This is a genomic window from Enterococcus sp. CSURQ0835 (assembly GCF_902706605.1).
Classification (GTDB): domain Bacteria; phylum Bacillota; class Bacilli; order Lactobacillales; family Enterococcaceae; genus Enterococcus_A.
Window position 1 is genome coordinate 57,672 of the sequence record NZ_CACSLH010000001.1, and the last position, 115,343, is coordinate 173,014.

126 protein-coding genes, 2 tRNA genes and 1 other annotated feature (2 of these 129 cut by a window edge) are annotated in these 115,343 nt (G+C 39.4%); of the genes, 26 read left to right on the forward strand and 102 right to left on the reverse strand.

What is annotated here, in order from left to right:
* The 9 genes from GVJ38_RS00270 to GVJ38_RS00310 all read right to left on the reverse strand — a co-directional run.
* Positions 1-720: the 5' portion of a hypothetical protein gene (locus GVJ38_RS00270; protein WP_159721164.1), read on the reverse strand. 4,830 nt of this gene lie to the left of the window's left edge; only the first 720 of its 5,550 coding nucleotides appear in the window; its start codon is at positions 718-720; its stop codon lies beyond the left edge, outside the window.
* An 11-nt stretch (positions 721-731) separates the two neighbouring features.
* A complete protein-coding gene (locus GVJ38_RS00275; RefSeq protein WP_159721165.1) occupies positions 732-1,553 on the reverse strand; it encodes a hypothetical protein in 822 nt (273 codons plus the stop codon).
* 9 nt (positions 1,554-1,562) lie between these two features.
* A complete protein-coding gene (locus GVJ38_RS00280) occupies positions 1,563-2,075 on the reverse strand; it encodes a hypothetical protein (protein WP_159721166.1) in 513 nt (170 codons plus the stop codon).
* Complete coding sequence (locus GVJ38_RS00285) at positions 2,072-2,830, reverse strand: LPXTG cell wall anchor domain-containing protein (RefSeq protein WP_159721167.1); 759 nt, start codon at positions 2,828-2,830, stop codon at positions 2,072-2,074. The genes GVJ38_RS00280 and GVJ38_RS00285 overlap by 4 nt, the downstream gene beginning before the upstream one ends.
* A gap of 23 nt (positions 2,831-2,853) precedes the next feature.
* Positions 2,854-3,543: a hypothetical protein gene (locus GVJ38_RS00290; protein ID WP_159721168.1), complete on the reverse strand. Its 690-nt coding sequence runs from the start codon at positions 3,541-3,543 to the stop codon at positions 2,854-2,856.
* Positions 3,530-4,105, reverse strand: a complete 576-nt coding sequence (locus GVJ38_RS00295) for a signal peptidase I (protein ID WP_159721169.1) — start codon at positions 4,103-4,105, stop codon at positions 3,530-3,532. Before GVJ38_RS00295 ends, GVJ38_RS00290 begins: the two co-directional genes overlap by 14 nt.
* A gap of 303 nt (positions 4,106-4,408) precedes the next feature.
* Complete coding sequence (gene manA / locus GVJ38_RS00300) at positions 4,409-5,365, reverse strand: mannose-6-phosphate isomerase, class I (RefSeq protein WP_159721170.1); 957 nt, start codon at positions 5,363-5,365, stop codon at positions 4,409-4,411.
* Between the two features lie 16 nt (positions 5,366-5,381).
* Positions 5,382-6,413, reverse strand: coding sequence for a serine hydrolase domain-containing protein (locus tag GVJ38_RS00305; RefSeq protein ID WP_159721171.1), 1,032 nt, complete (start codon positions 6,411-6,413; stop codon positions 5,382-5,384).
* A 90-nt stretch (positions 6,414-6,503) separates the two neighbouring features.
* A complete protein-coding gene (locus tag GVJ38_RS00310; protein ID WP_159721172.1) occupies positions 6,504-7,325 on the reverse strand; it encodes a VOC family protein in 822 nt (273 codons plus the stop codon).
* A gap of 358 nt (positions 7,326-7,683) precedes the next feature.
* Here GVJ38_RS00310 and GVJ38_RS00315 point away from each other — a divergent pair, with 358 nt between their 5' ends.
* Positions 7,684-7,983 (forward strand): rhodanese-like domain-containing protein, encoded by a 300-nt coding sequence (locus tag GVJ38_RS00315; protein WP_159721173.1) that lies wholly within the window; start codon positions 7,684-7,686, stop codon positions 7,981-7,983.
* 134 nt (positions 7,984-8,117) lie between these two features.
* Positions 8,118-8,738 carry an FMN-dependent NADH-azoreductase gene (locus GVJ38_RS00320; RefSeq protein ID WP_159721174.1) on the forward strand — a complete coding sequence of 207 codons (621 nt, stop codon included), beginning with the start codon at positions 8,118-8,120 and terminating at the stop codon, positions 8,736-8,738.
* Positions 8,739-8,799: 61 nt separating this feature from the next.
* On the opposite strand, the gene GVJ38_RS00325 is transcribed toward GVJ38_RS00320, so the two are convergent.
* Positions 8,800-9,939 (reverse strand): AI-2E family transporter, encoded by a 1,140-nt coding sequence (locus tag GVJ38_RS00325; RefSeq protein ID WP_200849426.1) that lies wholly within the window; start codon positions 9,937-9,939, stop codon positions 8,800-8,802.
* A gap of 11 nt (positions 9,940-9,950) precedes the next feature.
* Positions 9,951-10,292 (reverse strand): PTS glucitol/sorbitol transporter subunit IIA, encoded by a 342-nt coding sequence (locus GVJ38_RS00330; RefSeq protein ID WP_159721176.1) that lies wholly within the window; start codon positions 10,290-10,292, stop codon positions 9,951-9,953.
* Positions 10,293-10,397: 105 nt separating this feature from the next.
* Here GVJ38_RS00330 and GVJ38_RS00335 point away from each other — a divergent pair, with 105 nt between their 5' ends.
* On the forward strand, positions 10,398-11,411 hold the full coding sequence (locus GVJ38_RS00335) for a lactonase family protein (protein ID WP_159721177.1): 1,014 nt from the start codon (positions 10,398-10,400) through the stop codon (positions 11,409-11,411).
* A 6-nt stretch (positions 11,412-11,417) separates the two neighbouring features.
* The gene (locus tag GVJ38_RS14135) at positions 11,418-11,579 is read left to right on the forward strand and encodes a hypothetical protein (RefSeq protein ID WP_200849427.1); all 162 of its coding nucleotides are present in this window, start codon (positions 11,418-11,420) and stop codon (positions 11,577-11,579) included.
* A gap of 263 nt (positions 11,580-11,842) precedes the next feature.
* On the opposite strand, the gene GVJ38_RS00340 is transcribed toward GVJ38_RS14135, so the two are convergent.
* The 9 genes from GVJ38_RS00340 to groES all read right to left on the reverse strand — a co-directional run bounded on the left by GVJ38_RS00340 (position 11,843) and on the right by groES (position 23,005).
* A complete protein-coding gene (locus GVJ38_RS00340) occupies positions 11,843-12,268 on the reverse strand; it encodes a hypothetical protein (protein ID WP_159721178.1) in 426 nt (141 codons plus the stop codon).
* Between the two features lie 53 nt (positions 12,269-12,321).
* Positions 12,322-15,006, reverse strand: a complete 2,685-nt coding sequence (locus GVJ38_RS00345) for a cation-translocating P-type ATPase (protein ID WP_159721179.1) — start codon at positions 15,004-15,006, stop codon at positions 12,322-12,324.
* Between the two features lie 250 nt (positions 15,007-15,256).
* Entirely contained in the window at positions 15,257-16,030 is a 774-nt protein-coding gene (locus GVJ38_RS00350) for a tRNA 2-thiocytidine biosynthesis TtcA family protein (protein WP_159721180.1), read from the reverse strand.
* 10 nt (positions 16,031-16,040) lie between these two features.
* Positions 16,041-17,939, reverse strand: coding sequence for an LTA synthase family protein (locus tag GVJ38_RS00355; RefSeq protein ID WP_159721181.1), 1,899 nt, complete (start codon positions 17,937-17,939; stop codon positions 16,041-16,043).
* A 149-nt stretch (positions 17,940-18,088) separates the two neighbouring features.
* On the reverse strand, positions 18,089-18,916 hold the full coding sequence (gene nadE / locus GVJ38_RS00360; RefSeq protein ID WP_159721182.1) for an ammonia-dependent NAD(+) synthetase: 828 nt from the start codon (positions 18,914-18,916) through the stop codon (positions 18,089-18,091).
* A complete protein-coding gene (locus GVJ38_RS00365; protein ID WP_159721370.1) occupies positions 18,913-20,400 on the reverse strand; it encodes a nicotinate phosphoribosyltransferase in 1,488 nt (495 codons plus the stop codon). The genes nadE and GVJ38_RS00365 overlap by 4 nt, the downstream gene beginning before the upstream one ends.
* Positions 20,401-20,493: 93 nt before the next feature.
* The gene (locus GVJ38_RS00370) at positions 20,494-20,850 is read right to left on the reverse strand and encodes a DUF1827 family protein (RefSeq protein WP_159721183.1); all 357 of its coding nucleotides are present in this window, start codon (positions 20,848-20,850) and stop codon (positions 20,494-20,496) included.
* Positions 20,851-21,063: 213 nt separating this feature from the next.
* Positions 21,064-22,695 carry a chaperonin GroEL gene (gene groL / locus GVJ38_RS00375; RefSeq protein ID WP_159721184.1) on the reverse strand — a complete coding sequence of 544 codons (1,632 nt, stop codon included), beginning with the start codon at positions 22,693-22,695 and terminating at the stop codon, positions 21,064-21,066.
* A gap of 25 nt (positions 22,696-22,720) precedes the next feature.
* Positions 22,721-23,005 (reverse strand): co-chaperone GroES, encoded by a 285-nt coding sequence (gene groES, locus GVJ38_RS00380; RefSeq protein WP_159721185.1) that lies wholly within the window; start codon positions 23,003-23,005, stop codon positions 22,721-22,723.
* 196 nt (positions 23,006-23,201) lie between these two features.
* Between groES and GVJ38_RS00385 the strand changes: the two genes are divergently transcribed.
* Together GVJ38_RS00385 and GVJ38_RS00390 are read left to right on the forward strand one after the other, a co-directional pair.
* On the forward strand, positions 23,202-23,855 hold the full coding sequence (locus GVJ38_RS00385; protein WP_159721186.1) for a CPBP family intramembrane glutamic endopeptidase: 654 nt from the start codon (positions 23,202-23,204) through the stop codon (positions 23,853-23,855).
* A 69-nt stretch (positions 23,856-23,924) separates the two neighbouring features.
* Complete coding sequence (locus GVJ38_RS00390; RefSeq protein WP_159721187.1) at positions 23,925-24,554, forward strand: NAD(P)-dependent oxidoreductase; 630 nt, start codon at positions 23,925-23,927, stop codon at positions 24,552-24,554.
* 123 nt (positions 24,555-24,677) lie between these two features.
* Here GVJ38_RS00390 and GVJ38_RS00395 read toward each other — a convergent pair whose 3' ends face one another.
* From GVJ38_RS00395 to GVJ38_RS00425, 7 genes are all read right to left on the reverse strand, one after another.
* The gene (locus tag GVJ38_RS00395) at positions 24,678-25,487 is read right to left on the reverse strand and encodes an MBL fold metallo-hydrolase (protein WP_159721188.1); all 810 of its coding nucleotides are present in this window, start codon (positions 25,485-25,487) and stop codon (positions 24,678-24,680) included.
* Positions 25,488-25,532: 45 nt separating this feature from the next.
* Entirely contained in the window at positions 25,533-26,378 is an 846-nt protein-coding gene (locus GVJ38_RS00400) for a two-component system regulatory protein YycI (RefSeq protein ID WP_159721189.1), read from the reverse strand.
* Positions 26,378-27,703, reverse strand: a complete 1,326-nt coding sequence (locus GVJ38_RS00405; RefSeq protein ID WP_159721190.1) for a YycH family regulatory protein — start codon at positions 27,701-27,703, stop codon at positions 26,378-26,380. The genes GVJ38_RS00400 and GVJ38_RS00405 overlap by 1 nt, the downstream gene beginning before the upstream one ends.
* Positions 27,703-29,532: a cell wall metabolism sensor histidine kinase WalK gene (walK, locus tag GVJ38_RS00410; RefSeq protein WP_159721191.1), complete on the reverse strand. Its 1,830-nt coding sequence runs from the start codon at positions 29,530-29,532 to the stop codon at positions 27,703-27,705. The genes GVJ38_RS00405 and walK overlap by 1 nt, the downstream gene beginning before the upstream one ends.
* A gap of 3 nt (positions 29,533-29,535) precedes the next feature.
* Positions 29,536-30,240 (reverse strand): response regulator YycF, encoded by a 705-nt coding sequence (gene yycF, locus GVJ38_RS00415; protein ID WP_159721192.1) that lies wholly within the window; start codon positions 30,238-30,240, stop codon positions 29,536-29,538.
* Between the two features lie 262 nt (positions 30,241-30,502).
* A complete protein-coding gene (locus GVJ38_RS00420) occupies positions 30,503-31,357 on the reverse strand; it encodes a DegV family protein (protein ID WP_442895989.1) in 855 nt (284 codons plus the stop codon).
* Positions 31,347-31,898: a DUF1836 domain-containing protein gene (locus tag GVJ38_RS00425; RefSeq protein ID WP_235032773.1), complete on the reverse strand. Its 552-nt coding sequence runs from the start codon at positions 31,896-31,898 to the stop codon at positions 31,347-31,349. The genes GVJ38_RS00420 and GVJ38_RS00425 overlap by 11 nt, the downstream gene beginning before the upstream one ends.
* Positions 31,899-32,046: 148 nt before the next feature.
* On the opposite strand from GVJ38_RS00425, the gene GVJ38_RS00430 reads away from it, so the two are divergent.
* Positions 32,047-32,119, forward strand: a tRNA-Lys gene (locus GVJ38_RS00430).
* A 608-nt stretch (positions 32,120-32,727) separates the two neighbouring features.
* Here GVJ38_RS00430 and GVJ38_RS00435 read toward each other — a convergent pair.
* From GVJ38_RS00435 to GVJ38_RS00460, 6 genes are all read right to left on the reverse strand, one after another.
* The gene (locus GVJ38_RS00435) at positions 32,728-32,868 is read right to left on the reverse strand and encodes a hypothetical protein (protein ID WP_159721195.1); all 141 of its coding nucleotides are present in this window, start codon (positions 32,866-32,868) and stop codon (positions 32,728-32,730) included.
* 134 nt (positions 32,869-33,002) lie between these two features.
* Positions 33,003-33,164, reverse strand: a complete 162-nt coding sequence (locus GVJ38_RS14440; protein ID WP_442895990.1) for a hypothetical protein — start codon at positions 33,162-33,164, stop codon at positions 33,003-33,005.
* Between the two features lie 324 nt (positions 33,165-33,488).
* Positions 33,489-34,226 carry a LytR/AlgR family response regulator transcription factor gene (locus GVJ38_RS00445; protein WP_159721196.1) on the reverse strand — a complete coding sequence of 246 codons (738 nt, stop codon included), beginning with the start codon at positions 34,224-34,226 and terminating at the stop codon, positions 33,489-33,491.
* Between the two features lie 5 nt (positions 34,227-34,231).
* The gene (locus GVJ38_RS00450; protein WP_159721197.1) at positions 34,232-35,536 is read right to left on the reverse strand and encodes a GHKL domain-containing protein; all 1,305 of its coding nucleotides are present in this window, start codon (positions 35,534-35,536) and stop codon (positions 34,232-34,234) included.
* Positions 35,537-35,617: 81 nt separating this feature from the next.
* On the reverse strand, positions 35,618-37,783 hold the full coding sequence (locus tag GVJ38_RS00455) for a peptide cleavage/export ABC transporter (protein ID WP_159721198.1): 2,166 nt from the start codon (positions 37,781-37,783) through the stop codon (positions 35,618-35,620).
* 135 nt (positions 37,784-37,918) lie between these two features.
* On the reverse strand, positions 37,919-38,617 hold the full coding sequence (locus GVJ38_RS00460) for a Crp/Fnr family transcriptional regulator (RefSeq protein ID WP_159721199.1): 699 nt from the start codon (positions 38,615-38,617) through the stop codon (positions 37,919-37,921).
* 98 nt (positions 38,618-38,715) lie between these two features.
* Here GVJ38_RS00460 and hcp point away from each other — a divergent pair, with 98 nt between their 5' ends.
* A complete protein-coding gene (hcp, locus tag GVJ38_RS00465; RefSeq protein WP_159721200.1) occupies positions 38,716-40,275 on the forward strand; it encodes a hydroxylamine reductase in 1,560 nt (519 codons plus the stop codon).
* A gap of 32 nt (positions 40,276-40,307) precedes the next feature.
* On the opposite strand, the gene GVJ38_RS00470 is transcribed toward hcp, so the two are convergent.
* Positions 40,308-41,492 (reverse strand): AraC family transcriptional regulator, encoded by a 1,185-nt coding sequence (locus GVJ38_RS00470; protein WP_159721201.1) that lies wholly within the window; start codon positions 41,490-41,492, stop codon positions 40,308-40,310.
* A gap of 144 nt (positions 41,493-41,636) precedes the next feature.
* Here GVJ38_RS00470 and GVJ38_RS00475 point away from each other — a divergent pair, with 144 nt between their 5' ends.
* Entirely contained in the window at positions 41,637-43,148 is a 1,512-nt protein-coding gene (locus GVJ38_RS00475; protein ID WP_200849428.1) for an NAD-dependent epimerase/dehydratase family protein, read from the forward strand.
* 115 nt (positions 43,149-43,263) lie between these two features.
* Here GVJ38_RS00475 and GVJ38_RS00480 read toward each other — a convergent pair whose 3' ends face one another.
* Entirely contained in the window at positions 43,264-44,094 is an 831-nt protein-coding gene (locus GVJ38_RS00480) for a MerR family transcriptional regulator (RefSeq protein WP_159721202.1), read from the reverse strand.
* 77 nt (positions 44,095-44,171) lie between these two features.
* On the opposite strand from GVJ38_RS00480, the gene GVJ38_RS00485 reads away from it, so the two are divergent.
* Positions 44,172-44,822, forward strand: coding sequence for a YitT family protein (locus GVJ38_RS00485; protein ID WP_159721203.1), 651 nt, complete (start codon positions 44,172-44,174; stop codon positions 44,820-44,822).
* Between the two features lie 80 nt (positions 44,823-44,902).
* Here GVJ38_RS00485 and celB read toward each other — a convergent pair whose 3' ends face one another.
* The 13 genes from celB to GVJ38_RS00550 all read right to left on the reverse strand — a co-directional run bounded on the left by celB (position 44,903) and on the right by GVJ38_RS00550 (position 58,413).
* Positions 44,903-46,249, reverse strand: coding sequence for a PTS cellobiose transporter subunit IIC (celB, locus tag GVJ38_RS00490; protein WP_159721204.1), 1,347 nt, complete (start codon positions 46,247-46,249; stop codon positions 44,903-44,905).
* Positions 46,249-46,767 carry a hypothetical protein gene (locus GVJ38_RS00495; RefSeq protein WP_159721205.1) on the reverse strand — a complete coding sequence of 173 codons (519 nt, stop codon included), beginning with the start codon at positions 46,765-46,767 and terminating at the stop codon, positions 46,249-46,251. Before GVJ38_RS00495 ends, celB begins: the two co-directional genes overlap by 1 nt.
* Positions 46,768-46,786: 19 nt before the next feature.
* Complete coding sequence (locus GVJ38_RS00500) at positions 46,787-47,107, reverse strand: PTS cellobiose transporter subunit IIA (RefSeq protein ID WP_159721372.1); 321 nt, start codon at positions 47,105-47,107, stop codon at positions 46,787-46,789.
* A gap of 33 nt (positions 47,108-47,140) precedes the next feature.
* The gene (locus GVJ38_RS00505) at positions 47,141-49,120 is read right to left on the reverse strand and encodes a BglG family transcription antiterminator (RefSeq protein WP_159721206.1); all 1,980 of its coding nucleotides are present in this window, start codon (positions 49,118-49,120) and stop codon (positions 47,141-47,143) included.
* An 18-nt stretch (positions 49,121-49,138) separates the two neighbouring features.
* A complete protein-coding gene (locus tag GVJ38_RS00510; protein WP_159721207.1) occupies positions 49,139-49,453 on the reverse strand; it encodes a PTS cellobiose transporter subunit IIB in 315 nt (104 codons plus the stop codon).
* A 33-nt stretch (positions 49,454-49,486) separates the two neighbouring features.
* Positions 49,487-50,920, reverse strand: coding sequence for a 6-phospho-beta-glucosidase (locus tag GVJ38_RS00515; protein ID WP_159721208.1), 1,434 nt, complete (start codon positions 50,918-50,920; stop codon positions 49,487-49,489).
* Between the two features lie 186 nt (positions 50,921-51,106).
* A complete protein-coding gene (locus GVJ38_RS00520; RefSeq protein ID WP_159721209.1) occupies positions 51,107-51,508 on the reverse strand; it encodes a hypothetical protein in 402 nt (133 codons plus the stop codon).
* 139 nt (positions 51,509-51,647) lie between these two features.
* The gene (locus GVJ38_RS00525) at positions 51,648-52,271 is read right to left on the reverse strand and encodes an ABC transporter ATP-binding protein (protein ID WP_159721210.1); all 624 of its coding nucleotides are present in this window, start codon (positions 52,269-52,271) and stop codon (positions 51,648-51,650) included.
* Entirely contained in the window at positions 52,261-54,396 is a 2,136-nt protein-coding gene (locus GVJ38_RS00530) for a hypothetical protein (protein WP_159721211.1), read from the reverse strand. Before GVJ38_RS00530 ends, GVJ38_RS00525 begins: the two co-directional genes overlap by 11 nt.
* 82 nt (positions 54,397-54,478) lie before the next feature.
* The gene (locus GVJ38_RS00535; protein WP_159721212.1) at positions 54,479-54,844 is read right to left on the reverse strand and encodes a lactococcin 972 family bacteriocin; all 366 of its coding nucleotides are present in this window, start codon (positions 54,842-54,844) and stop codon (positions 54,479-54,481) included.
* An 810-nt stretch (positions 54,845-55,654) separates the two neighbouring features.
* Positions 55,655-55,792 (reverse strand): FeoB-associated Cys-rich membrane protein, encoded by a 138-nt coding sequence (locus GVJ38_RS00540; protein WP_159721213.1) that lies wholly within the window; start codon positions 55,790-55,792, stop codon positions 55,655-55,657.
* Positions 55,780-57,942, reverse strand: coding sequence for a ferrous iron transport protein B (feoB, locus tag GVJ38_RS00545; protein WP_159721214.1), 2,163 nt, complete (start codon positions 57,940-57,942; stop codon positions 55,780-55,782). The genes GVJ38_RS00540 and feoB overlap by 13 nt, the downstream gene beginning before the upstream one ends.
* Entirely contained in the window at positions 57,943-58,413 is a 471-nt protein-coding gene (locus tag GVJ38_RS00550; RefSeq protein ID WP_159721215.1) for a ferrous iron transport protein A, read from the reverse strand.
* 373 nt (positions 58,414-58,786) lie between these two features.
* On the opposite strand from GVJ38_RS00550, the gene nrdH reads away from it, so the two are divergent.
* The 3 genes from nrdH (at position 58,787) to nrdF (ending at position 62,234) form a co-directional block, all read left to right on the forward strand.
* Positions 58,787-59,008, forward strand: a complete 222-nt coding sequence (gene nrdH, locus GVJ38_RS00555; protein ID WP_159721216.1) for a glutaredoxin-like protein NrdH — start codon at positions 58,787-58,789, stop codon at positions 59,006-59,008.
* Positions 59,009-59,075: 67 nt separating this feature from the next.
* Positions 59,076-61,235, forward strand: coding sequence for a class 1b ribonucleoside-diphosphate reductase subunit alpha (gene nrdE / locus GVJ38_RS00560; protein ID WP_159721217.1), 2,160 nt, complete (start codon positions 59,076-59,078; stop codon positions 61,233-61,235).
* Positions 61,236-61,265: 30 nt separating this feature from the next.
* Complete coding sequence (gene nrdF, locus GVJ38_RS00565) at positions 61,266-62,234, forward strand: class 1b ribonucleoside-diphosphate reductase subunit beta (protein WP_159721218.1); 969 nt, start codon at positions 61,266-61,268, stop codon at positions 62,232-62,234.
* A gap of 73 nt (positions 62,235-62,307) precedes the next feature.
* Here nrdF and GVJ38_RS00570 read toward each other — a convergent pair whose 3' ends face one another.
* The 18 genes from GVJ38_RS00570 to GVJ38_RS00655 all read right to left on the reverse strand — a co-directional run bounded on the left by GVJ38_RS00570 (position 62,308) and on the right by GVJ38_RS00655 (position 81,823).
* Positions 62,308-63,012, reverse strand: a complete 705-nt coding sequence (locus GVJ38_RS00570; RefSeq protein ID WP_159721219.1) for an MgtC/SapB family protein — start codon at positions 63,010-63,012, stop codon at positions 62,308-62,310.
* Positions 63,013-63,063: 51 nt separating this feature from the next.
* Positions 63,064-63,777, reverse strand: a complete 714-nt coding sequence (locus GVJ38_RS00575; RefSeq protein ID WP_159721220.1) for a pseudouridine synthase — start codon at positions 63,775-63,777, stop codon at positions 63,064-63,066.
* Positions 63,778-63,902: 125 nt separating this feature from the next.
* Positions 63,903-64,604: a glucosamine-6-phosphate deaminase gene (gene nagB, locus GVJ38_RS00580; protein ID WP_159721221.1), complete on the reverse strand. Its 702-nt coding sequence runs from the start codon at positions 64,602-64,604 to the stop codon at positions 63,903-63,905.
* 127 nt (positions 64,605-64,731) lie between these two features.
* Positions 64,732-65,877, reverse strand: coding sequence for a mannitol-1-phosphate 5-dehydrogenase (locus GVJ38_RS00585; protein ID WP_159721222.1), 1,146 nt, complete (start codon positions 65,875-65,877; stop codon positions 64,732-64,734).
* A 2-nt stretch (positions 65,878-65,879) separates the two neighbouring features.
* Positions 65,880-66,317, reverse strand: a complete 438-nt coding sequence (locus GVJ38_RS00590) for a PTS sugar transporter subunit IIA (protein ID WP_159721223.1) — start codon at positions 66,315-66,317, stop codon at positions 65,880-65,882.
* A 57-nt stretch (positions 66,318-66,374) separates the two neighbouring features.
* Positions 66,375-68,414, reverse strand: coding sequence for a BglG family transcription antiterminator (locus GVJ38_RS00595; RefSeq protein WP_159721224.1), 2,040 nt, complete (start codon positions 68,412-68,414; stop codon positions 66,375-66,377).
* An 89-nt stretch (positions 68,415-68,503) separates the two neighbouring features.
* Entirely contained in the window at positions 68,504-70,297 is a 1,794-nt protein-coding gene (locus GVJ38_RS00600; protein ID WP_159721225.1) for a PTS mannitol-specific transporter subunit IIBC, read from the reverse strand.
* Positions 70,298-70,587: 290 nt separating this feature from the next.
* Complete coding sequence (locus tag GVJ38_RS00605; RefSeq protein WP_159721226.1) at positions 70,588-71,961, reverse strand: amino acid permease; 1,374 nt, start codon at positions 71,959-71,961, stop codon at positions 70,588-70,590.
* Between the two features lie 164 nt (positions 71,962-72,125).
* Positions 72,126-72,500, reverse strand: coding sequence for a DUF956 family protein (locus GVJ38_RS00610; protein WP_159721227.1), 375 nt, complete (start codon positions 72,498-72,500; stop codon positions 72,126-72,128).
* 112 nt (positions 72,501-72,612) lie between these two features.
* The gene (locus GVJ38_RS00615; protein ID WP_159721228.1) at positions 72,613-73,524 is read right to left on the reverse strand and encodes a PTS system mannose/fructose/sorbose family transporter subunit IID; all 912 of its coding nucleotides are present in this window, start codon (positions 73,522-73,524) and stop codon (positions 72,613-72,615) included.
* Positions 73,525-73,541: 17 nt separating this feature from the next.
* Positions 73,542-74,354, reverse strand: a complete 813-nt coding sequence (locus tag GVJ38_RS00620) for a PTS mannose/fructose/sorbose transporter subunit IIC (protein WP_159721229.1) — start codon at positions 74,352-74,354, stop codon at positions 73,542-73,544.
* 29 nt (positions 74,355-74,383) lie between these two features.
* On the reverse strand, positions 74,384-75,355 hold the full coding sequence (locus tag GVJ38_RS00625) for a mannose/fructose/sorbose PTS transporter subunit IIA (protein ID WP_159721230.1): 972 nt from the start codon (positions 75,353-75,355) through the stop codon (positions 74,384-74,386).
* A gap of 72 nt (positions 75,356-75,427) precedes the next feature.
* Positions 75,428-75,928: a PTS system mannose/fructose/N-acetylgalactosamine-transporter subunit IIB gene (locus tag GVJ38_RS00630; RefSeq protein ID WP_159721231.1), complete on the reverse strand. Its 501-nt coding sequence runs from the start codon at positions 75,926-75,928 to the stop codon at positions 75,428-75,430.
* A gap of 194 nt (positions 75,929-76,122) precedes the next feature.
* On the reverse strand, positions 76,123-78,906 hold the full coding sequence (locus GVJ38_RS00635; protein ID WP_159721232.1) for a sigma 54-interacting transcriptional regulator: 2,784 nt from the start codon (positions 78,904-78,906) through the stop codon (positions 76,123-76,125).
* Positions 78,907-79,089: 183 nt separating this feature from the next.
* Positions 79,090-79,362 (reverse strand): SemiSWEET family transporter, encoded by a 273-nt coding sequence (locus GVJ38_RS00640; RefSeq protein WP_159721233.1) that lies wholly within the window; start codon positions 79,360-79,362, stop codon positions 79,090-79,092.
* Positions 79,363-79,420: 58 nt separating this feature from the next.
* Positions 79,421-80,452: an oxidoreductase gene (locus GVJ38_RS00645; protein ID WP_159721234.1), complete on the reverse strand. Its 1,032-nt coding sequence runs from the start codon at positions 80,450-80,452 to the stop codon at positions 79,421-79,423.
* A 66-nt stretch (positions 80,453-80,518) separates the two neighbouring features.
* A complete protein-coding gene (locus tag GVJ38_RS00650; RefSeq protein WP_159721235.1) occupies positions 80,519-80,890 on the reverse strand; it encodes a DUF1648 domain-containing protein in 372 nt (123 codons plus the stop codon).
* Between the two features lie 75 nt (positions 80,891-80,965).
* On the reverse strand, positions 80,966-81,823 hold the full coding sequence (locus GVJ38_RS00655; RefSeq protein WP_159721236.1) for a helix-turn-helix transcriptional regulator: 858 nt from the start codon (positions 81,821-81,823) through the stop codon (positions 80,966-80,968).
* A gap of 255 nt (positions 81,824-82,078) precedes the next feature.
* Between GVJ38_RS00655 and GVJ38_RS00660 the strand changes: the two genes are divergently transcribed.
* Positions 82,079-82,285, forward strand: coding sequence for a hypothetical protein (locus tag GVJ38_RS00660; RefSeq protein ID WP_159721237.1), 207 nt, complete (start codon positions 82,079-82,081; stop codon positions 82,283-82,285).
* A gap of 67 nt (positions 82,286-82,352) precedes the next feature.
* Positions 82,353-82,703 carry a hypothetical protein gene (locus tag GVJ38_RS00665; protein ID WP_159721238.1) on the forward strand — a complete coding sequence of 117 codons (351 nt, stop codon included), beginning with the start codon at positions 82,353-82,355 and terminating at the stop codon, positions 82,701-82,703.
* 649 nt (positions 82,704-83,352) lie between these two features.
* Here GVJ38_RS00665 and GVJ38_RS00670 read toward each other — a convergent pair.
* The 16 genes from GVJ38_RS00670 to GVJ38_RS00745 form a co-directional block, all read right to left on the reverse strand.
* Positions 83,353-83,694, reverse strand: coding sequence for a hypothetical protein (locus GVJ38_RS00670; protein ID WP_159721239.1), 342 nt, complete (start codon positions 83,692-83,694; stop codon positions 83,353-83,355).
* Between the two features lie 5 nt (positions 83,695-83,699).
* The gene (locus GVJ38_RS00675) at positions 83,700-84,554 is read right to left on the reverse strand and encodes a DUF4747 family protein (RefSeq protein ID WP_070557878.1); all 855 of its coding nucleotides are present in this window, start codon (positions 84,552-84,554) and stop codon (positions 83,700-83,702) included.
* Positions 84,555-84,910: 356 nt separating this feature from the next.
* Positions 84,911-85,456: a hypothetical protein gene (locus tag GVJ38_RS00680; RefSeq protein ID WP_159721240.1), complete on the reverse strand. Its 546-nt coding sequence runs from the start codon at positions 85,454-85,456 to the stop codon at positions 84,911-84,913.
* Positions 85,456-85,641, reverse strand: coding sequence for a hypothetical protein (locus tag GVJ38_RS00685; RefSeq protein WP_090404593.1), 186 nt, complete (start codon positions 85,639-85,641; stop codon positions 85,456-85,458). Before GVJ38_RS00685 ends, GVJ38_RS00680 begins: the two co-directional genes overlap by 1 nt.
* Positions 85,642-85,721: 80 nt before the next feature.
* Entirely contained in the window at positions 85,722-85,946 is a 225-nt protein-coding gene (locus GVJ38_RS00690; RefSeq protein WP_159721241.1) for a hypothetical protein, read from the reverse strand.
* A 4-nt stretch (positions 85,947-85,950) separates the two neighbouring features.
* Complete coding sequence (locus tag GVJ38_RS00695; protein ID WP_090404588.1) at positions 85,951-86,307, reverse strand: hypothetical protein; 357 nt, start codon at positions 86,305-86,307, stop codon at positions 85,951-85,953.
* A gap of 75 nt (positions 86,308-86,382) precedes the next feature.
* Positions 86,383-86,796, reverse strand: a complete 414-nt coding sequence (locus tag GVJ38_RS00700) for an ArpU family phage packaging/lysis transcriptional regulator (protein WP_159721242.1) — start codon at positions 86,794-86,796, stop codon at positions 86,383-86,385.
* Positions 86,784-87,200: an ArpU family phage packaging/lysis transcriptional regulator gene (locus GVJ38_RS00705; protein WP_235032774.1), complete on the reverse strand. Its 417-nt coding sequence runs from the start codon at positions 87,198-87,200 to the stop codon at positions 86,784-86,786. The genes GVJ38_RS00700 and GVJ38_RS00705 overlap by 13 nt, the downstream gene beginning before the upstream one ends.
* 107 nt (positions 87,201-87,307) lie before the next feature.
* On the reverse strand, positions 87,308-87,454 hold the full coding sequence (locus GVJ38_RS00710; protein ID WP_159721244.1) for a hypothetical protein: 147 nt from the start codon (positions 87,452-87,454) through the stop codon (positions 87,308-87,310).
* Positions 87,451-87,792 (reverse strand): HTH domain-containing protein, encoded by a 342-nt coding sequence (locus GVJ38_RS00715; RefSeq protein ID WP_159721245.1) that lies wholly within the window; start codon positions 87,790-87,792, stop codon positions 87,451-87,453. Before GVJ38_RS00715 ends, GVJ38_RS00710 begins: the two co-directional genes overlap by 4 nt.
* Before the next feature lie 133 nt (positions 87,793-87,925).
* Positions 87,926-88,756 (reverse strand): ATP-binding protein, encoded by an 831-nt coding sequence (locus tag GVJ38_RS00720; RefSeq protein WP_159721246.1) that lies wholly within the window; start codon positions 88,754-88,756, stop codon positions 87,926-87,928.
* A 10-nt stretch (positions 88,757-88,766) separates the two neighbouring features.
* Positions 88,767-89,690 carry a DnaD domain-containing protein gene (locus tag GVJ38_RS00725; RefSeq protein ID WP_159721247.1) on the reverse strand — a complete coding sequence of 308 codons (924 nt, stop codon included), beginning with the start codon at positions 89,688-89,690 and terminating at the stop codon, positions 88,767-88,769.
* A 2-nt stretch (positions 89,691-89,692) separates the two neighbouring features.
* The gene (locus GVJ38_RS00730) at positions 89,693-89,989 is read right to left on the reverse strand and encodes a hypothetical protein (RefSeq protein WP_159721248.1); all 297 of its coding nucleotides are present in this window, start codon (positions 89,987-89,989) and stop codon (positions 89,693-89,695) included.
* A gap of 143 nt (positions 89,990-90,132) precedes the next feature.
* Positions 90,133-90,294, reverse strand: a complete 162-nt coding sequence (locus tag GVJ38_RS00735) for a hypothetical protein (RefSeq protein ID WP_159721249.1) — start codon at positions 90,292-90,294, stop codon at positions 90,133-90,135.
* A 127-nt stretch (positions 90,295-90,421) separates the two neighbouring features.
* On the reverse strand, positions 90,422-90,703 hold the full coding sequence (locus GVJ38_RS00740; RefSeq protein WP_090404565.1) for a hypothetical protein: 282 nt from the start codon (positions 90,701-90,703) through the stop codon (positions 90,422-90,424).
* Between the two features lie 42 nt (positions 90,704-90,745).
* Positions 90,746-90,952 carry a helix-turn-helix transcriptional regulator gene (locus GVJ38_RS00745; protein ID WP_070557866.1) on the reverse strand — a complete coding sequence of 69 codons (207 nt, stop codon included), beginning with the start codon at positions 90,950-90,952 and terminating at the stop codon, positions 90,746-90,748.
* 124 nt (positions 90,953-91,076) lie between these two features.
* On the opposite strand from GVJ38_RS00745, the gene GVJ38_RS00750 reads away from it, so the two are divergent.
* The 3 genes from GVJ38_RS00750 to GVJ38_RS00760 all read left to right on the forward strand — a co-directional run bounded on the left by GVJ38_RS00750 (position 91,077) and on the right by GVJ38_RS00760 (position 93,886).
* Positions 91,077-91,901 carry a helix-turn-helix domain-containing protein gene (locus tag GVJ38_RS00750; RefSeq protein WP_159721250.1) on the forward strand — a complete coding sequence of 275 codons (825 nt, stop codon included), beginning with the start codon at positions 91,077-91,079 and terminating at the stop codon, positions 91,899-91,901.
* Positions 91,902-91,988: 87 nt separating this feature from the next.
* Positions 91,989-92,660 (forward strand): Fic family protein, encoded by a 672-nt coding sequence (locus GVJ38_RS00755; protein WP_159721251.1) that lies wholly within the window; start codon positions 91,989-91,991, stop codon positions 92,658-92,660.
* A gap of 47 nt (positions 92,661-92,707) precedes the next feature.
* Entirely contained in the window at positions 92,708-93,886 is a 1,179-nt protein-coding gene (locus GVJ38_RS00760) for a tyrosine-type recombinase/integrase (RefSeq protein WP_159721252.1), read from the forward strand.
* A 91-nt stretch (positions 93,887-93,977) separates the two neighbouring features.
* Here the strand turns inward: GVJ38_RS00760 and rpmA are convergent, their stop codons facing one another.
* The 9 genes from rpmA to GVJ38_RS00805 all read right to left on the reverse strand — a co-directional run bounded on the left by rpmA (position 93,978) and on the right by GVJ38_RS00805 (position 99,968).
* Positions 93,978-94,271 (reverse strand): 50S ribosomal protein L27, encoded by a 294-nt coding sequence (gene rpmA / locus GVJ38_RS00765; protein ID WP_159721253.1) that lies wholly within the window; start codon positions 94,269-94,271, stop codon positions 93,978-93,980.
* Between the two features lie 13 nt (positions 94,272-94,284).
* A complete protein-coding gene (locus GVJ38_RS00770) occupies positions 94,285-94,635 on the reverse strand; it encodes a ribosomal-processing cysteine protease Prp (protein ID WP_159721254.1) in 351 nt (116 codons plus the stop codon).
* Between the two features lie 18 nt (positions 94,636-94,653).
* Positions 94,654-94,962 (reverse strand): 50S ribosomal protein L21, encoded by a 309-nt coding sequence (gene rplU / locus GVJ38_RS00775; RefSeq protein ID WP_159721255.1) that lies wholly within the window; start codon positions 94,960-94,962, stop codon positions 94,654-94,656.
* 18 nt (positions 94,963-94,980) lie between these two features.
* Positions 94,981-95,054 (reverse strand) — a sequence feature (ribosomal protein L21 leader region).
* A gap of 76 nt (positions 95,055-95,130) precedes the next feature.
* Entirely contained in the window at positions 95,131-96,069 is a 939-nt protein-coding gene (locus GVJ38_RS00780) for a nucleoside hydrolase (RefSeq protein WP_159721256.1), read from the reverse strand.
* Positions 96,066-96,863: an energy-coupling factor ABC transporter ATP-binding protein gene (locus GVJ38_RS00785; RefSeq protein ID WP_159721257.1), complete on the reverse strand. Its 798-nt coding sequence runs from the start codon at positions 96,861-96,863 to the stop codon at positions 96,066-96,068. Before GVJ38_RS00785 ends, GVJ38_RS00780 begins: the two co-directional genes overlap by 4 nt.
* The gene (locus GVJ38_RS00790; RefSeq protein WP_159721258.1) at positions 96,860-97,699 is read right to left on the reverse strand and encodes an energy-coupling factor ABC transporter ATP-binding protein; all 840 of its coding nucleotides are present in this window, start codon (positions 97,697-97,699) and stop codon (positions 96,860-96,862) included. Before GVJ38_RS00790 ends, GVJ38_RS00785 begins: the two co-directional genes overlap by 4 nt.
* On the reverse strand, positions 97,696-98,433 hold the full coding sequence (locus tag GVJ38_RS00795; RefSeq protein ID WP_159721259.1) for an energy-coupling factor transporter transmembrane component T: 738 nt from the start codon (positions 98,431-98,433) through the stop codon (positions 97,696-97,698). Before GVJ38_RS00795 ends, GVJ38_RS00790 begins: the two co-directional genes overlap by 4 nt.
* A complete protein-coding gene (locus tag GVJ38_RS00800; protein ID WP_159721260.1) occupies positions 98,426-99,034 on the reverse strand; it encodes an ECF transporter S component in 609 nt (202 codons plus the stop codon). Before GVJ38_RS00800 ends, GVJ38_RS00795 begins: the two co-directional genes overlap by 8 nt.
* A 238-nt stretch (positions 99,035-99,272) precedes the next feature.
* Positions 99,273-99,968 (reverse strand): Crp/Fnr family transcriptional regulator, encoded by a 696-nt coding sequence (locus tag GVJ38_RS00805; RefSeq protein ID WP_159721261.1) that lies wholly within the window; start codon positions 99,966-99,968, stop codon positions 99,273-99,275.
* A gap of 148 nt (positions 99,969-100,116) precedes the next feature.
* On the opposite strand from GVJ38_RS00805, the gene GVJ38_RS00810 reads away from it, so the two are divergent.
* From GVJ38_RS00810 to GVJ38_RS00835, 6 genes are all read left to right on the forward strand, one after another.
* Positions 100,117-100,749, forward strand: coding sequence for a uracil-DNA glycosylase (locus GVJ38_RS00810; protein WP_159721262.1), 633 nt, complete (start codon positions 100,117-100,119; stop codon positions 100,747-100,749).
* Positions 100,750-100,764: 15 nt separating this feature from the next.
* Entirely contained in the window at positions 100,765-101,451 is a 687-nt protein-coding gene (locus GVJ38_RS00815; RefSeq protein WP_159721263.1) for an O-methyltransferase, read from the forward strand.
* Between the two features lie 82 nt (positions 101,452-101,533).
* On the forward strand, positions 101,534-102,367 hold the full coding sequence (locus tag GVJ38_RS00820; protein ID WP_159721264.1) for an alpha/beta fold hydrolase: 834 nt from the start codon (positions 101,534-101,536) through the stop codon (positions 102,365-102,367).
* A gap of 72 nt (positions 102,368-102,439) precedes the next feature.
* Positions 102,440-102,513, forward strand: a tRNA-Arg gene (locus GVJ38_RS00825).
* A gap of 119 nt (positions 102,514-102,632) precedes the next feature.
* On the forward strand, positions 102,633-102,920 hold the full coding sequence (locus GVJ38_RS00830) for an ArsR/SmtB family transcription factor (protein WP_159721265.1): 288 nt from the start codon (positions 102,633-102,635) through the stop codon (positions 102,918-102,920).
* A gap of 119 nt (positions 102,921-103,039) precedes the next feature.
* Positions 103,040-103,675 carry a glutathione S-transferase N-terminal domain-containing protein gene (locus GVJ38_RS00835; RefSeq protein WP_159721266.1) on the forward strand — a complete coding sequence of 212 codons (636 nt, stop codon included), beginning with the start codon at positions 103,040-103,042 and terminating at the stop codon, positions 103,673-103,675.
* A 237-nt stretch (positions 103,676-103,912) separates the two neighbouring features.
* Here the strand turns inward: GVJ38_RS00835 and GVJ38_RS00840 are convergent, their stop codons facing one another.
* From GVJ38_RS00840 to GVJ38_RS00870, 7 genes are all read right to left on the reverse strand, one after another.
* Complete coding sequence (locus tag GVJ38_RS00840; protein ID WP_159721267.1) at positions 103,913-104,191, reverse strand: hypothetical protein; 279 nt, start codon at positions 104,189-104,191, stop codon at positions 103,913-103,915.
* A 93-nt stretch (positions 104,192-104,284) separates the two neighbouring features.
* Positions 104,285-104,947, reverse strand: a complete 663-nt coding sequence (locus tag GVJ38_RS14445) for an ABC-2 transporter permease (RefSeq protein ID WP_159721268.1) — start codon at positions 104,945-104,947, stop codon at positions 104,285-104,287.
* Between the two features lie 2 nt (positions 104,948-104,949).
* A complete protein-coding gene (locus GVJ38_RS00850) occupies positions 104,950-105,702 on the reverse strand; it encodes an ABC transporter ATP-binding protein (RefSeq protein WP_159721269.1) in 753 nt (250 codons plus the stop codon).
* A 234-nt stretch (positions 105,703-105,936) separates the two neighbouring features.
* Positions 105,937-106,374 (reverse strand): accessory gene regulator B family protein, encoded by a 438-nt coding sequence (locus tag GVJ38_RS14450; RefSeq protein WP_442895987.1) that lies wholly within the window; start codon positions 106,372-106,374, stop codon positions 105,937-105,939.
* A gap of 237 nt (positions 106,375-106,611) precedes the next feature.
* Positions 106,612-107,346 (reverse strand): LytR/AlgR family response regulator transcription factor, encoded by a 735-nt coding sequence (locus tag GVJ38_RS00860; protein ID WP_159721271.1) that lies wholly within the window; start codon positions 107,344-107,346, stop codon positions 106,612-106,614.
* Positions 107,346-108,641 carry a sensor histidine kinase gene (locus GVJ38_RS00865; RefSeq protein ID WP_159721272.1) on the reverse strand — a complete coding sequence of 432 codons (1,296 nt, stop codon included), beginning with the start codon at positions 108,639-108,641 and terminating at the stop codon, positions 107,346-107,348. The genes GVJ38_RS00860 and GVJ38_RS00865 overlap by 1 nt, the downstream gene beginning before the upstream one ends.
* Positions 108,642-109,017: 376 nt before the next feature.
* A complete protein-coding gene (locus GVJ38_RS00870) occupies positions 109,018-109,446 on the reverse strand; it encodes a universal stress protein (RefSeq protein WP_159721273.1) in 429 nt (142 codons plus the stop codon).
* Between the two features lie 155 nt (positions 109,447-109,601).
* On the opposite strand from GVJ38_RS00870, the gene hemH reads away from it, so the two are divergent.
* The gene (gene hemH, locus GVJ38_RS00875) at positions 109,602-110,543 is read left to right on the forward strand and encodes a ferrochelatase (RefSeq protein ID WP_159721274.1); all 942 of its coding nucleotides are present in this window, start codon (positions 109,602-109,604) and stop codon (positions 110,541-110,543) included.
* Between the two features lie 83 nt (positions 110,544-110,626).
* On the opposite strand, the gene GVJ38_RS00880 is transcribed toward hemH, so the two are convergent.
* Positions 110,627-111,124 carry a S26 family signal peptidase gene (locus tag GVJ38_RS00880; protein ID WP_159721275.1) on the reverse strand — a complete coding sequence of 166 codons (498 nt, stop codon included), beginning with the start codon at positions 111,122-111,124 and terminating at the stop codon, positions 110,627-110,629.
* Positions 111,125-111,313: 189 nt separating this feature from the next.
* Between GVJ38_RS00880 and GVJ38_RS00885 the strand changes: the two genes are divergently transcribed.
* Positions 111,314-112,939, forward strand: a complete 1,626-nt coding sequence (locus tag GVJ38_RS00885; protein WP_159721276.1) for an MFS transporter — start codon at positions 111,314-111,316, stop codon at positions 112,937-112,939.
* 104 nt (positions 112,940-113,043) lie between these two features.
* Here GVJ38_RS00885 and GVJ38_RS00890 read toward each other — a convergent pair whose 3' ends face one another.
* The 3 genes in view from GVJ38_RS00890 to GVJ38_RS00900 are tightly spaced (at most 19 nt apart) and all read right to left on the reverse strand, a layout consistent with a single transcriptional unit that may run on beyond the window.
* Positions 113,044-114,051 (reverse strand): lipoate--protein ligase, encoded by a 1,008-nt coding sequence (locus GVJ38_RS00890; protein ID WP_159721277.1) that lies wholly within the window; start codon positions 114,049-114,051, stop codon positions 113,044-113,046.
* Positions 114,052-114,068: 17 nt separating this feature from the next.
* Positions 114,069-114,806, reverse strand: coding sequence for an MBL fold metallo-hydrolase (locus GVJ38_RS00895; protein ID WP_159721278.1), 738 nt, complete (start codon positions 114,804-114,806; stop codon positions 114,069-114,071).
* A 19-nt stretch (positions 114,807-114,825) separates the two neighbouring features.
* A protein-coding gene (locus GVJ38_RS00900; protein ID WP_159721279.1) for a DUF975 family protein crosses the window boundary here: on the reverse strand, positions 114,826-115,343 show its 3' portion. 262 nt of this gene lie beyond the right edge of the window; only the last 518 of its 780 coding nucleotides appear in the window; the start codon falls outside the window, past its right edge; it ends in the stop codon at positions 114,826-114,828.

A 115,343-nucleotide genomic window follows, 5' to 3' on the forward strand; every position in this document is an offset into this window, starting at 1 on the left:
ATAAAAACCGTCGATTGCCGCATTGGCCTCAAAGTGCACTACAATTTTCCCACCGTGAAAATAATCTTGATACCGCTGATTGGTCTCTTTTGGAAGATAATATTCACTTCTTTGAATCGCTGAATTCAACGCATAAATTGGTTCAGTCCGTTCTTCTAACCGCTCAACTTTTACAACACTCTCTTTTGCCTCAATCACAGCTAATGCTGTTTTAGGAATCAAAATTCCTGGTGCAACAATCAGTTCGATTTTGCGGAGAGCATTCGTTTGTTTGTTAAACTGAACTATGACCCGTGACTGATCAGAGAGTTTCCAATCAATGTTAACAGGTGTAGCTTCTTCGGCTTCGCGCAATGCAATGTCGCCACCGTTTCGTTCGACTACGACTGAAAAATCAGCTTGCGCCTGTGGACTAGACGGTATTTTTTCAGTTGTAGTTTCAGCTGGTTCACTTTCACTCGTCCCTTCAGCCATCGCTTCAGTCGACGCTTCACTCCCCTCTTCCGTCGTTACGGTCCGTTCAGCTGCTTCATTTTCCTCACTTGTTTCTGCCAACAAACTCTCCAACGAAAATTTTGTCGCTAACTCACTTTCAATAGAAGTTTCAGGTATCAAGCTCGTACTAGTTTCAGATCCTGCTCCCAAGACAACTTGCCCACTAGTCACACAAGGCAAAAGTATTAATAAAAAAGCTAGTGCCGCTGTTAACTTTTTTTTCATCACTGCCTCCTTTATTTCACTGCCGTGATTTTAAATGGCCGGTCAGTTTCTGGCGCATAATTTTGTTCTTCATCGTATTTCAGCAAATAAATCGTGGCCGCACTGATCGCGTCAATCACGCCCAGCTCGATTTTTTTCTGATCATTGTCTCCTGTGATTGTTTTCCCCAGTAAAAATTTATTCGTTTGATCCGGTACGACTTTATCGGCATCCCAATTTAGGGTCACCGTTCGTTTTTCATTTGCCCAAACGATCAACTTCGTATACGGACTTTGCTTTTCATCTTCCACGACGATTTCCACATCTTCCGCTGCTTTTTGCAACAGAAAAGTCGCGGTCAATTCAGTTTGATACGGCTTGGTGCTCGTCGCGGTAACTGTCAACGCTCGTTCAGTCTTTCCCACTAAAAAATCATCACCCGGATAAATATCGATGACTTGTTTTTGTTGATCAGCTTTACTGGTGGAAGCCGGTAACGTGATCGCTTTACTGTCCATTTGCTTTATTCTGCCATCCACTTCGATCACAGCATTCGGATCTTGTTCAACTGTCACTTGATACTCAATCGGCACACGGGTAAAGCGCTGGCTATCTGGATAATTTCGCATTTCGATCCGGATCTTTTTCCCATTTTTCCAGTTCGTGATGGGATACGTTTTCTCTGCTTGACGCACCACTTCTTCTCGCTCTTTTAACACATTGCTGACAAAATACATATTTTTAGCTTTGCCTGGTTCATCAGCAGCTTGGTTTGAAACAAATTTCGCTAACCCTAAGACTGCCAAAAAAACAACACTCACTGTTCCGGTTACTATGATTTTTTTTCTTTTCACGTTGATCACCTAATCTATCTGTTCAGTTTGAATTTTTAATCGCTGGATTTGCATATCATCTTGGTAATAATTTTGATTTTTTTCTTCCGGCCACCGGACTTTGATTTTATACGTGTGGATTTCTGGCTGGGTCGTAGCAGCCGCCATTTCAACTAACTCACCAAATGCGATCTCTTTTTCAGCCCCCCCTATCACGCGCAATAATTGATAGTCGAGCGGCACCATCCCAAAAGTTTCCAACTGAATCTGATATTGCGTGGTAACTTCTGTCTTGCGGTCAGCTTTTATATTGGTCAACTCAAATGTCAGCGTTTCAGTCTCTCCCGGAGAAAAAGTATTCGCTTTAAGCTCGATCGTAGCAAGCGAATTTCCCACAAAAACTGCCGTTCGTGCTTGGTCTTCTAACTTGTGCGCCTCTTGAAATTTTGCTAAGGTCGGCCAAATCAAATAGCTGCCTGCTAAAAGAATCGTTAAAGACAATAACAGCAAAGGATAACGATTTTTCTGGCAAAATGTTCTCATGAGCCTTTACGTCCTTTCTGCTGTTTCAATAAAAAACTCAATAAAACAAAGAGCACGCCGGTATAGATGATCCAATAGTGACGCGCTTCTCCTGTCTTGGGTAAGAAACCTAAAAATTTATCTGTAGCTTGAGGTAGTGCTACTGTTTTCGAAATTCCCGTTTGCGCTAAAAAATTAGAACTCGCGCCAATTTGTTCAGCACTTGTTTCACTAGGCGTTTCTGTAGCTGGCGGGATTGGTTTGCCGGCTGCTTCACTGATTACTTTTAATTTCAATGTGTAAACGAGATCCGCATCCAACGCTTTTTCCCCCAACTGAGTATCTCGTTCATGATCGACCTGTCCATCCCACTGCCAATCGATCCGATATGTTCTTGTTTGGCGTGCTGGTAAGTGCTCGGCTTTTTTAAAACTCCCTGTCGGTAAAAATTCAAAACCTGTTGGACCAAAAATATACGCATTCTCTTCTTTGATCCGCAACTCGATCGGGATCGCTTCATTATTTTCTTCTTCAATATGTACCCAGTAGTCTTGTGGTGCAGCAGTCACATTTTTTATTTGAAACGTGTAGCTACCACTTTTATTCGGATGCAAAAGTGCTGGTGATCCTTCACCAAAAATAGTTACTTCATCTCCAGCTGACCAAACTTGACCACTGTCATCTGTTATTTCAAATAATTTAGCCGCACGGACTTCTTGCGGCCAAAAAAAGACAACGAGGCACAAGACGCCAAAAATAAAATTCTTTTTCGACATGTTGCACCTCCTTGTACTTAAAATTAATCGACTTGTGTAACGTTAGTAGTTGCTTTGATATTGACAGTAGCGGTTCCGGCTTCACCTAAAGTTGTATCAGCTGCATCATTTAATGCAATCTCAGCGTCATCATTTCCTTTTTCGAATGCCCAACGCCAGAAAATATAGACTTCATGATTTTCCGTAGTTCCTTTAGCAATCGTTCCATTGATTGTACCTGCAGTTGGAGGAGTACTCGACCAAGCACTGGCAGTTAACTGAGTGCCTTTTTCCCCTGCAGCATAAGAATATTCTAGTGGGATATTCCCAGCATTTGTAATAGTTAAACTAGTCTTATAGTCTACATCAACTTCTGACGCAGTATTCCCGACTTCGATGACCGCATAACCTGAAGTTCCAGGTGCTAAAACTTTATCTTTTGGATTTTTCTTTGATTCCACACTATCTTCAAGGTTCGGTTTATTATCTATTCCTCCACTGGCATCAAATGTTGGGACCGCCGTCCAATTATCATACATTCCCGTCGCACTAAACAAATGATCCGTATCCCCCTCAGCAGTTACACTGAATTTCGCCACTCGCGCACTATCTTCAACATTACCTTCTTTCGTATACTTCGCCAACGTTCCACCCAACAAACTCAACGTTACGATTACTAGTGCGGCTACCCCGAATGCACGGCGCATCTCTTTATTTTTCTTAACACTCTTCAATTTCTGTTCCTCCTTTATATTGGCGTTTGGCTCGAATTTCTTTCACACGATCATATCCCATTAAAAGCAGTATTGGGATTCCAATACTTCCCACTAATCCCAGTGGTGTTTGTAAAAAGAGTAAAAAATCTCCCAACTTTGGGATCGTCTTTAAGTTCTTTCCTAAGATCTGATTTTCTTTGACAAATTCTTGATCTGGTGCGTTATTCGCGCGACCTTTCGTCTGATAAGTTGTGATACCATCATCAACTTTGATGGTGATGACTTCATGACTGACATACGAATTACCAGATTTGAATGTGATCACATCCTGATTGTGGTATTTCTCTTGCTGCGTTTTATTTTTAACTAACATCAAATCCCCAACTTTGATCGCGCGTTTGCTGCCATCATCCATCGATCCGGACTGCACGATCAAAGGCGTGATCCCAAATGCATTCGGTGCTCGATCGGGCTGTGCGTAACTTTGATAGATCAAAAAAAGATTCGTCAATAAAAGCGGCACCAACAGAATAATAAAAAAACGTGCAGTCCACTTTAAGATTTGATCGAATTTATTCAAAATAACATACCCTCCTAATTAAATTTATTTTTTTATATTTTATTTTTCTTATTTAATTATAGAGTGATTAAAATTTTAAATCAATTATTTTCTAATGTTTTTAAAGAATAAAAAGCCAAAAGTAATCTAAATATAAAATAAAACTTATATAATATTTGTTATCAAAATTATCAATCTTTGTTTTCTTATTATAATTATCATAATTTTATTATCTTATAGCAAAGCATAAAAAAACGCATTTGTCCATTCTTGCGGACAAATGCGTCATGTTTTGCAAGCTGCATTTTTAAAAGTTGCAGCAAACTATTTTTTACTTTCTCCTGGTGTCGAAGCGATCAAACTCAAATCGCCTTCAAGCTCCCAGCTAGTAATTGCAGCTGGCAAAATGAAACTTGTACCCGGCTTTAATTCATACGTCTTTCCTGCCACGATCAAATTACCATAGCCACGGATCACGGTTGCTAAAGTATATAAACCCGTTTTTTCCACATTCAACTCACCAGATACATCCCATTGATACACATTGAAAAATTCCGTTTCTAAATAAGTCGTGATTGCTGAATCGCCTTTACGAATTTCTGAAATCTCTAACTCTGGCGTCCGAGCTGGAACAGTCGTTACTTCGATCGATTGCTCGATGTGTAACTCGCGGGTATTCCCAGCGTCATCTTTACGATCATAATCATAAACCCGATAAGTCGTATCTGAGCTTTGTTGTGTCTCTAAGATCATAATCCCTTTGCCGATCGCGTGGATCGTCCCACTTGGAACAAAGAAGAAGTCACCTTTTTTAACCGGCACACGACGTAATAAGTCATCCCACTGACCGTCCTTAATCATCGCTGCTAGTTCGTCACGAGTTTTCGCGTTATGACCGTAAATGATCTCAGCACCTGGCTTAGCATCGATAATATACCAACATTCTGTTTTGCCAAGCTCACCTTCGTGTTTTAAGCCGTACGCATCATCTGGATGGACTTGCACTGAAAGATCATCTTCGGCATCTAAAATTTTGATCAAAAGTGGAAAAACTTTCCCTGGCTGGTCACCAAATAATTCCCGATTGTGCTCCCAAAGTTCTGCCACTGATTTTCCTTTAAATGGACCGTTTTCAACGATACTAACTCCATGGGGATGCCCACTGATAGCCCAGTCCTCACCAATTTTATCATTCGGGAGTTCAAAACCAAAAACAGTATGTAGTTGATCGCCACCCCAGATTTTTTCGTGGAAAACAGGTTTTAAAAATAAAGGTTCCATTTTTTTCGCTCCTTTTTTATAATTGAAATTGATTTTTTCTTTCGATTAAATAGTGTGCCAGAATCTCATCTCGATTTTTTAAATAGCTAGGGTTCCGATCAATCGGATGGACACGATTTGATAAAAAAACAAACGCGCCGTGTCGTTTAACATCCAACAATAAAAAAGTTCCGGTATAGCCGGTATGGAACAATAAATTTTGCTGGTCGACTAAGCTATGTTTCAAATTCCAACCTAAGCTCCGATCACCTTTTTGATTGGGCGTTTGATCATGCAATAAAGAGTCGATCGTTGCCGGTTGTAAAAATTGTTTGCCATTGACGAAGCCTTCATTTAAATACAGTGCGCAAAATTTTTGTAAATCTGCATTCGTCGTAAACAGTCCCGCATTTCCTGCATGTTCAGCTAAGACACGGGCTTTAGGATCATGCGTCTCACCTTTTAAAATGCGGCCATCCGCTAATTTTTCGGTGGGAATGATTCGATCTGTGATATGCGTCGGTAAAAACAAACTATCCGTCATCCCGAGCGGTGCTAAGACTTCCTGTTTAAAAACCGTCACGACATCTTGTTGATACAATTCTTCAATCAAAAAACCCAATAAAATCGTTCCGGCATCCGTGTATTTTACGACTTGACCTAAATGTTTTCCCGGTTGCAAAGTGAGGTATGCGGCGCGCAACTCTTTTGCATCCAACTGATCCCGATTGGGAATATACGTCTGAATATCAGAAGTGTGGGTGAGTAAATGGCGTAAGGTGATCGTTTGATTTTGAAATTGTGGTAACAAATCACACAACGGCTGATCCCAAGTAAGCTTTCCTTGTTCAAAGAGTTTCAACATCACCGTCGTCGTACAAACGACTTTTGTTAGTGAGGCCACATCAAATAATTTATCTAACTCCATCGGGACACGCGTCGGTTCGACTTGTGCCAGTCCTAATGCATGAGTCTCACTTTTTCCGTCTTCGATCAATGTGTAAATGACTCCTGGATAAATGCCGGCCTGCATTTTCTGTTGGATCAACAGCTGAGTCTCTGGATACAAAAAAGCACCTCCTACTTAACTTCACACGTGAATTTTTTTAAGCACACGTAATGAAAAAAGCCGCGTAACATACGCGGCTACTTTTTTATTTTAAGCTAAAACAAACCACCATTCAATCCCGATCGCATCATAAACTGTGATAATCGTCCGTTTTTTATCGATGAAGTGTTCGTGGTCGATCGTACTTAGATGCTCTGCTAACTTTTCCAATTCTGTTTGACTGACTTTAAACATCAGAAAATCCAAGCCGAGCACTTTTTCAGTCGGTAGATCGATTGTGCCGCCTGTCGCTTGACTCAAACCAACGACAAAATTACCGCGGTTCAAAACTAATAATTCATTTTTTTCTTCATGTGTCGGCAGTCCTAAAGTATTCGTGATAAAGTCGATTTGCTTAGTTAGATCGCTGACATTCAAATGGATCTTATCGAAATAAGCGCCGTGGATTTTTTCTTTTTTCGTCGCCTTTTTTAATAATTCGTCTAGATCAAATGAACTTGGCTCGACTTCTGAGCGCACTTTACTCGCGCCGAAAAAAACTTCGATCTCATTGCCTTCTGGATCAGCAAACAATAAGCCTTTGTCCTCTTCAGCAATCAACGCATCTTCCAATGGAAATTTAAATTTTTGTGCGCGGTACCAGACATTGGCTAGTTCCTCTTCATTCGGTACGACTAATGAGAAACGTTGCATTTTTTTGATCTCGCCAGTGTGATCTTCTGCTCGTGGACTTTCTTCTAGCCACAAAAATTCCGTCTCAGGTTCTTTATATCCTAAAATAGCCAGCTCGTTTTCTTCACGAATCAAATGAAACCCAATGATATCGCGGTAGAAATGGATCATCGCTTCTCGATCTTTGACGCGAATCGCGATGGTTTTTAAACTAGGCTGGTCTAAGCTAAATGTGCCCATTTTATTCCCTCCGTCTCCTCATTCATTTTACCGATGGTGCTAAAATACCGCAAGTGATACCCCTTGCTAGCGGTTACACAAAATCAAACAAAAGAATTACGATCATTCGACTGATGCACGTGTGTAAAATAATTGTCAGGGAATTTTTTTCATGTCTTGCTAGTAGAAAATTATTTTATTTTCGATTTATCCCCTCTAATAGCGAAATTGTTTTTCAAATATGAACTTTCTTTAGTCATTTATTAAAGGTTCTTTAACAAGCAAAACAAAACAGAATAAAACACTTGTAATCCAACGGAATTTATATTAATATTCTGAAATATAATATTAAATAAATAAAGAAAAGGTTGTTGTACACATGACTTACTCTGTATCAGCTTTAGAATTTATGTCTCTTTTAGATCAAGATTCTGCCACTGTTTTAGATTTGCGCGACGAAGATATGTTTGACGAAGCAGACTTACCAAACGCAATCAAAGTTTCAATGACGACGTTACCTAGCAAATTACACCAGTTAGATAAAACTAAAACATATTATTTAGTTAGTCAATTTGGCCAACGTTCACAAGCAATGGCGAATTATTTAGATGAACAAGGTTTTTGTGCAATCAATGTGATCGGCGGCGCTACGGCATATCACCACTATTTAGCTAGTTAAGTTGCGCTTTTGTTTTCAAATTTTGACGAACGCTGTGTCCAGTTGGGCACAGCTTTTTTTGTAACGCATATTAGTTGTCAGTTACCCTAACTTTTCGTACACTGAGGGTATCTCATTAAAGGAGCTTAACAATCATGGCGAATGTATTAGTCGTAAAAGCACACCCATTAACTGCGGAAAATTCTCATACTATCACGATCTTAGATACTTTTTTACAAGCACATCAAACAGAACACCCCGAAGACACGATCGAAATGCTAGATTTATATCACACTCCAGTGCCTGAGATCGACGGCGACTTGTTACTTGCTTGGAAGGAACTTTCAGCCGGCAAAGCATTCACCGAATTATCCGATGCACAACAAGAAAAAATCCGCTTGTTCAACGAGTTCACGGAACAGTTTTTAGCGAGCGAAAAAATCGTGATTGCTAATGCATTATGGAATTTAAATATTCCAACAAAATTGAAAGCCTGGTTTGATACGGTCAACGTCGCCGGCAAAACATTCAAATACACAGCAGAAGGTCCAGTTGGATTGATCCATGATAAAAAGGCGCTTCATATCCAATCAAGTGGCGGTGTCTATCATGGAAAAGATTTTTCAGCTGAATATGTCAAAGGAATCCTGAATTTCATCGGGATCACTGACTTTTCTGCTATTTATAGTGAAGGGGCTGATTACACGCCTGAAAAAACGACTGAGATCGTCGGACATTCACAAGCAGAAGCGCGCGAGTTAGCTAAGAGCTTTTAAGAATCAAAAAAAGTGCCGCCCAAATTCTGGGCGGCGCTTTTTGTTCTTACCTTTACAGCATTCAATCTTCATATAAAGTCGAGATCCCTTTATACCATTCAAACACGTGAGTCACTACAACTTTGATGATCGCATAAAACGGAATCCCCAAGATCACTCCCACCACGCCGAAGATTTTTCCCGCAGTCAATAAAACAAACATGATCGTGACTGGATGGATCTCCAACTGGCTACCTAAAACTAATGGTGAGACGACGCGGCCTTCGATCGTCTGCTCAATGGCAAAAACGATGATGACTTTGATCAGCATCGCAGGACCGGTAACGATCCCTAAAAAGATGGTGGGTACCATGGCTAAAAAAGAACCTAAATAAGGGATTAGATTCAAGAAGCCGGCTAAGATCCCCAATGTAATCGCATAATTAAGTCCAGAAATAGAAAGTCCGATGATGAACATCACCGCCACGGCAAACGCGACGGTCAACTGTCCACGGATATACGAAGCTAATTGACTATTCATTTCTTTTAACACTTTAAAGGTCGGCTTGCGCATCTTATTCGGTAAAAAATCAATCAAGTAAGGTCCCAATTTTTTCCCGTCTTTTAATAAGAAGAATAAAATGATCGGCGCGGTCACGATCGCGATCAAAATATTAGCCACTGTTGAAACAAGGCTGCCTAAACCTTGTAAAGTGAGTTTGGAAACATTCTTAGTCAATTCACTGACTGATTCTAGTAATTTTTGCGTCATCTGCTCAATATTATTATGGAAAGGTTTAAAGACTGGATCTTTGAACACTTGATCGGCCTTTTTCGTTAGTGTATCTACATACCCCGGCATCGCTTTAAAAAAGGAATGCAGCTGTTCACGAATCTCAGGAATGATGACGACGATCCCCCACGTGAGCAGTGCAATCACAAAAATAAAAAGCAACGTGATCCCTAAAACGCGTTTCATCCCTTTACGTTCTAAATAATCCACCACTGGATTCATCAAGTAAAACAAAATACCGGCAATCATGATCGGTAACCCGACGATCGCAAAAAATTGTCCGACTGGTTCAAACAAATAGGAAACTTTCGTAAAGAGCAATGTGATCAATAGTAGTAACAATACGATCAACAAAGCTGTGACGACTTGACTATTTAAGATCCACTTCCAAAACCACGAAGATTTACGTGAGATTTTCTTTTTTTCCAATTGCATCACTCCTAGTGAAACGTGATTTTCATTTCCGCTTTAAGCGTCGGTAATTTTTCTGGGCTAAGATAGATCCCATTTGCGATCGTTTCGTCACTGTGCTGAAATAAAAGCGTTGCGTGGCTCAACTGATTCAAATTTTGATTCACTAGCGGACCGACTTTCGTTACATGATAAGTTTGATCACCAAAAGTCAGTGTACTGCCAACTTTTAATTCGATCGAATCACTTGGCATCGTTTGCAAGATCGAATACTCGGCTAAATCTTTCGTTGCACTAGGTCCAAATAAAATCAAAATCTTTTCATCATTGATCGCTTGAGCGCCAATTTTTTTAATGGTTGTCGTTGCCATGAGTCACACTCTTTTCTTCAAATTCTTCTTTAAATTATAACACAAACTTGTCGCTATCCAAGTTGTCATTTCCTTGTTACAATAATTTTATAAGGAGGTCGTGTCATGAAAATTCTTTTAGGCACTTACACGCGGAGAAAAAGTGAAGGTATCTACCAGATCGAACTTGATCCGCATAAAAAACAATTAACTGAGCTGACTCTTTTGCATAAGGAGACTAGCCCGACTTATTTAACAAAAAGCAACGCCGGCAATCTGTATACGGTAACGACGGTGAAAGAACAAGGTGGAGCAGCCGCTTACGATTCAAATGGGAATTTTTTGAATGCTGTAACAGAAAAAGGCGCACCATTGTGTTACGTCGCAGTTGATGAAAAACGGCAACTGCTTTATGGCGCCAATTACCATAAAGGTGAGATCAATGTTTACCACCTTCAATCAGATGGCTCGCTTGCTTCGGCGGCAGCCTTGTATCATGTTGAAAAAACCGGTCCGAATAAAAATCAAGATGCCCCCCATGTCCACTATACAGATCTCACCCCAGACGAACGACTCGTCGTTTGTGATCTTGGAACGGATCTAGTCAGCACATATGATATTTTTGAAAATGGTGAGTTGGGTCTGAAAAATTTTTATCGGGCTGAACCTGGGACTGGTCCACGACACTTGGTCTTTCATCCAAACGGTACATTAGCGTATTTGTTAGGCGAACTGGACAGCAGTGTCACCGTCTTAGCCTACAATCACGATTTAGCAGAGTTTACACAAGTTCAAAAACTTTCCGCACTCCCTTCAGATTACACGGGTGAAAATGGCGGCGCTGCGATTCGGATCACTCAAGACGGAAAATTTTTATATACGTCTAACCGCGGCCATGACTCGATTGCCGTCTTTGAAATCGCTGCAGACGGTACATTGAAAAAAATCCAAACGATCGCAACCGAAGGCAATTTTCCACGAGACTTCGCTCTTGATCCTAGTGAACAGTTTATCGTGTGTGCGAATCAAAATAGCGACAATTTGACTTTGTTCAGCCGCGATGCGCAAACGGGTAAATTAACAGTGAGTCAAAAAGATGTTTATGCACCAGAATGTGTTTGCGTTTATTTTGAGGAGTGAGTTAGATTGAACCGTGAAGAAGTAATCGAACGTTTGAAAAAAGAATTAGCGTTGCCGCTGTTTAACGGCAAGCTGGAAGATAAAACGTACAGTGAAGCCGAGTATCAAAAAATCAAGCAAGATTTGCAACGCTATTTTGAAGACTACGTGCGCAACGTCGAAAATTAGAATTCCTCCTTAAGAGAGCGACAGTTTGGCGTCGCTCTCTTTTTATTGGAGCAAAAGCGGCTTTATCAGTTCAATTTTTTATTCCCACTAAAACAAAAAGACCACCGATCTCTCGGTGGCAAAAGGAGTAATTACTATTTTGTAGTGAAAAGAAAAGGTTATTGGTTATGAATCTATCTTACTCGATCTTTTCTTTTTTGTATTTAAAATAACGTGACAATGTAATTAGAAAACCTTTGTTGTATTTGTCTTGCTGATAACTGTTATTGCAATAACAAATTAGTGATTTTTTGGATCGTTTTGTAGATCGTATCCGTTGCTTCATCTTGCTTTTGTTCCGCTAGATCAAATGCTTTTTGATCTAAGCTTGGTTGTAAGCTGTCAGTCATCTCTTGGCAACCAGCCACATATTGAAGATACGCTTTTTCCAATCTTTTATGGTTGCCGATCACTTTAGCAGGCGGCTTCAACAAACCGATCTGCTTGCCGAGCTGACGATAAACAGCGGTTCCTTTTTCAAACAATTCATGGATCTCTGCCAATGTTTTATCATCTAAGTCAGCCATCTGATCATGATCGATGGCATTTCTGATTTTTTCATAACTTGGGTGAAGCTTATCTCCCATCTGTTCTGTATTTTGAATCAGATCATTGATTTCTCGGGCATAAAAGCCGGTATTCGGACGCATATGATTCTCTCCCTTGGTAAAAAGCTGTCGCAAGATGCGGCAGCTTTTTATTTTTACTTATCATTATTATACAACATTTTACGTTGGAAAAGTTTAACAATTTCAACAACTGGAATAATCGCAAAGGATACTCCGATCACGATCCCCCATTGGTAACCGTCTAAGTGAGCTACTCGGAATACGTCGTTTAGTCCTGGTACGATGATGATCACCATCATTAAGACAAAGGACAATAAGATCGCCCAGTTGAAGCTCTTGTTTCTAAATGGTCCCACTTTGAAAAGAGATTGATGAACTGATTTTACGTTAAAGGCATGGAACAACTGCATCAAACCTAATGTGGCAAAGGCCATCGTCAAGGCATCGGAATGGATTTCTTGATATGTTGTGTGAACTGGCCACTGGATCGCAGACCAGTAAACGAACAAGACGCTGGCGGCTTCTAAGATCCCTTGGTAAATGATGCTGGACAACACGCCGCCTGAAAACAGATTGGAATTTCGGCCCCGCGGTTTGTGTTGCATCAAATCTTTTTCCGCTGGTTCCATTCCTAATGCGATCGCTGGGAACGTATCGGTTACTAAGTTGATCCATAATAAATGAATCGGTAGCAAGGTATCCCAACCAAACAATGTTGCCAAAAACAAGGTTAACACTTCACCTAAGTTGGCAGCCAGTAAATATTGAACGGCTTTTTGAATATTTGAGAAGACTTTTCGACCTTCTTCGACGGCTACGACGATCGTCGCAAAGTTATCATCGGCTAAGACCATGTCAGACGCGCCTTTAGAAACTTCCGTCCCAGTGATCCCCATACCGATTCCGATATCCGCTTGTTTCAGTGCCGGTGCATCATTGACCCCGTCACCCGTCATGGCAACGACTTTACCTTCTTTTTGCCACGCTTTAACGATCCGAACTTTATGCTCAGGTGAGACACGCGCGTAAACGGAATACTCGTCAACTTTTTGCGCGAACTCTTCATCGCTCATTTCGTTTAATTGTGCACCAGTCAAGACGGCATCGTCATCCCCGGCTTTAATGATCCCAAGGCGAGCGGCGATCGCTTCGGCGGTGTCTTTGTGGTCACCGGTGATCATGATCGGACGGACACCAGCTTCTTTTGCCACACGAACGGCTTCGGCTGCTTCAGCCCGCTCAGGATCGATCATCCCGACTAGACCCGCAAAGATCAAATCATTTTCTACGATTTCAGATTCCATTTCCACTGGGATCGCATCGGCATATTTGTACGCCATCCCTAAAACTCGTAACGCTTGTTTGGCCATGTCTTTATTATGGAATAAAATATTTTCTTTTTCGGCTTTGGTCATGTCGATAACTTTGCCATCTAACAAGACTTTCGTTGCTCGTTCTAATAAAACATCCGGCGCACCTTTGACCGCGATCAAAAATTTCCCATCCGGCTGCTCATGGATCGTACTCATTAATTTCCGCTCTGAATCAAAGGGTAATTCTGCGACCCGTGGTTCTGTTTTAACTTGTTCACGGACATCAAAATCGTGGTTCAAGCCAAATTGAACTAATGCTGTTTCCGTTGGGTCCCCGATCAAGTTCCCCTCCGCTCCGATCTTCGTATCATTGGCGAAGTTCATGATCTTAAGGGCCATGTTATCAGTTGGGATCGTTCCTTTGGCATCCAGCTGTTCATTGTCCGTGTATAATTTTTCCACGGTCATTTGATTCAAGGTCAATGTCCCTGTTTTATCCGACGCGATAATATCAGTTGAGCCTAATGTTTCAACGGCTGGCAACTTCCGGATCACGGAATTTCGTTTGGCCATGACTTGCGTTCCTAAAGCCAAAATGATCGTTACGATCGCCGGCAAACCTTCTGGGATCGCAGCAACGGCTAATGAGATCGAAGTCAATAACATATCGACCCAAGAAGTCCCATTGATCACGATTCCGACAACAAACATGATGACTGCGATTACGATGATGGCGATCGTTAAGAATTTACCTAATTGGTTCAAATTATTTTTCAGCGGTGTTTCAGTTTCATCCGCTTGGGCTAACATACCAGCGATCTTACCGACTTCAGTGTCCATTCCTGTATTGACCACCACACCAGTTCCCCGGCCGTAAGTGACATTACTGTTAGAGTACGCCATGTTGATCCGATCGCCGATTCCAATCTCAGCGTCATCTAATACGATCGTTTCTTTTTCAACTGGAACGGATTCACCCGTCAAAGCGGCTTCTTCGATTTTTAATGACCGCGCTTCGATCAAACGGACATCAGCTGGTACTACATCCCCAGCTTCTAGTAACACGATATCTCCAGGAACGAGATCAGTTGATTTGACTGATGTCGTGTGGCCATCGCGCAAGACATTGGCACTTGGCGTTGACATTTCACGCAACGCTTCAATAGCTTGCTCAGCTTTTGATTCTTGTAAAACACCCATTACGGCATTGATGATCACAACGGCTAAAATAATGATCGAATCGACCACTTCATGAGAAACGACGGCAGAGATGATCGCCGCAACGATCAAAACAATGATCATCATATCTTTGAACTGTTCAAAGAAGCGCACCACCATACTTTTCTTTTCGCCTTCTTCTAGTTCGTTTGGTCCATATGAAGCGATTCGTTTGTCCGCTTCAGCTTGCGTCAGACCATCTTTAGTCGTCTGCATCTCAGCTAAGACCGTTTTTTCGTCTTCCGTGTAAAACGGCTTCACTAATTGTTGTTTTTTCTCTTCTGACATGTTCTTCCTCCTTCACAAATTTGCATCACAAGGCCATCTTGATCAAAAAAGCATTGATCACAGCTCTTTCATCGTAAAAAAAATAGACTTGTGTATGCGCAAAGAACATACATAAGTCTCACTATTTAAGGCAACACCAGAAAATTTTTTTCTTGTTGGTGATGTTGCCACAGCATGTGCTGCTAGTTACTCCCTCATGAATACTAACTGAATTATACAAGAGGGACTCATTAAAATCAATCACTTATTGTTATCTTTCAGAAATTAAAAGGCTTTCTTTCAAGCTTTTTTGCCAAAAATCAGCAGCGGTTCCTTGCTCCATTCCCATTACGAATTTTGTTCGGATATCTGGATAATTTTCGGCTAATCGACTCACCAGCTGTTTGATCTCTTCGCGTTTAGTTTTTTTATCGACTGGACACGGATTGAACACGACCGGTAATTCCTCCCGCGCCACAAAACGAATGATTTGTTTTTCTGGTAAATAGATCATGGGACGGATCAATGAAATTTGATTTTTACTCAAGTAACTGATCGGCTCAAAACTATTCAAGCGGCCATGAAATAAAAAATTCATAAAATACGTCTCAATGGCATCATCTACATGATGACCCAGCGCGACTTTTTGACAGCCTAACTCCCGAGCGCGATGATACAAGTACCCACGGCGCAATTTAGCACATAATGAACACGGACTTTTTTCTTGCCGAATATCAAAAACGACTTTTGCGATGTTAGTCGGGACGATCTCAAGTTCATATCCAAGTTCATGGACAAATGTTGCTAACGGCGAAAGATCGCAGTCAGCAAAGCCCATATCTAACGTGATCGGGACTAACTCAAAATCAAAACCTAAGCGGCGCTGGCGTTTGATTTGATCTAAAAAACACAACAAGCTCGTACTGTCTTTGCCACCGCTCATCCCAACGGCGACTTTTTCACCTGGTTTGATCAGCTGATGATTTAAAATCGCCCGGCGGATCGGATTATAAAAGTTTTGATTATCTTTCTTCTTAAAACTCATCCTGTGCTCCTTAGTCAAAAAATTTCGCTTGCAGGCTGTACTGCTGGCCAGCTACGATATCATATTGGATCAATTGGTACTCATGGTACACTTTTTGTTGTGCCGCAGTCAATCGCAGTTCTTTGCGCCACTTACCTTTTTGATAAACGAGTTGCTTTTCAAAGGCTGGTACACTTGTTTGTAACGTACTTTGCAATTGATTGAAGCCAGTCACTTGTAAACCACTTTGATCAAACAGTTCATTTTGATAATAAAATGGACTGATAATCGCATGATGCTGCTGACTATTTTGTAGACGATGGCGATTATCATAAAATAAAAATTCCGTCTGGTGCAAGTTAGCGGTAGAATTTTTTGCTTGGATCGCCTCGCTGTAAATTCCCGGCAAGTGATCGCCCCAAAAGACGACCAGCGTTCGTTTAGGCAACTGATCTAGCTTTGCCAAAAAATTTTTTAACGCGGTGCTGCTGTACGCAATATCTTGTAAATAATTGTTAACCGTCGCGTTGTTGTCGCCAAATGCACGATACGGGATCTGTTGGTACTTATCCGCATATGGCATGTGAGTCTGCATCGTAACTAAATGAACGAATTGCGGTGCTTTTTTATTCAAGAGCTTCAAGATTTGCTGGTACGCTGCTTCATCTGAGATATACGGATTATGTTCAAGTTTCTTTTTGAATTGGATCGTATCTTGATCTAAAAACTGATCAAACCCTAACCGATCATAAACAGTTTGCCGTTTATACATCGACGTGTTATACGGATGGATCGCAGTCGTTTGATAATGTTGAGTCTTCAAACGCGAGACGAGCGAAGGAAATTTTTCCAGCTTCGGCAACAGCTGCGTGTAAGGCGTCGTCAATTGCGGATTAAACAGCGCCATTGAAAAACCAGTCAACGCTTCAAATTCAATATTAGCCGTGCCGCCACCGTAATTTTGCGAGAGCATCTGTCCGCTGTAAGTTTGTTGCGCGACGTACCGGTAATCTACCAGCGGATCGCCCCCAGCTATCGTCAACCCTTTCAGCCGTGCCGGATCAGAAAAACTTTCACTCATCACATAAATGATATTGGGCTTTTCTTCACTGCGGTCTTGATTGACTTGAGCTGCTTTTTTGTCGTAATTCGTAGTGATCTGTTGAATTTTTTGTTTGGAATAATCTTTCGGTTTAGCCATCGGATCGATTTTTAAATTATATAAAAAGCCGCCCATAAACCCGGTATTATAATAATTCATCTTTTGACTGTAAGGAATCCACAGCGCTGTTTGGTTGTACGCTTTACGCAAAATATTTTGCGGATTATTGAACGTATTGATGTAGCCCAGTAAAACCGTTGCCAGCAAAAAGATTCCGGCGCGGATAAATTGGTTTTTTTTTGGTAAACGAAAACTTCGGTACAGGCCCCAAATTATCACCACTACTCCCGCCAGCAATAATCCTAGATAGGCTAAAAAAGGTCCCGTCCCTAAAATATCTTTCAGCATTTTAAACGCAGTGATCATCTTCAAATCATCTGGATAGATCGGCTCCATCCGATATTTCATTTTTAAAAAATTAGCCACTCCGACACCAATAACTGTTAGCAAGTAGGTTGCTGCCCCCCACAACCATGAGCCTAAAAAACTAGCCAAAAAACTATAGAACACTAGCAACACAAAACAACCTAAGAAAAATTTTTCCGTGTGCCATGAAAAAGCAAATTTAAAGGCCAAGCTAAACGAAAATTGATTTTGACACAATTGTAAAAATAAATTCGATCCGATGATCAAAAACAAAGCCGCGAGTAATTGATACAATCGTTTTGAACGTAAGATAATTTTGATTTTTTTGATAAAAGCCAACTCCTGTCTGGAGATTATTTTAGCGATTTGCAAGAAAGAAGTAAAGCAGCTTTCTAAACTCATTTTATTTTCGTAAAAAAACAGGTAATCTGAAAAATTTTTCTCACCAAAAAAAGCGCGATCGATTTGCCCTATGTTTCCCATGGCTCATCGTTCACACTTTACTTCGTTTCATGATCAGCTGTTGGCTTTATCACGGATTGAAGAACAATTTATTTTTTCCAAAAATCATCCAACAGTGAGATCGGCAAATGACGTTTATGCTGCGTCTTGTGCCACCAACTTTCGATCACTTGTTGCGCTTTTGGATCGATCTGCTTGCCTTCTAAATAATCATCGATATTGTCATAGGTTACGCCTAATGCGACTTCATCGGAAACGAGAGGCTTTCCATCTTCCAAATCAGCTGTCGGAATTTTTTGATAGATCGCTGCTTCAGCTCCAAGTTCTTTTAACAACATTTTGCCTTGACGTTTATTCAAACGAAACAGCGGTAAAATATCCGCACCGCCATCGCCAAATTTCGTGAAAAAGCCGGTGATGTTTTCAGCGGCGTGGTCTGTTCCGATCACAGCGCCGCTTTTAGCACCTGCGATCGCGTATTGTGTGATCATCCGTTGACGGGCTTTGATATTTCCTTTATTAAAATCGCTGATCGCTACGCCAGCTGTTTCCAAGGCGGTAACTTGGGCATCAACAGCAGCTTTGATATTAACGACTAAGCTAACATCCGGCTCAATAAATTTCAAAGCACGGACTGCATCGGCTTCGTCTGCTTGTTCGCCATACGGCAAGCGGACTGCGATGAATTGATAGGCTGGATCTTTTGTTTCTGCTCGCAATTCAGTTAGGGCAAGTTGCGCTAACTTTCCAGCTAGTGATGAGTCTTGTCCGCCGCTGATCCCTAAGACCAATGTTTTTAAAAACGGGTAAGTCGTCAAATATTCTTTTAGAAAATCGATACTCTTACGAATCTCTGCTTTTGGTTCAATGACTGGCTTCACACCGAGTTCGGCAATGATTTCTTGTTGTAATGTCATGAAAAATCTCCTTCCAGCTTCGGTTGCATCTCGCTCACTTGCTTGCGGACTTTTTCGATCGTTTTGATCTTATGGTTCCAGCAATCAGTCGACAGATCAACTGGATATTTTTGGGGATTCAAGTCGCGCTTGTACTCTTCCCACAGTGAATCTAGATTATCATACGCATTTTGTTTAACATCTTCTAAGTCTGGCAAATCATAGACTCGTTCGCCTTTAACGTAGATCTCTTGCAAGATCGGACGCGCATTAAAATTACGAACCGTTTTATTGATGAACGTATGGATCGGATGGAACATATAGATCTCATCTTCTTCTCGCGGATCTTCATCCCACAAAGTCACATAATCGCCTTCTGATTTTCCATCAGATTCGCGAGTGATCCGCCAAACTTGTTTTTTACCTGGCGTCGTAACTTTTTCAGCATTGTTAGATAATTTGATCGTATCGATCATCTGGCCCGCTTCATTTTCAATTGAGACCAATTTGAAGACAGCTCCGAGTGCTGGTTGATCGTAAGCGGTGATCAGTTTCGTTCCCACACCCCAGACATCGATCTTAGCGTGTTGCATCTTCAAGTTTAAAATCGTACTCTCATCAAGGTCATTAGAAGCGTAGATCTTGGCTTCTGTGAATCCAGCTTCATCTAATTGTTGGCGGACACGTTTGGAGATATACGCCATGTCGCCGCTATCGATTCGCACGCCTAAGAAATTAATCTTCTCGCCCATTTCTTTTGCGACTCGAATCGCATTTGGCACACCCGAATTCAACGTGTCATACGTGTCCACTAAAAAGACACAATCTCGATGGGTCTCAGCATACGCTTTAAAGGCTTCGTAATCATTTCCGTAAGATTGGACTAATGAATGAGCGTGGGTCCCACTGTCAGGAATTCCAAAAATCTTACCGGCGCGCACGTTACTCGTGGCGTCTGCACCACCGATGTAAGCAGCCCGCGTGCCCCATAAAGCCGCATCTAATTCTTGTGCCCGGCGCGTCCCAAATTCTAACAACGGATCGTCTCCAATCACAGATTTGATCCGTGCCGCTTTAGTAGCGATCAGCGTTTGGAAATTCACGATATTCAACAGTGCGGTCTCCACTAGCTGGCATTGCAACAGCGGACCTTCTACTTGAATGATCGGTTCATTGCTAAAGACCAATTCCCCTTCAACTGCTGAACGGACCGTACAAGCAAATTTAAAATTCCGCAAATATTCGATGAATTCCGCTGGGTAGTGTTCCACTTCGGTTAAATAATCTAAGTCGCTTTGACTGAAAGACAACGTTTCAAAGTAGTTGACTAAGCGCTCCAACCCAGCAAAGATGACATAGCCGTTATCAAATGGCATCTTGCGAAAATAGCATTCAAAGACTGCGTGGAGATCTGCCCGACCCGTCTCCCAATACGTCTTCATCATATTGATTTGATACAGATCCGTGTGTAACGTTAAACTGTCATCTTCGTATAACTTTCTCATGGTCATGTTAGGCTCCTCATTTTTTAATTACATTTATTATAACAAAAAAAGACGACGCGACAAAAAGTTTTGACGCACCGCCTGCTGGTTAACTCATGCTTTGACTTGGTAGTCCACCATGATGATATCTTTATAATGATACTTTGGTCGGATGCCAGCTTCTAAAACGTGTTGCTTATAGCCGACATCTACCGTCACATCTTTACGATCGACTTTCAGTACACGATGGATGATCGTATCTACTTCGTTGTGGCTGATTTTTCGGTAACGGTTCAGCAGTAACAAACTGATTTTATCGTAACGATCTAAATAAACGATATTGGTTCGATCGTAAGAATATAATTTATACAATTTGATCGCTTCTTCATTTTCGATCGCATATTTAGAAATATTGGGATAAAGCGTTTCAAGATTCATATTTTTACTGATTGGGGTCTCAATAAGTTTCATCTGATTTCCTCCTACTTTTTCTTTTTATTTTACCACGTTCTGCCAACTTGCGACAGGTTTTGGTCTAGACTTCAAAAAAATTGTGAAAAAAAAGTGTGTTGCACAAACGACTCAGCTTATAAAAATCAGCTCCACTTCCGATCGAGCTACTTTGCTTTCACAAAATAAAAAAAGACGAGACCGAAAATTTTCAGTCTCGCCACTTGTGTTAAATTACATCATGCCGCCCATCATTGAAGGATCCATGCCACCTGCTGGAGCTGCTGGTGCTTCTGGAGCTGGTTTGTCTGCTACAACGGCTTCAGTTGTCAACAATAAGGCTGAAACAGAAGCTGCGTTTTGTAAAGCAGAACGCGTAACCTTCGTTGGGTCAACGATCCCAGCGTCAACCATGTTTACCCATTCGCCAGTTGCAGCATTAAAACCGATTCCTTTGTCAGCATTTTTCAATTTATCGATTACGACTGAACCTTCGTAACCAGCATTTTCTGCGATTTGACGAACTGGTTCTTCTAATGCTCGAACAACGATGCTAACACCTGTTGCGACATCGCCATCTGCTTTCAAATCAGCGACACTCTTGATCACGTTGACTAGGGCTGTTCCCCCACCAGAAACGATTCCTTCTTCAACAGCTGCACGCGTTGAATTTAAAGCGTCTTCGATTCGTAGTTTCAATTCTTTCAATTCGGTTTCAGTTGCAGCACCAACTTTAACGACCGCAACTCCGCCAGCTAATTTTGCTAAACGTTCTTGTAACTTTTCCCGATCGAAATCAGAAGTTGTTTCTCCGATTTGACGTTTCAATAATTCGATCCGTTCGGTTAATTTTTCTTTATCGCCAGCGCCTTCAACGATCGTCGTGTTGTCTTTGTCGATCACGACTTTACCGGCAGAACCTAAACTATCGATTGTAGCATCTTTTAATTCTAAACCAAGATCTTCAGTGATGACTGTAGCACCCGTTAAGATCGCAATATCTTCTAACATTGCTTTCCGACGATCGCCAAAGCCTGGTGCTTTGACCGCTACGACATTGAACGTACCACGGATTTTATTTAAAACTAATGTTGGCAATGCTTCGCCATCTACATCGTCTGCGATAATCAATAATGAACGAGATTGTTGAACGACTTGTTCTAATAAAGGCAAGATGTCTTGAATGTTTGAGATTTTTTTATCTGTGATCAAGATGTATGGATTTTCTAACGCAGCTTCCATCTTGTCATTGTCGGTGACCATGTATTGTGATAAGTAGCCACGGTCAAATTGCATCCCTTCAACCACGTCTAATTCCGTATCGATCCCTTTTGATTCTTCAATAGTGATTACGCCGTCATTGCCGACTTTTTCCATTGCTTCGGCAACTAATTCACCGATTTTTTCGCTTCCAGAAGAAACAGCAGCAACTTGTGCGATCGCGTCTTTTGAATCAACTTCACTTGAGATGCTGTGTAATTTTTCGACAGCTGTTTTCGTTGCAAGTTCGATCCCGCGGCGAATTCCTAGTGGGTTGGCACCAGCTGTGACGTTTTTCAAACCTTCACGCACGATGGCTTGTGTCAAAACAGTTGCCGTTGTCGTTCCGTCACCTGCGATATCATTTGTTTTAGAAGCAACTTCTGAAACGAGTTTTGCGCCCATATTTTCAAAATGATCTTCTAGTTCAATGTCTTTTGCGATGGTGACCCCATCATTTGTGATCAAAGGAGAACCATAAGATTTTTCTAACACGACATTCCGTCCTTTTGGCCCTAAGGTTACTTTGACGGTATCCGCTAATTTATCTACACCGCGAAGCATTGCTGCGCGAGCGTCTTCTGCAAATTTGATTTCTTTTGTCATCTTTTCTTCACCTCAAAAATTTATTTTACGCTACGATTGCCATGATATCTTTGGCAGAAATAATCAAATATTCGGTTCCTTCGAACTTCACTTCTGTTCCAGAATATTTTTCAAACATTACTGTATCACCGACGGCTACTGGCATTGGTGCTTTTTGTCCGTTGTCTAATGTCTTGCCTTCACCAACTGCGACCACTTTAGCCGTTTGTGGTTTTTCTTTAGCGGCAGACGCTAATACGATCCCGCCGACTGTTTTTTCTTCTTCTTCAGTGACTTCAAGAATCACGCGATCACCTAATGGTTTTAACACGATAAATCCCTCCAAATAGTAATGAATTGAATTTCATTAGCACTCTTAATCTCAGAGTGCTAACTTACATTCCCTATCATACTCATTTTCGAATTTTTTTGCAAGTCATTCACTGCTATTTTTTTCAAATTTCTTTTAAAGTCGTCTCAACCAAGGTATGCTATAATCAGATCAACTTGCTGGAAAGGATTTTAATATGAAAAGTAAAACGTATAGCTTTTGGACGCTCATCACGTACGGATTAGTCTTAGTCGCTCCGGTTTTTTTCGTCCAATTCATTCACATCAATGCCAATCAAAATATTCAGCTCGCCACGATCGCCTTCATTATCGGCGCGATGCTGCTACTTACTTATTTGAAAAAAAGTCAGCCACTAGCGTTAGAACAAAAACAACTATCGACTGGAAAAGCAATCGCATGGGGCTTAGCGGGCATTCCGTTGTCACTTACCTTACAACTGTTGATCTTACAAATCGAGCAGCAGTTTTTCGGACAACAAGGTGCTTCTGCTAACACGCAAAATATCGTCTCGTTGATCCAAGAAAATATGATTTTTATTTTAGCAACGACGATCGCCGGTCCCATCATGGAAGAACTCGTTTTTCGGCGCGCGATCTTTGGCACCTTGCAGCAGCGATTTGGTTTTATCGTGCCAGCTCTTTTAAGTTCAGCGCTCTTTTCATTAGCTCACAACGATGGTCATTATTTATTGTACGGCGGACTAGGTATTTTTTTCTGTTGGCTCTATCAACATACGGGAAAAATTTGGACCTCGATGCTCACCCACGTGGGGATGAACTTATTAGTGGTCATGACGCAACTTGCGGTGCACGCGAATCTCCCACGCTAGATCAATCTTTTGCCTTTTTGATCAATTCCCTCTACACTTGAGTTATCAAATCGTAGGGGGTTTTTGTTTATGAAAATAGCAATTATCGGCGCAACCGGACGGGCAGGTTCGTTGATTTTAAATGAAGCATTAGAACGACAAGTTGACGTGACTGCCATCGTTCGCCGCCCAGAAAAATTAACGGTCGATGTACCCTATTTAAAAAAAGATCTATTCGAATTGACCACGGCTGACTTAAAAGATTTCGATGTCGTGATCGATGCTTTCAATGCACCAAAGGGAAAAGAAGAATTGCACCAAACATCATTACAGCATTTGATCGACATTTTGTCAGGTACAAAAACGCGTCTCTTAGTCGTGGGCGGAGCCTCTTCTCTTTATATCGATGACGACAAAACCAAGCGCATGATTGATGTTTCAGATCCAAAAGCACCTTATTACCCAACTGCTTATAATATGTATCGCGCCTTTTTAGAATTACCTCGCGCCAAAAATCTTTATTGGGGATATTTAAGTCCAGCGGCTTTTTTCAATCCCGATGGTAAACGAACGGGCGAGTATCAATTAAGTGATGATCGCTTGAAGAAAAATAGCGACGGTAAAAGTGAGATCAGCATGGCCGACTACGCGATCGCCATGGTGGACGAAGCGTTGCATCATCAATATGATAATCAACACATCAGTGTCGTAAGTTTATAAAAAAGCTTCGCGGACTCATTCGCGAAACTAGACAGCTTTAGACTTGGAATTAAAACTCACTTGAGTCTCAAAAAAGCAGCCTCTTGCTGGAACAAATTGTTCCAGCAAGAGGCTGCTTTTAGCTTAAACTGCAAATAAGTCAGTCGCTCGTTCGGGATCGGTATCGTAAATTTGAAATTGATAATTGACACCTAGATCGTAGCGCGTCAATGTTTCTTCCATCGTCAAATGCGCAAGTTCTTTCAAATTATTTTCTTTACTCAAATGACCGAGGTAGATCCGTTTGGTGCGATCTCCTAAAATATCGGTCATGACTAAAGCACCATCGTCATTTGACAAATGCCCCCGATCACCTAAGATCCGCTGCTTCAAGTTCCAAGGATAAGGTCCCATCCGCAACATTTCTAAATCGTGATTGCTTTCCACTAAATACGCATCTGCATCTTTGATCACACCACGAACGTGTTCACTGACATAACCCGTATCCGTCAACATGACAAACGAATGACCATCTTTATAAAAACGATAAAATTGTGGCGCAGAAGCATCATGGGAAACGCCAAAACTTTCGACATCAAGATCGCCAAAAGTTAAGACTTTGCCCATCTCAAAAATTTGTTTTTGTTCTGAATCGACTTTACCGATCAAAGGAGCCATCGCGTCCCACGTTTTTTCATTGGCATACACTGGCAATTTATATTTACGTGCCAGCACCCCAACTCCGTGGATATGATCGCGGTGTTCGTGGGTCACTAAGATCGCATCCAAATCTTCTGGTTTACGATCGACTTGCGCGAGCAGTGACGTGATTTTCTTCCCACTGAGTCCCGCGTCGACTAATAAACGTTTCTTCGGCGTTTCGACATACAGCGAATTTCCCGTGCTGCCGCTGGCTAAAATACTGATATTAAATGCCTGAGTTTGTTCTAACATGAGTCCTGGTCCTTCCCTTTTGCTGCATCTAGTATACAACCCTCGCTATTGATTTTCCACCTTAGGCACTAAATTATTCGTGATCACTTGGTTGCTGATGGCATTGACCTTTTCGATCTGCATCACCTTGTCCGCCCCTTCGACTTTGACGAACCACACTGGAACATACACATTTTTTTCGCGAACTTCAAGTGTGCGGAAATAGCCGAGGTAGATGTCTAAGATTTTTGATTTTTCCGGGATGTGATTGTTGATGTATAACGTGTTCAAAATTTCTTTTTCTGAGTACAGCGACATTTTTTCCCGCAATGGTTCGATATCTTTCAAAAGTGATTGGGTATATTTGGTAACGATCATCTTGCCATCCGTCTCTTCTACATCCAAAGTCACTCGCGATGTCTCATCAATGAACGGAATCTCTTCATACCTTTGCGCCCCAATGATCTTAGACGCCTTTTTGTCTGTCTTAGAGATGCTAGGCAAATAATGATACTGCTCGCCTTGCAAAATAAAATCATTTTTTTCCATCAACCGATTGAAGCTCGTTTCAGCTCGTTGCAAGTTAAAGGTCTGATCATTGGTCGGATAGCTGGTCAATACTTTATCTTGGACTACGGCTGCTTCATGGATCTTCGGTTGATTTGAGTGAGTCAACGTGTCGTTTAGATCAACTTGTTCTGCACTTAAATAGTAGCCTTCATAATGTTTATTCGATAATTTTTTCTCATAGGTGATGCCGTCATTTTCTAAGCGCTGGACGATATCATCTCGCTGATTGGAATTGACGACTAAACTAAATTCATGCCGGCTGTTCCAATAAATACTAAACAAGAAAATATTGATACCTAAAAAGGCGATGAAAAAAATCCATTCGATTTTTCTAAAGTCCATTAGTTCGCCTCCGATCCTGAATGCAGATCACCTGACAACATTTGATCCATCGTATACCACGAATCGTTGTATTTTACATACCACTCAGGCGTCAACGAAACGACTTTGTTGACACCTTCTACATCTTGCCACGTGTAGCCGATGATGTAACTTTGGATCGTGGACAGATCGATTCCTGAAGCTTGCAACTTGTTCAACATCGTAAGGGAGCTAGGCAACTCGATGATCTCATCAGATGGTACTGGTACTTGGATCGTATCCATGCTCGTCTCGATCGCGACTTGATTAGCTAACTCATTTTTCGTCTCGCCGATCGTAATCTTCAACTGACCTTTCCCGGCTTGGCTGAAGATCGGATAGCCTTCAACAAAGATCCGGTACATCAAACGATCATCTTTGCGGTCAAAATATTTAAGATTTCCCACCACAGTTCCTAAACGACTGACATAATTGAAACTTTGGGTATAGATGCTACCATTTTTCAATCGTTCTGGCAGCTCGCCCGAAAATTTTACGATCCGTTTTTGTTCATCCATCTCCATATCTTCATGGCCACTGACAAATGAACGCACACCGTTGGCTCCTTCTTCTCCTTTGACTTTATCTGGTTCTTGGAAAAAGGCATTTCGAAATAATGAATAAGGTTGCGTGGATAAAATGTAACTGTATTTTTTCAATTTGACGCTGTCTTTGGTTTGCATCAACCGCGGGATCAATTGATTGTTGACCGTCATCGGAATGAACCGATGGGGATTTTTTGTATACAATTGATCTAAGCTCGTCTCTTTCGTCAAGATCGAAGCTTCATACACTTGATGTTTTCGATAGCTCAAAAACCGAATCTTTTGTTTTCCAAAATCAACTTGGATCTTAGAAAACATGATGGAATCACTGTCTTTGATATTTTTCAAATTCAACGGCAAGTCGAACACTTTCACATATTCCGTCAGTGAAAAGGCGCCTTCATAATTCAATTCCAGGCCATCATTTAAGTGGAGATAATCTTGAAAATGTGACTCACCATCTGCAACTAGTTGCAGTTGTCCGTACGTGCTTTCTGTCAAACGTGCTTGAGCCGTTGCCAATAGATTTTCACTATTGGTTTGGTAACTTTCCCCGTTGCGATCCCAAATCCCGCGGATCGGCAAGAAAGCTTCGGTAGCTTTCGTAAAATTTTGTTCGTTGTTGGCCACTTTTTTAGTCGTTGACGAATTGACGTTTGGCGTTTTACTAGCGGGACTCAACCAAATGGAATACGTCAAAAACAAACTGAGTCCGATTAAAAAAATCAAGAGGACGCGGATGATTTTTTCTGATAACTTCATTATTCCCACCAATCCTCCTCATACGGTTCATAAGGCAGTGAAATGTAAAAGGTCGAGCCTTTGCCCTCAGTGCTTTCGACCCAAATGGAGCCGCCATGCGCTTTCATGACTTCTTTTGAAATCGCGAGCCCTAAACCAGTCCCACCTTGTTTGCGAGCCCGAGCTTTATCAACGCGATAAAACCGTTCAAAAACTTTGTCGAGATCTTTTTTTGGAATCCCCAAACCTTCATCAGTGATCCCTAACACGATATTGTTATGTGTCTCCATCAAATGGACTGTGATCGTTCCGCCATCTGGTGAATATTTGATCGCGTTATTCATGATGTTATCGATCACTTGCATGATTTTATCTGTATCGATCTCTACCCACAACTCACGTTCCGTAAAGTCGCGGACGATTTTATATTTCTTCTCTTGATTGGTGACCATCATGTCAAACCGATCCAAAATGTAATCGACTAGCTCGTTGAAATTAACAAATTCGAGATTCATCGGTTGATTTCCTGAATCCATGCGCGATAAATTCAATAAATCGTTGATCATGCGGATCATGCGATCGGTCTCGACTAACGTCACGTGGATAAATTCCGGCGCGACTTCTTTATCTTCCCACGCACCTTCATCTAACGCTTCTAAATAACTACGGACACTCGTTAGCGGCGTACGCAATTCATGCGAGACATTGGAAACGAATTGTCGGCGTTCTTCTTCGGTCTTTTCTTGTTCGGTGACATCATGTAAGACGACCACGAGCCCGCTGATAAAACCCGATTCACGCCGGATCATCGCAAATTCAGCTCGCAAGATCATGCGGTCTTCTTCTTGTTCAGATTTAGAACGATCTAGTAAGATCTCTTCTTGTGATTCTAATAATTTTCGCAACGTATATTCTTCATCCAGATCCAGCAAAGTCAAAATCGATTGGCCGATCGCCTGCTCGCTGTCGACATCTAATAACGTCAGGGCCATCTCGTTGATCGTGATGACTTTTCCTCGGCGGTCCGTCGCGATGACACCATCCGTCATATGCGTCAAAACAGAATCTAACCGATTTCGCTCAGCTTCCATCGTATCTTGTGCGTCTTCGATCCGATCCGATAATTTATTAAAAGTTTGCGCCAATTGACTCAGCTCGTCATGACCATAGACTTCGACTTTATCCGAATAATCTCCTTGCGCGATCCTGACGGCCTGGCGCCGCATATCCTCGATCGGTTTCGTGATAGAACGTGACACTAATAGCGCGACGATCATGGAGATCACACCGGCGATCACCGAAGCGGAGAAAAAGATGATGGCCGTGTTACTGATTTCGGTATATTTTTGTTCAATGTCACTTTTAACATAAAGAGCCCCGATCACGGCGGAATCGCCTGTCGGGGACTGGATAGGTTGGACATTGACATATACCCGTTTATTATTGTCATCAAGTGCGACGTATTGCTTCAATGAAAAATCATCGATATCACTAAACTCATTTTTCTTGCCGACGATCGTATCTTTTTGACCGACATCATTGGTCGCAATCACGATTCCTTTATCATCCACCACCCACATCTCTAAAATATCTGAGGCAGTGTTGTCTTCTAAGATCCGTTGAACCGCTTCGGCATCGTCTTCGTTACTTTCAGACATCGTCGTTCCTAAGCTTGTCGCCAAGTTTGCTACTCGCTGATTCATTTCTTTGGTGTAATTATTGATCGTGGATTTTTCTAAGCCGCGAATAAAATACGCACCGATGATTTCAATGGAGATCAGCAAGATCAAGATAAACGAAAACGCGATCTTGAAATTGACTGACCGATAAAAACGGACATTGTTCTTCATGGACTACTCCTGTTCAGGATTTCTTAAATAATAACCAACGCCACGACGCGTCACTAAATATGCGGGGTGACTTGGATTGTCTTCGATTTTTTCCCGCAAGCGACGGACAGTAACATCAACAGTCCGCACATCACCAAAATAATCATAGCCCCAAACAGTCTGCAATAAATGTTCCCGCGTCATCACTTGGCCTAAATGTTTAGCTAAATAATGCAACAACTCAAATTCACGGTGCGTCAATTCGATCGTCTCGCCTCGTTTTGAGACCATATACGCATCTGGATGAATGGTCAAGTCCCCAATCACCAATTCGCTTTGACCGGTGTCTTCCTCTTCTTTAGGTGCTTGGCCGCCACGTCGTAGATTCGCCTTGACGCGAGCCACTAATTCTCGATTTGAAAAAGGTTTCGTGACATAATCATCGGCTCCTAGTTCTAGTCCTAAAACTTTGTCGATCTCCGAATCTTTAGCGGTCACCATAATGATCGGTGTGTCGTGGGTTTTGCGGACTTCACGCGCTACTTCCAAGCCATCTTTTTTCGGTAACATCAGATCTAATAAAATCAGATCAGGATTGACTTTTTCAACTTGCTCGATTGCTTCTTCCCCATCGAATGCAGTATGGACTTCATACCCTTCTTTGGTCAAATTAAATTTCACGATGTCAGAGATCGGCTTTTCATCATCAACTACTAAGATTTTTTTCACTAAGAGTCACCTCATATATTTTTTTCATATCAGAATATGTACACATACTTGTTTATTATACAATATTTTCAAAGATGTTTCATCCTATCGTCAAAAGCTTTAGTCTTTTCCAAATTCTAAGCGGTAAGTAGAAACGAAAAAACTGCTTTTGAAGCAAACACTTTTGAACGCAGTTATTTGCCAGTCAACGACCTTAGGCAAAATAAAAAGACTAAAACAAGCGACTTGTCTTAGTCTGATACAACAAAACTTATTTCATTATTTAATCAAGCAATTGGATGCCAACGCCTAATGAGCCTGGCCCCGTATGAACCGAAAGCGCCGGTGAGATCGTCCCAAAATAAATTTTTTGAGCGTTTGGAAAATGTTCCCGTAACTTTTGTTTCATTTTTTCAGCACTGTCTTGTGCGTCCGCGTGCGCAACAGCAAGATCGAATCGTTGATGCTCGCCAATAAATTCTTTGACTAATTGGATCGTCTTCTCAAAACTTTTATTCAGTCCGCGAACTTTGGCGACCGTATAATAAATGCCTTCTTCATTACAAGAGATGATCGGTTTTAATTTCAATGCACTGCCTAATAAGGATGACACCAGTCCGATCCGACCCCCTCGCTGCAAATATTCCAATGTATCGACATTGAAAAAGACTTTGGTTTTAGCTAAGTGATTTTCGACTACTTCGATCACCGTGTGAAAATCTGCTCCAGCTGTGACTTGGTTAGCGGCTAAGATGACCGACATCCCCGCAGCGATTCCAATATTTTTGGTATCGACTAAATAAAAATCCAAGCCTTCATAGTGTTCTGTCAACATCCGCATCGCATTGAACGTTCCGCTAAGGCCACTGGAGATCGTGATCACTAAAACTTGCGTGAACCCTTGGGCTTTAATCTCATCTAATACTTTTTGAATCGCTTCACCATCTGGCAGCGACGTCTTAGGCAATTCTTCTTTTAAAAGTGGAAATAAATTATCTGACGTCAATTCCACTCGATCTAAATATTCTTTCTCTTTGAAAATGATTCGTAACGGCACCATAAAAATCGGCGCTCGCTCCACGATTTCTTGCGGTACATCAGTTCCTGAATCCACTAAGATCGCAATTTTATTCATTATCTGCTCCCGCCCTTTCAATTTCTAATAATTTCTCAACTAAGGTCTGATTGGCAAATGACCAGGTCGCACTGTCTAAAGCTAAATGACGAAAATCATTTTCCGTCTGCAAAACAACGTCAACTTTCCGGCCCAATACAAGATCAGCGATATGTGCTAGTGCTTCTTCTTGCCGCAAACAAAAATAATTGTAGACAGCTTGTGGAGCTTCTTTTTCCAACTGCAATTCGATTAGCTCTTTAATATCAGGGATCACCAAAACTTGTTTCAATAAAGTGATCGCGATCAAGTAAGCTAAATGATTGCGGTTGTAGCGTTTTTTGACTGGTGCCGGGATCAATTTATGTTTAACATAGTTATTCACCATTGCACTAGATAAGAGATATTCTTTTTTAGCGACTAATAGCGGTGCTAAATAGCGATCGACTAAAGTGATCACTTGATCCATATAAAGCTCGAGCTCTGGTAATTCTTCCCACCGTGGTAACTTCGTTTGTTTGATTTGTTCAGCCCAAGCTGTGAGTTCATTTTCCACTTTCCCCACTCCTCTCGCGTTTATACTAGCAAAATAAGCATAACTAAACAAGATAGTTTTTGGAACTAGTAAGGCAGTTCCCACCGACCGATTTTTATTTGCAATTTTTGCTTGCATTTTTAAAATCACAATGCTAACATATGAAAGTAATCGATTTGGACCGTTAGCTCAGTTGGTAGAGCAGCTGACTCTTAATCAGCGGGTCGCGGGTTCGAACCCCTCACGGTCCATTGGGTGCCAAACCCACGAGAATGGTAGCTTGTCGGCGTCTTCGGACGTTTAGAAGACGAGCTGCGCATTCTCATTTTTTTGCACTTGGGTAAGGTTCTTGGGTAAGAAATCTAAATACTATCATGTTACCTAAAAAATACATAACGAAAAAATTCCCAGCCAATTAAGACTGAGCTTTCGTACATCCCTTATCAGTCAGACCAAAACCCAACCGATAATTTTTTAACGATCCATCCTTATTAGATTTAAAATAGTTTCGACAATCAACAACCGCGTATCAAATGTAGTTCATGTTCAGCTCCACTTTCCAGCTTAACTGTATAACTGCTCTTGTATCCTCAAAAAAATAGAGCTGTCACTCGTCTTATCAAAAGACTTGGGACAGCTCTTATTTGCTTTTCAAGTGTGCTCGGACTTTAGAAAATAAGTATTAGTATCGTCATAAAACCGATTACAAGTATGTCTATAACACTATTTTTGCCGTTATCGATATTTGAATAGACTACACAGATAGCCGTCAGAGCACCTGACACAAGCCATTCTTGTTTTTTTGATCTCTTGGACGAATTACGCATTGGCCTCCTCAGCAAAACTTAATTGCGCTTATTTAATAGTAGAAGATATTTTTGATTCCAGCAAAAATATCTTTTACTGGATTGAACCTTGCGGTATACAAAGAGGCGCCACTCGGTCTGCCACCTGTAATTTGTTTCAGCTTCTTTTGAGGTACCTGCTTTTTTTTCAACATCTGCTCCTCCTCTAAATTCGTTTCTCATCTTTGTGCGAGATTTCAGTTTGTTCACATAAAAGCTTGTTTTCTCTACATCGCTTATTTGAAAGATCACGTGTGAGCCAAGATCGAGTTTCTCATGAGCTAGCGGTTTAATAGCTGTATATTATAGTCAATAGCGAAATCAATTCTTTCATTTTCTCAGATTGAGCAGTTGTTAATAAAATTTCCTCTCTTTTGAGCGTATTAGAGATCTCTAGATTCATCCAGCTCAAAATAAACGGTACAGAAAATTGCTTTTCTTCTAATTCAATTACATAACTATTTAATACTTGTTTTAATGGATCATTTTTAGCTCACGATTGAGTTCAGTCAGTAATTTTGAAATGAGAGCTACTGCTTGTTCACTACGATCGTTCCCACCAGAAAACCATTTCACTTTATCCATCTGCTTACACTCCTTAATTTGTCAAGCTGAAGAAAACTTAAATTTATATTGTAAGTATAGGAGCTGTAAATTATCAAATGGTGGTTTTGTCATGAAATACAGAAAAATGATCTCAAAAAATGATTCATGAGTAAGACAGCCGCTAGCCAAAAGAGCTAGTACGACGAATAGGAAAGTACGTTACAAATTTTTAACTCAATTTTTTTAATAGTTTTGATTTTACCAATGGAAAGCTGCACGAATACTCTTCAGGAAACAAAATGATTCGATTTTTAAAGTCGATTGATTTTATTTTCTCGGGATTAATCAAAAATGATTTGTGAACACGCAACAGTTCAGGATACTCTTTTTCTAAATCGTTCATTTTCCCGTAGAACTCATACATTATGTTGTCACCATACAAAATGACTTTGTGGGGGCTTGCTGAGGTTTCGATGAAATAGATGGATGAAATAGCAACCCGAAAACATCGAGAGCCAATCCTAAATGATAGATGACGCTGGTTAGAACTACGATCGATAAAAGTGGACTCATGTCGACCGTTCAAAATATTTTCAATCTGTCGTTTTTCATTTTGAATTTCTGGATCTTTGACAATATAATCAAGTGGTGCAATTTGGCGTTTTAATGTCTCCAAGGCTAACTCATGATGGGACGTAATAAACACGATTTGAGCAAATTCATTTTCAGTTCTGATTCGTTGCGCTGCATCGATTCCGGTCATCGTCGTAGCTAAATCGATATCCAAAAAGAACAAGCTATTGGTCAGCTTATTATTACTAAGATAAAGAAAAATATCATTTGGATCGGTTGTAGCTAAGACAAGTTTCATATCATAGTCATTGATCATGATAGCATTTTCAATGATTTGTTGATAATGCGCCACCAACAAAATATCATCATCACATAAGATAATTGGTAATGTCATCTCACTCACACTTTCTTTATAGTTAGAGAAGTCACAAATAAATCGTTGTTTACATAATGATTTATTTCTATTTGTTTAGTCTCTTTTACGATTGCTTGCAGATTGGACATGCCGAAGCCTCGATTCGAGCCCTTGCTACTAAAACCTAGTTTATTCATTGATTCAATCGAAGGTAATTTCCCCGTATATGAATTTTCAACTACAACTTCAACTTGTCTTTTCGACTCAATAAATAGGACATTGATTTTTTTTGCATCTGAGGTAACGGCTGCTTCGATTGCATTATCCAGTAAAATTCCTAAAGTTCGAACCAATTTGACTTCATTCAAATTAATTTCTTGGACAGGTACGATACATTCAAACAAGACTTTTACTCCTTGTCTTTCTGCTTGTGAAAGCTTTGTTACTATCAGCGACTTGACTGAGTTGATTTGTAAATTACTCATTCCGGAAAAACGCATGATGCTGGTCTCCATAAATTGGTGGGAATATTCGATCATCTCTTTTAAATATTTCTGATTCTCGCCCACATTCGCTAGATCAAGATTCAGTCCTAAAAGTAAATTTTTATAATCATGTTGAAACTTTTTCATTTCTTGGTAGTTTTTTTCCACCCCAGCTGTATAGGCATTCATCATTTCTATCTGCTCTTTCAATCTAGAAACTTCTGTCTTTGCTTTATTCTTTTTTAAAGTCATATACGTTAAAAATGTGGTAAAAGAAAATTGGGCAATCAGAAAGCCCATCATCACTAGACGAAAATTCCCTAACATCTGCATCTTTCGTAAAAATTCGACAAAGAGATACACAAAAGATAAAAACACAATAAGTTGTAAAATGTAAATCGGAGCCGCTTTACTGATAGCTTGCTTAGCAGTAAGCGCCTTTTTGATAAAAAACAGACTCGCTAGGAAAAAAAGACTGTCTAATAAACTCGTTACCGCTACTACTTGACTGCTATTATCTAGCAAGAGATCAAGTGGCGTTTTAAAGAGATAGCTAACAATAATCGACGAAAAAAACGGCAGGATTACATATAATGATAAGCTAATCAAAAAGCCCAGTAGTTCTTTTTGGTAACCACTCGATCGCCAATGTTTAACTCTCAATAATAAGAAGATAGCCGTAATAGCTATCCCTGTGATCAATGCATCCGTCATTGACAATAACGTCAAAGGAAAACTGAGTAGTAAATAAACAAAATAAAACGCTTTGTTCCGAATACCGGTTAGTATTTTGACTGAGATGAGTAATAGAAACAAGTCAAAGTATTCTATAAAAAAATAGGAGAAGGCACTTAAAACAACCATTCGATCACTTCCTGACTTTTAGTAGCCCCATTATACCAACAGTTAACGTTATAACGAACTACAATTTTGTCAAAAAACGACTTAGGCACTTGCCATCATTTCCCAAAGATTTTTATAGACACCATTCAAAGAGCGGAGGCGGTCATGAGTTCCCGATTCCACCAGATGACCATTTTCTAAAACTAGCACTTGATCACACGCCTTAGCAATTGATAAGTGATGCGCGATAAAAATGATTGTTTTATCTTTAAGTTTTAGCAAGCTTTGAATGATCTCATGTTCTAAGCGGGTATCTAAACCGCTAGTAGCTTCATCCAAAATCATTATCTCCGAATTTTTTAATAAGGCTCTAGCAATAGCTAACCTTTGCTTTTGCCCACCAGACAAGTTGCTACCGCCTTCTTCAATTTGAAATTGATAGTTAAGCGGTTGACTTTCAATATACGCTTTTATTTGTGCCAACTCACACGCCCAAATAATTTTTTCATCATTCGGGACTTCGTTTAAACCGAAAGTCAAATTTTCGTAAATACTGCCACTAAAAAAGAAAGTTTCTTGAGACACATAACTTATCGCTTCTCTCAATTGAGACTTGGGTATAGTTTGGATTTTTTCCCCTTGGATTTCTATTTTGCCTAGTTGCAGATCATAAAAATTTAGCAGTAGTTTGGCTAATGTCGATTTCCCTGAACCACTCATTCCAACAATGGCTACCTTTGAATTTTTTTCTATCTCACAAGAAACATTTTTTAAAACAGCTTCTTCAAAACCATAACCAAAAGTCACTTTTGATAATTTAACAGTCGGTTCAGTAGGTGATTCTCGTACAGATAAATCGTATTCAGCATCAGCTAGCAACTCTTGATTTAAAGCAAATACGTCATTTAAACGCTCGTTAGCAACTTTCGCAGTTTGAAGCTTCACTTGTAAATTAATAATATTTTGCAGAGGCGTTGTAAAAAAAGACATCAATGCATTATAGGTGATTAGTTGTCCAATGGATAATCGTCCTTTTAACACTAATGAAGTTCCTGCCCACAATAAGAACGTTGCACTAATAACTTGGAGGGCTGATTTCATATTTGATTGTAGATTGTCTAAATTTGCTTTTTGAAATGATTTTTTCATCAGATCGGTAAATTGATTTTCTACTTTTTGATAGACTTGGTCCGTTGCATTAAATGATTTAATTGTTTCAATCCCCTTTAAACTTTCAATAATTTGCGAGTTGACAACTGCACTCGACTCCATTTGTTCTTCATTTGATCTATCAAAAGGCTTCATAAAAAGGAACACAATACTTGCGTAAACTGGAACAGTGGCAAGACTGATCAAAAACAAAAGTTGATTTTGCAAAAAGAGAGCGGTTCCAACGAAAACAACCATTGTGGCATCTAAAAATAAAGATAACGTCGCATTTGCCAAGGCATCGATGATCTTATTCGCATCTAAAAATCTTGAAATGATTTCTCCTGATTTTCTAGTTGAAAAAAAATTCATTGGTAAGTGAAGAACATGATTAAAATACTGCAGCATAATAAAACTACCTAATCGTTGGCCTAAAAGTGTCAACAAATATTGTTTTGCAAATTGAAAGACTGCTTGAAGAATGTACATACTGAGCAACCCAACCGAAATTATCTCTAATAAACCAACTGCTTTTCGAGGAATAATCTGGTCGATGATCACTTGAAAATAATAGGAACCTATTATTCCAAAAATCGTTAAAAGAAAGGATAAAATAATTATTTTAATGATGGTCTTTTTTTGGTTGATCAGTAGCGGTACAAAGGAAAACAATCCCTTCGTTGAATCCTTGACTGGCACATAGTTTTCAGCTGGATGCGTCATGATCAGGATGCCTGTCCATTCTTTATTAAACGCTTCTGCTCGAACCGCTCTTTTTCCCCGACCAGGATCAGCAATGAGTAACTTATCTTTTTTCCGTCCATAGACGACCACATAGTGCATAAAAGATTCGTCAATGATTACGTGCGCGATGAAGGGAAACGGTAGCTTGGACTCTTCCCAAAAAGAACTATCTGTCTCAAAGACCTCATTAACAAATCCAAAACTTTCTAATGCGGTGACTAGTCCAAACGCAGAAGTCCCGTGAGTACCTGTTCCTGAAAGCAATCGGAGTTTGCTAATCGGAACGGTCGAATCATAAAAATCAAGAATCATGGCGATACAGGCTACTCCGCAATCTTTTGAATCGTGTTGCTTAATTAGTTTGAATCTTTTCATGTCTTACCTCCGCAAATGATTACTTTATGGTAATACTATTCGCGGTAAGTAGCTTAAAATGATAAAAATCATAAAATCATATTTTTCTGTCTTGAAATAAAAATCATAGCTCGTTAAATAACGAGAAAATAAAAATCAGTCAATAGAATTTGAGTCAGCTTGATTAGTTGGTTTTAGTGGATTAGCCAGTAAAGTAAACTGATTTTTTTGGTAATCGATCAAGCCCGCTTTTTTCATCTGCGCAAGTTCTCGCGACAATGCACTGCGCTCCACACACAAAAAATCAGCTAACCCTTGGCGATCAAAGGGAATCTGCACATCATGACTATTTGTTTTCATGGCTTGGGCTGATAAAAAGGCGAGCAATTTGTCACGCGTTTTCCGTTGAGATAAATATTCCATCTTTTTAGTCAGTTGGATATTTTTTTGACTTACAATGGCCAATAAATTTTCTAAGAGCTGGAAGTGTTCCGGTCGTTGGATTTTTTCAGTACTGAAACGTGCTGCGTGGATCAGTAAGACTTGCGTCGTTTCTGCTGCGATCACACTGATCGGCATTTTGGGCGCCTGACCAAAAACAAAGGCTTCCGCGAATAATTCTCCCGCTGCTAGATGCGTCAAAATCGTTCGATTGCCCCAAAAATCTTCTTGAATCCCATTGACACTCCCACTGATCACGATACCGATCTGGGTGGGAGTTTCCCCGACGTGCAAAATAAATTCAGCTTTTTGATACGTATGCAGTTGTGCCTTCAACTCTGTCAATAAATCCGTGATCTTTTCCGGTGGGATTTTTTTGAACAATGGATTTTTTAAAAGTATTTTTGGAACCACTTTCAATTCTCCCTTTTCGGTTGCAAATACAACGTGTTTTTTTCATTCACTGTAGTATGATTCCCCTAGAAAGTCAATTGTTGAAGGAGGAATCTTTAATGGAAGAAATGTTTTGTTTCCAATGTGAACAAACAGCTCATGGTACCGGCTGTACTTTAGCTGGTGTTTGCGGTAAAAAACCTGATGTCGCCTATGAACAAGATGTCTTAACAAGTGAAATGATCGGACTGGCTGCCGCTAGCGATGGACGATCAACTGATATTGATCTAATCGTCGACGGTCTATTCGTTACTATCACAAACGTCAGTTTTGATCACGGCCAAGTCGCTCGTTTTGCGGCTGATGTTCAACAAGCTCGGATCAATGCCGGCGGAACGTTACCCCTTGCACCTGAAAAATTATTCCACGGCGAAGAGAATCTAGTTTCACTACGTTCGACATTGTTATTTGGCTTGCGCGGCATGGGAGCTTACGCCCATCACGCACGCGCATTAGGCAAGCGCGATCCAAACGTCGATGCGTGGTTTATCAAAGGTATGAAAGCGTTAGCCGAAGAACATACCGTTACTGAATGGCTTGACTTGTTACTAGAATTTGGCCAGATCAACTTGCAATGTATGGCGTTACTCGATGAAGCAAACACGTCAGCTTATGGTGATCCCATTCCTACAGAAGTTCCTTTAACGATTGAAAAAGGACCTTTTATCGTCGTGACGGGTCATGACTTACACGATTTAAAGATGTTGCTAGAACAAAGTGCTGGTACCGGCGTTAATATTTATACCCACGGCGAACTGCTTCCAGCTCACGGTTATCCTGAATTAAAAAAATATCCTCAACTCAAAGGAAATTTTGGTACAGCTTGGCAAAACCAACAAAAAGAATTTCGCAAAATCCCAGCGCCGATCTTATTTACGACCAATTGTTTGATGCCCGTTGGAAAAAGTTATCGCGATCGCGTCTACACGACTTCTGTTGTTGCCTATCCTGAGATGAAACACATTTCAGCCGACATTTCGGGCAACAAAGATTTCACCCCGCTGATCCAGCAAGCTTTAGAACTTGGTGGCTATGAACAAGCACAGGCATTGACTGGTATCAATGGGGGCGCGACTGTCACCACTGGTTTTGGTCGTCAGACCGTCCTAGACAGTGCGCCTGATATTTTAGCAAATGTCAAAGCTGGTGCGATCTCTCATTTCTTTTTAGTCGGCGGCTGTGATGGCGCTAATCCCGGGCGCAATTACTATACCGACTTCGTCAAACAAACTCCGGCAGATAGTCTCGTCTTGACCTTAGCGTGCGGAAAATTTCGCTTCAATGACCAAGACTTAGGTGCGATCGGCGATTTTCCAAGAATTTTAGACATGGGACAATGTAATGATTCCTATGGTGCGATCAAAGTCGCCTTGGCATTAGCTGACGCACTCAATTGTTCCGTTAATCAATTGCCACTAACTTTTGTGTTGTCTTGGTATGAACAAAAAGCAGTTTGTGTTTTATTGACTCTTTTATCACTAGGCATCAAAGATATTTATCTTGGGCCGAGCTTACCCGCTTTTTTCAGTGAAACAGTCTTAGCCTTATTGACAGAAAAATTTGATCTTCATCCAATCACTACCCCAGAAAAAGATTTAGCTGTCATGCTGGCACACTGACATAACGTTTCAAACTAAAAACACTTCAAACCTTATTCCGCAGGATCTGGTTTGAAGTGTTCTTTTGCATATTGTTTAGGTGTCGTACCATACTGTTGTTTGAATTTTTTAGTAAACACTGCAACATCTTGAAAACCGACCATTTGACTGATGTGTTTGACAGGTTGTTTTAAACTGAGCAGTAAATTTTTAGCATAATACAACCGCGTCCACAATAACAATTCTTGGAAGCGGGCGTCAAACGTCGTCAACAGTAAATTTTGGATCTGTTTAGTCGTTAAATTCAATTCTTGCGCCGCTTTTTTCAACGTCAGTGGCTGAGCAAAATTTTCTTGGATATAAAGATAAACTTCCCACGCATCGATCCGAGTCGTTTTAAAATTTTTGATTACCGGCTGGCGATACGCTCCCGGTGTCGTGCCTACTTGTTGTTTGAAAGCTTGGTAAAAAGCTGCTTCACTTTGATAGCCGCAGAGTTTTCCGATTTGATTGAGAGACAATTCTTCAAATGGCATCAACGCCCGTGCGTTTCGAATTCGGACTCGATTGAGATTTTCCGCAAAATTCGCACCACTTAGCGTTATTAATTTTTGCTGGACGGCTTCCGTGGACAATTCAAACTGTTGCGCGACTTTTTTTAACGTTAACGGTTGTTGGTAATGTAAATGTAAGTATTTCAGTAACTCATACGGCGGTAACTTTTTTTGCCGAATCGCAAAGACTTGCGCTTTTTGGAACACATACGTCAACAGTGAGATAAATCCCAGATTCAACAATTCGCTTGCGCCTTGTTGTTGCGTTTCCCGCAAGATCACTTGACACAGTTGCCGTACTTCTTGTTCGTCACGTGCATTTAATTTAACGAGTGGGAAAAAATCCGCGACATTTTTTAAAGCGGTGGCGTACTCCTTCCGCGTTGTCGTATTCAATAAAAACAAGCCCAACGAAAACGTAAACCGATAGATCTCAAGTTCAGTTTCTGGAATCAGTTGATGGATATGGTAAGGCATCAATAATAACAAACTTCCCGCAGTAATCATATGAGTCTGGCCGTTCACGATGACTTGCCCGGTCCCCGCTAAGACCAACACCCCTTCGATCTCATCATTTGTGTGCCGTTTTTCCGCTTGTGTGACGTGCTCTTTTTTGATTGTCAGGTCGTACGCATGGAATTGCTGCGAATAATAATCGACACTAGCGTAAGGCATATCTTGCATCTGATCTCACCTCCTTCCTTCTATTATAAGAAAAAAGTGAGTGATAAGGTAATTTTTACGCTGTTTTTCCCGTAAAAATCTTTTTATACTAAAGACAGACTAGTTAAAACGTTTCCATTTTGAATCATAGAAAGGGTGCTGAAGATGAAAAAAATTTTTGTAACTGGAACTACTGGAACCATGGGCGGCGAGGCCTTAAAACAATTATTAGACCGCCGAGACCGTTTCAAAGTCATCACGTTAGCCCGCGATTCTAAAAAAAATCGGACTTTCATGGAACAATACCGCGACGAAAAAAATCTCGAAGTCGTTTGGGGGGATCTGACCCATTACGAAGATGTCTTGAAATGCGTGACCGGTAGTGATTATGTCATTCACTGTGCGGCATTTATTTCACCAGCAGCCGATCGCCATCCAAAAGACGCGATGCAGATCAACTACGGCGGTACTAAAAATATTATCAAAGCCATCTTAGCGCAACCGAATAAAGATGAGATCCGTTTCGTCAATATCGGAACGGTAGCAGAAACCGGTGATCGAATGGCGCCAATCCATTGGGGCCGCGTCGGTGATCCATTGAAACCAAGTGTCCATGATTACTATGCCGTTTCAAAAATCGCGGCAGAGCGAGCGGTAATCGAATCGGGGATCAAACACTGGGTCTCTTTGCGCCAAACGGGAATCATGTCGATCAAAGAATTCAGCTTAAATGAAGGCATCAGCTTCCACCAACCATTAAATAATGTTTTAGAATGGGTCACCGCACATGACTCAGGTGTCTTGTGTGCTAACGCGTGTGAAGATTGGGTGCCAGAAGAATTTTGGGGCCACATCTACAACATCGGCGGCGGTGAAGGGTGTCGGGTCACGAACTATGAATTGATGGCGCAAATGATGCAAGAAGTTGGTATCGATGATTTCAAAAAAGTGGCAGAACCTAATTGGTACGCTTTACGCAATTTCCACGGCCAATGGTATTTAGATTCTGATAAATTAGAAGACTTGCTGCACTTCCGCTCCCAAAGCGTAACTGATTTCGTTCATTATTACGGTAAAGTTATGCGTAACTTAGGTGCGGAACAAGCCAAACAAGATCCTGCTGCACCGCAACCAACTCCAAAACAAATGATCCAAGGTATCCGGGCGCAAAATCTACAAGCCGCCTTATCTGACACTGGAACCCTTCATTGGTTGATCAATAACCAAGAAGCTATGTTGGAACCATTTTTCATTTCGCGGGCACAATGGGCGCAACTTCCAGGCTGGGACAAATTCGTTTTATACCGTCCAGCTGGCAAGCCAGTCGTTTTAGATCACGGTTATGACGAAGACAAACCTGAAAGTGAATTAAATCTAGCTGATGTTAAACAAGCGGCGGCTTTTCGCGGGGGTAAATTACTTTCAACTGAGATGAAAACTGGCGACTGGACGACACCGTTAGAATTTGAATGTCATTACGGTCATCATTTCACCGCTAGTCCGCGCTTAGTTTTAGAAGGCGGTCACTGGTGCGATGAGTGTGAACGCGAAAGTTGGAACTACCACGACCAAGCTAAATCCAATCCGTTTTTCGCCCAAGTATGGAATCCACTTCATGCAGCTAATGAGCCAACGAAAGTGTATCCTAAAGTCGTCAATGATCAAGAGGTCGACTAAAAACGCTTCGCTGAAAAAATAAAACCTCAAAAAAGACGCGTACGATTAAGCTGACGTTTGCCAGCAGCTCGTGCGCGTCTTTTTCATTTCGTAAGTTAGCGGCCTTTCAAAAACATTAAGTAGTACCTGTTTTTCGGACATGTAATTGCAGCTCAGTCAAAAACTCAGCCTCAGTTGCAGTTTGTCGATTGTCGATTCGATACAGCTCAAATGGCTCGCCTAAAATTTCTAATCTCTGCTCATGACAATAGGCATAAAGGTTCGCGACTTCTTGGGCATTTTGCTCATAGCTGCCACGATAAAAGGTCGATACATAGGTCCCCGACAGCAATTCAAAATCTTTTTCCTCCACTGATTCAGGCAAAACAAAAAAAACAGTGTGATAGACATTTGTCCGTCCTTGCTTTAGCTCTGCCAATGATAAAAAAGCGCCGATCTGCAATGAGGCAAAGCTGCTGAGTTTTGCTTCATGTTTTTGTTGCAACTTTTTGATAACAAAGTCCATCTCTTCATCTCGCGTGATATGTTCTGTGATCTGAACACAAGCACGAGCAGATAAATTTTTTAATTGGTACTTGCCAGTGTGGATTTTCCCATACTCAACTAGTTGCTGCTTTTGCTCGGTCACTTGTGCCAGCTGTGCGTCAAGTAACGCCCGCTTTTGTTCCAACAACTGTTGCTCTTTCGTTAACAGTGCCAGTGTGGATTCGACGGATAATTCTGCTAAATAATTTTTGATCTCCGGTAAGGAAAAATCCAATTGACGCAACTCGCGAATGATATTTAATTTATAAAGATCTTTTAAACTGAATAAGCGATAGCCGCTTGTACTTCGTTTGGGCGTCAGTAAACCTAGTTTTTCATAATTACGTAATGCATCGGTACTGATACCAAAAAGTTTTGCGATCTCGCTGATCAAATAATATTCTTTCAAAATTTTTTCCACTCTTTTTACTTTTTTCTTGACCTTGGTATTATACCAAACTTTATGATAGAAGCTGAAATCATTTTGGAGGTTTTACCATGAAAAAAAGCAAACAGCTACTGGGAAATTTTTTCGCTGACTTTTCCACGAAGCAGATCTTATTGATTATTCTCGGAGCGGCCATCGCCACTTTTGGGATTCATAATATCCACCAGCAAGCCGGGATCACAGAAGGAGGCGTCATTGGTGTCGTCTTATTGCTCCACCACTGGTTTGATCTTTCCCCTTCCATTACCTCACCGCTGCTAGATCTATTGTGTTATGTGCTAGCGTTTCGCTTTTTAGGCGGGAAATTTATTAAAACATCACTGGTCTCAACGATCGTTGTCGCCCTTTTTTATCGCTTGTGGGAACAATTTCCCCCAATGTTACCAGATCTGACCGATATGCCTTTATTAGCTGCGATCTTAGGCGGACTCTTTTTAGGGATCGGGGTTGGACTCGTCGTTCGCTTAGGTGGTTCTAGTGGCGGAGACGATGCGCTTGCATTATCCATCTCCCACGTCACCAAAGTTCGAATCTCAAAAGCGTATCTTGTTACAGACTTGACCGTTTTAATGTTATCGTTAAGCTACATCCCGTTCAGTCGGATCATCTTCTCGCTGTGTACCGTGATGATCTCATCTTATGTGATCGATTTCGTCAAAGAATTCAAAGTCGCAAAATTGGAAATGCCCCAGCAACGTTAATTCAGCAATAGAAAAAGGTTACTAGCGGATTCAATTTGAATCTGCTAGCAACCTTTTTTAGTTAGCGTTTTCAATTGTACTTAAGCCCTTGCAGAAAGCTCGACTGCTTTTGCTTGTTCCTCCTTTAATAACTTGGTGTCATAAAATTTGATAAACGGAAACCAAATAGTAAAAGCTAATAGCGTACTGACAACTGCTAAGACGGCGGCTTTCCAATCACCGCCACTCCCGATAAAAGCACCGATCCCTACTGGTGAAGGCCAGGGCATTTGAGCTAGCATCGGTTTAACGATTTCCAATTTGATCGCAAAATAGGATAATGATGCTGCAGCTATCGGAGCTAAGAAAAACGGAACCGCTAAATAAGGATTGTAGACAATCGGCATACCAAAGATCAACGGCTCATTGATATTGAAGATTCCTGGAACTAAAGAAGCTTTACCCAATACTTTTAACTGATCCGATTTTGCTAAGAAAGCAATGAAGATCACTAGTCCTAAAGTTGCTCCTGAACCTCCAACGATAGCGTATGAGTTATTAAACTCACCAGCTAAAGGAAAATTCGCTCCTTGAGCATTGGCTTGCATATTTGCCAAAACAATTGGCGTTAAAAAGGACGTGATGATATTCGCTCCATGGATTCCAACGATCCATAACGCGTGGATCAAGAAATAGATCACCATCACCCCAAGCCAAGTGTCCGTCAAGTTTGTAACAAAACCAAACGGAATTGAAATCACTTTAAAAATATCAGTTCCTGCTATAATTAACACTCCATTGATTGCCATTACAACAAAGGCAATCACAAAAGTTGGAATCAAAGCTGTAAAAGAACGGGAAACGCCAACTGGAACGACCTCAGGCATCTTGATCACCCAATTGCGTTTTACACACAGACAATACAATTTTACTGCGATGATCGACATGATAATCCCAGTAAAAATTCCTGAAGTCCCCAGCCGCTCCACAAATCCTGTCAGTCGGATGCCATTCATCACATGTTCTTTACTTGTAATTGACGTCAGCAACGTGATCTTTCCTTTCACGAGAACCATTTCAGGAACACACATGAAAAAGGCAAAGACTGAAAGTAAGGCTCCCGTCAATGGATTCACATTCAAGTCTTGTTCATCTCGCTCAATCATCGTCAATTCATAAGCAAAGACGATCGCAAAATAGATGGCGAGAATTCCCATTGTCATCGTGTAGACGATCATATAGAGATCACTGATCTTAAAAAAGGTTGCATTGAAAAAACCTTCTAAGACTGGGAACGGTAACGGTAAAATATTCAGCACTAAAAACATCGAGCCAACAATTGTAAAAGGAATTGAAGCCATCCCAGCCGCCATAACCGCGCGAACAATTTTTAGTTGGGCGATCTTAGCCATTGGCCCCATTAAATACTTTTGTAAAAAGTTAAACATTATTCATTCTCCTCACTTAAATCCAAAATCGATTCGTACGCTTTGATTTGTTGATAAGGCTGATCGCGGTTGTCTTGAATTTTTTTCAACCGTTGTTCTACTAATAAAGCGAATAAAACTCCGCAAGTTAAAAGGCTTATACTCAATGCACGGCCCACATTTCCCGGTTCGATAAAAGAAAAAAGCACGTTAAAAGCCGGCGTCCAAATTGCCAATAAGACTAATACATTGCTTACGATTTGAAGCCAATAATATCCTTTGGTCCAAGGAACTGTATTTTTCGGCTGACGGTATAATTTGGTTTGTTCAGCAATCGCTGACAAACTAGCCAGTAATAATAAAAGCGGAATTCCCCACAGCTTTGAACCCGTTAGAAAAAGCAAGACCGTCCAATAGAGATTTGAAAAAAAGAAACCTGCCGTTAAATAACGAATGAATAAGTAACGATTAAAATACATCATTTTCAAACTCAATTGTCTTTGTTTGAGAACTAGAACTGTTTTTTCGCTTTTATTCATCTTCATTGCCCCTCTTCAATTATTCTGCATACCGATGCTGGTATAAAAATTTCATCTCTTGAGCGACTTCTAGTAATGTCATCGTTGTCATCAAATGATCTTGCGCGTGTACCATGATGATCTCCATTTCGATCTTAGTCCCATTAGCGTATTCTTTTAATAACTGAGTCTGTGATTTGTGAGCTTGCAAGATTTTCTCATTGGCCTCAATCAATTGTTCCTCAGCAGTAGCAAAAGCTTGTTCTCGCATCGCAGCAAAAGCTTGATGGATCACAGCTCGAGCATCTCCGCTGTGCAAGATGATTTCAAAAGCAGTTACTTGAAGAGCTTCGCTACCCATTTGATTTTGATTTGTCATAGTTCCTCCTTCTAACTAAATAATTTTAGTAAATTCCTGATAAAAATTTTTAAACGTAGGGATTTCTAAAATTTTTGTTTGAATTTCTAACTGATCAACTAACTGAACGATCCCTTTTGTCATCACAGTAATCCCTTCATTTTCGATATAAGATGGTGAAATCATAAAGACGAATTTGATCTCACTTGCCCCATCCCAAACCATCCCTTGTGGAATCAACGCCACGGCAATTTTAGTTGAAACCCCAATTGGCACTGCCGGATGGGGGACTACGATCTGCTCGCTAAAAATAATTTGACCCATCGTCTCTCGATGCTTAATCTGTTCGAGCATTTCTTGCTTGTAATTCACATTTTCATGCTCACTTAAAACCGTAATTAAATCAGTTAAGATTTGTTCTTTTAACGGAGGTCTATCATAGACTAAAAACCGTTCTTGTATTAATTGTTCATTAAAAATTTTTTGTTTTACTTCATTTGTTAGCTGGGTCACATCTGTAACGATTGGCCGACCTGTGGGATTAAATTGTTTCATAATATGCCGAATTCGATTTACATCTTGGTCATTTAAGAAAACACTGACATGAATCACTGGAATTTGAAAAAGCATCGCTGAAAGATCAATTGAGGAGATGATCAGATCAATACCTTGCAAACTTTCTTCATCAATCTCATAGTAGCCTTTAACCGCAGCTATTGTGATGTGCTCATTAAACTCTTTGACGACCCGATTTTTTAACAGTTGAGCGCTTCCGTAACCCGTAGCACAAATAATCAATACTTGAATCTTTTTCGTATCCTCTAATTTCTCTAATGCAGCTAAGACATGCAGTGTCAAGTACGCCCATTCATCGTCACTAATGTTAAAAGATTGCAATGCCGCCATCTCTCCTAAATGCCGTTTCGTTAATTCATAAGCTTCAGGATAGTCTCTTTTTATCTCGGTGGTCAAAGGATTTCCAAGTCGAATACCACGATTTAACCGCACTAACATTGGAACTAAGTGCTCTAGTAACCCATTTTTCAGCTGATAATTTTCAACCAATGAATAACCGATAGATTGTGAGAGCGATTGCAATGTTTGCGTCAGTTCCACAGCCAATTTTTGATTTTCTTCGTTTTTAATCTGATTAGATTTCGCCATTAAATGTAATGCTAAGTAAGCGATCTCTTCGATGGGGAAATAAACTTGAACATCTTTTTCGATCCGCTGAACAATTTTTTTAGCTACCGCAAACTCCACCGATTGCGGATCGGACACCATACTTGCGTCCTTGATTTCAAATCCTTCTTGCAACCGTTTGATTGCTAATGATAAATGCAAAACCAAATTTTGGATAATAATATCCGACAACTTCAGACTTGCCTCACGCGTCTCATCTAAAATAATGATTGTCAACTCTTCAAAACTGACTTCTTGAAAGAAACGACTATTGCCAAAATAGTCTTTCAGTGGATTACTATAATTTTTCCCAAAGAAGGTATCCATAATAAAATGTCGTTTGTTACGTTCTGTTCCTACCACCCAAAAGCCTTTACCAGGCTTTGAAGTGACCTCTAGTGCATAAGGCAACAATTTCTCTTTAATTTCTTGAATGTCTTTACTCAAACTAGAACGACTGATAAAAAGCTCTTCCGCCAAGTCATCTAAAAATAAAACAGCTTCTTCCAACAATAATTTATTCAGAATATAATTTTGACGATCCGCGCTTTCACTCACTTGCAGCTGAGCCCTTTCATAATTATTTGGTTTAAGATCCAACTGATTTAAAAATAGATCAAAAACTAGTTTATGCTGGATCTCTAACCGATAGCCTTGACCTTGTTTTGCTAAGATATCGCCACCATTTGTTTGAACCAGTTCTCTTAACTGCTTAAGATAATTTCGAACTGTTCGATCAGATAACGACAACTCAGAAGCCAGCTCTTGACTCGTAAGAAAAGCACCTTTATGCTCAATCAACTGTAGTAACAGCAGTTTTTCCTTCTGCTTCATCATTATCCTCCGTTCAAATTAAAGGTTTTCTTCGATGACCTCAGCCAGTTTTTCAATACCAGTTGGGATCGGAACATAGGCTTGAAAAGGAATACTGATGACTGGCTTGCCGACAGTTTCACCTATTTTTTGATACTTTGCTAAAAACATCGTTGTCTGGGGAGAAATCAAGAAGAGATCAAAATCACTTGTTTTAATCATTCGATCGCCTTCAGTTGCAGAAACCGCATCCACCAATACTTCTTCACCTTTACTTTTAAAATACTCGGTTGTCTTTGAAGCCATCATAGAAGATGACATTCCGGCTGCGCAAATAATCAATGCTTTTTTCATAGTTGAAACACTCCTTATTAGCTTTTTGCTAAACTATAACTGTTCGCCATTTGTAGCAATCACTTGTTTATACCACTCAAAAGAATCCTTTTTACTGCGGTCCAATGTGCCATTGCCGTGATTGTCTTTATCGACATAAATGAATCCATATCGTTTTTCCATCTCGCCTGTTCCGGCAGAAACTAAATCAATACATCCCCATGGCGTATAACCGAGTAAACGAACGCCATCTTCTGTGACCGCTAATTTCATTTGTTTTACATGATCTCGTAAATACTCAATCCGATATGAATCATGCACCGATCCATCGGCTTCTCTTTGATCATATGCCCCAAAACCATTTTCAACGATGAATAATGGGAGATGATACATATCTGTAAACCAGTTCAACGCATAACGCAACCCAATTGGATCGATCGGCCAGCCCCAATCAGAAGTTTCGACAAAAGGATTTGAAACTAGATCTTTCGTTTCGTCGTAATCAAAGATAGAATTTTCTGGTCGTTGCGCGATCGTTTGGGACATATAATAACTAAAACCGATATAGTCAACTGTACCTGCCTTTAAATCACTTGCATCTTCTTGAGTAAAGTCAAGTTTAATACCTTTTCGTTCCCAATACCGCAACATATGCTCAGGATAAAAACCACGTACATGAACATCAGCAAAATAGTAACGTTTTTCCATAGCCTTTAGTGCCATCAACGCATTTTCCGGTTTGGAATTTAGAGCATATACTGGTCCCATTGCAATCATACAACCGATTTCAAATGCTGGATTGATTTTCTTACCGATCTGCACAGCTTTTGCACTAGCTACCAGTTCATAGTGCGCCGCTTGGTACATCGTAGCTTCCCGATTTTCTCCCGGTTGATAGACAATTCCTGAGTTTGTAAACGGTGCAAAGTCTTCATAAAAATTGGCTTGGTTATTGATCTCGTTGAAAGTCATCCAATACTTTACCTTATTCTGGTAGCGTTTGAAACAAACTTCTGCAAACTGAACAAATAATACGATCAGTTTACGATTTCGAAAGCCACCATATTTTGTTACTAACTGATAAGGAAGTTCAAAATGCGAAAGTGTCACTACTGGTTCAATTCCGTATTTCAAACATTCATCAAACAAATCATCGTAAAACTTCAATCCTGCTTCATTAGGTTCTTCTTCATCTCCTTTTGGAAAAATTCGTGTCCAAGCAATTGAAGTACGGAAACATTTAAAACCCATCTCAGCAAACAACGCTAGGTCTTCTTTGTATCGATGATAAAAATCAATCGCTTCATGATTTGGATAATACTCGCCTTCAAGTACACCATCCGTTATGGAACGGTAACTGGTTGGCGAGCCAACCGTCATCACGTCGGCAACACTCACTCCTTTTTTATCGGCTTGCCAAGCACCTTCAAGCTGATGAGCAGCCACTGCGCCACCCCAAAGAAAATTCGCTGGTAAACTATTTGTCATAGGTTATTCTCCTCACTCTTTATTTCTCTTAGAGTGTAATCTGTAATCGCTTCCCCATCAATCTAAATTTTTCCGTAGTATTACGGAAAAAGCTTACTCGTTCAAAAAGCTGTTTCTTTAATCCAGTCAATTCTTTCTTGTTATAAAAAAATCACCTACTAAATTTAGCAGGTGATTGGCTACTATTTAATTTTTCACAGGATTTACTTCCACGTGATTCAACTGCGCTGCCGTATTGAGTGGCACGACGATTTGGATCAAACTTTTCGTATCACTATGACTATCCTTTTCGACCGAGATCGTGATGGGATAAAGATCCCCATTTTTCATATGCGCCATACCTGCGTAAGCGATGGTTTTGACCCCATTGAAGTCTTCGGTGTGATCCGGTTTTCCAGCCGGGATATCCACAAAGTCCAACGCTTGTTGATTGATATTATAATCTGGTAACATCGTACGAAAGATCCGTTCACTTTTCTTTTCCAACTCACTTAGCGATGTGTTGGCGTTTTTTCCACACGCTGAAAAAAGTGCCAGCGAACTCAAACAAACGAAAAAGCCGATCAAAAGTTGTTTTTTGATTTTCAAAGCAAAACTCCTCCCTAGCAGAGCATCCCATAACCAATGTTACTTTTCAAACTTAATGAGAACATTTTTAAATCTCAAAAAAGCAGCAAAAACAACAACTAGAGGCATGACAGTTCTGAGAAAGGAGATTTATTAAAATTTAATTTAGGTCTACAATTGATGTAGCATAATTTGAGTAAGAGTTTTCATGAGTTACCATAACAACAGATTTTTTTTGGTTCTCTACAAGGTCATGAAGATAGTTCAATATAAATTCAGCATTTTCCCTATCTAAATTACCTGTCGGCTCATCTGCAAATATAATGTCGTAGGGTTTAATTAGTGTCCTGATAAGAGCTACTCGTTGTTGCTCCCCACCACTTAATTGATATACCTTTTCATTTAAAATAGAGGCTGGCAAAGAGAAATCAGATATCAGTTGCAATAAAGACTCTTTTTGAAACGCTTTATTGTACCTAGACGCAATTTTCAAATTTTCCCATACTGTTTCATTATCTAATAATCCATAGTTTTGAAACATATAACTAATTACGTTTCTTCTTAAATGAGTTATATATTTTCTATCAATCTGAGTACCAAAATACATTAAGTCTCCAGAATAGGAAGGATTTAATAAACTCAGTGTATTTATTAAAGTTGTCTTACCTGAACCACTTTTTCCAATAACAAATACAAATTCTCCTTGACTTACCGATAATGAAAAATCCGAAATGATAATTTTTTTATTTATATTAATTGACAGATTATTAGCTTCAAATATCATTTAACTCCTCCATTAATGTAATTTTTTTCGACTGTAAGCAAAGTACGCCATATATTAAAATATTTATTCCCATAATAATCAAAAGAGCCGGGAAAAGGTATAGCAGTTTACTAGGATTTACAATCATAAATAGACTTAGAGAAATTAAATCCGTCAAAACAGCTAGATATGAAACACTAAGCATTCTATAAACAACAGAATAACCTAATGTTTTTTCAAGAAATATTTTTTTCCTTTTTATTCTAAAAAGTAGTGAAACAAGTTGAAAATTCAACATAACAAAAAGACAAATAATTGTAACACCTTGTAATAGGGAATTAAAAAGTGATGATTGTATTTTTGACACATAAGTTCCATAATCTTGAAAAGCTGATACAGTAAAGTTTATGGTGTTTTTTAGATTAGCGTTTTCAATTTCATTTTTTAATTTATTAAACACAATATCATTATTTGAATCCTTGAAATCGAGATATAATCCCCCATCGACAGTCAATATATTTCCCCAAAAAAGACCGCTCATCATATGAGGATTTACAATAATTGAAATAGGATCGGTAATGGCATAGTTATTTCTTGAATCACCGTATAAGTGATTATAGGTAAAATATTTCTGATTATTTTTAACATAGATTGAATTTATACTTAATTTATTTATTTGAATATCTTGGTTAGGCGGTTCTTCATTTATTATAAATTTTAGATATTTTAAGTAGTTTGTTTTTATTTCATCTTCATAAATTTTGTATTTTTCAGGTATTAATAAACTTATTGTATCTTTTTCTACATTAATTTTGTTTATTTCAGAATGATCGGAAAATACAATGGGATTTCTTTTTAGATAATTCATATCAATAAAAATATCAATTCCACCCATGTTAACAGTAGACGCATGTTTATCACCATGAAAGCGAGATTGGCCTACAGATATAGGCTGACCATTTTTATCATGATCGATTACCGCATAATTGTATGGTGCAATAATAAATGTATCGTATTTATTTTTTATTGCATTATAAAAATTTTGAGCACTGCTAAGATACTGTTTTTCTTCTGCAACATTATTTCTATCCATTTGATTAGTAATATTTGTTTTATACAGCCCTTCCACTTTTTTCCAAGTATTTAATTTACTATTTATATTAGTATATTCTATGAAATTCTGTTCTATCTTTCCAAAAATTGTTAAGCCTAAAAATAAAGTAACACATAAAATAATGGTGAGTAGAAAAGTAATCATTCGGATTGGAACTCGTCCCTTTACAGTGCTATATATCCTACCATAATAAAGAATTAGCATTTGTATAAGCATATACACTAACGTAAAAAAAATACATAATACTAAAGATAGCAAAAAGCTTAGCATAAAAGATATTGTTACGTCTCTTATTACGTACAAATACACAACGACAGCCAAAAATAATCCATATAGCATTACATTCGTTTCTTTAATAGAGTCTATCATCATATGAAATTTTGTATATCCAAAATTCTTTTTTAATAAAGTCTTTTTTCTATTAGAGAAAGATACTATTGAAAGAGATACAAAAAATAATACTAGCAAATAAATCGTTATTGTAATTTGATATTGATTTACAACGTACGTATCTGATTCATTTATTCTTGTTTTTTTAACTGTCCCATATTTAATCAGTATCTTCTCTACAGAATTTACATCTCCTTGAACATATAATATATTGCTTAATCCAACATCTTTAAAATGATCTACAGAAAATAATTTGACTTGCAGATAATGACTTGGGAGATTCAAACTCCCAAGTTTTTTAGGAGAATTACTATTTTGATTCGATGCAAAATAATCATCCTCAAATGAAGAAGAAGCTCCCTTTTTCACCTGTAAGTATTTATTTTTATAAGGATTTGTAGATATGATAGTTAGTTTATTTCTAGCAGTAAACATATATTGAGAAATATTCGTATTATTTTTTTTAGAAATTTCAACAAATTCATCAATTATTTTTCCATAATTAACATCTGATCTATAACTAATATGGAGTTCAGAAACATCTGAATATAATGCCTGTTCTATCTTTTTTCCATTTAATATATCAGAACAAATAAATAATATTAATGTAAAAATAAAAAAAGATAGGACTAAATTTAGCATAGTAGGCCCCCTATTTTGAATAAAAAAAGGATATCATGAATTCTGATATCCTCTCTCAAACATATAGTTAGAAAAATTTATATCAATAAACATTCCACCAGCCTGTATTACCATGTAGCGTAGCATTTGCTACTGCGTATGCTTGTATCCCCGCAGGCTGCACATTTCTTACTTGTCCGCCCCAACCATTCCTAGCAGTAGCACTATGCGTACTGTATCCATGATAGTATCTAGCATAAACCTGAAACCCACTAACCCAACAATAAAAATCTCCTCCTCCTGCTGGAACTCTAGGTTGAATTCCAATAGGTTTCAATATATTGTTTTCTAAGATTTCGTACCCGCCTCCTGCAATAGAATTAGAATCTTCTGTAGAACTAGCATAACTAGGTGTACTGCCAATTACAACTCCCCCTAATAATGTCATAGTTAAAAATACTTTTTTCATAAAAAGGTCCCTTTATAGTTATATTTATTTATGTTATTACACAAATATTCCCTGTTATTAATCAAGCTAAACTTATTCTGTTATCATTCCCATCTTATTGATTCATATTTTCTAAATATTTATATTCTTTAATTCTTTTTTTGAAATATATTTAAACTTTTATTTTACTAAATATATACAAATAACTAATTTAAACAATTTCAATTACCAGTTTTTAATTTTTAATCGTATAACATTTCTTCAAACATGTAATTATTCTGATCCTTTTAAACATTTAGTTTAAGTTGCTACCTAGAAAATACTCTTATATATGGATACATTACAATTGATTTTACAATTGATTATTTTCGATAATATTATAAATAAAACAAAAACCACGTTCCCTTCCTTTTAAAATGACACACATTATCCAAAAAAACGGATGCTTGATAAAAAATCACCCTATTTTTCAATCGATCCAGTATTCGAATAAAATATTTTTTGAACATTTAAACTACAAAATATAAATTAACTATGTATTTTATAATATTGTTAAAAATAAAAAATTTTTTATTTTTAATAGGCCATTCAAAAATTGATTTAATAGATATAATTGACCAGTTGCTCAATCTGCATCACTAATTACAAAAAAACAACACCTTATATTCTTATTTTAGATAGACAAAACGCTCCCCATGAATGAGATATTAAAATGTATCTCATCCATGGGGAGTATGTCATGATATTCTACTTTTTTCATTAAGCGGCGTAGTCTTATCCATTTCGTATGACTATGGTGTAGCTTCAGCTAACTATCTCTGTCAGACCCGCTTATTCACTGACTTTACTCTCTTTTTTTACCGGACAGCTACATTCACAATCTTCACATGAGCTGCCTTTTTTGATTTGTCGATAAACGATCCCCGCGGCACTGCCGAAGATCACGATAGATAACATTAAAGTTGCCATCCTTCACCCTCCTCTTTGAGCTGTTCGATCGTAACAGTTGGTGCTTGTTCGACGGGTTTGCGTAAAATGAAATACAACATGCCAACCAGGGCTACTCCAGCCGCTACAGTTCCTAAATTAACCGTGCCACCTTCAAAAGCTACATGCCCAAATTGATAGATGACTAGACTGACGATATAAGCCAAACCACATTGGTACCCAATTGCGCGCAGCGTCCATTTGACACTTCCCATTTCACGATGGATCGCGCCCATCGCAGCAAAACACGGTGCGCATAATAAGTTGAAGACTAAAAATGAATACGCTCCAACAGGGGTGTAAGTCGCGCGTAAGGCAGCCCAAACTTGGTGTCCATTTTCCGCAACTGCTGCGTGTTTGAACAAGATCCCAAAAGTCCCGATCACATTTTCTTTTGCGACTAAACCAGTGATCGCTGCCACTGCGCCTTGCCAATTGCCCCAACCTAATGGTGCAAATAGCGGTGCGATCAAACCACCTAAAAAGGCTAACACACTTTGATCTTCACTGACAGCTTGCAAGCGGAAATTGTAATTTGAGATAAACCAAATCAGGATACAGGAAACAAAAATGATCGTTCCAGCTTTTTTAATAAATGATTTACTGTGATCATACGTGTAACGCAATGTGTTTCCAAAGCGCGGTAGATGATAGACTGGCAGTTCCATAATAAATGGTGCCGGATCACCACTGAACAAATGTGTTTTTTTCAATGCGATCCCTGACAAGACGATCGCGCTCATTCCGACAAAATAAGCGGAAGGGGCGACCCAGCTGCTATGAGGGAAAAAGGCTCCTGCAACTAGTGCGATGATAGGAAGTTTAGCAGAGCATGGCATAAAGGTCGTCAGCATAACCGTCATGCGGCGATCTTTTTCATTTTCGATCGTCCGACTAGCCATCACGCCTGGAACCCCGCAACCTGTTGCGATCAGCATCGGGATAAATGATTTACCAGATAAACCAAATTTACGAAAAATCCGATCCATCACAAAGGCGATCCGTGCCATGTACCCGCAATCTTCCAACAAGGCTAAGCATAAAAACAGCGCCATCAATTGGGGTAAGAATCCAATTACCGCTCCGACGCCGGCGATGATCCCATCTAAGATCAAATGCTGCATCCAAGGTGCAACTTGCCAAGCGTGTAACGTCTGACTGACAAAATCAGGTACGATCGAGCCAAACAACGTATCATTGAGCCAATCGGTCCCCATCGTACCAATCGTTTGAATCGAAATATAGTAGACTAACCACATGATCAAAGCAAAGATCGGTAAAGCTAGAAACCGATTGGTCACCACTTGATCGATCTTATCAGAAAGAGACGCTTTGAATTGACCTTCATCGACGATACAGAGATTTTTCAAATTACTGATGAAGTCATACCGTTCATTGATGACGATCGTTTCCGCATCATCATTCATGATTTTTTCGGTGATCTTAATGATCTCGGTAATTTCTTTTTGCTGGATCTTACTAAGATCTAACTGAGCTTGAGCTTTTTCGTCGCGTTCAAATAATTTGATACTATACCAGCGACTATATTTTTCTAATGCAGTACTCCCTAGAACCGTTTCGATCTCGCTGATAGCAGCTTCAAAACGGCTATCATAAACCGGAAATTGGATTTCATCACAACTGCTAGCCGCCGCCTGCGTTTTTTGCATCAATTCATCTAAACCACGATTTTTCAACGCGCTGATCCCAACGACCGGTACTCCGAGTGCATAAGACAATTTTTCTAAGTTGATTTGTTTATCGGATTTTTCTAATAAATCCATCATATTGATCGCTAAGACCGTGGGAATTCCCGTTTCGATCAGTTGTGTCGTTAAATAGAGATTCCGTTCAATATTACTGCCGTCCACCACATTGATAATGACATCTGGCTCACCGGACATTAAATAATCTCTAGCTACGACTTCTTCAGGTGAATAAGGAGACATGGAATAAATTCCTGGCAAATCGTGGATCGTGTATTCTTGATTTTTTTTATAATAGCCTTGCTTCCGCTCAACTGTAACACCAGGCCAATTCCCGACAAATTGGTTGGTACCAGTCAAGACATTAAATGTACTAGTTTTCCCACTATTAGGATTACCAGCTAATGCGATATGTAGCTGAGTCATCTAAAGCTCCTCCTTTGCCACTAAAACGAGTTCGGCTTCGGATTTGCGCAAACTCAATTCATATCCGCGAATCCGAATCTCCAATGGATCGCCTAAAGGTGCAAGCTTGACGACTTTCACTAAAGTCCCGCGGGTGATCCCCATATCCATCAAGCGGCGTTTGACTGCACCAGTTCCATGAACACTGACAACTCGTGCTTGATCGCCAGCTTTTAAGTGATCGAGGGACTGCCACGTGCTTTTATCTTCTGTGACTTCTTTCACTTTGATTTGATTTAATAAGGCGTGATCAATGGCAACCCGCGCATTATGTAAAAGCACGATGCTATTGCTGCCAGAACTATTGACCACTGCAATTTTCGTTCCTTGGGTCATGCCAAGATCTTGCATTCGATGTTTCAATTCATCCGTTAAATGCAGCGTATCGATCTGGACGACTTTATTCAAAGGGGTTTCGGCTAATGTTGTCATTGATCTTTACCACCTATCTTTTATAAACGACAATGAGAATCTTTCTCACTTAGAGCATAACGGGATATGAGAGCCTTGTCAATAACAATCCCCCCATTCCAAGCAAATTAGTTGACAATTCTTACCTTTTAGGAAGCCCAAACTCTGCAAGCAGTTATTCTAAAAAATTTCAAAGAATAAAAACAACAGCATCTATTTGTTTTATAATTGTTTTTAGCTTTTTTATCCCCACTTCATCTGCTTTCAATCTTTTCCAAAAAACACAAACCATAGTGTCGTTAGATTTAACCACCACAAGATGTAGTGTTTTACGATTGACTTTCGTAGTCGTTCCTTTATACTGTTACTTGTAGAAAATAAAGGAGGGCTTCTCATGGTAAAAGTCTATTCTAAAAATAATTGTATGCAATGCAAGATGACAAAACGTTATTTAAATGAACACAGTATTCCGTATGAAGAAGTAAATGTCGATAGCGATCCTGCTGCCTTAGAATTTTTAAAAGATCAAGGCTTCCAAAGTGTTCCAGTTATCTTTGGTAAACAGCAAGCGATCATTGGCTTCAGACCGGACCAATTAAAAAGTCTTGCGGTTTAATTCGACTTTGTAGCATTTTGCTGCAAAGTTTTTTACTTCCTACTACATAATAGAAAGATGTGACACGATGAGCTTAAAAGATTTAGGAGAGGTCTCCTACTTTAAACTGAACAATGAGATCAATCGTCCCGTCAATGGACAGATCCCTCTAAATAAAGATCAAGAAGCCTTAGCTGCCTTCTTTAAAGAAAACGTTGAGCCGAATACCCATCAGTTTGCTTCAACAAAAGAAAAAATCGAATATTTAGTCGCCCATGATTATTTGGAGAGCGACTACTTAGCAAAGTATTCAATGGTGTTTATCGAAAAATTATTCGCTTACTTGGACGAACAACAGTTTACTTTCAAATCGTTCATGGCCGCTTATAAATTTTATTCGCAATATGCGTTGAAAGACAATGACGGACTTGAATATTTGGAAAATTATGAAGACCGAGTTGCCTATAACGCGTTGTATTTTGCTGATGGAAATGAAGAGTTAGCCTTGAATCTAGCCGATGAAATGATCCATCAACGCTATCAACCTGCGACACCTTCTTTTTTAAATGCTGGTCGCAAACGCCGCGGTGAGTTAGTATCCTGTTTTTTGATCCAAGTCACTGATGATATGAACAGTATCGGTCGCTCGATCAATTCAGCGTTGCAACTTTCGCGGATCGGTGGCGGTGTAGGGATCAATTTATCGAACTTACGTGAAGCCGGCGCACCGATCAAAGGCTATGACGGCGCAGCAAGCGGTGTCGTGCCTGTCATGAAATTATTTGAAGATAGTTTTTCTTATTCCAATCAATTAGGCCAGCGACAAGGTGCCGGTGTCGTTTATTTGAACGTTTTTCATCCTGACATCGAAATGTTTTTATCCGCTAAAAAAGAAAACGCCGATGAAAAGATCCGCGTTAAAACATTATCACTTGGGATCACAGTCCCTGATAAGTTTTACGAATTAGTCCGTAAGAATGAAGACATGTATCTCTTTAGTCCTTACGGTGTGGAACGGGAATACGGCGTGCCGTTTTCTTATGTCGATATCACAAAAGAATATGATAACTTAGTCAATAATCCTAAGATCCGCAAGAAAAAAGTCAAAGCGCGCGACTTAGAAAATGAGATCTCAAAATTACAACAAGAGTCTGGCTATCCTTACATCATCAATATCGATACAGCTAACCGTGCCAATCCCATCGATGGCAAGATCGTCATGAGTAATCTGTGTTCTGAGATCTTGCAAGTCCAAACACCTTCTGCCATCAATGATCGGCAAGAATACGAAGTGCTTGGTACCGATATTTCGTGTAACCTTGGCTCGACTAATATCGTCAACTTGATGGAAAGTCCTGACTTTGGAAAATCCGTTCAAACGATGGTCCGCGCATTGACTTTTGTGACCGATGCGTCGAATATCGATGTCGTACCTTCTATCCAAAATGGAAATCATTTAAACCATACGATCGGTCTGGGTGCAATGGGACTCCATAGTTTCTTTGCTAAACATTTGATGACTTACGGCTCCAAAGAATCTTTAGACTTCACCAATATTTACTTTATGCTGTTGAATTATTGGACGTTAGTAGAAAGTAACAACATCGCAAAAGAACGCGGTGAAGTCTTCCACAACTTTGAAAAATCAGCTTACGCGGATGGAACGTATTTTGATCGTTACATCCAGGACGAAATTTTACCTCAAACGGAAAAAGTCCAAGCGATCTTCAAAGATATTTTTATTCCAAGTGCTGCTGATTGGGAAAAACTAAAAGCTGCAGTCCAAAAAGATGGTTTGTATCACCAAAACCGATTAGCAATCGCGCCCAATGGTTCAATCTCTTATATCAATGATACGAGTGCTTCTTTGCATCCGATCACGCGTTTGATCGAAGAACGGCAAGAAAAGAAAATCGGTAAGATCTATTACCCAGCCCCTTATTTGAACAATGACACACTGCCTTATTACACATCTGCTTATGATATGGATATGCGCAAAGTCATCGATGTCTACGCCACTGCGCAAAAACACATCGACCAAGGGATGAGTTTGACCTTGTTCATGCGCTCTGAGATCCCGGTTGGTTTATATGAATGGAAAACGGACACGAAACAATCCACTCGTGATTTGAATATTTTACGGAATTACGCTTTTTATAAAGGCTGCAAATCGATTTATTACGTCCGCACGTTTACCGATGACGCTGAAGAGATCGGCTCAAATCAATGTGAAAGCTGTGTGATCTAACGTGTTTGGTAGAGAAAGGAACGAGTTTTAATGGCAGAAACGTATTACAAAGCAATCAACTGGAATGAGATCGAAGACGTGATCGACAAATCTACGTGGGAAAAATTGACCGAACAGTTTTGGCTGGACACGCGAATCCCACTTTCCAACGACTTAGACGACTGGCGGAAATTGTCAGCTCTAGAAAAAACGACAGTCGGTCATGTCTTTGGTGGTTTGACTTTACTCGATACTGTCCAATCTGAAAGCGGGATGGATCAGTTGCGTCAAGACGTTCGGACACCTCATGAAGAAGCCGTCTTAAACAATATTCAATTCATGGAATCAGTCCACGCTAAAAGTTATTCTTCGATCTTTAGTACGTTAAATACAAAGTCTGAGATCGACGAGATTTTTGAATGGACCGACACCAATCCTTATCTCCAGAAAAAAGCAGAGCGAATCAATGAGATCTACAAAAACGGTTCGCCGTTAGAAAAAAAGATCGCCAGCGTCTTTTTAGAAACGTTCTTATTCTATTCAGGCTTTTATACGCCGCTCTATTATTTAGGAAATAATAAGCTAGCTAATGTGGCAGAGATCATCAAGCTGATCATTCGCGATGAATCCGTCCATGGTACGTACATCGGCTACAAGTTCCAAGTTGGGTTCAATGAGTTGACCGCTGATGAACAAGCTAACTTAAAAGACTGGATGTACGACTTACTGTATGAGTTGTATGAAAACGAAGAAAAATACACGGAAGAATTATACGATGCAATTGGTTGGACCGAAGAAGTCAAAACGTTTTTACGCTACAATGCCAACAAAGCGTTGATGAATCTCGGGATGGACCCACTGTTTCCAGATACCGCCGATGATGTCAACCCGATCGTAATGAATGGGATCTCTACAGGTACTAGCAACCATGACTTCTTCTCACAAGTGGGAAATGGTTATTTGCTAGGTCATGTGGAAGCCATGCAAGATGATGATTACTTGATCGGCTTTGAAAAATAATTTTTTAGCCGGATGACTGAAAAACGCGCTGCTAGCAAATGTGCCGGCAGCGCGTTTTTGGCGTTTCAATCAATTAAACATTGATCAAACGTAATTTGGTGATATTACGATACATTGATAAGTCTTCGATCACATCGGTGTAATCCATTTTCTTCGGCAAGTCGATCGTATAAATATTAGTGTAGACTCGGTAGTCTTCCATGAAATCAACGTTGAAATCTACATCTTCCACTTCGATCCCCTTGCTCTCAAAATAATTCATGATAAATTCTTTTGTCTCAGCCCGGTGAATATATTGAATCTCAATTTTTTTGATTGCATGGACTTTGATAATTTTTTTCACCACTGTCAATGCCAACATCACTCCGACAAAACTGGAGATTGCGATCTTGTAATACCCCATGCCGATCGCAAGGCCCAAACCGGCACCTGCCCAAATCGAAGCTGCCGTTGTCAAACCTTTAACAGAACGATTTGTCACGATGATCGTTCCTGCACCTAGAAAACCGACACCACTGACAACTTGGGCGATCAACCGCGCTTCATCAGAACGAATGACGCCCATCAATTTTGGATATTGCAACGCGTCTCGCAGTGCTGAACTTGCGATCTCCACTTGGATCAATGCAATGATCGTTGCCCCCATACAGACTAAAATGTGCGTCCTGATTCCAGCCGGTCGATTGCGATATTCCCGCTCGATCCCGATCGCGCCGCCCATGATCATTGCTAAAACTAAACGAATCATGATCTCTTGTAATGTTAATTCTACGTCCATCCCCTATCACCTCAAAAATAGTATAGCATTAATCAGCTGATTTTCAGAAAGTTAACCTTGTAGTTGACGCAATTCAACTGGCGTTACTTGGCGATAAGCGCCTAACGCCAAGTCAGCCGGTAGCTGTAATTGTCCCATTCGAATCCGTTTTAAGTAAGCGACTTCTTTGCCACACGCTTTGACCATTCGTTTAACTTGGTGAAATTTGCCTTCGTGTAATACGATTCGCACAATTGAAGTCTGCTGCTGCTCATCAACTGCTTCGATCATTAGCTGGGCAGGTCGTGTCTTTTCACCATCCAGCGTGATCCCTTTTTCAAATGTTTTTACATCCGTTACCGTCATCACACCGTTGACCTTTGCATAATACTCTTTTTCCACGTGTTTTTTTGGCGCTAATAATTCATGAGCTAACTTGCCATCATTAGTGAGCAGCAATAAACCTTCCGTGTCTTTATCTAAGCGTCCCACTGGAAATAAATCGCTACGAAAATCATCGGCCGCCAATAAATCCATCACTGTCCGGTCTCGTTTATCTTCTGTCGCCGAAATGACACCAGCTGGTTTATTCAACACATAATAATAAAATTCCTGATAGTGCAAAGGTTCACCTTGCCACTTGATCACATCAGTAGTTGGATCAACTTGTCGCTTATCACTTTTTTCCCTTTGCCCATTAATGGTAACTGTTCCCGTTTTGAGTATTTTTTTAACTTCTTTACGGCTGCCTAGCCCGGCTTCGGCTAAGAATTTATCTAAACGCATTCATTTCACCTCAATTTTATTATGCCATAAACGCGTTGCTCCCGCCCAGTAAAACCACGACCTTTGTCATTAACAAAAAAGGAGTCAGGCAGATTGCCTCACTCCAAAAACTTCTATAACTGATTTTATAATTTGCTAGCAGCAGCTTCGTCGATGATCACTGTAACGTTCGGATGATTTTGTAAAACGCTCGCTGGTAATTCTTCGGTCACTGGACCATCTAGCATCCCTTTGATCGCATCAGCTTTACTTTCACCATATGCCATCAATACGATTTTTTTACTTTGCATGATCGAGCCGATCCCCATCGATAGTGCATGTGTTGGTACGTCTTCTACTTTATCAAAATAGCGTTTGTTCGCTTCGATCGTTGATTCTGTTAGTTCGACTACGTGAGTCGTCACATCAAAACTTGTGCCTGGCTCGTTGAACCCAATGTGGCCATTACGACCGATCCCTAAAATTTGGATATCAATCGGATGATCCGCGATGACTTGGTCGTACCGTTTGCATTCAGCTTCAAGATCTTGCGCTTTCCCATTTGGGACGAAAGTTTCTTTGAAAGGTTTTTGGTTGAACAGGCGATCGTTCATGAAATAGCGATAGCTTTGTTCATCTGAGCCATCTAATCCCACGTATTCATCCAAGTTGACTGAAGTTAATGCAGAAAAATCTAAATTACTCCCGGTCATTTCTTGATATAACGTTTCGGGTGTGCTTCCCGTAGCTAAACCTAAAACTTTAATATCATTTTCCATTCCTGCTTTAATCAATTCAAAAGCTTTTTTGCCGCCTTCAACGTCATTTTTTACGCGAATTACATCCATCACGAAACGCTCCTTTTATCTTCATTTGGTATACACCAATGATAGCATGAATGAAGTTTTTTTGCAATAACTGTCTAGACCAAAAAAGCGATGCTACTTTTTTCCGTAGCACCGCAATCGCTAATAATTAATTTAATTTTTGATACGCAGCTAAAATCTCTGCGATCAATGCTTCATCATTGACGCCAGTCACTTCTTTGACTACTACTTCAACGGATTTTTCTTTTAACATACTTTGTAATTCTTGGCTTTGTTCATCGTTTGGATCATCATATTTTAAAATCATCGCGACCACTTCAACCAAATGATCATACGCTAAGTTGCGAGCCTTCGCTTCGCGGATTGGACGAATAAAACGTTCGTCGTAGCCTAACTTACGGATCGGTGTCCGAGCCACCCGAGTGATTGCATCTGAGATATAAGGATTTTCAAAGCGACCAACGATTTTATCAATATACGCTTGGTGCGTCGCAGGATCGAAATCCCATTTTTTGATTAATAAGCCACCAGTTTCACTTAAAACTGCTTTTAATTGTTGCAAAACACTGGCGTCACTGATCGCTTCATCAATCGTTTGATAACCTTTATACGCTCCGGTATAAGCAACGGTGGCATGCCCCGTATTGACTGAAAATAATTTCCGTTCGATATAAGGTTCTAAATCGGGTACATATTCCACCCCTTTTAAATGAAGCGATTTGTTTTTACTTTGAGTCTCATCAATTACCCATTCACAGAAAGGTTCTACCGATACAAACAACGGATCGGTATGATGTTGGATCGGTACGATGCGATCGACGGCTGCGTTTGGAAACCCGATATATTTTTCTACATAAGCAAGATCGGCTGCCGATAAATATTTTTTGACTTCACCAAATAAAAATTGGCTCCCGCCGATCATATTTTCACAGGCAATGACATCTAGTGGGTGTTCATTGCCCGCAGTACGACGCTTTTGAATCCCCTTAGCGATCAATTCCGCGATAAAAGGTAAAATATTTGGCCCGATAGCCGTTGTTACGATATCCGTTTCCGCAATCGAATCGACGACTGCTTGCGGATCTTTTTGGTTGTTCAACCCATCAACTTGCTGAACTTGAATTTGTTTTTTAGCTGGATCAGCCAACTCGATCGTATATTCTTTTCGTTCGTTCAAAGCATTGATGATCGTTTCATTGATATCAACGAAATCAATCGAAAAATCATTGCTGAATAAAATCTCACCGATAAATCCTCGGCCAATATTGCCTGCTCCAAAGTGTGTTGCTTTCATTTTTACTCTACCTCCTGCAGATATTCAATGATCTCTGCTTTTGTTTGTGCGTCTGCTAATTTCACAACATTATCGACATCCGAACAAAAGATTGCGATCTTTTGTAAAATATCTAAATGTTCATCCCCGATTCCAGCAATCCCAAATAAAACCATGGCTACGTCTTCAGTATCATCCGCTCCAAATTGAACCCCTTCTGGCGCTTGGATAATGGAGATACCACTTTTTTTAACAAATTTTTTCGCTTCATCCGTACCGTGCGGGATCGCAATAAAATTCCCCATGTAAGTTGAAACGAGTTTGTTTCGTTCGATCATCGCATCAACATAGCCGGCTTCGACGCAACCAGCATCCACCAATAACTTACCGCACGCTCTGATTGCATCTTCTTTTGTAGCATATGATTGATCTAATAAAATCATTTCTGGCTGTAATTCCATGCTAGTTCCTCCTAAAATAATACTGGTTGCACATGTTTTCTTTTTGTGCTTTATTACTTAACTTTCTCGAATCTCTTTGACAAACAATGAACTCAATAGCTGGTAAATGATCTCTTGATTGCCAAATTTATAAATTTCTGTATTTAAATCACTCTCAATGATCGAACTAGAAATCTTTCCTAGTAACTCTTTTTGGTTTTCCGGCAGCGGGTCAGGTGCCAACAAGAGCAAGACTCGACTGAGTTCGATACTTTTTTTATCCATCCCCGGAATCAAAAAAGTCCGATCTAGATCATAAATAGCAAAATACGGTTGTTTGATTTTTTCATTTGAACTGTGAAACAAAGCAAAGTTGCTATTAGGGATCCCGATCGGTGCGACCAAATAGCGTTCAATTACTTTGCGCGTTACAAATGCTGGCTCGCTAGTGATCGTTTCTGGTAAAGCGGCAATCACTTGGGCAAGCGTTGTCTCGATCGTGTCATCAGCTTTGATGGATCGGACTTCAAAGCTTTGCAACAAATTATTTGCGACTCGCATCATTTCATAGATCTCTTCAAACGATTCACTTTCTTCTTTGACAACGACTTTTCTGATCGCTGGCTGCAAACGCTGCAGTTGCCCTCTGATCTCCGTGATCTCCTCTTCTAATAAAAGCGGCGAGATAACTTTATACGGCAGCTGAAATCCAGGTAAAAACACTGTCGCTAAAATCACGTCATACGGTTTAAAATCTAACTGATTCATCTCAGAGATCTTAGCAACCCGAATCTTTTTCAACTCAGGCACATACTTTTTTAAGCGGCTTTCTAAGATGCGAGCTGTTCCAATCCCGCTCGAGCATAAAACTAAAGCGGAAAAGGTCTTGCCAACGGGCGTTCGTTCTAGCGAAGTCGCAAAGTGGATCACGACATATCCTAGTTCATCCAGTGAAAAATCATGCTCAGGAAAGACAGTAGTCAGTTCTTTTGTCACTGCATTTGTCAATAGCTGGTATTTTTCTTTGATCTGAACAAGCAGTGGATTACTGGCCTTCAAAGGCGTGATATTACGTTTCAAAGCAGCTGACATATGAGCTAACAAATCATTAAACAACTGCTCATCACTACGAAAATCAGTCTTTGTATCTTCCGAGACTAACCGAATCAATTCTTTGATCTGATAAGATAGCTCCACATCAAAATCAGCAAAAAAGATATTTTGCGTTTTCTTGTAGTTGATCCCTTCCAATTGTCGTGCTAAAAATTGGACTTCTTGTCGATTGATTGCGGTTTTAAGTTCCGTTGCGACTTTGATCATGATCTGGCTTGCAACTTGCATACTCTCTGGATTTGGTTCAGCTGAACTGCTGGCTTCAAGTCCATGCTGACTAGTAATCCGATCAATGGAAAGTGCTAATAAAACGATCACACGTTGGATTTGATTATCGGTCACTTTATCAAACGCATCAGTTGCTAAGTGATAAAGTGTCGTTTTAGCTAAATACAAACTCCGCGTCGTCAAGCGATCCAAGAAAAAATTTCCACTTTTTTGGGTAAGGTTTTCCGGTCGTAACTGATCAAGGAAATGAAAAAAATCATATTCAGATACCCCGTTATAAATCAAATTCCCTAAGATCTGGCGCTTCGCTTTTTCTTTGCCGGTGATTTTGATACCACGGCCTTTCAAACGTATCAGGGTCAATTCGTAATCAGCAACGCTCGTTTCGATCACTTGCAGATCTGTTGTGATCGTAGCCGGACTCACCAAAAAATCGATCGCCAGACTTTCGATCGTGATTTCCGTCTCACTGAGTAACAAGCTACAGACAAGCGCACTTTGTCGTTGGATCGTATCAAAGACCGCCGCCTGCTTTTTTTCTAATTGTGTTTTTAACGCTGCTAGTGCTGACTTTTCACCGATCAAACGATACCCAGCTTTTCTTGGTTTGATGATCTGGACATCTAAAGCTTTGATCGTTTTTTCAATACTTGAGATCTCCCGGTAAATCGTCCGCTTGCTGACGTGTAACACTTGTTCCAACTCTTCAATCGTAATACCACTGGGATAATCCAATAATAGTTTTAAAATTTTCTTTTCGCGATTTGAAAAATACACGCTGTTCCCTCCAACATTCAAAGGCTAAAAGCAGTGATCACTCACTGCTTTTAAGCTTAATACGCGGCTGAGAAAAAAACTACTAAAGACTATTTGTTTTTTATTTTTTCAGTGATCTGATCGTACTTTGGTGTCGTAACGACATCATCGACTGAAACATGGACCGCACTTGGCGCTTTTTGTTCCGCTTGAACCGTTTCTTTTTCATTGGTTACGATCATCGCAGTCGTCTCATCTTTTAATTCACTGATCGGTTGAGTCGTGATCGGATAGGTCAAACCTTTTTGTTTGAAGATCTTCTTCAAGACTGTCGCGCCCATCGCACTGGAACCTTTCGTCTGATCATAAGCAAAGATCACATGATCGACTTTACTATAATCAGCCAATCCTTCTGCTACATCATCTGCTTTTGGTGTAGTTGTATTCGGCGTTGTAGCAGCGGGTTCTTCTTTCAACCGCTCAACGATCTCATCATAGTGAGGAGAATTCATAAAGTTTTCCACTGAAACAAATGTTGCATTGGGTGCTTTTTGGGTTGCCCGTTCATGTAATTCTTCTTGGGTGACGATCAGCGCCTTGTCATCATCGCTTAAATTATTAATCGCTGAATTGGAAACAGGAATCGAAAGACCCGCTTTTTTGACTTTGTCGCGTAAAATCGAAGCTCCCATTGCGCTAGAACCCATCCCAGCATCACAAGCAAAAATAATTTTGTCGACTTTCCCAAACATCTTTTCATTTTGGCTAGTCACCGCACTTGCTGCATCCGTTGCCGTCGCTTGACCTTTACTTTGAGCTTTCGCACTTTGCATAGCAGCTTGACTAGCAGCTAAATCTTCTTCAGTTTCACTTTTATCAGCTTTCAAAATAATCGAAGCGACAATAAAGGAAGCAGCTGCACCGACTAAAACTCCGGCAATATTTGCTAAATAACTACCTTTTGGCGTCATCGCTAAAACAGCGAAGATCGACCCAGGTGAAGCAGCAGCTTGCAGACCAGCACCTAATAGTTGGAAAGTAAACGTGCCACAAACCCCACCAGCCATCACAGCTAAGAATAGTAACGGTTTCATCATGACATAAGGGAAGTAGATCTCATGGATCCCACCTAGAAATTGGATAATAATCGCACCAGGTGCAGATGATTTCGCTGAACCTTTACCAAACAAACTATAAGCCAGTAACAATCCTAAACCAGGACCAGGGTTGGCTTCCAATAAGAAGAGGATCGATTTGCCTGCTGAGGCAGCTTGATCAGCACCTAATGGCGTCAAGATCCCATGATTGATCGCATTGTTCAAGAACAAGATTTTCGCTGGTTCAATAAAGATATTCGCAATTGGTAATAAATGAGCGTGGATGATGACCTCAACAGCTTTAGCCATCGCGTGTGTCAACGTCACAACAACTGGACCGATCGCAAAAAAACCAAGGATCGCTAAGGCAAACCCGATCAGACCTGCAGAGAAGTTATTGACTAACATCTCAAAGCCAGTTTTGATTTTACTTTGGAAAGCGTCATCAAATTTTTTGATACACCAGCCTCCTAAAGGCCCCATGATCATCGCGCCGATAAACATTGGCACATCAGACCCAACGATCACACCCATCGTAGCAATCGCACCGACGACCGCGCCCCGTTGACCGTGAACCATGCTTCCTCCAGTATATCCAATCAATAATGGCAGTAAAAATTTCAGCATTGGGTCGACCATCGTCGCAAGTTCTTTATTTGGTAACCAACCTGTCTCGATAAATAAGGCTGTAATGACCCCCCAAGCGATAAAGGCCCCGATATTCGGCATGACCATTCCACTTAAGTGGCTACCTAAACGTTGGACACGGGCTTTCACTCCAGCTTTCTGTTGTCCAGCAGCTTCCATTGTAATTTCCTCCTTTAATAAATTGTATTCGTTTTCTTTACACATTTATTGTAGGGGTTTTAGAAAGCACTTTCAAACAATAGTAGATAGACATTTGGCACGAAACTTTGTGCCAAAACTAAATTTCAGTTTAATTTAGTGACAAAATTTGATCAAAACAGCGTACTGATAACGATTTTAAATTTAACGCGTTATCTTACGAGCGAGTCTCCTTTCTTTTTATGAAACCACAAAAAAATGGTAACGCAACAAGCTTCCATTAAGTAGCTCATAGCGTTACCAAAATCAATTTATTTATTCAACAAACTATGTCGATAGCCAAAGCCAAAGTAAATCGCTAGGCCGATCGCTAACGTAATCCCAAAAACGACAAACGTCATCCCGCTTAATTGAGCAATCAAAAATAGACAAGCTAAGATTGATAGGATGGGCAAAACTGGTACAAGTGGAACTGAAAATTCACCTTTTTTCGGCTTGCCATGATCTTTCCGCAATTTCAAAATACCAACAGCCATCAAGATCAAATAAGCTAACGCCACGATATTAGTCAACTCAGCTAAAATTTGTAATGGGAACGCCGCCGCAAAAACTAACGCAATCGCACCAGCTACAAAGGTCGCATTTTTAGGTGCTCGCGTCTTTGCATCAACTTTTCCCATAAAACCTGGTAGCAAACCATCTTTACTGATTGCATAGAGCAAACGAGCTAATGCAAACAACATGGAGATCGTGACTGTCAAAAGCGTTAGCATCGCACCGACTGAAATGATCGAACCAATCACGCCATGACCGATGTAACGCATCACAAAGGCCATCGGATCTGCTACTTGTAATTTCGCAAAAGGTACGACTCCAGTTGAAATCAAAGTCACGATGATATAGAGCACCGTTGCGATCAAGATCGAACCAATGATCCCACGCGGAACGTCTTTTTGCGGATTTTTGACTTCTTCAGCTGCCATCGCAACAGAATCAAAACCTAAAAAGGCAAAGAAGACGATCGCTGCACCTTTAAAGACACTTGAAAATCCATTTGGCATAAAAGGCTGCCAGTTGGTCGGCTTGACATAAAAAACACCCACTGCGATAAATAGCGCGATGATCCCGAATTTGACCCAAACCATCAGATTATTTAGCATCAACACTTTTTTAGCTTCTTGGCTGACCCAAAATGTGATGAAGATGACAACAATCGCTGCGATCAAATCAATATATGTTCCTTTTGCTGCATCAAATCCACCGGTCAAAGCAGTCGGTAGGTGAACGCCCAAACTACCTAAAAATCCTTGCACATACCCTGACCAGCCAGTAGCCACCGACGAAACTGCCAGCAAAAATTCACACAGTAAAAACCAGCCAGCTAACCATGCTGCAAATTCACCAAACACGACATACAAATAGGCGTAAGGTCCGCCGATAATCGGAATCCGTGAAGCAAACTCAGCAAAACAAAAACCCGATAAGATAACTACGAAAGCAGATAAAACAAATGATAATGACAAAGCAGGTCCAGCATTATTGGCACTTGGTACACCAGTGATTACAAAGATCCCGGTTCCAATGATCGCCCCGATTCCCAGTAAGATCAAATCAGATAATTTCAAATTCCGATTCATCTGCGTTTTCTGTTGTGTATCTAGCACTTTTTTTCTGAATATATTCACAGGAACACCTCCACTTTTTCTGAAAATTCAAACTTTACCTTACACTAAAATAAAATGCCGCAACATGCAACTAGAAAAAAAGAATAACAAAAATTTTTTAATTTTAGAATCTAAATATAGCAAAAAAAGCTCCTTCAACTAATGTTAAAGAAACCTCTTGTTGATCATCTACGAATAAAAATTGATTTCATCCCACGTTTTATGACATCCACAAAGCTAAGCGAACGAACCAAGTGACTTGAATCAACATATTTTCGAATCGCTCGTAATACTTTTTTAGGGTCTTTTGAAGAAAAACTATATGTACCATTTTTTTTAGTCTGAATAGCAAAACGAGGAATCCACTTACCTTTAAACATTACGGAAGCAACAACATAATCTACTTCCTCCCAAGGTATCTGAATAAACTTTCGTGCATCACGTTCATTGTAAAATTCGAAGCCACGATCACCGATCATGATTTTTCCATAATCCGTTAAACCAGCATACGAATTAGCTTTAACTACTAAGTCCACTTTTGTATTTAACGATTGAACCATTATTCCACTCCTTTTCTCTCATCAGTGATATTATACGTTTTTTTCATACAATACACCATATTAAAAAACACATCCTGAACGAAAATATGCGTCCAGAATGTGCATCGAAAGCTTACATCAATCCGATCAAGTGGAAGACTACCCCAATTACGAATAGACCTAAGATAATGATGATTGGAGAAACTTTTTTCTTCAATAACCACATACAGAATAAAGTCAATAGTAATGCTGCTAATCCTGGAATCAACTGATTTAAGTTATCTTGTAATGTCGTAACTTTATGATCACTTAATGATAAACCAGCTGCCTGATCTTCTAAGGCTTTCTTAATTCCTTGTGCACCTGAAGGAAGCTTATTCCAGTCAATATAAGCACCTTTATCTAATTTAACAGACGAAACAGTTGGTGTGAACTTGACACTTACCCAACGGTTTACCAGCGATCCTAATATGAACATCCCTAGAATAGAGGCACCTTTAGTAATATCTTGCAATAAACCACCAGATAAATCATCAGTAATTTTTGAACCAGCTTTATATCCTAATTCTTGGGTGTACCACATAAATGCCATCCGAATAGCATTCCAAGCAATAAAGTAGATAATTGGACCTAAAATATTCCCACTCATTGCTAATGAAGCAGCCAAAGCACCAATGATTGGTTTAACTGTAAACCAGAAGACTGGATCTCCGATACCAGCTAAAGGTCCCATCATACCTACTTTAACCCCTTGAATCGTTACATCATCAATTGGTGCGCCATTCGCACGTTCTTCTTCTAGTGCTAACGTTACTCCGATGATTGGTGATGCCACGTATGGGTGTGTATTAAAAAATTCTAAGTGACGTTCCAATGCTGCTGAACGATCTTCCTTGGTTTTATATAATTTCTTGATTGCAGGAATCAATGTGAATGCCCAACCACCGTTTTGCATCCGCTCGTAGTTCCATGAACCTTGTAGGAAGGTTGAACGCCACCAAATAGAAATACGATCTTTTTTCGTTAATTTAATTTTATTTTCCATTTTTGCTTTCTCCCTTCTTAATAGTTATCGATGATATCGCCTAGTGGGTCTCCAGTGTTTGAGCCACCGCCATTACTTGAACCACCACTACCTTGTTTAGATAGAGCCAAGTAGATCAATGCAAGTGACACACCGATAGCACCAAGACCGATAAGTGTGATTTCTGTTACAGTAGCTAATACAAAACCAATTGCAAAGAATGGCCAAACTTCACGTGTTGCCATCATGTTGATAACCATTGCATAACCAACGGCAACGACCATTCCCCCACCGATTGCTAAACCATCCGTTAACCAAGTAGGCATTGCTTCTAGCAATGAACGTACAGGTCCAGCACCAACAGCTAGAATTAAACCTGCTGGAATAGCGATCCGCACACCTTGCATACAAATAGCAATAATATGCCACATTTCAACTTTACGGAAATTACCTTCTTTAGCAGCACCATCCATGATATGAACGATACCAGTTGCTAACGTACGACAAATGATTGTTAATAGTAATCCTGCAACTGCTAAAGGTACGGCAATAGCGATAGCTGATGAAACACCAGCTCTACCTTGTCCACCTAATACTAAGATAATTGCTGAAGCGACTGAAGCTAATGCAGCATCGGGTGCTACGGCAGCTCCGATATTTGCCCAACCTAAAGCGATCATTTGAAGCGTACCACCTAAGATCAAACATGGTACTAAGTTACCTGTTACTAAGCCGATTAACGTACAAGCAATAACTGGTTGATGAAAATGAAATTCATCCAAGATACCTTCCATACCAGCCAAGAATGCTACGATAATGACTAATATCACTTGAATAAAATTTAAGTCCATGATATTTAATCCTCCGTTTTCTTCTATATTTATTTTTGTCTATTTAACTCATCTTGTGCTTTTTTCAGGATCTCATTCATGTCGCCTTTAGAATCATTTGGTACTTTCCGAACATCAAATTTCAATCCTTTTTCCTTCAACTTGTTAAATGTATCGATATCTTCTTGACTGAAGGCCAATACTTTATTCGGTTGAACTTTACCTGGTGAATGCGCCATGGACCCTACGTTGATCGTATCTAATGGAACGCCACCATCAACTGCACGCAACACATCTTCAGGATTTTCGAACAATAACAGTGCACGTTGTCCACCAAAATGTTGATCATCTTTTGCTAACTTAATCATTTGGTCGATCGGTACAACGTGGGCTTTCACACCTGGAGGAGCAGCCTGTTGAATTAATTTTTTACGAAGTTCATCTTTCGCTACTGCATCAGAAACCACAATAATACGGGTTGGACCAGTTGTTTTTGTCCATGCAGTTGCAACTTGTCCGTGTAATAGACGAGAATCGATTCGAGCTAAAACATAATCAAATTTACCAGGACGCCCGCCTGCAGGTGCCGCTTGAGTAGCTTGTGAAGCAACCTCTTTCGGTTCTAATTCTTCTGGTTTGATCTTGACCCCATCTTTTGCTGTTTCTAAAATGTGCGCCGCGATTTCTTGTGCGGATTCCATTGAGAAACGTGATGCGTACGCTTCGATCACCATCGGCAAGTTCATGCCAGCTACGATTGCCCATTTGTCTTTATGCTCTTCAAACAGACTATTAGCTTGGTTGAACGGCGTGCCTCCCCATAGGTCGACCAAGAACAAGACTTCATCTTGGTTTTCAAAGGATGCGATCGCGTCTTTCATTTTTGCTTTGACGTCATCAGGACCTTCGCTTGGCATCAGTGTCACGGCTTGGACATTTTCTTGTTCTCCGAAGATCATAGCGCCGGATTGTAAAATACCTTTTGCGAATTCTCCATGACTTGCAAGGATAATTCCTACCATCTTTATACCTCCCTATTCATTTTCGTTACAGTAATCAATATTAATAAGTTCTAAAAAACCTGTAACCTGAAATTATTGGATCTTGCGTTCTTTCCCAAGCGCATCTAATAAATTATTTTTGCGATCGGTGGGAACTTTGCGGGTCTCCAGTTCGATTCCGTGATCAGCTAGTTGTAAAAAAGCCGCGATATCTTCATCATCCACCGAAATAAAATTGGTGATCATCTTCTTACCTTCTGAAAATCGCATGCCACCTACATTGACCGTTGAAAGCTCAATCCCTGCGTTTACCACCCGCAAGACATCTTTTGGTGAAGTAAACAACAACATGACTTTCATTCCATCAAACAGCTGATCATGATACACATCAATCATCTTACGAATTGTAACGACATTTGACTTGATTCCCGGCGGTGCAGCTTGCTTTAAAAGAAACTTTTGCAAATCATCATAGGCGACGACATCACTGACCACAATAATACGTTCGACCCCGGTAGCTTTTGACCAAACTGTCGCTACCTGACCATGGATCAATCGGTCATCGATCCGAACTAAGCGGATATCCATCACCATTCGGGCACCTCCTAACAACGATTATCAGTTGGATTCTGATAATGAGATTGATGGATCATCGTTCACCTCCTGAGTCCACACTTTTTATAAAGCAAGAAGCGTGCCAAAATACACTAATATAAAATCAAGTGAATTACTCACTAAAAAACGATACACAAAAAAGATACAGTAAACTGTATCCTTTTTGTGTATCGTTAATTGATTTTTGCTTTCGTGTGATCTTTGACGATTTGATAAACATAATAACGTTCTGACTCAGGGATCGTAATATTCAATTGGTCCGCTAAATGATTCAACGCTTGTTCGATTTGCTGATCATGAACGAACTGTTGGTATTCATTTAATGCGACCGGATCAACTGCTAATGGTTCTTTTAAGATCCCGCGCTCAATCATACCAGCTAGATGCATGACCAGATTCAAGCGCGTCGCATAATCTTCCGAATCACCTTTTGTTGTGATCAATTCAGTCGCCAAACGCCAAAGTGGTTCAATGATTTTTTTCGGATTGATAAAAGTAAAACTTTCTTCCATAAAATTTAAACATAGTGTATAGGCACTTTCATCGGTCAACTCGACTTCCGCCGTACTTTCACTTTCGGTTTCTAAAAACAATTCATCCAATACATGATCGGTTTCATCATTGATAAATTTTTCCATTGGGATATAAGGTGCCGCAAGTTTTGGATCAACGATTCCCGTAGTCGCAATAACTTGATACTGGTCTTGGATCGAAGCTAGACGCTCATTCATATTTACAACGGAAAGCGTCAGGACTTCAATCGTTTCATCTTTGCGTTTTTTCAGTGGCCGTTCAATAATTTCTTTTAAGCGCTGAGCTGTTCCTTCGCCGGAAGCGCATATCGCTAAAATCGCTTGTTTAGTGCGCGGAGTTTTCGTTTCTTTGACCACTTGTCCGTAACCGCGGAAACTTTTCAGTGAATTATACAACTCTTCTAAATCTGATCCTAAGACACTTGATTTACGAGCGGCTTCAACAACTAAAGGCGTTGTGACCATATCTAACGTCCGCATCGTGATCCCTGTATCTTTTTGGATCTCATCGTTGAAAGTTGCTAGTGACCCCATGTCTACCATCAACAACACCCCGCTACCTTCGTCGATCTGCACAGCCGCTTCACGAATTTTTTCAAATGCAACACGCGGATGCATATCTAACGGCATATCGACAGCGATCAAATTATTGACGTCTAATAATTCGCGGACGACTTGGACCATCGAAGTCGCGGTACTCATGCCGTGTGCCGCTACCACTACCCCGATCTTGCCCGTTGGATGGTCTTCTCGCAGTGAAACGAGTAAGACAGTTAAATAATAATCTTCACTGTCAGGAATCTCCACATGAAATTCAGTTTCGACTAAGCGCCGGATCTCTTGGGCTACTTCAAATTCAGCTGGAAAATCCGTTGCCATCTCGCGAATATTCGCATTTGTTTCACGGGTCTCTCCGATATGGATCTTTTTCAAAAAAGAAGAGATATGCAAACTCATCGCGTAAACAAAATTTTGTTGAAAGAAACAGTTGAGCCGTTCACTGACCAGTGCCGCGATCTTATTACTCAACTCGATCACATTTTTATCGACGAACTCCGCTAAACGAGTCTCGGTATCAAAGGTAAAGCCATGATCTTTATAAAATGATTTCAAATGCAAATTGATGTCAGTTGAAATAAAATGATTGATCGTTTCTTGATCAAGGCCTTCCGTTTTTAAGAGTGTCGCTTTATCACCAATAATATCATAGAGATTATACGGCAACTCATATGTATCCGTGCGAATCAGATCATCAATCTCATACGGGGTGACGACCATCTCCGGTTCTAAGTAAGGTGAGATATCTGGTAGTTTCAACCGATCCGCTGACAGCTGGACCAAACCGGATTTGATCCCGTCAGTCACATCATTCAACGTAATATGGATCTCATCTTGGGTCATGTGATTCATAAAGCCCCGCGCACAGATCAATTGGACATTCGACTTCAGTTGCCCGACATTACCATAAGACACACTACCCAATAGAGCTTTGACCACATCTTCAGTCAGCGTGATCTTTTTTTGAATGCGGTTTGCTTCCATTGCCACCATGACTTTGACTAGATCGATCTGTTCAACTGGCGGGCGTTTATTGAACGCTGGCATTTGGATATTGATCGGAATTCGACGCACAAATGTATCTAATAACGAAGAGTGCGGATCTTCTGTCGTCGCTCCCACGATCCGTACATCGGCAAAATGATTTTTTCCAGTCTCCCCCAATCGATTGTAGCTACCATGATCCATAAAATAAAAAATCATCTCTTGTCCTTCTGGCGGCAAGCGGTGAATCTCATCTAAAAACAACATGCTACCATCTGCTTGTTGGATCAAGCCGGCTTTATCACTATCGGCTCCTGTAAAAGCGCCTTTTGTATAGCCGAACAAATGACTCATCAACAACTCAGGATTATTCGCATAATCGGCGCAGTTGAAAACGACTAACTCCCGCGCTTGTTCGATCACGCCTTTTGACTGTGCAAATTGAAACATCGCATGCGCAAAAAAAGTTTTCCCTGAGCCAGTGGGACCGGTGATCAAACAATTCAATCCTTTTGGCGGATATAAAATCGCGGCCTTCGCTTGCTCCACCGCGTTACGCATACTTCCAGTCGAGCCGATGATCCGTGAGAAAACATCGCCTTTGTTCGTTGACAAGATTTTCTTTTCTGGTTGGATCGCAGCTGTCGGTCGTTCACTTTTCACCTGTAGTGGTGCGTTTACAGTTGCATGCTGATTTTCAAAGTAACGAACTGGACGACTATTTGTTTTCGCTAACGTTCCTTCTTTTACCAATAAGTTCAAATCTTTACTAGCATTAGTCCGCTGAATATCCAGTGCTTCGGCTACCTCGTTAGTCGTCAACCCCTGACGTCCTCCGACTTTTTGGACATATTCAAATACGCGGTCAATCCTTCTTTCCATCCACTCACCTACTTTTTCAGTGTATTACTCCATCTCAATCATCTATAACATTTCTTAAAAAGTCAAATTTTTTAGTTAAAAAGAAATACACTGTTAAGAAGAGATGAGAAAAAATCGACCACAGCAAAACAAAAAGGCCAGAACATTGACTGTTCTGGCGCATCTTTTATCGTGATTCTACTATTATAATGCCGTGAAGAAAGTAATCGCACCTAGAAAAATCCCTGGGACATTGGCGATCACTAACGGCCAATCACGATTCTTTTTCATAAAACCATAGATCACCCAGCAGGTACAATTGACCATCGCCACAAACGGCTGGATCGGATTTCCTTTTGCCCCTTGTAAATTATTCATGATCTGGGGAATGTATGATACATACATCAAAACCGACAGCACCGATGCGATCCGGCCTAAGCGCTGAATATGTCGTTCCTTCTCATCTTGTTTACTCATAACAATCGACTCCTCTTATCTAGCTTAACAAGAATAAAGTCAATTTTCAAAAGATAACTTAATTTAAGTGATACACACTGGGACTAGGTTTTGCAAACCCATTTTCTAAAATCTCGATATTCGTTAAAATTTCATCATCCGAGACCAACTTAGCTTTTCCGTTGATGATCGTTTCATACGCAGCATCATACACCCGACCATAATCACCTAATGGCGTCGGCAATTGTTTATCGATCCAATCCCCATTGGCATTTAGATAATGCAGCGTCCCATAATTTTTTGGCGAATCAATCCCAAAATCAGGAACTCCTGGCATGATCCCTGCTTTTAGATCATTTTCTTGCTGGTCTTCTCCGTATTTAATGAAGCTACCTTGTGTTCCGTGAGCGATGACTTGCGGGTAAGGCGTCGCAACTAAAAAGGAAGTCTTCACTTTAACCTTCAAACGTTCACCGTAAAAGAGATCCGCTTCAAAATAATCGTCAACACTTGCTGGATTGCGCAGCGATCGAATATCGTAGCTGACAGCAGTTGGTCGCCCAAATAGCGCAAGCATTCGATCAATCGTATGAACTCCTAACCCATAAAAATTTCCTTCTTCTTTTGGTCCAAGATGAGCTGTCTGATCTGGTCGAAAATGATCCATGTGCATCTCAACTTCTAACATGTCACCTAAATACCCGCGCTCTACCACTTGTTTCAAAGCTAAATAATCGCCATCAAAACGCCGATTTTGATACGGCATCGCCATGACACCTTTTTCAGCCGCTAGTGCTAAAAGTTCTTTAGCTTCTTTGACCGATGCAGCAAAGGGTTTTTCCACGATGACATGTTTCCCAGCTTCAATGACTTGTTTGGCAAATTCATAATGAGTGGCAGCCGGTGTGGCGATCGTCACTAATTTGATTGCCGGATCATTTAATAATTCATCCAAGTCTGTCGTCAAATGAATCCCCGCAGTTTCTGGCGTCGCAGGTTTTGGGGAACGATTATAAATCGTTTTGACCGTAATATTTTCTCGCGTCCGTAAATATGGTAAATGATAGCGGTGCGTGCTTTTCCCTAACCCAATAAAACCCATTGTTAGCATGAAATCCCTACTTTCTAAATTGTTTGCTTCTTTATTATACCCATATTTTTCAGTCAGCGGGAAAGTTTAACGCGCTATTTTAAAGTAAGCGATGTAAAAATACAACACACCAAACCAGATGACTAAGTTGAGTAAAAACCAAATACATTTACTGACCACATTAATGAAGGAATACTTAGGAAAATAGCGATCCATTTTGGCTAGTGACATGATACAGCCACTGATGACCAATAAGATCGGCAACAAAAAGATCGTTTGCTTGTGATCGAACCCATCAAAATTTCCCAGAGCACTCATATGGGTGGGGATGATCTCCGGCAGGCGCGGATACAAATACAGCGTCGCTAGTACAGCTAAGCCACCTAACAGTAAACCGATTTTTAAAAAGAGCGCGCTGATTTTAGTATAAAAGGTTTGAAAAATTGGAATAAATGCCATGTTGAACACCTCGATTTTTGTCTACATTATGTGCGGTCAGCCAGGAAAAATCAAGGAGAAAAAGCGAATAAAAGACTAAACCTCACCTGAGCTAAAAAGCGGTTTGCGTTTCAGATAAATGATCCCGATTGGCGACAAGATCCCCAATAACAATCCTAAAACTAAAACACCTATTATGACTGGGTGACTGCCTAGCCAAAGTGTAATGCGGTAAAAAACATCCACTAACGGTAATTGCAACTTTTCGTGTATTTTTTCGACTGCATTTTGATACATCACAAAAGTAAAATCATCACCTAACGAAAAATGGTACCAACCGTAGCTTTGATTACCGATTGCAACCCAACCAAAAGTCAAATTTCCACTTGCGAGTACGCCCGCAACGCAATTGCCGATCACCAAAAGACCGCACCCGACATTGCCAATCGCCAACAGTCCCAGTGAAAGATCCCCCAAGGCCAATAGTCCGATTCCAAAAAGGCCGAGCGAAATAATTCCCACTGATAAAAAGCCTAACGCGAACACACCTTGAGCTAAGACTCCGATACTAATCACGCCTGTTGCCCGTAAACCAATTGCAATCACTCCTGTAGCAGTTGGAATTTTATATCCGAGCTTAAAGTAGCTAGGGTTATTCATGACAGCTACTTTTTTAACTCTTGGTAAGACGATATGCAAAAGTGGCCATTGTTTCAAACAGCGTTCGCTTTTATATTCGAAATAATCGCTCACAGCACGCTCATTTAACAGATCATCCACAGTCAAATCAAGTAATGCCGCTACTTTAGGTAAGCTTTCTACATCAGGAAAGCCTCTTCCAGTCTCCCATTTCGAGATTGCTTTATCCGATACAAAAAGTTGTTCCGCTAATTGTTTTTGTGTCAGTTCATTTTCTGTGCGATATTTTTTCAACTGTCGACTTAAAAAGTTCATTGATTCGCTCCTTGGACTTAAAAATTTTTCAACGCTGTTCACTTCGAAGTATACGTTTAACGACTCTTTTTGTCACTCTACGTTTAGTAGAATGTTGCTAATACAACTATTTCAAGTCGTTACACGGAATACCTCCACTCGATCTGTTCATCAAACGAGTGAACTTCAGCCATGTGAAAGCAAGTTGTTTGCTAGTGTACCTTTTGATAACGTTTTCAAAAGATGCTATCTTCTATTTAAAAGGAGAAAAATATTATGCGATATGGGTTAGCGTTGGTTTTTTTATTAATCAGTTTGTGGCAATTTATGATGACTCGAAGGGCTTTTATTCAGCTTAGACAAAAAGGGGATCAAACTACTTCGCCATTTATCATGTTGAGCTTGTGGAGCAGCCTAGTCTTTACGATCATCTTTTTCGGGATCGGCTTAAGTATTCTCTTTGCAAATTATTCTTTCTCATAAGCTCATAGGCATCCATTCAAGTAACCGCATGACAATTGATATCTGTTTAATTTAGGAGGAAAACGCGATGATTAAATTTTTGAGTGTTTTAGGACTCTTAATGTTGCTGACTTTTCGTCTATTAGTTGATGCTTACAAACGACAAAAAGATGAGGAACACGGTGATACTTTCCAGTGGCAAAGCGTAAAAATCAAAACGAATTCGATTATCTTAACATTTTATCAAGCAATCTTTTCGCTGATCGCTGTAGCGTGTATCCTAACTGATTTATTTATTGGTAAAGGCGTCTTGATTTCTCTTGATAAGACGCTGTGGTATAGTTTTTTCTTTCTGTTGTTTCGCTATCCACTCGAGTATTTTGCTTTGCGATTTTACGAACATAAATCAATGCCTCCCGTAAATTCTTACCGGAGATAATTTTTTTAAATTGAGCAATGCTTGTTACACGAAGCAAAATTTTTACTCAAAAAAAAGCCTTACCTCTAACAAAATAGAGGTAAGGCTGCTTTGATTTAAGCTTCTTGAGCGACTGGGTAAAGAACCGAGTACCTTTAAGGTAACTACACTAGGCTAAAAAAAGCCTAATATCATGCGGTTTTTCATTTATTAAATTAACTGAAAAAAATTAAGTGTAATCATTTTTGCAATCAAAAAGTGTAATCAAAAAATATTGATCTGGGGCAGCCGTTCATTCTTGTGGGCGGTTTTTATTTCTAATATCAGTAAATTTTACAACAATTGAAGGATGGATAAAAATCGGACGTTTCGAGTTATTATCATTCTTTTTCATCTTTATTATTTTTTATAACAACTGATTCAAGTTTATACCTCAAAATAAATATACGTATACATGTCCCTAACAACATGATTGAAGAAATCAGTGAAAAAAACAAAAAATAATAATTAATAAAAGATAAAAATGCTGTTAGTCCTATGTTGAATGGTAACTCAATCAGAACAACCAAATAGGTAAATATTGATATTAATAAAGACACACCTAAGATAACTCCCAATAAATAGAATGGGACTAGCAATGCTAATAATTGATGGAAAGCTTTACTTATATCTATTTTTTTATCATATCAATACTGATACTCCCCGTCAGTAATGCTGCACCGCCAATTAAAAAACCAAGCAATCCTATCTGTGCTCCTATTTGAATTCCTAGAAGATCCAGTAATTTATCTGAAATATTAGTTACAGAAAACTTTATTATCAAACCAGTAATAGCTGTGAAGATTGTAGCTAATATAAACGAAACTGCCGCTTCTTTTGAATGATAAACATCCTTTAATTTATTTGTTGATATAATCAAAGGCAATAGCCTTTGGTCTTTTACATTATAGTAATCCTCGGCCGTTTTAAAATCTTTCCATCTTTTTATATTATCAGAAATTTTTTTGAACATCAGCATCACTCTCTTTTTCTAAACTCAAGTATTTTAAGTAATCCTGCTCTTCCTTTTTCAGAAACTATCTGCTTATCTTTAGAATTAATTGAAGAAACCGTTTGTCTAAATGGAACCGTTTTGGAAGAGTCTACTTCTTTAGATTCCCCACTCGTATCTTCACCAATAAACTTACCTTCTCCGTACCCTTCGGATATTCCTTGTATCACTTTTTTTACAGGAACGCTATCTTTATCCAATCCCTCAGATTGAGTTGAAACATAGTTTTGCTCAATCCTATTAGCATTTATTTGTTCCATGGTATTAGACGTTATTCCAAATAAATCTTGCATAGGATCGCTGTCATCATTGGAGGGTACTATTTTTAAGTCAATTCTTTTTAATCTACTAAAATTGGCAATTTCCTTTTTCAAATCTGTCGTATTCGTTTGAGGAACAAATTCAACACCTATTTCAGCATTTGCCAAAATTAGTTTTTGAAAAATTTCTAAAAAATTCTTTTGACGAATTTTTGAAGATGTTGTATATGCAACCATTTCATATCTATAATTAAAATAGAAGGCAACATAATCTAACTTGTCCTTATCAAAAACATCAATTGCTTTGTCATTTTCTCTATCAAATGATGAATGAATCCCTTCTTTTATGTATCCCAAGTTTCCCATTAGATATTCATTGTCAAAATTGTTATCCACACCAAATAATTTATATTCCCCACCTTTTTCATCATGAATTGAAGTTTTTCCTTTCCAAATACCATCAACAATTTGATTTATAAATTCAGGAAACTTTTTAGGGTCGTTATAAACTTCATAAATCTCTCTATTGATATTCATTTTTGCAAAATAGATATACGCCATTAATAATCCTTCTTTCCGATTCATCTGCTATCACAATTAAAACAAAAGAAAGCCCCGAAAACAAGCGTTTTCTAAAGCTTCCCTAGCAGATATAATCATAAGGATTATGACATATTATACCACAAAAAGGAACGTGCGTTCACATTATGCATCTTTATTATGGTGGCCGATTTGTCCGACTTATCGTAACAATTACCTTACCTAAGGCGGTAGTCTATTACTGCCAATAGTAAAAAGCCTCCATGTGATGGATTAACAAAGAAACATCTTCCCCATCTTTTACTTACCACAAAACTGTGTTTAATATACAAAAAGCCAGCCTCTCGACTGACTTCAAAGTTATTTTTTACGATTGCTTATGACCAGCCATGCAGCGCTCTATCATCAAGCTGGTGGATTGCATGAGTAACACCGGTGTTAAACCGTCTATATGTTACATGAGCGCTTAGTTGCTTTTTATCATCTTCATCAAGATAAGGTGTTAATTCAGCAATATCGGAACGTATTTCTTCTGATAGTTTACTATCAAAATCAGAACCTTTCTTAATCAGCTCGTTAATTGCTGCTACATGGCTATTTAATTCATTCATGATTTCATCATTAAACCGCTCATCTGCTTTAACAGCCATCTTATCAACTAAACCCATCACGTCATTTGAAGATAATAATAACTTGATGCGCTGTTCCAATAAAATTGATTTTTCTTTATCAGCTTCTTCTAACTCACCAGTGATTTCAGATAACTTCTTCGCTTTACCAACAAAGAAAGACTTCCCTTTTATATCCGACTGCTCATTCTCTAATTCTTGAATAGTAGTATTTAATAAAGCTAATTGATCATCAATATCTTTAAACCGTGCTTGTTGCTCTGCTAGTAATTCTTTTGTAATTTCATAATTCATTATTTTTTATCCTCCTCTTTTTTTAGTCCTAAACCTTTCTTTACTTCATCCATGTTAGGATCTTCATCAAATACCTTTAACACATCATCCACATACTGATCTAAGTTCTCTGGATCAAATTCAGTACCGATTTTTTCAATTACCTTTTTTAAGTCTTCTTTGATTTTTGGATTTTTTGCTGCCATAATAATTTCCTTCTTTCGATTATTTTTTTGTATTCAGTTTTCTATGTGCTTTTTTAAGAGGTCGGATAAATCAATTTTTCTTATTTGAGTTGTTTTGCAACCAAACGCAACTTTGAACGAGTCAAGGTTGCAGCATTACTCAATTCAATAAAACGTTGCAATCTAATTCGATAGGGTATATTTGTGTTAAACCCATGCTTTTCAGCATTTAAGTTTCCAAACGGAGCGCCACCATTATTCCCTACAGCATTTGTATTTCCATAAGGAGCGCCACGTTTAGGCTTGTGCTTTTCTTTTGCTGTCATCTACTCACCTCTTTTCTTTTTGATTAAACTCTGCTAAAACACGATCTAAAAACTGCTTAACTTTATATGATGAAATACCCGCTTCTTTTGCGATTTGAGAGGTGTTAGCTTTCTCATAGGTATTTATACTCAAAACACTTTTAACGAACTGACGTTCTGAATCTGGTAGCAATTCAATTAAACTATCCATCCTTCCCATAAATCCCCAACAAGTTACCTCTTTTTCCAAAAGTGCATGTTGGCAACCAAACTTAGCTGATCGTTCTAATCTCTGGATGGCTATGGTAAGTGAATCAGATTTTATAAATCGCTTGTATGACCGGTATTTATCAATCAGATTAAACAGCTCTTTTTGATTCATGACATACCTCCGTGGTATAATTGATTGCTGATATTAATTAATCCACGAAGCGCTAAGCGAAAGCTTGGTGCTTTTTTATTTCCATACAAGTAACTCACCATTTTTATACGCATAAGCAAATTGAATTAATGCACCACTCTTAAATCGTTCAATAGTCCGCTCGCTATATTGTAATTCCCGGCCTATTTTATAATTGGTGTATTGTGTTGCAGATATATAAGCTAGCTGAATTATTTGCTTCTCACGTTCTTCTAAAAGTTCTACTGCTTTAAGTATTTCTAAGCACTCTCGTTCTGCATCCATTTGACGAATCAAGCGATCTTCCAACATAGTGGCATTAAATGGACCTTTAGGCATTTCAGATAAAATAGGGCTTCTTAGACTAAAACTTTTACCTGTTTGGCGTTCTAATTTTTTATAGAGTTTCAGAACTTTTTTAGCATTGGCCCTAGTAACTCTTTCGTTTAACTCTTTTGTTAATAGGTCCATGCGACAAGCTCACCACCTCGATAACAAAAAGCGAACTCTTCCAGTGCTTTGTTTAACATCCGGTAAAACGTCCGCTCTGAAACATTTAATTCAATACAAAATTTATCCGTTGACACGGGAAAAATTGCTAGGTATTTCCCCATCAATAATTGCTTTTCTTCCTCGCTAATCGCATCGAGTGCGCTCTCGATCTCTTGCCACTCTTCTTTAGCTTCTACTCGTAACAAGGCGGCTTTTTCAACTTGTTTTGAATGATCTCCTTGCGCGAAGCTAGGTGCCAATGAATAGTCGCTATGTGATCGAATAGAAAGAGATGACTGATAGACCGTTCTAATTTTTTGCCCATGCCTTAGAAACTCTCGCACGTTTTTTAGTGTTTGCTTTTTATCATAATCAAGTTGCATCACCACTTTTCACCCCTGTAGATAAAAAATAAAAAGGCAGATACAAACACCTAGCCAGAATCTCACTCGCTTGTGCTTATATCCGCCTGTTTTCAGGTAGGACTTCTTTATTTAAGTTGTGTCTTTTTGTTTTCTTCGATTAGCTTTAGTTTACCATCATGAAAGGTTAAAATCACTTGTCCATAATCCGGCGGCAAAATCTCAATCTTCTGTGGCTTCCCATCTTTTAGTAGCTCTACTATCATTTTTTTCATTGCACTTCTCCTACTCGTTTAAGCTGCTTTGGCCAATCAGCTAAGTCGGCTCCTTCGATCCAATCAATCTGCGCGTTCATTTCTTTTACCTGTGCTTTATAGGCTCTAACACCCTCTTCACGCTCTTGTTCAGTCGTTGCAATAAAGTACCCTCGATTTTCTCCAGCTCGCAAGGCGCACACTGGCACGCCGTTTTCACGCAAACTATTCACTACTTTGTAAATGGTTCGTTCATCTACTCCGATCAATTGACTGATCTCACGGATAGAAATCGTTCGTTCTTTACTCATAGGAATAACATCCAAAACATCACTTTCAATAGTTGTTAAGGGTCTCATTTACTCACTCCTTTTAATTTTTCTTTTAGGTACTCTCAGATAATGAAGCCCCATAGTCCTTTTTAAGGTGTCAGAAACGTCAGGATAAGCTCTCTCAATTTCTTGATAATACCTAACGTCGCAATTTGCGACACTAGGTTCTCTTTCTCTTGTCGTTTACTCCTTCAAATGAGATCACCTTATTCTTGTAGCTCATTCTTGAATAAACTCGTGGATCCAAAAGTTCCTTTAAATCAGCCCAAGGGATATTGCTAGTAATGATTGTTGGTTTATTTTCTGCCCTTGCGTCCATCACAGCGTATAAAATACGGGCTGAAAAGTCTGTCACACGTCCTGTGATCTCCATCGGATTGATTTCACTTGCAATATCATCCAAAACTAAAATATCCGCACGAATCATTTGATCAATGAACTTTCCTTCACTATCTGAGCTATTTGGCTGGTTGTAACTGGCTCTTATTCTTTGCTGCAACGTGGGAAAATTCATGAATAAAACACGCTTTCCATTTGCTAAGGCATTAGCATTTTTTGCAATCGATATCGCCAAATGAGATTTACCACTACCAGGTCTCCCTTGCAAATAAATAGTCCATGCTTCACCGCTTGCGATGGGTTCTATCAGTAGCTTCGCTTGTTCTAGTAGTCGCTTTTCTTTTTCCGTTTTAGCAAAGAACGTTTTGAACCCTCGATCTAAAACAGCTTTATTTGATACAACGCTTTGCTTATATAAATATTTTCGTCGGCCTTCTACAGTATCTGCAAAGTATTCATTGCTCTTTTCCCCCGTTACAAGACTATCTCTAATTTCCCGATAGCAAACCGGACAAAGTAAGTTACCGTTAGGAAAAAGAAGCTTGTTATATCTTGGATGTTTCTCACACGGTTCATCCGTCTCGATAATCCCTTTAGAGTGTTCCATTAAATTATTGGCTACTTCTTTAGGTAGCCCACTTAATAAATCCATGCTCTACCTCCTACCAGCCTAAATCATCATATTCACTTGATCCTGTATTTTTTAAAGGTGTGCTTTCACCATAATTAGGCCATTGACGTTTGCTATCAGGTTTTTTCTTCTTGTCTTCTGCTTTGACTTGATCAACAGTCAGATAACGTTGTTGTTCCCAGTCTGTTAAGATTTTATTCACATAAGCGTATTTCTTTACTCCGTTGTCTACGGCTATCCCCAGGGCGTGTAAAATCAACTCAATAGCAGCCGTAGTAGTAGCACCTATCTCTGTAAAGTCTTTTACCCATTTTGTAAAATGTTCAATTATGATTGGCGACATTGTCCCAAAACCATTTTGTTCCCAAAAGGTAAAAACTGATTTTAAAGGTTCTTCTTTACTACTACTGTTACTTTTTGAACTGTTATTATTAAGATTGTTAATATTAGTGTCTTCATTTCCTATATCTACGTTTTGAATACCTACGTTTAGAGCATCATCATCATTACTACTACCTTCTCTTAACTTGTCTTTACTTAACTTATCTTTACTTAGGCGGTCATCTTGCTGACTTTTGCCAGACATTTGTCTGACAACTGACTGACCATTCTTTTTAGTGGATTCTTTATACTCAATATCAGGAACTATTTTTAACAAAAGATTTTTGTATACACTATCTACTTTTCTATCCGATCTAATAGTATTTTGCTCATTCCAATCACTTATATACACTACTAAATCTTCATTCAATAAATAGACAAATACTTTTTCAACCAATATTTTCAAATCGTCCTCAGTAGCTCCGATAAGGCGCATTACTGGAAATGCTTCTACTACGCCATCATCATCCGTATTTAAAACTAAGTGGAAGTATAGATTTTGAGTAGTTGGTGGCATCCTTAAAAATCTAGCTGTTCTAACTACTGTATTACTGATCATTCTACGATTCGCCACATCTAAGCCCCCAAACCATCTAAAACATTCAATTTTTCTCTAAACGGTTTTAATTTCCTCTTTTCGTACACCAGCACTGCATCCTCATCAATATCTTGTGCATACTTCATCGACTTAATTAATACTTCTAGCATACTTAAGAGCCTTGCAAAATCGGCTCCAACTACATTAGGCTGAGTTTGGAGATCCATCATTTTATCTAATAATATTTCAAAAGAATCAATCCACTGATCATGTTCGATCAAAGAATTATTAATATTTTTTACAAAAGTTTCTGTTGTATCTAAAAATTCATTCATTATTCTTCCTCGTTTCTTTTATCGCTTGATTTACTAACGTTGAGAGGATAAAATAAAAGAAATAGCAAATAATGCCGTAGTAAGCAATTTGCCTGTCTTGTGTTCCCGCACAAGGCTCTTTTTTTACCCTCAATCATACTTATTTACTCCTCTACTAATTCCAAGTTTTGTTCAACAACAATAAAATTGCCTTTCGAACTTCTGCATAGAAAAACACCATTCGGAAAATCCATAATCAACTCAACAAACTCTCCTTTAGGTAAAAACTTAGATCTCAATACTTTTGCAAATTGTCCAACCTTCATGTAATTCACCACCTTTCAATACATTTAGTAGCTCAAGAAGCTTCATAAAACCCAATAACTACGAGCCTTTGTATATCATTTTCAATATTGATTACACTTTTTGATTACAACCGTTGCCCCAGGTCGCTTATTTTCTTTTAAAATCAATAATAAATTTTCTCACTTCTTGTTTACTAAAAAAGTATTTTTTCGTTCCTATCAAAGTATAGGGTAGCCCTAAGCTCATTAATTCATCTAAGAATTGTGGGCTAATATCTAACCATTGTTGAATCTCTGATCGATTAACTAAATCTCGATCCAAGCCCAAGTCTTTCTTCGCTTGCTGCAATGTATCAAGAGCAATCTCATAAAAATATTTTTTTAAGTCTTGCTCTTGCTCATCTGCAAGCTTTACTCGTATCTCTGCCATTTAATTCACCTCTTAAAATTTTTAAAACTTTACTTTTCTTTACTATTTGCTAAAAAAAATTTCATCGATAGTAATTTGAGGAAAAATAACTTGTAGCATCTCTTTAAACAAAACTTTTTCTTTATCATTAAACGGTGTTACACCTTTTTCCTTCAAGCGATAAGCTTGCTTAGAAATCTTAAATTCTTTAGCCATGGTTTCTTGAGTGTATCCCAACATTTTACGATAACCTGCAATCTTATTTGCCATCCTTACCCCTCCTTTACTTTTCTTTACAAAAGATAGCATCAATTTTGTTTTAAGTCAAACTATTTCTTTACAAAAATTTACTTTTTTATTATGCTTTATAAACAGTATGAAAGTTGGTGAAGTAATGAATGAAGTAGACAAAATTGCTGTTGGGAGACGCATTAAAGATATAAGGGTAGCTTTAGGTCTTAGTATGGAAGAGTTTGGGAAAAAGTTAGATACAAGTAAAGGTGCTGTAAATAATTGGGAAAAAGGGAAAAACCTCCCGAATACCTCTAGACTCTCTGCTATCTGCAATTTAGGCAATACTACGTTAGAAAAACTTTTGTACGGATCTCTTAGTGAATCATTAATTTTTCTTATGACATATGCTGAAAATTATCCTGGAATATGGGATACTCCCTGGGTAGATTTTTTTAAAGAGAATGAAGGAAAAATGAATCATTTGTTTTTAGAAAATATGTATGACTATATAGCATGGAAAAAAGTTATATCGACTTCATTTAAGTTTCCTTTACATTTATTTCAGAAAAAAAAGAGTGAATTATCAGATAGTGAAAAAATAGAAATCGATAACTATCTAGAAAAAGTAGAAAACGAGAAAGACGGTCGTATTTTTAAATATGCTCTCGAATACAGTACAACTTCCAATATTAATCTTAGCGATAGACTAATGTTAATGGGTTCTTTAAGTATTGCTGCTAGACGTGTTGCTGAAGGCCACGAATTTAATGATGTTGGATTTGTTAAAAAAGCACTTGATGAAACCGAAAATTTATATGGTGAGGTTGAAGGCTTCATTTACCTCTATGATTTTGATGATCAAGGTCGCAATAGAACTGATAAAATCAGTCATGAGATAGAGCAAAAAGTACTTCCTAGAATTTCAGAGCTAAAAGATTATTTTGAGAATCTACTTTCAAGCATAACAAAAGAAAGTGACCATTAATTAGTTATACATTGGTAACTAAAAATATTTTTATTTTCATCTATACCTTACCCCTAAGTCAATATCAGGCAAGAGAAAGGAGCCGCCATGTTTGAAGATAAATACCAACTTAAAAGAGATGAAAGTATCTTCCTAGCAAAGAAAACACTTGTGGAAAACATTTATAGCCAAGCCAAAATGGAAAATATCAATATCACATTTCCAGATACTAAAACGATCATTGATGGTATGAGTGTTTCAGGTCTTAAAACAGATGATGTTCAAAAGGTCCTGAACCTGCGTAACGCTTGGCATTATGTACTTGAGGATGTTTCTGCATCGCTTGACCTTGAATATATTAAAACGATTCATTCGATGGTTGCTTATGGCGAATTGCCACAATCTATGCTTAATACGCTTAGAAATGGCGATGTCAGCATCGGGGGATCATTCTACCAGCCCAAGGTACCGAATGAAGCGATGGCTAGTGAGCGGATCGAGAAGCTACTTAACAGCTCCAACTCTGCTACTGAAAAAGCGCTAGACTACTTCTTATTCGCTTGTCGGTCTCAGCTATTTTGGGATGGTAACAAACGAACTGCTAGTATCGTTGCTAATAAGATCATGATCGAAGCTGGTGTTGGTGTGTTGATCGTAGAGGAGAAATACTTACGGCGTTTTAATAAGCTCATGATTGATTATTATGAGACTGCCGATAAATCCAAGATTAAGCCATTCCTATACAACAACTGTATTTTCGGAATTGATTATAAGAAATAAAACATCTCTATTTATCTACCTTGCCCCAGGTCAGATAGGAGAAAACAATGTCAGGATATTTCAAGCAATATACAAAGAAAAACGGATCTAAAGCATGGATGTTCAATTCACTTTATTTAGGAGTGGATGCTTCCGGAAAAAAAGTCCGTGTTACTCGTCGTGGCTTCCCTACTCTAAAATCAGCAAAACTTGAAGCCACAAAGTTGAGAACTGAATTTAATAATGGAAAATACGACAAAAAAACTACTGAAAATACGTTTCAGGAGATCTACGAACTTTGGTTTGATAGTTATAAGAAAACAGTCAAGGAGTCTACTAGCATTGCAACTGAACGCTATATGACTCTACATGTCTTACCTACTTTTGGTAGTTATAAACTTAATCAGATTACTCCTAAAATGGCTCAACAAGCTGTTAATGAATGGGCAGATAAATTACAAGTCTATAAAGTAATCCTTCAATACGTTGTTAAGATCATGGATTTTGCTATTAATCTTGGACTAATTGAAGTAAATCCATTTGATAAAGTCATCCGGCCAAAAGTTAAAAAGACTCGTAAAGAAAAAGAAGTGAAGTTTTATACGGTTGAGGAAGTTCAAAAGGTTATGAAGGTTTTAGAGGATAGAGTATTTAATACGAATCAAGCGAACAAGCTTTATTACTTTTTTGCTTTGTTTGATCAAACATTTTACCGCTTGTTAGCCTTTAGCGGTTTGCGTGGTGGTGAAGCGCTGGCTTTGACGTGGAAAGATATTGATTTTGAAGAAAAGACTTTGACGGTCAATAAAAACCTCTCTCAAACTAAGAACGGCTTTATCGTTTCATCGCCAAAAACAAAAAGCTCGTACCGCACCATCTCGCTAGATGATAAAACGATACGAACTTTAAAACGTTGGCAGCTAAAAGAAAAAGAACTTCTCTTTTCAAATCGAGTAAAAAACTGTCAGATAGTCTTTCCTGATTTAAATGGCCAACACTTAAACCGCCAAAATATTTATATGCGCTCACAACGAGTCGCAAAGTTTGCAAACCTACCTGATATTGGTACTCACGGCTGGCGGCATACTCATGCGTCTATGTTATTTGAAGCTGGTGCAACTATGAAAGAAGCACAAGTTAGATTGGGCCATAGCTCCATTGAAATGACTATGAACATCTATACTCATGTTACTAAAAAAGTGACGACTGAAACAGCTACTAAATTAGCAAAATTTGCCAATTTCTAAACTTAGTGTAATCAAAAGTGTAATCAATTGTCTGTTCACCCAAATAAAAAAAGCTAGAACCCTTGTCTGATAAGGATTCTAGCATGCTTTATTAAGCTTCTTGAGCTACTGGGTAAACAGACACTTGTTTTTTGTCGCGGCCTTTACGTTCGAAACGTACTACGCCGTCAACTTTTGCAAACAATGTATCATCGCCACCGATTCCAACGTTAACACCTGGATAGATTTTAGTCCCGCGTTGGCGATATAAAATCGAACCACCTGTAACTGTTTGGCCATCAGCACGTTTAGCACCTAGACGTTTTGATTCTGAATCACGACCATTGGAAGTCGAACCGCCACCTTTTTTGTGGGCGAATAATTGTAAGTTCATTTGCATCAACATGAGTATGCACCTCCTATTGTTTAGTTTCAGTTTTAATTTGGACAAAATCCAAATATTCATCTTCCACCGATTGAGCTGCTAACAATAAATGTTCCAGCAAAATCTGGCTGATGTTCATTTGCTCTTGGGTCATTTTGTCATGGACCGGTAATGCAACGTGCAGGTAACCACCTTGCGTTTCATTTGTCTCGATCACTGGGATCACACCTGCCAAAGCTTCTAAGCTATTGACAGTACTGATGGCTAATGTCGAAATCGCTGCACAGACGATATCACTACCGTAAGGACCCGAATCGGCATGACCAGTAAACGTGAAAGCTTTGATCTGACCGGAATGACTGCGTTTAAAAGTTCCTTGAATCATTTACGCACCTGCTTTTGATTAAGCTTTGATTGCGTCGATCACAACTTTTGTATAAGGTTGACGATGACCTTGTTTGCGGTGTGAATGTTTTTTAGGTTTGTATTTGAATGTCACGACTTTCTTTTGTTTGCCGTGTTTTTCAACAGTACCTTCAACCGTTGCACCTTCGATAATTGGAGCTCCAACTTTCGTAGATTCTCCGCCGACTAAAACGACTTGGTCAAAGACAACTTTTTCTCCAGCTGCTGCATCTAATTTTTCAATGTAGATTGCTTGGCCTTCTTCAACTTTGATTTGTTTACCACCAGTTTTGATGATTGCGTACATGCTTGTGGCACCTCCTTATAATAGACTTAGACTCGCCATCCCAAGTGACGCCGCGCGTACTTAAGACTTGTTCTGAGCGGTTGTAGCTGTGGGTTCCACAATTACAACATTCATAGTTTACTAGAAAAAAGCCAGCGCGTCAATCGTTAATTTCGCGCTAGCTTATTTTTACTTTGCCAATTGCTCATCTAACCGAGTCAATGCAGTTTTAAGTAATCGCACAAATTTTTCTCGTTGAACGGTTTGTAAGACGACGGTATTTTTAGGTTCCGGTGCAGTTAAACGAAAATCACCATAGGTCAATCCGCGAGCTGCTGTCTCATCGGTGATCACGTGGATATCAGCGGTGACGCCAGTAAAAATTTCAGGCGCTAATAAATAAGCCACCGCACACAAGTCGTGGATCGGTGAGTCGATGAACCCGAATTGACGACCTGATTGATTGTAAAAAGATAAAAGTTCATACGCTAACTGACTGGCAGGACCACGACCGTTCAATGTTTGAATCTCTTCGACAGTGATCGCCGCTTGTTCTGTTACATCTAGACCGGCCATAATGATCGGCAAACCGGATTGAAAAACGATTTCAGCTGCTTCGGGATCGACAAAAATATTGAATTCAGCTAGCGGCGTTTGATTGCCGTGATGGATTCCGCCACCCATTAACGAGATCGCGGCGATTTTTTCAACGGCAGCAGGATAATTTTTGATCAGTAGCGCAATGTTCGTCAAAGGACCTAATGCTACTAACGTCACTTGATCTGGTGCCGCCGCAATTTTTTGTGCAAGGAAAGCGACACCTGACTGCGAGCTGACGGGATAAGTTTCCCCAGAAAAATACGGACCGTCCATCCCGCTATCGCCATGAGCCTCAGGGGCCGTGCGCAATGGTTTGACTAGCGGCCCGGCTTGTCCTGCGGCTAAAGGAACTGTCGCGTTTAAAAACTGTAAAATGTTTTGTGCGTTGCGCGTCACTTTTTGCAATGTTTGATTGCCACCAATCGTCGTCACGCCTAATAGCTCTAATTCTTTTGGATGAGCTAAAGCTGTCATGATTGCCAGCGCATCATCATGTCCAGGATCGCAATCGATCAAAATTTGTCTCATCGGCCCACCTGCTTTCCTAATTCGTCCATCGTCAGCACATCGCGTAATCCCAGCGCTTTAGCCAACTGACAAATGTACGGCTGTTTCAATGCGCTAAAGGTCAATAATGCGTCATCCCAAAAAATTTTCCGCGGGGTCCCCACTTTGCGTAATTCTTTATCCGCAAAGACCAATACTTTTTGAAACTCGTTGACGACAAATTCCATATCGTGGGTGATGGTGATCACCGCTTTGTTGCGTTTGACTAATTCCTGGATCAAACGCCCCAATAATTCTGTCGACTCACGATCTTGCCCCGCGGTAGGTTCGTCTAAGATCACGACTTCCGGGTCCATTGCCATCACAGCTGCAATCGTGATAAATTTTCGTTTGGAATAAGGCAAGTTATACGGATGCTCAGCTAAGACTTCTGTCAAACCACAAAACGCGGCCGCATCTGCTACTCGTTTTGCTACGTCTTCAGCAGGCAGTTTTTGATTTTTAGGGCCAAACGCAATTTCTTTTTCAATCGTTTCTTGAAAAATCTGGTCATCAGGGTTTTGGAAAACATAGCCGACATGTTGGGCCATTTGAGCAGTCGTCAGTTGACTTGTTGTTTGCCCGGCAATCTTCACTTGCCCTTTCGTAGGTCGCAACAAACCGTTCATTAATTTGACCGTCGTCGTCTTGCCGGCGCCATTTTGCCCAATGATCGCCACGGCTTCACCTAATTCAAAACGCAATGATACATTTCGCGTCGCTTCAAAACCATTGGGGTAGCTGAAGCTAACGTCAAGCAATTCTAAATAGCTCATCGCGTGATCCCTCCTTTCAATTGTTGGATCGCTTCTTCTAACGTGATCGGGATCTGATTTGTTTGGTGCAGTTGGTTTAAGAAAAACAGCGCCATTTGAGGTAGTGCACCACCGTAAGTTAAAATCGTTGGATCGCTGAAAATTTGTTGGACCGGTCCTTTTTGAACGACTTGTCCGTCAGCAAGTAAAATGATCTCATCACAATACTCCGCTAATAAATCAACTTTATGTTCGACAACGATGATCGTTTTGCCTTGTGATTTTAAAAGCTGAATGATTTGAAATACTTCTTCGGTACTTTGCGGATCTAGTTGCGAAGTCGGTTCATCTAAGATCACCACTTGCGGATCTAATGCTACGATCGAAGCCAGTGCGACACGTTGTTTTTGTCCGCCTGAAAGCTCGTATGGATTTTTCGTTTGAAGCGCTTCTAAGTGGAACAATTGCAATAGCTCAGTCACTTTTTTTTGCATGACTGCAGGCGCAACGCCGATATTTTCCATACCGTAGGCGATCTCTTCAGCCACACTATCTTTGACCCCTGAAATCTGCGTGAAAGGATTTTGTGAAGAGTAGCCGATTTCAGCTGCTAAAGCCCCGATATTATAGTCACTGACTGGTTTGCCTTGATACGTCACACTACCGGTCAACTCGCCAAAAAACAATGCCGGGATAAAACCGCGGATGATATTGCACAACGTTGATTTACCGGCTTGGTTACTGCCGATCAAGCCGTATACTTTTCCAGCTTCAATTTGAAGTGATACATCTTTGATCACGGGTTCCGTATCTAACGGGTACTGGTAAGTCACTTGTTTTAATTCAATCAAACTCATTTGGGTCCTCCTATAAAATACGCTACGAGAATCATCACACAAACTAGTACGAGCAACCGATCAATCCCAGTTTTTTGAACCGAGTAATAAGAAGTTTTGCGGACTGGTGCAGAAAACCCTCGGGACTCTAAGGTCAACACCCGTTCATCAGTTTGCTGGATCGAAGTCAATACTAAGGGCCCCATCATCGGAATAAAAGCTTTCATTCGCGTCAAAACCGAGCCTTCCGTTTCGATCCCACGAGCTTTTTGCGCATCGGAGATCGTTTGGGAAAGTTTTGTCATCTGAGGTACCAATTGAATCGTTGCGGCGATCACAAACGTCACTTTTTTCGGAATGCGGGCCTTTTCCAATGCGGAAACGATATCTTTGACACTGGTGACTTGGAAAAACCAAATAATGATTGAACTGATGGCGATAATGCGAGAGCTCAACCCGATACTAGTAGCCAGCCCCAGCTTTGAATATCCGATGAACCACCAAATCATTTGGCTGTCTTCATTTCGCACGATAAACACTTGGACTAAAAAGATAAAAACGACGATGACAAAGATCGATTTGAAAAACGTTTTGTAAAAATTTCCCAGCGTGCCAGCTGCTAAACTCAACAACACTGCCGCTGCAAACAAAATGACTTGTACAAGTGGTAAAGTCGAAAACATACTGATCAAAATGACCGTCAAAACAATCACCAATTTCGTGGAAGGATACCATTTCCCGATTGCACTATGCATGCCGTAGCACCTCCTGTTTGATATAAGTCGCGCCATAATTCAATTTGACTAAAAACCGGGGCGGGATTCGTTTGACGACTAGGTAGCTGATCGCAAAATTCAAAACTGTATTGATCGACCCAGTGATGATATTCGTGGAAAAAACCGAATCCCACAGTTGTTGCCCAGCAGCTAAAAAGGCCGCTGTTACCAAATCCGTACCAGCACCAGTGATCCCGCCAAATAAAAAGACGGTCACTAAAGCCGCTGCTCCTGCTGAAACAACAGTCAAACACGCACAAGCGATCACGATCCCAATCAAATTAGTAAAGAATTTAAACCGCGAAAAATATCCGGCCAACAAACCGATACTCATCGAAACTAGACCATATGGAATCGCCACTGGATTTAACATCCCATTGACGACATTACCTAAAAACCCCGTTACCAAACCGACCCATGGCCCGGCTACTAACGCGACTAAATACGTGCCGATCTGGTCGATAAACACCGGTAATTTTAAAATCGTACATAATTGATAGCCCACCACGTTCAAAGACACTCCCACTGGGATCAACATCAACGCCTGCAAGCCAAAGTCATAACGTATTCCTCGTCTCATATCGTTTCCTACTTTCATTCGTATTTTTTCAATTCCAACTCACGCGCAAGTTTTTGATTGAAAGAGTTTTCTTTCTGACACGCTCAGTATATTCAGAAAGCTTTTTTCGCGAAAGGTCATCTGTCCTCTTGGGTAAAAAAGCCGAACGTTTTTTTAGTTAGCTTTTCTATTGAAAAAAGCCACTATTATTCTAATTTCCCGAAGACTAAAAAAGACTGCCTCAGCAAAAGTGACAGTCTCAACGTTTTAAATTTTTTTGTAAGCGAGCATATTCAGCTTCCCCGATAAAAAGTTTTCGCTCATGACTGATAACTTCCTGATGTTCTCGTAATTTTTTCAACGCACGTCCAACCGTTCGGACACTTAATCCTAACTTATTAGCAATCTTCTCACGAGTCTCGTGAATCTCTATAAATGAAGCAGCTGGTTGTTCTTCATAATAAGCCACTAAATAATGACGCACACGATCCACCCCTTCAAAGCGATAAAATAAACCATCATTACCTGAACGCCGATAGAGATCATCAGCTAATAAATTAGCACTCAAACGCAACAACTCCAAATCATTCATGATCCAATCATAGACAACTGCAGCCGGCACCCGCACCGCATCGACTTTAGTCAAACAAGTGACCGTCGCGATGATCGTCTCTTTTTGCGCTAAAATCTCTAATAAGCCGATACTCCCATTCGCTTTATCCAATTGAAAATAATCATACTCATTGCCGTCTTCATAATCACGTGTCCCAACTGCCACCCCACTCAGTAAAAAATAAATATCGGTTGGAAAGTCGCCCCGAGTGACGATCACATCATTTGGTTCGTAATGGCTGACTAAAAAGCGATCCCCAATTTTATCTTTGACTTTGAGGTAATTGAAAAGTCGTTCCTGACCATACTGTTGCCACTTTGCTCTGAGTTCGTCTGCTTTCACCAACGATACCTCCTCTAGTTGGATGTAGCTTGATTTTAGCATCAAATGTTCTGGCCGAACAGCTAGAAAATAATTTCCATTAAGGATAAGGATTAGTGATTGCACTTAGCACGGATTTTCCTTACTATAGAAATTACGAGGTGATCTTGTGGAATATCCTGAAAAATTAGTCAAAGCTGTCGCGGCACGTTCCACTGGTTTTCAATTAGAAGGTTTCGTCGCAGGTGCCGGCCCGTTAAATCCTAAATTAATGTTAGTTGGTGAAGCGCCAGGAAAAAACGAATTAGTCGATCAAATCCCTTTTAGCGGAGCTGCAGGCAAAGAGTTGTTGGCAGTCATGGCAACGATCAGGCTGACGCGGGAAAATACCTATATTACAAGTGCCGTACGCAGTCGACCTTTTAAGATCGTGAACCGTTTGAATAAAAAAAGCCAGACAGAAGAAACAGTCTACCCTAACCGCACTCCGACCAAAAAAGAAGTGTTAGCTCACGCACCGATCTTAGATTACGAATTACAAACAGTTCAACCAAAGCTGATCGCCACGCTTGGTAATATCGGCTTACAACGTTTACTAGGCAATCACTATACGATCACGAAAAATCACGGACAGCTTTATACTGGACCAATCTTAGAACTAAATGCTGCTGGTGATGGCTACGTTTTTTCAAAAAAAGAATACCGCGTCTATCCGTTGTATCATCCCGCGGCGATTTTTTATAACCGTAAATTAGCAGACACGATTCAACGTGACTGGCAAAACTTAGGCACACTATTATAGAAATGAGGAACGATTATGTTAAATGAAATGATGCACCGGCCGATCGTCAATGAAGACGTCTTGCACTTCATGCGCACCCAGCAAGCATTACCGGGTAAACTTGGTGAATTAGAAGCCCAAGCGCAGCGCGATGGTGTGCCGGTGATCCCCCATGAAACGGTCAGTTTTTTACGCTTTTTACTCGGGCAGCTACAACCTAAAGCGATCTTGGAACTCGGAACTGCGATTGGTTTTTCCGCTAGTTTGATGGCGACGATCGCAGGTGTTAACAGTCATGTGACGACGATCGACCGCTTTCCGGTTATGATCGAACAAGCAAAAAAAAACTTTGCTAAACTAGAACTAGAGTCACAGATCACGTTATTAGAAGGCGACGCGGCAGACGTTTTACCGACATTAAGGGGGCCTTACGATTTTATTTTTATGGATAGTGCCAAAGCCAAGTACATCACCTTTTTACCAGAGTGCTTGCGCTTATTAAAAAAAGGCGGCGTCTTAGCAGTAGACGATATCTTTCAAGCAGGGACCGTCTTTCAACCGATCGAAGCTATTCCGCGTAAAAATCGTTCGATCCATCGCCACTTAAATGAATTTCTCCAGGTGATCACGACGCATCCTGATCTGACTACTAGTTTAGTCCCTTTAGGTGATGGACTCGCATTGATCACAAAAAACGCCGAAACAATCGTTATAAATAATTAGTCTTTTAAGAATCCTCACGCCCCCTTGAACTTTCACTCAATCAGCGTAAACTGAAAGTGAAATGAAAAGGAGGTTTTTTTTCATGTCAAAGCTAACTAAGTGGACAGGCGCCCTTTTGCTTGTGGCTCTTTTCGCATGTGGGACTTTTTGGCTCAGTACGAAACACAACGCCAATGCCTCGCCACAAAAAAAAGTAAATTTCACGATCCCCGAACCACTCTTTCTTGTACCTGGGACAGGCGGAGAGGTCGATCGATTTGATGATTTGATCACAACCTTAAAAAAAACTAGCGCCGGGATCGATGTCTTAAAGCTCACCGTCAAAACAGATGACTCGATCAAAGTGAGCGGGAAACTAACAAAACAAACGACACATCCGATCATCGTAGTCGCTTTTGAAGATGCTTCTGATCCAGCCTTACCGCAACAATCCCGCTGGTTCCAAGAAGCACTGACTTATGTCCATGAGCGTTACGGTTTTGAAACGTACAACTATCTCGGTCATTCGAATGGTGGCTTGATCGCGACCGGTTATTTACAAAATAATCGTTTGCCTGAAGATCCCAAGCTAGATCATTTAGTCACACTGGGCACACCGTATAACGATGTTGGCTGGGAATATAATGAAAATAATAATTCCTTTGTCCAACCAAAAGACATCAGTCCCTTATTTGAACGCTATTTGCAAAAAGCCAAAGAATTACCTAAAGATATCAAAGTCTTCAATGTGATCGGAAACGTCGACGAAAAAAATTCTGATGAGGTCGTTCCGATGACGAGTGTCTTGGCTGGTCGAACACTCTATGGCGAAAGCGATCTTTATCAAGAACTTGTCTTTGATGACGATGCCGAACACAGTGCCTTAGTTGAAAACGACGAAACGATCAAACTCATTCAAGACTTTTTGTTTGAATAACTGCGCTGCTTGAAGTTTTGATTGACATTTAAAAGTAGTTTTCCTATAATATTATTTGTTGCAAAACTACTTGTCATAGTAGCTCAGCTGGATAGAGCATCCGCCTTCTAAGCGGACGGTCGGGGGTTCGAATCCCTCCTGTGACGCTTTAAAGCCGCTCGGGATCAGATCCCTGAGCGGTTTTTATTTTAGCTTAGACCAAAAATATATTCGGTAGCAAGCAAGACCGTTTGACAATTTTTAGCGCTGGAACTAAGCTAGTTTCATGGATATCGAAATAGATTATACGCATTTAGCAAATTTACTCAAAGTTTTAGCCGAGCCGAACCGGTTGAAGATCATCAAGCTGTTAGCTGATGCCGATCATGAATTAACGTGTGGACAGATCAGCACTCAACTAGCCATCAGCAACTCAACCGTGTCGTATCACTTCAAAGCGATGCGGCAAGCAGGTCTCACCAAAACGCGAGTTCAAGGCAACACCAAATTTTTATCATTGAATCAGGCGACCTTCCAAAAGTATTTACCAAATTTTTTAGCATTGCTGAAGTAAACGTGAATAGCTCAAATGAGTGGAACAGTTTCTTTTCCGCTCACTTGGCTCCATTGACTGGCAAAGCAAATTTTTTTGCACTGCTATTTCGATAACTATCAAAATTGGAGGGTTTAAACATGAAATTTTTTTATTCAGCTGGAGCTAGCTCACTAGCCGTTCACCTTTTATTAAATGAATTAGCACTTGATTATGAAGCCGAAAAAGTAAATTTGAGTCAAAAAACTTGGGCTGGCGGTTCTTATGATGCGATCAATGGGAAATCTTATGTGCCTGCACTGCAGACTGATGACCACCAAACTTTGACAGAAGTCGCCGTGATTTTAGAGTATCTCGCCCGCTTTGCAAAAAACGATACGGTCTTAGCCCCTGCTGGAACGAAACGTTACTGGCAACAGCGGATGTGGTTGAACTATATCGCCACTGAGCTGCACAAAAATTTTATTTCTCCATTTCGTCATGGCAACTGGCTACCTAATACGGCGGAATCGCGGACACTGATTGAAAAACGAGTGACCCCTCGGCTAGCTTACATCGACCAACACGTTGGTGAATGGAAAGAAAACGCCGCCGATTTGACAGTCGTGGATTGCTATTTATTTGTCATGACGACGTGGGTCAAACGCCTAGCATTAAATTTAGCTGACTTTCCCCACTTAGAAACATTTTACCACCAAATGCTCACCCGTAAAGTCGTCAGCCAAACGATGCAAGCAGAAGGCAAACCCCATGCTTTAGTGGAAAATAATCATTGATGTTGATGGCAAAAAAAGAATCGAGACCTCCAACTGGTCCCGATTCTTTTTCATTTGCTGACCCTGAAATCAGAACGTCTATTCAAAAGTTGAAAACAGAAATTATCGCTTCATACAACTCGCACATCTATCCATTAAGCGGGTTAGCAAAAATATATGTATTTCAATATTTATACTTACTAAAAAATATGAGAAGTAGTAGAAGCTAGTAGAAAAAACATTAAAGAGTTTTAGACATCAAGAGGTAAAAGCATTAGTTGTAGCCCCTAATTTCAAAAAAGGATTAAAATAGTTATCATTCTTTCGACAAAAAAGGACATGCTCTAAAAAATGGGCAAGCCCATAAGGTAACAAACCATAACTTAAATCCACAGGACAGTCTAAAGATCCCGAACGAACTGTGATCATCCCCACAGTTCTATCATAATTTATTTCTGGAATTAATCTAACTACTAGATTATTCGGTAACCTTTCTGTACAAACAATTTTATTGATGTTTGGATAGATTACTTTCATCTCACCTAAGTTTCTTTTTAAAATAAATTACCTTTCTAGCCATTCAAATATTTAGAGAATGCTTATCAAGCTAGAGCCTTATATGTTTTATCGCTATTTTATTAACCCATTCAAATATCTATTTAAAAATTTTATAGATAAAATTACAGATATAAAAAGTAACACTAAACTTATTATAAAAGCAATGCTAAGTACAACCCATATATGTTTTAAGCTATTTAAAAATAAAATAAGTCTATTAAAAAATAATATTCCACCTGCAGAAAATACTAATAAAAAAGCAGATATTATATATTTGTTCACATCTATAGTCCACCTATATGTGCAGGGAATATATAGAGAAAATATGGTTAGAAGTATTGGAATGCAAATAATATAAAGATATATATTCGCATTTAGAAGCCACGATGAAAATATTAAGGACAAAATCATAAATACAATCGTACAAAAACATAACGAAATTATACAACTCAGATATCTAGATAATACTAATTCTATTTTAGTATAGATTGAAGACAAAAGAAAAAATGTCTTTGGATATTTGGATTCCTCTATACCAATATAAAAATATAAAATCAATATGGTATATAACACACTGCTAAGGTAGGCAACCATTGAGGAATAATTTCCAAACTGCTCTGATAAACTAAACCCCATTAATAATGGTACAGCTATTGATAATCCAATACCTGCAATTAAATTTTTCCCCAATAAAAGTTTATCCTTTTTTATAAGAGCTAATATTCTAGAAAACATACCTAAACACTCCCATTATACAAGTACTTCAATTTATTTTGGAATTCTTGTTCCAAAATACCTTTTTCAAGTTTGTTATTTTTATCACCCAATCCGAATAACTCTTCCTTAGATGAGTTAAAGACTATCTTTCTATTATGAATAATTAAGAAATGATCAACAAAATTTGATATATCAGTTGCAATATGAGTCGAAAATAACAAGGTCTTATTGGTTCCTTCAATATATTCTTTTATGACTTTTATCAATTCTTCTCTAAAAAATAGATCTAATCCATTTGTTGGCTCATCCATAATTAATAAATCTGCATCATGTGACAAACTAATAGCTAGAGAAAATTTCATTTTCATTCCTTTCGACAATGAGGATATCTCACGATTTCCATCCAGTTCAAAATCTTGTAAATATCTGTTAAAAAGAGCTTGATTCCACTTTGTATATCCAGAAGAAATAATAGTGGCCATATTATTAAGCGACATATTTTCATAAAAGTAACCATCATCAAAAACAAATGCTATTTTATTTTTAATCCATTTTTCTTTATTTTTTATATCCTCATTAAATATCGTTACTGTTCCTTTGTAAAATGGAATAATATTAAGTAAAGCCTTTAGAATTACACTTTTCCCAGAGCCATTGTTCCCTATAAAAGCAATAATAGTCCCATAAGGTAGATTAAATGAGATATCTTTTAAAGAAAAATCCCCTATGTCTATACCTAAATTTTCTACCTTGATAATATTCTCCTTCGTCATACATCGACACCTCGTCCAAATTCCTGCTTATAAGCTATTCAATTATAATCATTAGTTTTTCACATTAGATATCTATCCCCCGTTCATAATCACTTAATAAATAATCTTCCAAGGCATTTTCTTTCACCCACTCACAAACTTCTTTTCCTTCTGCTAAAAATTGAGTATCTTTTAAAATGGCTCTAGTACGGCATCTACTGTAAAAACCTAGATCTTTACCGTTTTTATAATAGTTTAGACTAGGACTAGGCCAAAATATATTCTGCATTTTCGTAAAATAAGAATTCTCACAAAAATTAGGAACCCACAAAAGATGCTCTTTCCCAATACATTGATTGTCATTTGAATCCTTCCAATAAAACAAGGTACAACCGCAAATATCAATACACTTTGCACGGTGCAAACCCAACTTTTTTTTGCATGATAACCCAAACAGGAGGAACGTAATACACAGTAGGGAATACACACAAATAAAGTATCTTTCAATGAAAAAAAAATGATTGAGGTAAGTAAAATGGAACTAGCCTTAGACAAATTAACTAATAAAATAGCAAGTCCGTACTCAATTTTAGCTTTTTGATATGGATCATACTCTTGTTCTTCATAGATCCTATCAGCTATTCTACGAGCCACCCATTCTTCCATCATATTTCTCCACCTCGGTATGAGCATATCACCTTTGCTTGTGGAATGGTTTGACTTTTCCCAGAAGATAGTTTTTACTGCCTGAGCGTTGAGTTTTTATTTTCCAAATAAAAAAAGCCTTAACAGACTTTTTTAATGAATAACTTGTTAGTACATTCAGAGTAATTAAAACACTAGTAAATTAATAAACTATTATTAAATATTTCCACTTCGAACGTTCTATCTTCGAGTTTCGATAACATGAGTTGCTTTTATTCTGTACAATTACAATATTTTCCTTAAAACTGATAAGTACCGCATAGATACAATACATTGTTCACTATTTTCAAAATAAAGTAACCGCTTCGCTGAATCAAAACTTACAATATTCTCCACATTTGCAACAAATGAACGATGACAGCGAATAAAATGTCCATTCATTGTTTCTATTTCACTTAGTTTACCAAAAAATTCTAGCTGACTATTTTTCAAATGTACAGAGACCTTGTGAGAATAGTTCAAGGAAGATTCAAAAAACAAAATTTCCTTAACTTGAACTTTTCTATATAACCCATTAATACGAATCTTTATACTTTCGTTTCTACGAAATCCACTGTGAAAAAAACGATTTTGTGCCATATCAATACATTTTCTGATATCATCATACATTTTATTAACATCATCTTTTAAAATGTAGCCCATTGCTTCAATCATATATTTGAAAACTAGACATTGTGCTTCCTCATGAGTTGTTACAAAAACAATTTTGGCATCAGAATCAATGTTTTTGATTTCTTCAGCTAATTTGATACCATCAATCTCAGATTTTAAATCCACATCTAAAAAGAACAGACTATCTTCTTGTAAAGTGTCTTGCTTTAAAAAATTGAGAATCGAAAAGGGATTTTGGGTTGCCAACTCTATTTTTATTTCACTATCAATAAAAATCAAATATTGAGAAATAGAATTTTTTAATTGGTTCAATATATTGATTTCATCCTCACAAATAAATATTCTCACTAGATCGCGCCTCCTTGGATATGTATTATCTGAGTAAATATACCATTTTCATTTTTTGTTTCTAATGTACTATTGGGAGTTCTCGAAATCATTTGTTGAAGATTACTCAAGCCAAAGCCTCGATTTCCCCCCTTTGTAGAGACTCCTTCTTTCTTTAAATGATATACCGGTTGAGATAATATAGCAGTGGAGTTTTCCACAATCACGTTTATTACTGTTCCACCAACATTAAAAATACCAATCTTAATCCAACTATTCTCAATAACTTCAGTCGCTTCAATAGCATTATCAAGAATTATACCAAGACATCGAACAAGGGTGATTGAGTTCATCCAGAAGTGATCAATCTCTTTAGGAACCTCAATAGTAACTTCAATATTTTTTCCTTGCGCTTGAAGAACTTTACTTAAAATTAACCCTTTGACTTCACGAACATTTACATTGGATAGTTTCGAAAGCTTGAGAGTATTTTGCTCCAACCCGTACATGGCAGGTACTAGATTATCATCATAAAATTTTTTCAAGCCATTAAAATCTTCGTTGGCAAAATAATCCTGCATAGCAAGAAGTATATTTTGGTAATCATGCTTAAAACGCCGAATTTCTTTGTTAGTTATTTCCAAGTTTTTTACGTATTCCTGAAAATACTCTTGTTCCTTTTCTTTCTGCCTTTGTTCTATATGTTTTTTTTCAGAAAAAGCAGCCAGACCAGAAGAAACAAAAAAAGCGATTCCATAAAGAGTAATGAAGAAAAGGTTTGTATGACCAAAAGAGGTTGTTGCACCAAAAATCTTCTCATACACAACAACAGAAAGAGTACTTAAAACTGCTATAACTGATAAACCAGCGATAAGCCAAACTCGCGTATCTGTATTACTATAAACTATAAATTGCTTAACTAGAGGCTTAATTAAAAGGATAATAATCATATATAACAAAAGTATGAACAGAAACACTTTCACTGAAGAATCACTTAAATCTAAATATTCTACAAAATAGCCAACAAAATAGTTAGTAAGTATATACGTGAAAACTACAAAAGAAGTAACAAAAGCAGAAGTAACAACTCTTTTAGTCAGTAGTACAGTGCATATAAACATACCTATCCAAAAAATTCCTGAGGAAAATACATTTATCCATGAATACATACAGACACATAATAATGAAAATAAAACTATCCAACACTGGTATTTTTTTCTTAACCATATTGATAGAAGATAGCCATTGGCGCTTGCAATCAATACGTATTCACTAAAAATAAAAAAAAGATGATGCTCATTAATTATACGAAACATTTTCTTTCCCCTTTCATAACTTACTTATTAAACAATCAGATAATCAACATTAATATTATCACAGTCTATAGCAAACCATTTAAATGAATTAAAAGTTATCATTTAATGATACTAAACTACCATTCATAGATATCGTCTGATTACTAAAAGCAAACTAGTGCCCAAGTATCCGAAATCATCACTACACCTATTGTCCAACAATACAACAAGCACTATAAAAATTTTATCATCAAAATCTCTACTATAAAGTATCTCGATTTGTACGGGTAAGTACAATCATCATTTATTTAATTATAGCGCTTACTAAAAAAAGAATAATAGATTAGAAGGATAGACAAACGATTGTTAATCTTACCCTCTAATCTATTACCCTTTTTTATTTGATAATCATCACGTTACACGGTGCATAATTTACGACATAAGCAGCGGTCGAACCGACTAACATCCGTTCAATCGCCCCTTTTCCAGTAGCGCCCATTACAATTAGGTCAATCGCGTATTGTTTTGGTAAGCCATTGGCAAGTTCTTTTTTGGGATTACCATCTTTGACGATAAACTCAGCTTTAGCGTAATCGATCGTCTGCCGTTTCTGATTGAACGCTTCTTTTGCGATCCGACTTTCTTCGGCCATGATCTGAGTCATCGGTGTCGCACTATGCACGAGCATTCGTAAGTCGTCAATAACTTGAACGACAAATAATTCCGCGTCATTGCGCTTAGCGATCTCCACCGCTTCAGCCAGTGCCTTATCTGCTTGCTTTGAGCCATCCACCGCGACTAAGATCCGTTTATATTTTGCTAACATCAAATCCCCTCCTCGTTTCAATTGTAAACGAATTCATAAGTGATTTGGCGGAATTATTTTTACCGTAGATTTAATTTTTGAAGCTGAGTACGAATAGCTTGATCCCGCTGAACATTTTTTTGATATAATAAATAAAACGATTGAAGGACAAGTAAATGAAGAAAAAAGGAATCTTACTCATCAATTTAGGAACTCCAGCGGCACCTGAGAAAAAAGCTGTTAAGCAGTACTTAGCACGATTTTTAAGCGATCGACGCGTGATCAAAACACCGCGCTTTTTATGGTTGCCGCTTCTCCACGGCATCATCTTGAACACACGACCGAAAAAATCAGCACGCCTCTATCAAAAAATTTGGCAAGCAGATGGCTCACCCCTTTTGATCTATGCTGAAAACCAGCGGCAACTACTACAAGAAAGATTACCCGACACAACCGTCGCGCTGGCGATGTCTTACAGCCAACCACTGATCAAAAACGCACTGGCACATTTAATCGAACAAGGCATCAACGAGCTGACGGTGATCCCGATGTATCCTCAATACTCTGGGACGACTGTCGGTTCAGTTTTCGATGATGTGATGGGCTTTTTCCGCGGCCAAGATACGATCATTGACTTACGTTTTATTCGTTCGTTTTATGACCACCCACGCTACATCGCGTATTACGTTGAAAAAATCAAACAAGCGTTGACCCAACACGATGTTGACGCCATTGTTTTTTCGTATCACGGCATACCCGCTGACTATGTCACAGCTGGTGATACTTATCCGACTGAATGTGCTGCCACGACTCGCTTGATCACCAGTCAATTGCCGGAGATTCCCCATTTTCAAAGCTTCCAATCAAAGTTTGGTCCGGGTAAGTGGTTGACACCCGCCACGATAGAGTTGATGCAGCAGTTACCTAATCAAGGCTACCAAAAAATTTTGGTCGTCGCGCCTGGCTTTATCGCAGATTGTTTAGAAACAGTCGAGGAATTGGAACAAGAAAATAAAAATCATTTTTTAGCTAATGGCGGTCAGCAATTTATTTACGTTCCGCCCTTTAATGCTGATCCTGAACTGGCCATGATCTTTGCTGAGCTAGCTCAAAATTAATATTTATCATGGCTAAGATAAGTTGTTTCACCTTAAATTCAAGTCCAACAAAAAAAGCTGATCCAGCATCGGATCAGCTTTTTTCATTCGTATACATGGCGGTATTGTTTTTGTGAAAAAATCGTCAGCCCAGTCAAAATGACCGCTAAAATCAGTAAACTGACTTTAACTAAGTTCATCAAGGAAGGCTGTTCTACCACACCCAACCATGGGATCGCAAACAGCGGCTGACCGATCAAATTACGCGAATGGACTAAGCCCATCTCGGTCGAAGAGACATTATCTCCTTTGACATAAAAACCATCCAGCTTCAGATCAACATCCACGACCCGCCTTGTTTTAACGATTTGACTTTGATTTTCATAATAAGTGATCGAATCTCCGGCATGCACCTCTTTAGTCGGCGTCTCCCGGACAAATACTAGCGAGTTTTTTTTGTATTGCGGCGCCATTTGATTATCTCCGATCACATACGGTGTGACATTTAAAATCCGCGGAACAACGATTAAAACAAGAGCTACTAAAAAGAGTCCCACGATGATTACCCCATACAAAACAGTTATTTTTTCTCGATTCTTCATGGCATCACATCCCTAACAATTTCTTGAAAATGCTTACTCTTATGATAACATATTAACAAAACAATGAAACTAATTCGTTATGATTTAATCTTTACAAAAAGATTACATTTTAAAATCTATGTGATTTATGTTAATATTATGTATGTTTCTGCAAAATTAATTAATTAAATCGAGGTGATGAAATTATCCATGAAGTTATTTATTGAAAAACAAGCGAAAAAGATCAAAGTTCTTTATCCGGATTCAAAAAGAAAGAAACTAATTATAATAATAGTTATTTTATTTATTCTCTCGTTTGCTAGTATGCCCCTTTTTCAAGCCCTGCATCAACCGCAAGTCAAAGCATTAGACAAAAATTGGGAGTTTACGATCGTCAATCGCTCAGATTTTTTCATTACCGGAAAAACAAATCAACGTATTCGAAAGCTAGAAAAAAACCAAGAGCTGATGATGAGCCAACCGTTGAAAGAAACATTTCAAAATCCAGTGGTGATTTTAAGGACGAATCATCAATGGACTTCTGTCTATTTAGATCGTAAACTACTTTATAGCTCAGAACATGCACACTCGCCGGGAATTTTATTGACTTCCATTACACTACCTAAAAATTATCAAGGCAAAAAAATTCGGATCGTGACTAAAACGCCGTTCAAACATTATATCGGTATCCCAGCTCAAGTTTTTTTAGGTGAAGCTAAAGATGTCAATCAATATTTTATTCTCAACTCACTGCCGCAAATTTTTATCGCCGTGATCAGCGTACTGTTTGCACTGCTGACTCTTGTTCCAGTAGTTTGGCTAAAAGAACACAAACGCGTAAAACTATCGCTATTGCTATCCGCATTTGCTTTACTGATCGGCCTCCAATCATTTATCAGCAGTATCGCTTTGGGAACTTTTCTCTCTCCACAAACACTATCGCTTTTAGAATGTTTGACGACGCTGTTGATCCCGATTTGTTTGACTTCTTACTACTTGCTACGAACGCAACATTATCGGAAATATTATCTGCTAGGGGTAGCCGCCCAGGTCAGTCTATTGCTGTTTGCTTTAGGAGCTGCCGCTACCAAGCAGATCCCACTACCGGAAAGCTTATCTCTTGTAATGGGACTCAACGTGCTGATGACTCTTTATACTGCACTGATCGTGTTAGGCGAGTCGTTCACCAACAATCACTTTTTTGTCATTTGTTCACCGGGGATCGTGATTGCTGCGATCATCCATTGCTTTTTTTACATCCAGTTGTTTATCGGAGCCGCTAATTTAACGATCGACTGGCCGCTGTTGCTTTTCACGGGCTTGCTGCTTTTGATTTTTGGTTATCACTTTTCCGAAACTCTGACGCAGTTGAAAAAACAATTTCACACGCACCAAAACCAGCAATTAGCAACGCTTTGTCAAACGCAAAAGGAAGCTGTTTTACTGGAACAATTCAAACGTTTAGCTACTGATCCACAAAATGGCACGCTGCTGACACTCTTATTTGATTATTATCAAACTCAAAATGAAAATTTTACCTTTCAAACTGTTTTGTTAGACGAAAAACAAACGATCCCGGAGCGCTACTTATTATTTTTGATCCATTTATTAGAAGAAAAATCGTTGAGCTCCACTCCTTGTGCGTGTTCGTTGCGCCAAGTCCAACAACATTTAGTAATTGAATGGCAAAGTTATCAGTCGGTAGATTTTGAACAGCAGATTTTTCCAGCTACGACGCTACCGCTAAAAAATCGAATCGAACAACTCGCTGGTCATTACCATGAGCACACCTCAGCTAGCAGCCAACAACTGCAGATCAAATTTTCATTAGATTGATTGGAGTAGCTGTCGTTGTTTTTAGAAGTCACGCCTTGAATCTAATCAAAAAAATAATAGAGGGTAAACCCAACCGTCGCAGTTGGGTTTACCCTCTATTTTGATTAGTAGATCAAATCTAAAAATTCAGTTTTGGTGATCTTGCCAAAATAATGCTCTAAATCGATCGTTTCGATCACTTGTTCTAAAGCAGCTTTTTCATATTTTGTTCCGATCAATTTTTCTTCGACATCATGGATCTCACCTAAACCGAAAAAGTCTCCGAAAATCTTCGCGTCTTTGATCACATTCCCTACAACTTCCAACCGAACTTCAATCGAGCCAATCGGAAAGCGGTGACGCCGTTCCAAGTTGAATTTTGGTGAGCGACCATAGTTCCAATCCCAGTTACGATAATATTCAGCTGAGATTTGATCGATTTTTTTCCAATCATCATCCGTCAAATGATATTGTTTGATCTGATCCAATGAATCAACGCCAAAAATCTCCAGTAAGATCTTGTCACGGAATTCTTCAGTCGTCATGTCTTGCTTATCTTTTGGTAAATACGGCTTGATATTAGTCACGCGTGAACGAATCGATTTGATCCCTTTTGATTCGATCTTGTCTTTGCGAACTTTCAAGGCATTGACGACTTCATTGATGTCACTATCGAACATAATCGTTCCATGAGCAAACATCCGGCCATTTGTTGCGTACATAGCATTGCCGGAAAACTTTTGATCATCGATCACCAAATCATTTCGGCCTTTCAAATGTGCTCCTTTGACGCCCATTTTTTGTAAGGCTTCGACGATCGGCTCAGTAAATTTTTGAAAATCACGGAAAGAATCGCCATCGTCTGGCATGATAAAACTAAATGATAAATTTCCCAAATCATGATACACCGCACCCCCGCCGCTCAAACGACGGACAACATGGATCTGGTGTTCATCCACATATTCTTTATTGATCTCTTCGATCGTATTTTGGTTCCGTCCAATAATGATGGATGGCTCATTGATATAAAAGAGTAGAATCGGTTCATCTAACGGCATATTCTTCAATAAATGGGTCTCGATCGCTAAATTGATCCGAGGGTCACGTTCAGTGTCATTTGGTACATAAATCATTTTCGTATCCTTCTTTCTTAGATCTCAAATTTTTTATGCGGAGCTGCTAAGTCAACTGGGATCGTCCCAGCAGCAGCTTGCGCTTGTTCCCGTAAAACTGCTAGATCACCTTGTTGCGGCAAATGCGTCAGCACTAATTTTTTCACACGAGCAGTTTTTGCAAAACTTCCCGCTTCTTGAGCCGTAAAATGCGCTTTATGATGTTCGTGTCCATTGAATAAATACGTATCCGCTAAAAACAGATCCGCTTCTTTAGCAAATTGATTGAAGCCTTCTAAGTAACCAGAATCACCCGTGAAAACGAACACCGCACCCGTCTTCACTTCCACAAAGCGCATCGCATAACACGGAACTGGGTGGATCGTTTTCATAAAGGTAACTAAAAACGGTCCTAATTTCAACTCTTCTGACTCAAAGTAAGGCCGACCTTCACTGACATTTTCCATTGAAAGATCATTGAAATGAAATTCATCTTCTGTATGGCCATAAATCGGTAAGAGCGGTTTAGGCTCTTCAGTGGGAAAGAGTTGCCAATAATATTGCAACACCCCCAGATCAGCAATGTGATCATGATGATAGTGGCTCAAGATCACCGCATCCAAATCCAACGGGTCTAATTCTTTTTCCAATTCCAGTAGCGTCGAGCTGCCAGCATCCAGTAATAAATTGAAATCATCTGTTTGTAATAAATAGCTCGTAGTCCCTTGTCCAGCATAAGGATAAGCACCTAAACAACCTAAGACAGTCAGTTTCAACGTTGATCCCTCCTAAATATTACAATGCTAATTCGTCCATTTTTTCTTTCAGTGCTTGATCGTAAAACGCAGCATTGGCGACATTCACATATGGGATGACAAAAAGTAACCCAATTACTAACGCTAAGAAACCTAAGATGATCCAGCCAATAAAAGATAGTTGCAGTAAAATAAATTTACCAAAGCGATCTTTGATCAAAAACCAGGCTTTCTTAATACAATCCAAGATCGAAAGTTCTGGAAAATCAAATTTCAGCCAAGCCGCAAAATCAAAGATCCCGGAGACGATCGCCACGACAAAAAAGAAAATGATGATGGAAGCTAACAGCAAGAAGATAAAACCACCGCTGCCTAAAAGATCCAATAATTTACTTCCATTTGAGACGGAAGCCCCACGTCCAACCACTAAACTAAAATACAAGGCAAAGCCACCTTGGATCAACAGTGGAATGAAGACTAACAACCCAATCAGGACTTGAACAACAGTACTAATGATATTCAACAATAAGATCGGCACATAATATTTTTTTTGAAAGA

Bases quoted from the DNA above. Each gene is read 5' to 3' on its own strand.
- GVJ38_RS00370 (WP_159721183.1), bottom strand. From the start codon at position 20,850: ATGAAACTTATTGAGACCCCAATCAGTAAAAATATGAATCTTGAAACG.
- GVJ38_RS00640 (WP_159721233.1), bottom strand. From the start codon at position 79,362: ATGAGTAAACAAGATGAGAAGGAACGACATATTCAGCGCTTAGGCCGG.
- rpmA (WP_159721253.1), bottom strand. From the start codon at position 94,271: ATGTTGATGCAAATGAACTTACAATTATTCGCCCACAAAAAAGGTGGC.
- GVJ38_RS00620 (WP_159721229.1), bottom strand. From the start codon at position 74,354: ATGGACTTAAATTTTATTCAAGTGATATTAGTCATTATCGTAGCATTC.
- nrdE (WP_159721217.1), top strand. From the start codon at position 59,076: ATGAGCTTAAAAGATTTAGGAGAGGTCTCCTACTTTAAACTGAACAAT.
- GVJ38_RS14445 (WP_159721268.1), bottom strand. From the start codon at position 104,947: ATGTTTTCTAGAATATTAGCTCTTATAAAAAAGGATAAACTTTTATTG.
- GVJ38_RS00330 (WP_159721176.1), bottom strand. From the start codon at position 10,292: ATGGCAACGACAACCATTAAAAAAATTGGCGCTCAAGCGATCAATGAT.
- GVJ38_RS00525 (WP_159721210.1), bottom strand. From the start codon at position 52,271: ATGATATTTGAAGCTAATAATCTGTCAATTAATATAAATAAAAAAATT.
- manA (WP_159721170.1), bottom strand. From the start codon at position 5,365: ATGGAACCTTTATTTTTAAAACCTGTTTTCCACGAAAAAATCTGGGGT.
- GVJ38_RS00815 (WP_159721263.1), top strand. From the start codon at position 100,765: ATGTTAAATGAAATGATGCACCGGCCGATCGTCAATGAAGACGTCTTG.
- GVJ38_RS00335 (WP_159721177.1), top strand. From the start codon at position 10,398: ATGAAAATTCTTTTAGGCACTTACACGCGGAGAAAAAGTGAAGGTATC.
- GVJ38_RS00695 (WP_090404588.1), bottom strand. From the start codon at position 86,307: ATGAATCAAAAAGAGCTGTTTAATCTGATTGATAAATACCGGTCATAC.
- hcp (WP_159721200.1), top strand. From the start codon at position 38,716: ATGGAAGAAATGTTTTGTTTCCAATGTGAACAAACAGCTCATGGTACC.
- GVJ38_RS00795 (WP_159721259.1), bottom strand. From the start codon at position 98,433: ATGCATAGTGCAATCGGGAAATGGTATCCTTCCACGAAATTGGTGATT.
- GVJ38_RS00455 (WP_159721198.1), bottom strand. From the start codon at position 37,783: ATGAAAAGATTCAAACTAATTAAGCAACACGATTCAAAAGATTGCGGA.
- rplU (WP_159721255.1), bottom strand. From the start codon at position 94,962: ATGTACGCAATCATCAAAACTGGTGGTAAACAAATCAAAGTTGAAGAA.
- GVJ38_RS00630 (WP_159721231.1), bottom strand. From the start codon at position 75,928: ATGGTGATGGATATCCGCTTAGTTCGGATCGATGACCGATTGATCCAT.
- GVJ38_RS00830 (WP_159721265.1), top strand. From the start codon at position 102,633: ATGGATATCGAAATAGATTATACGCATTTAGCAAATTTACTCAAAGTT.
- GVJ38_RS00800 (WP_159721260.1), bottom strand. From the start codon at position 99,034: ATGAGACGAGGAATACGTTATGACTTTGGCTTGCAGGCGTTGATGTTG.
- GVJ38_RS00500 (WP_159721372.1), bottom strand. From the start codon at position 47,107: ATGGGTAGCGAAGCTCTTCAAGTAACTGCTTTTGAAATCATCTTGCAC.
- celB (WP_159721204.1), bottom strand. From the start codon at position 46,249: ATGTTTAACTTTTTACAAAAGTATTTAATGGGGCCAATGGCTAAGATC.
- GVJ38_RS00345 (WP_159721179.1), bottom strand. From the start codon at position 15,006: ATGTCAGAAGAGAAAAAACAACAATTAGTGAAGCCGTTTTACACGGAA.
- GVJ38_RS00750 (WP_159721250.1), top strand. From the start codon at position 91,077: ATGAATGAAGTAGACAAAATTGCTGTTGGGAGACGCATTAAAGATATA.
- GVJ38_RS00280 (WP_159721166.1), bottom strand. From the start codon at position 2,075: ATGAGAACATTTTGCCAGAAAAATCGTTATCCTTTGCTGTTATTGTCT.
- GVJ38_RS00710 (WP_159721244.1), bottom strand. From the start codon at position 87,454: ATGAAAAAAATGATAGTAGAGCTACTAAAAGATGGGAAGCCACAGAAG.
- GVJ38_RS14450 (WP_442895987.1), bottom strand. From the start codon at position 106,374: ATGCTCATACCGAGGTGGAGAAATATGATGGAAGAATGGGTGGCTCGT.
- GVJ38_RS00445 (WP_159721196.1), bottom strand. From the start codon at position 34,226: ATGACATTACCAATTATCTTATGTGATGATGATATTTTGTTGGTGGCG.
- GVJ38_RS00385 (WP_159721186.1), top strand. From the start codon at position 23,202: ATGAAAAGTAAAACGTATAGCTTTTGGACGCTCATCACGTACGGATTA.
- GVJ38_RS00615 (WP_159721228.1), bottom strand. From the start codon at position 73,524: ATGGAAAATAAAATTAAATTAACGAAAAAAGATCGTATTTCTATTTGG.
- GVJ38_RS00785 (WP_159721257.1), bottom strand. From the start codon at position 96,863: ATGAGCTATTTAGAATTGCTTGACGTTAGCTTCAGCTACCCCAATGGT.
- feoB (WP_159721214.1), bottom strand. From the start codon at position 57,942: ATGACTCAGCTACATATCGCATTAGCTGGTAATCCTAATAGTGGGAAA.
- GVJ38_RS00755 (WP_159721251.1), top strand. From the start codon at position 91,989: ATGTTTGAAGATAAATACCAACTTAAAAGAGATGAAAGTATCTTCCTA.
- GVJ38_RS00885 (WP_159721276.1), top strand. From the start codon at position 111,314: ATGAAGTTATTTATTGAAAAACAAGCGAAAAAGATCAAAGTTCTTTAT.
- nagB (WP_159721221.1), bottom strand. From the start codon at position 64,604: ATGGATGTAATTCGCGTAAAAAATGACGTTGAAGGCGGCAAAAAAGCT.
- GVJ38_RS00395 (WP_159721188.1), bottom strand. From the start codon at position 25,487: ATGTTAGAACAAACTCAGGCATTTAATATCAGTATTTTAGCCAGCGGC.
- GVJ38_RS00790 (WP_159721258.1), bottom strand. From the start codon at position 97,699: ATGAGTTTGATTGAATTAAAACAAGTGACTTACCAGTACCCGTTAGAT.
- GVJ38_RS00865 (WP_159721272.1), bottom strand. From the start codon at position 108,641: ATGTTTCGTATAATTAATGAGCATCATCTTTTTTTTATTTTTAGTGAA.
- GVJ38_RS00835 (WP_159721266.1), top strand. From the start codon at position 103,040: ATGAAATTTTTTTATTCAGCTGGAGCTAGCTCACTAGCCGTTCACCTT.
- GVJ38_RS00745 (WP_070557866.1), bottom strand. From the start codon at position 90,952: ATGGCAAATAAGATTGCAGGTTATCGTAAAATGTTGGGATACACTCAA.
- GVJ38_RS00690 (WP_159721241.1), bottom strand. From the start codon at position 85,946: ATGACAGCAAAAGAAAAGCACAAGCCTAAACGTGGCGCTCCTTATGGA.
- GVJ38_RS00505 (WP_159721206.1), bottom strand. From the start codon at position 49,120: ATGAAGCAGAAGGAAAAACTGCTGTTACTACAGTTGATTGAGCATAAA.
- GVJ38_RS00495 (WP_159721205.1), bottom strand. From the start codon at position 46,767: ATGAATAAAAGCGAAAAAACAGTTCTAGTTCTCAAACAAAGACAATTG.
- GVJ38_RS00840 (WP_159721267.1), bottom strand. From the start codon at position 104,191: ATGAAAGTAATCTATCCAAACATCAATAAAATTGTTTGTACAGAAAGG.
- GVJ38_RS00585 (WP_159721222.1), bottom strand. From the start codon at position 65,877: ATGAAAGCAACACACTTTGGAGCAGGCAATATTGGCCGAGGATTTATC.
- GVJ38_RS00530 (WP_159721211.1), bottom strand. From the start codon at position 54,396: ATGCTAAATTTAGTCCTATCTTTTTTTATTTTTACATTAATATTATTT.
- GVJ38_RS00340 (WP_159721178.1), bottom strand. From the start codon at position 12,268: ATGCGTCCGAATACCGGCTTTTATGCCCGAGAAATCAATGATCTGATT.
- GVJ38_RS00735 (WP_159721249.1), bottom strand. From the start codon at position 90,294: ATGAAGGTTGGACAATTTGCAAAAGTATTGAGATCTAAGTTTTTACCT.
- GVJ38_RS00540 (WP_159721213.1), bottom strand. From the start codon at position 55,792: ATGGCAACTTTAATGTTATCTATCGTGATCTTCGGCAGTGCCGCGGGG.
- GVJ38_RS00310 (WP_159721172.1), bottom strand. From the start codon at position 7,325: ATGGGCACATTTAGCTTAGACCAGCCTAGTTTAAAAACCATCGCGATT.
- GVJ38_RS00705 (WP_235032774.1), bottom strand. From the start codon at position 87,200: ATGCAACTTGATTATGATAAAAAGCAAACACTAAAAAACGTGCGAGAG.
- GVJ38_RS00515 (WP_159721208.1), bottom strand. From the start codon at position 50,920: ATGACAAATAGTTTACCAGCGAATTTTCTTTGGGGTGGCGCAGTGGCT.
- GVJ38_RS00645 (WP_159721234.1), bottom strand. From the start codon at position 80,452: ATGCTAACAATGGGTTTTATTGGGTTAGGGAAAAGCACGCACCGCTAT.
- GVJ38_RS00655 (WP_159721236.1), bottom strand. From the start codon at position 81,823: ATGAACTTTTTAAGTCGACAGTTGAAAAAATATCGCACAGAAAATGAA.
- GVJ38_RS00590 (WP_159721223.1), bottom strand. From the start codon at position 66,317: ATGGAATTACAGCCAGAAATGATTTTATTAGATCAATCATATGCTACA.
- GVJ38_RS00550 (WP_159721215.1), bottom strand. From the start codon at position 58,413: ATGACAACATTAGCCGAAACCCCTTTGAATAAAGTCGTCCAGATCGAT.
- GVJ38_RS00720 (WP_159721246.1), bottom strand. From the start codon at position 88,756: ATGGATTTATTAAGTGGGCTACCTAAAGAAGTAGCCAATAATTTAATG.
- GVJ38_RS00390 (WP_159721187.1), top strand. From the start codon at position 23,925: ATGAAAATAGCAATTATCGGCGCAACCGGACGGGCAGGTTCGTTGATT.
- GVJ38_RS00650 (WP_159721235.1), bottom strand. From the start codon at position 80,890: ATGGCATTTATTCCAATTTTTCAAACCTTTTATACTAAAATCAGCGCG.
- GVJ38_RS00600 (WP_159721225.1), bottom strand. From the start codon at position 70,297: ATGGAAGCTGCTGGACAACAGAAAGCTGGAGTGAAAGCCCGTGTCCAA.
- GVJ38_RS00715 (WP_159721245.1), bottom strand. From the start codon at position 87,792: ATGAGACCCTTAACAACTATTGAAAGTGATGTTTTGGATGTTATTCCT.
- GVJ38_RS00740 (WP_090404565.1), bottom strand. From the start codon at position 90,703: ATGGCAGAGATACGAGTAAAGCTTGCAGATGAGCAAGAGCAAGACTTA.
- GVJ38_RS00680 (WP_159721240.1), bottom strand. From the start codon at position 85,456: ATGAATTATGAAATTACAAAAGAATTACTAGCAGAGCAACAAGCACGG.
- hemH (WP_159721274.1), top strand. From the start codon at position 109,602: ATGAAGAAAAAAGGAATCTTACTCATCAATTTAGGAACTCCAGCGGCA.
- GVJ38_RS00350 (WP_159721180.1), bottom strand. From the start codon at position 16,030: ATGAGTTTTAAGAAGAAAGATAATCAAAACTTTTATAATCCGATCCGC.
- GVJ38_RS00470 (WP_159721201.1), bottom strand. From the start codon at position 41,492: ATGCAAGATATGCCTTACGCTAGTGTCGATTATTATTCGCAGCAATTC.
- GVJ38_RS00475 (WP_200849428.1), top strand. From the start codon at position 41,637: ATGAAAAAAATTTTTGTAACTGGAACTACTGGAACCATGGGCGGCGAG.
- groL (WP_159721184.1), bottom strand. From the start codon at position 22,695: ATGACAAAAGAAATCAAATTTGCAGAAGACGCTCGCGCAGCAATGCTT.
- nadE (WP_159721182.1), bottom strand. From the start codon at position 18,916: ATGACATTACAACAAGAAATCATTGCCGAACTCGGTGTGAAGCCAGTC.
- GVJ38_RS00355 (WP_159721181.1), bottom strand. From the start codon at position 17,939: ATGAGTTTAGAAAGCTGCTTTACTTCTTTCTTGCAAATCGCTAAAATA.
- GVJ38_RS00780 (WP_159721256.1), bottom strand. From the start codon at position 96,069: ATGAGACAAATTTTGATCGATTGCGATCCTGGACATGATGATGCGCTG.
- GVJ38_RS00485 (WP_159721203.1), top strand. From the start codon at position 44,172: ATGAAAAAAAGCAAACAGCTACTGGGAAATTTTTTCGCTGACTTTTCC.
- GVJ38_RS00670 (WP_159721239.1), bottom strand. From the start codon at position 83,694: ATGTTCAAAAAAATTTCTGATAATATAAAAAGATGGAAAGATTTTAAA.
- GVJ38_RS00320 (WP_159721174.1), top strand. From the start codon at position 8,118: ATGGCGAATGTATTAGTCGTAAAAGCACACCCATTAACTGCGGAAAAT.
- GVJ38_RS00820 (WP_159721264.1), top strand. From the start codon at position 101,534: ATGTCAAAGCTAACTAAGTGGACAGGCGCCCTTTTGCTTGTGGCTCTT.
- GVJ38_RS00625 (WP_159721230.1), bottom strand. From the start codon at position 75,355: ATGGTAGGAATTATCCTTGCAAGTCATGGAGAATTCGCAAAAGGTATT.
- GVJ38_RS00610 (WP_159721227.1), bottom strand. From the start codon at position 72,500: ATGGTTCAATCGTTAAATACAAAAGTGGACTTAGTAGTTAAAGCTAAT.
- GVJ38_RS00510 (WP_159721207.1), bottom strand. From the start codon at position 49,453: ATGAAAAAAGCATTGATTATTTGCGCAGCCGGAATGTCATCTTCTATG.
- GVJ38_RS00405 (WP_159721190.1), bottom strand. From the start codon at position 27,703: ATGAAGTTATCAGAAAAAATCATCCGCGTCCTCTTGATTTTTTTAATC.
- GVJ38_RS00850 (WP_159721269.1), bottom strand. From the start codon at position 105,702: ATGACGAAGGAGAATATTATCAAGGTAGAAAATTTAGGTATAGACATA.
- GVJ38_RS00685 (WP_090404593.1), bottom strand. From the start codon at position 85,641: ATGGCAGCAAAAAATCCAAAAATCAAAGAAGACTTAAAAAAGGTAATT.
- GVJ38_RS00570 (WP_159721219.1), bottom strand. From the start codon at position 63,012: ATGGACGTAGAATTAACATTACAAGAGATCATGATTCGTTTAGTTTTA.
- GVJ38_RS00450 (WP_159721197.1), bottom strand. From the start codon at position 35,536: ATGGTTGTTTTAAGTGCCTTCTCCTATTTTTTTATAGAATACTTTGAC.
- GVJ38_RS00700 (WP_159721242.1), bottom strand. From the start codon at position 86,796: ATGGACCTATTAACAAAAGAGTTAAACGAAAGAGTTACTAGGGCCAAT.
- GVJ38_RS00635 (WP_159721232.1), bottom strand. From the start codon at position 78,906: ATGGAAAGAAGGATTGACCGCGTATTTGAATATGTCCAAAAAGTCGGA.
- GVJ38_RS00760 (WP_159721252.1), top strand. From the start codon at position 92,708: ATGTCAGGATATTTCAAGCAATATACAAAGAAAAACGGATCTAAAGCA.
- GVJ38_RS00730 (WP_159721248.1), bottom strand. From the start codon at position 89,989: ATGAATGAATTTTTAGATACAACAGAAACTTTTGTAAAAAATATTAAT.
- GVJ38_RS00285 (WP_159721167.1), bottom strand. From the start codon at position 2,830: ATGTCGAAAAAGAATTTTATTTTTGGCGTCTTGTGCCTCGTTGTCTTT.
- GVJ38_RS00880 (WP_159721275.1), bottom strand. From the start codon at position 111,124: ATGAAGAATCGAGAAAAAATAACTGTTTTGTATGGGGTAATCATCGTG.
- GVJ38_RS00665 (WP_159721238.1), top strand. From the start codon at position 82,353: ATGATTAAATTTTTGAGTGTTTTAGGACTCTTAATGTTGCTGACTTTT.
- GVJ38_RS00660 (WP_159721237.1), top strand. From the start codon at position 82,079: ATGCGATATGGGTTAGCGTTGGTTTTTTTATTAATCAGTTTGTGGCAA.
- GVJ38_RS00435 (WP_159721195.1), bottom strand. From the start codon at position 32,868: ATGTTGAAAAAAAAGCAGGTACCTCAAAAGAAGCTGAAACAAATTACA.
- GVJ38_RS00770 (WP_159721254.1), bottom strand. From the start codon at position 94,635: ATGATTCAAGGAACTTTTAAACGCAGTCATTCCGGTCAGATCAAAGCT.
- GVJ38_RS00870 (WP_159721273.1), bottom strand. From the start codon at position 109,446: ATGTTAGCAAAATATAAACGGATCTTAGTCGCGGTGGATGGCTCAAAG.
- walK (WP_159721191.1), bottom strand. From the start codon at position 29,532: ATGAAGAACAATGTCCGTTTTTATCGGTCAGTCAATTTCAAGATCGCG.
- GVJ38_RS00365 (WP_159721370.1), bottom strand. From the start codon at position 20,400: ATGAGAAAGTTATACGAAGATGACAGTTTAACGTTACACACGGATCTG.
- nrdF (WP_159721218.1), top strand. From the start codon at position 61,266: ATGGCAGAAACGTATTACAAAGCAATCAACTGGAATGAGATCGAAGAC.
- GVJ38_RS00535 (WP_159721212.1), bottom strand. From the start codon at position 54,844: ATGAAAAAAGTATTTTTAACTATGACATTATTAGGGGGAGTTGTAATT.
- GVJ38_RS00400 (WP_159721189.1), bottom strand. From the start codon at position 26,378: ATGGACTTTAGAAAAATCGAATGGATTTTTTTCATCGCCTTTTTAGGT.
- GVJ38_RS00890 (WP_159721277.1), bottom strand. From the start codon at position 114,051: ATGATTTATGTACCAAATGACACTGAACGTGACCCTCGGATCAATTTA.
- GVJ38_RS00675 (WP_070557878.1), bottom strand. From the start codon at position 84,554: ATGGCGTATATCTATTTTGCAAAAATGAATATCAATAGAGAGATTTAT.
- nrdH (WP_159721216.1), top strand. From the start codon at position 58,787: ATGGTAAAAGTCTATTCTAAAAATAATTGTATGCAATGCAAGATGACA.
- GVJ38_RS00575 (WP_159721220.1), bottom strand. From the start codon at position 63,777: ATGCGTTTAGATAAATTCTTAGCCGAAGCCGGGCTAGGCAGCCGTAAA.
- GVJ38_RS00315 (WP_159721173.1), top strand. From the start codon at position 7,684: ATGACTTACTCTGTATCAGCTTTAGAATTTATGTCTCTTTTAGATCAA.